The sequence below is a fragment of the Micromonospora sp. WMMD754 genome, from assembly GCF_049315235.1.
Classification (GTDB): Bacteria; Actinomycetota; Actinomycetes; order Mycobacteriales; family Micromonosporaceae; genus Micromonospora; species Micromonospora sediminicola.
On sequence record NZ_CP186058.1, the window covers coordinates 1299199 to 1412200 of the forward strand.

Here is a 113002-nt window from a genome sequence, read left to right on the forward strand (position 1 = left end):
CGACGATGCGCGGCACCACGAACGGCGCGCCGGACACCGGCGCCTCGGGGGCGCTCGGGCGGCAGGCCCGGATCGCGCGCAGCGTGGTGTGCACGTCGAACTGGTGGCCGTCGTCGCTGTCCCAGCCGCCGTCGCTGCGCTGGGTCTCGGCCAACCGCCGCCGCGCCGACACCAGCAGCCACTGCTCCTCGCCCACCTCCACCCGCCGCAGCGTGGCGGCGAGCCAGGCCACGTCGGCCGGGGACATGCCGGGGATCCGGTCGGCGAGCACGGCCTGGATCCGGGCCGACTCGTAGTACATCTGCTGGCGGTGCAGCACGGCCGCGGCCAGCCAGCCGGCCGGCAGGAACGACGGCCAGCTCCCGTCCGCCGCGAGCCGCCCGGCCAGCGCCTGGGCCGCCGCCTGGACCACCCCGGCGTACGCCCCGCCGACGCGGTGGTCGAGCGGGCCGGCGGCGCGGGCGTCGAGCCCGGCCACGGTGAGCCAGAACCCGGCGTTCGCGGTCAGGTAGAACCGGGCCTCGGGATCGCCGGGCGTGGCCCACTCCGGCGCGAACCCGGCCAGCGACGGGTGCTCGTCCCAGCCCCCGTCGGCGAGCTGGCGGACGGCCAGCCAGTCGAGCGCGTGTCGGGCGGCGGGACGGCCGAGCGCGCCCAGGTCGTCCAGCTCGGACAGCCGGAAGCAGGTTGCGTCGACGGACGCCACCTCGCCGTCGAGCACGGCGGGCCAGCCGCCGCCGACGGCCTGGCCGGACTCCGCCGCGTCGAGCAGTTCCGGCGGCACCGGCGCGCCGGTGCGCAGCCGCGACAACCGGGCGCGGTCCACCGCGTCCCCGTGCGCCACGACGAACCCGATCGCCGCTTCCAGATCCACCACGCAGGCGACGCTACCTGCGCCGACGCGGTTACGCCTCGGTAGCTCGGTCAGAGGTGGCCCGGCCCACCGGTGACACGCCGAGGGCCCTTCCGGCGCACCGGAAGGGCCCTCGGGACATCGACGTCAGTACGCGGGCAGCGACGGGTCGATCTGCTTGACCCAGGACAGCACACCGCCCTGCACGTGCACGGCGTCCTTGAACCCGGCCGCCTTGAGCGCGGCGAGCGCCTCGGCGGACCGGACGCCCGACTTGCAGTGCAGCACGATCTGCCGGTCCTGCGGGAGCTTCGCCAGCGCCTCGCCGGAGATGATCTCGCCCTTGGGGATCAGCGTCGAGCCGGGGATCCGGACGATCTCGTACTCGGCGGGTTCGCGGACGTCGACCAGGAAGATGTCCTTGCCGGCGTCCTGCCACTCCTTCAGCTCCAGGGCGGTGATGGTCGAGTCGACCACCGCCTCCTGGGCCTCCTCGGAGACCGCGCCGCAGAAGTCCTCGTAGTCCTCCAGCAGGTCGGTGACCGTGGGGTTCTCGCCGCAGAGCGCGCAGTTCGGGTCCTTGCGGACCTTGATCTTGCGGTAGCTCATCTCCAGGGCGTCGTAGACCATGAGCCGGCCGACCAGCGGCTCGCCGATGCCGGCGAGCAGCTTGATCGCCTCGTTGACCTGGATCGACCCGATGGACGCGCAGAGCACGCCGAGCACGCCGCCCTCGGCGCAGGAGGGGACCATGCCGGGCGGCGGCGGCTCCGGGTAGAGGCAGCGGTAGCAGGGGCCGTGCTCGGCCCAGAACACCGACGCCTGGCCGTCGAAGCGGTAGATCGAACCCCAGACGTACGGCTTGCCGAGCAGCACGGCCGCGTCGTTGACCATGTAGCGGGTGGCGAAGTTGTCGGTGCCGTCGACGATCAGGTCGTAGCGGGAGAAGATGTCCCGCACGTTCTCCCGGTCCAGCGCGGTGTTGTGGATCTCCACGTTGACCAGCGGGTTGATCTCCCGGATCGAGGCCGCGGCGGACTCGGCCTTGGACCGGCCGACGTCGGAGACGCCGTGGATGATCTGGCGCTGGAGGTTCGACTCGTCGACGGTGTCGAAGTCGATGATGCCGAGCGTGCCGACGCCGGCGGCGGCGAGGTACATCAGCGCGGGCGAGCCGAGACCGCCGGCGCCGACGCAGAGCACCCGGGCGTTCTTCAGCCGCTTCTGCCCCTCGACCCCGACGTCCGGGATGATCAGGTGGCGCGAGTAGCGGCGGATCTCGTCTACGGTCAGCTCGGCGGCGGGCTCGACGAGCGGGGGCAACGACACGGTGGACTCCCCGGGATCGGCGGTGGGACCGCGCCATTGTCGCTCGCCCGGGTGGGGATCGGCCATGATGAGGGACACTTGGCCCGAACTGCGGGACCGGGAATAACTCAGACGCCGTCGGTCGGCTCGCCGTCGTAGCGGACCCCGTCGACGTACGGCCAGGCGTTGGGCACGCAGCCGTCCAGCCCGTACGTCTGCTGTTGCATCACCGGCGCGGGGGCGCCGGGCGCGGGACAGGCCTGGTGCAGCTCGCCGAACTCGTGGCCGACCTCGTGGTTGACCACGTAGGTCCGGTAGACCTCCAGCGGGGCGCCGTAGTCGGGGACCGCCGACATCCAGCGGGCCAGGTTGAGGATCACCCGGCCGGGCAGCCGGCAGGACGTGTACCGCTCGGTGCGCAGCCCGCCCTCGGCGCACATCCGCTCCGAGGTGGCCGGGGTAGCCAGGTAGACGGTGAAGTCGGCGGCGGCCGCCTCGGGCACCCGCTGCACCCGCAACTCCCCGGAGGCGATCCAGCTGCGCGGGTCGCCGAGCACCGCGTCCACGGTGGCGGCGAACTCGTCGGCGTCCTGACCCGTACCCTGCTCGACCTCGACCCGGTAGCGGCGCAGCGGGCCGGCCTGGCCGCGTACCTCCGATCGGCCCTCGGCCACGGCGAAGGTGCCGGGACCGGCGGTGGGATAGCCGGTCGGGGCCGCCGGGATCTCGGCCTCGGCGCCCTGGGCGAGCGGCGGCACGGCGGCGAGCGGGACCCGCTCGGTGCGCGGCGGCTCGCTCAGTCGGGTGATCCCCAGGGCGCCGCCGCCGGCCGCGAGCATCATGGTCAGCAGCAGCACCGACCGCCGCCGGCGGCGGCGCATCCGGCGCAGGCCGGGTCGTTCGGGCGCGGCAGGCGGGTCGTAAGGGGACGACGACGTCATGCCACCAGCGTGCCACGCAATTCGGGCATTTAGCTGCTTTTGCGGCGCAAGCCGCGAGAATCCCTCACGACCGCGTTCAGAGCGCCGGACCGGTGTACCGCTTCCCGCCCAGGTACGGCCACGGGTTCGGCCGGCACCCGTCGAGGAACAGGGTCTGCTGCTGCATCACCGGCGCCGGCCGGCCCGCACCCGGACAGGCCTCGTGGTGGTGCCCCAACTGGTGCCCCACCTCGTGGTTGACCACGTAGAGCCGGTAGGCGTCGAGCGGCATCCGCGCGGCCACCAGGTGCGGGGCGGACGTGCGCCACCGGTCCAGGTTGATCACGACCTTGCCCGGCACCCGGCACGACGTGTACGGCACCCCGCCCTTGCGGATGTCGATCCCACCCGCCCCGCACAGCCGGCCCGCCGTGTCCCGGGTGGCCAGATAGATCGTGAAGTCGTACCGCTCCCCCGGGGCGACCCGCTGCAACCGCAACCGGCCGCCGTCCACCCAGCTCCCCGGCCCGGCCAGGGCCCGCTGCACCGCCCCACCGAAGGCGCGGACGTCCTCGCCGGAGCCGTTCTCCACCGCCACCCGGAACCGGCGCAGCGTCCCGGCCGTCCCGAGCACGCCGCTGGTCCGGTCGTCGTAGCCGAAGCTGCCCCGGCCGTGCGCCGGCACCGGGCCGGGCAGAGCCAGCACGGACGCCGCCGGTGAGCTGGGCGCCGGGGACGGCGACGGGGAGACGCTCGGCGGCGGGGCCGGCACGGGCGGTGCCGGCGGCTGGGCCGCGAACCCGTCCGTGACCAGCACCTCGGCCCCGGCCGACGGAAGTTGCAACGCGACCCCGACACCGACCGCGGCAGCGGCGGCGAAGGCGCAGACCACGACGGCGGAACGCCATCGGCGGGCAGGAGACGTGGACCGCGCGGCACGCGGACGGCGGGAGCTGGGCATCCGGCTCAGACTGCCACGTCGCGCCCGGTTCCGCTCTCCTCCGTTCCGGTGACCATGGCCCTGGCCTGCGCTTCCGTCCCGTTCGGGGCCGGCGTGGCGGCCTCGGCCAGCAGCGCCAGCACCGCCCGCGCCACGGTCCGGGGCACCTCCAGCTGGGCCACGTGACCGACGCCGTCGAGCAGCAGCAGCCGACTGTCCGGGATCACCCGGGCGGCCTGCGGCGCGACCCGCACGTCGACCAGGCGGTCCTGCCGGCCACCCACCACCAGCGTGGGCACCCGCACCGCCGCGGCCTGCCGCCAGAGCGCGCCGGCCCCCGGCAGGTACGACCGCAGGAAGCTGCCCACCAGGCCCCGGAACGTCCGGACGTACGCGGCGGCGTAGTGGGCCGCCTCGTACCGGATCCGGATCTCGTCGATCGCTTCCTGCCGGCGCTGCTCGCTGATCCGGGTCAGGTCCGCGACGCACGACTCCATCACCTGCTGGGCCATCACCTCCGGGGCGAGCTGGGCCAGCCGCCAGGCGGCCAACCGCTCACCCCGGGGGATGGCCAGCAACGGCAGCATCCGCCCCTGCAACGAACGCCGGAAGTCCAGGAACGGCAGCGCGGGCGAGATCAGCGTGAGCGTCCGGACCAGGTCCGGCCGGAGGGCGGCCACCCGCACCGCGACGGCGCCGCCGAGCGAGTTGCCGAACAGGTGCACCGGGCCCCGGTCGCTGTGCTCGATCCAGCTCACCACCCGGTCGGCGAACGCCGGGATGGTGTAGCGCCGCCCGGGCTCGCTGCGCCCGAACCCGGGCAGGTCGATCGCCTGGCCGTCGAGCCGCCCCGCGAGCAGGCCGGCCAGGTCGGTCCAGTTCTGCGCCGAGCCGCCGAGACCGTGCACGTAGAGGGCCGGCTCGGCGCCGGGCGCGGTGGCCGGGGTGTCCCGGACGTGGACGAGCGTCCCGTCGAGACGGACGTGCCGACCCGGCCACGGCGGCGGGACGTGGTGCGCGGGAAGGACATGGTCCGGCCAGAGTTCGGCGCGTTTCATGGTTCCAGTCTTCCCCGCCCCGGCCCGACCGCACACCGCGACCGGGCTGTCAGGCGAGCAACGCCTCCAACCGCCGGTTCACCGCGGCGAGGGTGGCCCGGACCACCGCCTGCCGGGGGTCGCCCGCGACCAGCGCCGACCCGGCCAACTGCTCCACCCAGCCGTCGCAGACCAGCAGCACCACCACGGTCGCCACCTCGCAGTTGCCGAACGGCACCACGGCGGCGTGCTCGACGAAGCACCGCCCGCGCTCACCGGCCGGGACGACCCGGCCGAGCAGCTCGTCCACCGCGGCGGCCGCGGCCACCGCGCAGAGCCGGAGCACGTACCCGTCGACGGCCGGCCCGGTCGCGTGCCCCTCGGCCGTGCGGTCGCCGGCGATCAGGCGCACCTCGGTGGTCGCGTCCAGCCCGAACGTGCTCACCAGGACGTGCTCGATCACCACCCGGGGACCCGGGACGCCGCCGGTGTCCAGCGGTCGCGACGGCGCGGTCTCCGTCGTGGTCATCTGCCCACCGGCGTACGAGGTGCCCAGCGTGACCGGGCTGCCGGTGGACATGCCGGTCGGCGCGGCCGCCAGCGACGTCTCCTCCACCGTGGCCCGACCCCGGTGGGCGGCCTGCCGGCGACGGCGGGGCGGCTCGTCGCCGTCCGCGGGCACGTCGGCCGGCCGGCCGGCACGCGACTCCACCCCGCCGAACCGGCCCTCGCCGGACCGGTTCTCGGCGGGCCGGTTGGCGGCGGGTCGCACCACGCCGGTACGCGCCGACGTGTCGTCCTCGGTCGGCCCGGACGGCACCGCACCCGGCTCGTCGACGGGCCGGGACTGCGGCGTGACGGACCGGGGGTCGGCCGTCGGGACCGACCGGCCCTCGGCGACGCGCGCCGCGGCGGACCGCCGGCGGACCGGCGGCGGCGGCAGGGCCGGCGCGCCGGGCAGGTTCTGCGGGGCGGCGGCCAGGCCCATCCGTTCCTGGAGCAGGCGGGCCACCACCCGGCTCACCTCGGCCGGGTCCGCGCCGTCGGCCAGGTCGAGCCGGAGGCTGTGCGCGCCGGCGGGGGTACGCCGGAGCGCGGCGTCCCGGACGCCGGCCACCTCACGGACCGCGTCGAGGATGGCGTTGACGTCGAAGCCCTCCGGCCGCTCGCGCAGCGGCGCGGGCTCGTCGTCGCGCCGCAGGTGGGTGGCGATACGGGCGAGTTCGGGAGTCTCGGCGGACGGTTCCACGGCTGGCGGCTCCGGCACGACGGGCACGTCCGGCTCGGCGGGGACGCGCTGCGGCAGCACCGCCGGGGGCGACTCCGCCGACCGGGGCTCGGCGACCGCGTCGGCGGCCGGCACCGGCTCGGGGGCGGACCGGCGGGCCGCGTAGGGAGGTGCGCTCGTCGGGTGGGGCGCGGGGTCGAAGCGCGTCGTCCCACTGGTGGCGGGGACGGCGGAGACCGGCCGGGTGGTGGCCGGTGCGACGGACTGCTCGGACCCGGCCGGCGGTTGCCGGGGGTCGGCGGGGGGCTCGCCGGCGGCACGCGGGGACGGCACGGGAGCCGGTCCGGCGGACGGCGGCGCGGCGGGCGCGGAGAGGTAGCCGGCGAACGGCTCACCGGCCGGCGCGGGCGCGTAACTCGCGGACGGCGGGCCGGACGGCGCCGACGGGTGGGGTGGACCGGCCGGCGCGGGCGCGTACGCCGCGGACGGCGGGCCGGTGGGCGCCTCCCGGGAGGCCGGCGGGGCGCTGGTCGGCTCGGCGGGCGCGGACCCGCCGAACGGGGTCACCGGCACCGGCGGGCCGGCCCAGGAGGGGCGCTCGGCGGACGGCTCGTAGCCCGGCCGCGGCTCCGGTTCGGACCGGGGCAGGCGGAACGGCCGGGTCGGCTCGGGGTGCGCCGGTTCCGGGCCGGCGGACGGCTCCGCGCGCACCGGCTCGTACGGGCGGACCGGCTCGGGGCGGGGCGGTTCGTAGCCGACGGGCGGCTCGACGCCGGCCGGCGCGTACGGCCGCACCGGCTCGGGCGCCCACTCGGCCGCGCGGTCCTCCCGGGCGGCGCGACGGCCGACCGGCTCGTCGTCCCGTGCCGGGCGCTCGGCGGGCTCGTCGTCCCGTGCCGCCCGCCGCCCGACCGGCTCGTCGGCGCGGGCCCACGGCGGGGCCCAGCCGTCGCCCCAGCTCGGCCTGTTCCAGGACGGGCCGGACCAGTCCGGCTCGCCGACCGGGCCCGCGCCCGGGTCGTCGGGCACTGCGCCCCGGTGCTCGGTCGGGCCCCGGTGCTCGGCGGCGCCCGGGTGATCGGCGGCGGCCCGGTGGTCGGACGCGCCCGGGTGCTCGGCGGCGGCCCGCGGCTCGGCGGCCGGTCCCCGCCCCTCGGCGGGTCGGTGCTCGGCCGGGTGGCGGGGCGGCTGCTCGGCCGGGTCGCGGGGCGACTGCTCGGCCCGACCGGGATCGGCGACCGACGGCTGCCCGGGGGCCCGGTCGGCCCAACCCCGGGAGAGCGACGGGGCCGGCTCGGTGGTGGGCGCGTGGAAGCCCGGGGGCACCTCGAAACCGGAGGCGGCGGCCCCGACCGGCGGCACCTGGAGGGCCGGGGGCGCGGAGGTCGGGCCGCCCTCGGGCCAGCGGGGGAGCCGGCCGGCGGACGTCTCGTCCGAGGCGTGCCGGGAGCCGGCGGAGTCGACCCCGGGCGGCTGCTGCTCGATCGCGGGCGCCGGGCGGGGCGCCGGCACGGCCAGCCGGTCACCGTCGGTCTCCCGGGGTGGCTCGCCGCCCACCGGCGGGGCGCTCACCGGCGCCTGGCGGGTCACGGGCGGCTCCTCCCCCGGGTGGCGCACGCCGTTGACGTGTCGCCCGTTGAGCCGGGCCGGCGACTCCTCGGTCGCGGGTTGGCCGGGCGGGGCCGGCAGGTCACCGTGCCTCGGCGAGGAGGCGGCCCAACTGCCGCCGAGGTCGCCGTAGGGCCAGCCACCGGGCGCGGGCGCGCCCCGGGACCAGCCGTTCGCCGGGGGCGCCCATCCGCCGCCGGTGCGGGCCGGGTCGTCGTGCTGGCCCGTCCCGTCGCCGTGCTCTCCCGGGGTGGCGGCTCCGGGTTGCCCTGTTTCACTCACCGCGCGCTCCTTGGTCGCCCCCGCTGAGGCTACCGTGTGGTGACAGTGGCGATAAGTTACAGCGGCGGGCCAATTCCGCGACGGGTTCACGAACCCGGACCGGTTCGGGTGATACGTGCCGGCTCGTACGCAGATACTCGGAGGTTCCCATGACCGCAGTGGGGAACGGTGCACAGACCGCCGGCCGGCCCACCCGCCTGCCCCGCTCGGCGCGCCGCAAGCAGCTGCTCGCCGCTGCTCAGGAGGTGTTCGTCGCGCAGGGCTACCACGCCGCCGCGATGGACGACATCGCCGAGCGGGCCGGTGTCTCCAAGCCCGTTCTCTACCAGCACTTCCCCGGGAAGATGGAGCTCTACCTGGCGCTGCTGGACACGCACTGTGACGCCATCGTCGCGAAGGTGCACGACGCGATGCGCGGCACCAACGACAACAAGGAGCGCGTCGGCGCGGCGGTGCGGGCCTACTTCGACTTCGTCGACCACGAGAGCGAGGCGTTCCGGCTCGTCTTCGAGTCCGACCTGCGCAACGACCCGGCCGTGCGGCAGCGGGTGGAGCGGGTCGAGCAGGGCTGCATCGCGGCGATCACCGACACCATCATCTCGGACACCGGGGTCAGCCGGTTCCACGCCGAACTGCTGGCGTCCGGGCTGGTCGGCGCGGCCGAGACGGCCGCCCAGTTCTGGCTGGCGGGCGGCCGCCAGGTGCCCAAGGCGGAGGCCGAGGCGCTGGTCGCGGCGCTGTCCTGGCGTGGCATCGCCAGCTTCCCGCTGCAAGGTGAGTCAGCCTGAACATCGGGCCGCCGGATCGGATAGCCTTCCCACGGTGGCTTTTTCGCCCCAGTTGAGGAGGCACAGTGGAGGTCAAGATCGGCGTGCAGTACGCGCCGCGGGAGCTGGTCCTGGAGAGCGCGCAGTCGCCGGCCGAGATCGAGCAGATCGTGACCGACGCCTTCGCCAAGAGTGAGGGCACGCTCTCCCTGACCGACGAGAAGGGCCGGCGGGTCATCGTGCCGGTCGGCAAGGTCGCCTACGTCGAGATCGCGGAGGCCTCGCCCCGCGCGGTCGGGTTCACCGTCCGCTGATCCCCGGCGCACCGGTCGCCGTGGCGGGTGCGCCCGCCGCGGCGACTCAGTTGTTCAGCCCGGCGGCCACCATCCGCGCGGTGTGCGCCTCGGTGAGCCGCCGCAGCAGCGTCGACACGTCCCCACCGGCCCGCCCGATCAGCGCGGCGAGCGCCCTCCGGTCGTCGGCGGCGGCGACCCGCCGGGCCTGGGACAGCGCCTCGCCGAGCAGCCGCCGCGCCCAGATCGAGAGCCGGCCGGCCATCCGCGGGTCGGCCTCGATCGCGACGCGTATCTCGGCCGCGGCGAACTCGGCGTACCGCGAGTCGTGCAGCACGTCGAGGAGCAGCGCCCGGTCCGGCCCGTCCAGCCCGCCGGCGATCTCGCGCAGGAAGTCGTCGGTGATCGCGTCCCCCACGTACGCCTTGGTCACCGCCTCCGGCCAGTCCCGCGGCTCGGTCGAGTCGTGGTAGGCCCGCAGCGCGTCGACGTAGGGGGCCATCGCCTCCTCCGGGGTCACACCCAGGGCGCCGAGCCGGTCGGCGAGCCAGCGGTAGTGCGCGATCTCGGCCGCGGCCATCTCGCTGAGCGCGGCCCGGCGGCGCAGGTCGGGGGCGAGGCGGGCGTCGGCGGCGAGGCGGTCGAAGGCGAGCAGCTCGCCGTACGCCACGAGGCCGAACAGGTCGGTGACGGCGGGGTCGGGGGCGGACACGAGCGCAGGCTACCCGCTCGGAGCCTGTGACCCAAGTCACAACGATTGCCCCCGCGCGCGGGGCCGCCACCTGGAATCGGGACGGCTCAGGGGCCGTTCAGGTAGGATGAGACAGTTGCCGTGGGCACCGACCTGGTCAGCGTGGTTGATGAGCATTCCGTCAGCTCCGCCGATCAGCACCGGTCCCCGGAGCGCGTGCGGCCCGGTCCGGCTCGGCGAAACCGCCCCCGACCGCGTGGCCCGCGCCACACCGATCGCGCCCTGAGGACATGAGGGGCGCACCACGAGAGGGCACCCCCACATCCAGATGAGTGAGCAGATCTCCGGCCAGCCACTGGCCCCCACCGCTCCGGTCCGACCGGAGGCACCCACGTTCGCCGCGCTCGGCGCCCGACAGGAGACCGTCGAGGCGCTGGAGGCCGCCGGCATCACCCGCGCCTTCGCCATCCAGGAATACGCGCTGCCGATCGGGCTGCGCGGCGTCGACCTGATCGGGCAGGCGCCGACCGGCACCGGCAAGACGCTCGGCTTCGGCATCCCGCTGCTCGAGCGCGTGTTCGCCCCGTCCGAGGGGAGCGACGGCGTGCCGCAGGCACTGGTCGTCGTCCCCACCCGCGAGCTGGGCATCCAGGTCGCCAAGGACCTCGACGCCGCCGGTCGCACCCGGGGCGTCCGGGTGCTGCCGATCTACGGTGGCGTGGCGTACGAGCCGCAGATCGAGGCGCTGCGCAAGGGCGTCGAGATCCTGGTCGGCACGCCCGGTCGCCTGCTGGACCTGCAGAAGCAGAAGCACCTGCGGCTCGACCGGGTCCGCGCGCTCGTCCTCGACGAGGCCGACCGGATGCTCGACCTGGGCTTCCTCGACGACGTCGAGAAGATCCTGGCCATGCTGCCGGAGGACCGGCAGACCATGCTCTTCTCGGCCACCATGCCGGACCCGATCGTCGCGCTGTCGCGGCGCTTCCTGCGCCGCCCGGTGACCATCCACGCCGGGCACACCGCCGAGACCGGTCCGTCGCCGCAGACCCAGCAGCTCGCGTACCGCACCCACTCGCTCAACAAGGTCGAGATCGTGGCGCGGATCCTCCAGGCCGAGGGGCGCGGGCTGACCATGATCTTCACCCGCACCAAGCGGGCCGCCGACCGCGTCGCCGAGGACCTCGACTTCCGCGGCTTCGCCGTGGCCGCCGTGCACGGCGACCTCGGCCAGGGGGCCCGGGAGCGGGCGCTGCGGGCGTTCCGCGCCGGCAAGATCGACACGCTGGTCGCCACCGACGTGGCGGCCCGGGGCATCGACGTCACCGGCGTCACGCATGTGATCAACTACGACTGCCCCGAGGACCAGGACACCTACACCCACCGGATCGGCCGCACCGGCCGGGCCGGGGCCACCGGTGTCGCGGTGACGTTCGTCGACTGGGACGACGTGCCCCGCTGGCGGATCATCGACAAGACCCTCGGGCTCGACATGCCCGAGCCGCCGGAGACCTACCACACCTCCCCGCACCTCTACACCGACCTGGACATCCCCACCGACATCAGCGGCACCCTGCCGACCGCCGAGCGCACCCGCGCCGGGCTGTCCGCCGAGGTCGAGGAGGACCTGGGCGGCGGTCGGTCGCGGCGCGGCACCCGACGCGGCGAGGGCGGCCGGGGCGAGGGTCGCGGTGACAGCCGGGGCCGGGAGCGCAGGCGGGGTCGCGGCGACGAGCCCGTCGGCACCCCCGCCGAGAGCGGCGCCACCGACACCGGCGCCGACGAGGGCGCCCGTACCCCGCGCCGGCGGCGTCGCCGCCGGGCCGGCGAGACGGTGGCCGGCGAGCCGGCCGCGGTGATCGGCGCCGAGAGCACCGGCGAGGCCACCCCGGCGGCATCCGCCGAGGGTGAGACCGCCACCAAGCCACGCCGTCGCCGGCGTCGCCGTGGCGGAGGTGGCACCGGCGCACCCGCCGAAGCCACCGCCACCACCACCGACTGACCAGCACACACACGACCGGCCCCCGGACCCGCTCCGGGGGCCGCTCCCTGTCCCCACCCCGGCGCCGGCCTGCTTCGCCGGCACGGTGATCTCACCGTCGACCTCGTGATCGACCGGGGAGGCGAGAGGACGCGGGGAGGCGGAAGGACGAAGGAGTAGCGATGCCGGAAGCGTTGGACTCGGCACTGGGCGAGGTGCGGGCGCTGCTGCTGGGCCCCGGGCTGACCCGGGCGGTCGCCGCCGGGCGTCGACGCGGGCAGCGCCCCTCGGTGGTCCGCGCCGAGCTGCGCCCGGTCACCCTCAAGGCCGGTCCCCGGTTGCAGATCGCCACCTCCGACGGGGCGCGGCCGCACACCCGCAACGTGGCCCCCGGCGCGGAGGCCGACGCGGCCGTCGACGAACTGCTCGCCGAGCCGTTCGGCAACTGGCACGTGGAGACCGCCGACGCCACGCTCCAACTTCGGGTCACCAAGTCCGGCGAGGCACAGGTGCACCGCGCCGCGGCCAGCCGGACGGCCGGCGCGGCGGAGGGACACGACCGGGCCAAGGACTGGCTGCTCGACCCGGGTGACCCGCTGTTCGCCGAGATCGGTGGTTCGGCGGCCAAGCGCCGCCAGGTCGACGCGTTCCTCCGGGCGCTGGCGGCCACCCTGCCGGACGACCTCACCGGCCCACTGCGCGTGGTGGACCTGGGGTGCGGCAACGCCTACCTGACCTTCGCCGCCTACCGCTACCTGACCGGGCGCGGACTGGACGTGACGCTGGTCGGGGTGGACGTCCGTGAGGACCAGCGCCGCCGCAACACCGAGCTGGCCGAGCGGCTGGGCTGGGCCGACCGGGTGAGCTTCGTGGCCGGCACCATCGCCGAGGCGGCCGTCGACCCCGCCCCCGACCTGGTGCTGGCGTTGCACGCCTGCGACACCGCCACCGACGAGGCGCTGGCCCGGGCGGTGCGCTGGGACGCCCGTTGGGTGCTCGCCGCGCCCTGCTGCCACCACGACCTCGCCGCCCAGCTGCGTTCCCGACCGGCGCCGGCGCCGTACGAGCTGCTCACCCGGCAGGGCATCCTGCGCGAACGCTTCGCCGACGTGCTCACCGACGCGGTACGCGCCGGGCTGCTCCGGCTGCACGGCTACCGCGCGGAGGTGGTGGAGTTCGTCGACTCCCAGCACACGCCTCGCAACCTGCTCATCCGGGCCCGGCGCACGGCGGGCGCGCCGACCGCGAGCCGGCGGGCCGAGTATCGCGAGCTGGTCGGCCAGTGGGGCGTCACGCCCCGGCTGGAGACGCTGCTCGACGGGACGGACCGGGACTAACGCCGGCGCTCGCCCCGGTTGCGGTCGCCCCGGTCCAGCATCGACACCCGGTCGCCCGGACCTCGGTTGGTGACCCGCTCGCCGTCCTGCGGCGGGCTGGGGAACGGCACCACCTTCGCCGGCTGGTCGGCGTTGCCGGCGGCGGCGAAGGCGTTCCAGGAGATGTCGACCAGCAGCCGCTTGACCTCGGCGTGCCGGAGGGCGGCGTTGCGCTGCAGCGCCATCCGGGCGCCCAGCACGACCCCGACGAGCGTGGTGCAGATCGCGCCGGTCGCGGCGATCAGGTGCACGCCGGTCGCCGGATCGCCCCGCACCGCCAGCACCAGCAGCCAGACCCAGAAACCGAGCGCGAACACCCCGGCCTTGGCCACGAAGAAGAGGCTCACGGCGCCGGGACGGTGCGGGACGGGGCGGTCCGGCTCGGTCATGCTGCTCCTCGTCGTGTCGCTGCCGGGGGTCGGTCCAGCTTAGTTGACACCTCGCAACCGTCACGCCCTCGTCAGTCCCGCCGGCGGGACCTTTCGACCGATCAGTCAGTTACTTCCTCGCGCGGGCGTACTAGGCTCAGGGCGCAGAGCCGGGCCACCGGCGGAAGGGGACAGACCCGCAGGGATGGGTTCCGCAGACGTGTCACCGCAGATGGCCTTCGCGCGCTTCGTGCGACGGGCCATCGACGATGCCCGCGAGGAGCGCGGCTGGACGGTGACCGACCTCGCCACCCACACCGGCGTCGGCCGCTCGACCGTGTTCCGCTGGCTGGCCGGCGACTGGCAGGACTATCCCGAGCTGGCCAAGGTGCGCGGCTTCTGCGCCGCCCTCGACCTGCCGGTGGCCGCCGCGTTCCGTGCGCTGGGCCTGCCCGACGCCGGTCCGGTGCCCCGCCGCCGAGGCGCGGAGGACGGCCCGGTGGAGGCCGACGTCCGGGTGATCCTGGAGCGGCTGGCCGACCCGAACGTCCCGGCCGAGGAGAAGCACCACATCCGCGACCTGCTCCGCTACCTGGCCCGCCGGCCGGTCCGCCGGGCCGGCTGACCGGTCAGTCGACGGTCAGCGTGAACGCGGCGGTCCGCACCACGCCCCCGACCTGGAAGTCCAGGAACATCCGGTAGCGGCCCGGCCCCGGCGCGGTCAGCCAGAACGTCACCGCGTCACCGTCGCGCACCGGCTCCGGGTGCACGTGCAGGTAGCCGAGGTCACCCTCGCGCAGCGCCACCAGGTGCCCGTACGCGCCGAGGTAGGGCTCCAACGCGGCGGCTCCACCGTTTGCGCCGGTGACCCGGAACCGCAGCGGCACCGACCGCCCCACCTCCGGCGTGCCGGTCCAGGTGGCGGTGAAGCCGTCGACCGTGGCCGACGTGGCCGCGGCGGGCAGCGGCCGGGGCGCGTACGTGCCGGGCACTGTCACGTCGGCGCCGAGCACCACGGCGACCTGGCGACCGTCGTCGGCGACGGCGGTGAAGTCCGCGTACATCCGCCAGACGCCGGGGTCGAACGGCGCCACCGGCACCGACCAGGTGCCGTCGGCGGTCATCGTCGGGTGCAGGTGCCGGTAGCCGCTGAGGTCCCGGCGGGCCACGATCAGGTGCATCGGCTTGTCGTGCACGACCGCGAAGCGGGTCACCGGGCGACGCTGCTCGTCGCGGATCTGGAACCGCAGGTCGCCGGCGCGTCCGGCGGCCGGTTCCCCGGCCGACGGCACCAGCGTGTAGCCGGCCGAGCTGATCGACAGTCCGGTCGCGCCGTCACCGCCGCCCTGGGCGACGGTGGCGCCGTCGTGGCTGTGCGCGCCGGTGCCCGGCGCGTGCGAGTGGGCGCCGCCGGCGGGAGGACCGCCGGTGGGCGCCACGGCTCCGGATCCGGCCGGGTTCGCCGGCGGGTTCAGCCGGCCCAGCCCGAAACCGAGGAGCACGGCCAGCACCAGGCCACCCACCACCAGGGCCAGCCGCAGCGTCTCCCGGTCCACGGTGACCGGCCCGGCCGGGGCCGTTCCGCGCGCCGCGGCCGGGCGGCCGGCCGCCGGCTCACCACCGCCGGCGCCCTCCGCCGCGTCGCCGCCGACCGACAGCGCGGGTACGTCGACGTCACCGCCGGACCGCGCCGGCAGGTCGACGCCGGGCGGCGCGGACGGCGACTCAGGCAACGCCGCCGACCATCTCGTAACCCGCCTCGTCGACAGCGGCGCGGACGGACTCCACCGGCAGCGGGGACGCGCTGGTGACCGTTGCCGTGCCGCCCGCGAGGTCGATCCGGACCTCCTCGACGCCCGGCAGGGCGGACAGCTCCTCGGTCACCGCCCGGACGCAGTGTTCGCAGGTCATCCCGGTCACGGTGTACGTCTGGACGACGGGTCGCTGCTCGGTCATGGCCCCACGGTACCGCCGGCCCGGGCGCCCACCGACCACGGCCGCGCGGACGGTGGCCCGGCTCGCATCCGCGGTGTTAAGCGGGGCCCCTTCCTCTACCGGAGGCGTTAATAAGGTGCCCTTCCTTGCACGGGGTCAGCCGGCGACGGCGAGCGCCAGCGGCAGCACGTCCGGCGCGCCGGCGCGCCGCAGCAGGCGCGCCACCATGCTCATCGTCCAGCCCGAGTCGACCAGGTCGTCGACGAGCAGCACCGGCCCGTCCAGCCCGGGCAGCGCGTCGGCCAGCTCGTCCGGCAGGCGGAAGGCGTCGTGCAGCGCGCGTACCCGCTGGGCGCTGTTGCCGCGCGGCCCGCCGGGCCCGGCCGGACCGGTCGGGACGACCTGGCCGAGCAGCGGGAGCCGGCCGACCGAGGCGATCCGTTCGGCGAGCGAGCCGACCAGCAGCGGCCGGGTCCGGGAGCCGACCGCGACCACGCCGGCCGGGCGGCGGGGCCAGGGATCGTCGCCGTGCGCCCACGCCTTCAGCACCTCGACCACGGCCGCCGCCACGTCGTCGGGCACCGGGCCGTCCGGCGCGTCCGGCCCGACGAGGCCCCGCAACCGCCCGCCCCACCCCAGATCGGACAGGCGCCCCACGGCCCGCCCGGGCAGCGCCTGCTCCGCCGGCGGGATCCGGCCCTTCAGGGGTACGCCGACCGCGTCCAAACCGGTCGGCCAGAGCTTCTTCGGCGCGATCTGGACGCCGGGGCGGCCGAGGAAGGTCTGCGCGGCGGTGAGCGCCTCGGTGGAGACCTCGGCGGTAAACAGCGGCCCGGCGCAGTTGTCGCAGCGACCGCAGTCCTGCGCCCCGGTGTCGTCGAGCCCTTCCCGCAGGTAGCGCATGCGGCAGGCGGAGGTGGCCGCGTACTCCCGCATGGCCCGCTGCTCGGCGGTGCGCGCGTCGGCGACGCGCCGCAACCGGGCCTCGTCGTAGACCCACGGCTCGCCGGTGGCGAGCCAGCCGCCGCGCACCCGGCGGACCGCGCCGTCGACGTCGAGCACCTTGAGCATCAGCTCCAGCCGGGCCCGGCGCAGGTCGACCATCGGCTCCAACGCCTGGGTGGAGATCGGCCGCTCGGTGTCCAGCGCGGCGAGGACGGTGCGGACCTGCTCCTCGGGCGGGAAGGCGAGCGAGGCGAAGTATCGCCAGATCGCCGCGTCCTCGGCGCCGGGCAGGAGCAGCACCTCGGCGTGCTCGACGGCCCGGCCGGCGCGCCCGACCTGCTGGTAGTAGGCGATCGGCGAGGGTGGCGCGCCGAGGTGCACCACGAAGCCGAGGTCGGGCTTGTCGAAGCCCATGCCGAGCGCGCTGGTGGCGACCAACGCCTTGATCTTGTTGTCGAGCAGGTCCTGCTCGGCGGCGCGCCGGTCGGCGTCCTCGGCCTGCCCGGTGTAGGAGGCCACCGACCACCCCCGGGCCCGGAGGAACTCGGCCGTCTCGGTGGCCGCGGCCACGGTGAGCGTGTAGACGATGCCCGAGCCGGGGAGCCGGTCCAGGTGGTCGGCCAGCCAGGCGAGGCGGTGGGCCGGGCTCGGCAGGTCCAGTACGCCGAGGCGCAGCGACTCCCGGTCCAGCGTGCCGCGTAGCACGAGCGCGTCGCCGAGCTGCTCGGCCACGTCCCGGGTGACCCGGGCGTTGGCGGTGGCCGTGGTGGCGAGCACCGGCGTGCGCTCGGGCAGGTTGGCCAGGAACGTGCGCAGCCGGCGGTAGTCGGGCCGGAAGTCGTGCCCCCAGTCGGAGACGCAGTGCGCCTCGTCCACCACCAGCAGGCCGGTGGTGGCGGCGAGCTTGGGCAGCACGGTGTCGCGGAAGTCCGGGTTGTTCAGCCGTTCGGGGCTGATCAGCAGCACGTCGACCGCACCGGCGTGGATCTCGGCGGTGATCTGGTCCCACTCGTCGAGGTTGGCCGAGTTGATGGTGCGGGCCCGGATGCCGGCCCGGGCGGCGGACTCGACCTGGTTGCGCATCAACGCCAGCAGCGGCGACACGATCACCGTCGGCCCGTGTTCGCCGTTCTCGCGAAGCAGCGCGGTGGCGACGAAGTAGACCGCCGACTTGCCCCAGCCGGTGCGCTGGACGCAGAGCACCCGTCGCCGGTCGACGACCAGCGCCTCGATCGCCCGCCACTGGTCCTCGCGCAGCCGGGCGTGCTCACCCGCCAGCCGCCGCAGCACCGCCTCGGCACGTTCCCGGACGGCCGTCCGATCCTGGCTCATCCGGCATTTCTACCAGGGGACGTCGGAGTCACGGGCGGCCCGGGCGGCGGCTCGGGTGGCAGGAAGAGCAGCACCTCGCGTAGCGCCCCGGTGGCGGCCGGGGGCAGCTGGCAGCGCACGACCAGCTCCTCCAGCGACCCGTACGGCCCGCGCAGCCACCGGTCGACGGCGACCTGCCGGCGCTGCTCGGCGGTGAGACCGGGAAGCGTCGCGAAGACCGTGTCGGGCACCGCGTTGACGTCGACCAGGCCACCGTCGTCGAACTCCCGCAGCAGGTCGGGGCGGCCGATCCGCAGGTCCCGCCGGGCGGAGGGGTAGTGGTGCAGCAGGTACCGCGCCTGTTCCCGGCGCAGCCGCCGCTGCTCGTCGGCGCGCTGCGGCCCGGTCCAGAACAGGCCCCGCAGCGCCGCCCACAACGCCGGGTTGAGCAGCACCACGTGCAGGGTGCCGAGCATCCAGCAGACGCAGAGCCCGAACAGGAAGTAGATGACCATCGGGTCGCTCGGTTCCTCCTCGACCGGGCTGCTGACCGCGAGGCCGAACACGCTCACCACGAGCAGGAAGTAGGGCAGCGCGCCCAACGCGAGACGCCAACTGCGTCGCCAGAGCGCGTACGCCAGGATCACCGCCCAGGTCAGGGTGCCGACCGACAGCACGGTGACGGCGGCGCCCACCAGCGTCGCGGTGGCCCGGACCCAACCCGGCGAGCGCCGGTCCGGCGGCGTCTCCGCCGGCCGCCCGGCGGAGACGAAGAGCGCCTGCGGGTACGCGACCGGCACGGCGGACACCGGACCCGACGACGGGTCGACGAAGCCGGGGCCGCCCGGTGCCGGCGTCGCGCCGGCCGGGGCGGTCGGCGACCCGACGGGTACGGACGGCGTCGGCACGTGCCCGGCCGGCACGGGTTGCGACTCGACGTGCCCGACCGGCACGGGCGGCATCGGCACGTGCTCGTGCGGCGCGGGTGGCGTCGGCACGTGCGCGGGCGGCACTGGCGGGCCGACGGGTCCGGCCGGCGCGGTGGCCGGACCGGGCAGCGGGGTGGCGGGGGCGTCGGGCCGGGGTGGAGCCGGATGCGCCGGCGGCGACGCGGCGGTCACACCCGGTCCGGCGGTCGGCGCGGTGTCCGTGCCCGGCGGTGCGGCCGGCTGAGCGACGGTCGGCAGCAGCGTCGGGTCGGAGCGGAGGATGCGCCGGTGCAGCGTCTGGAGCGCCTCTCCCGGCTCGATGCCGTAGTCCTCACGCAGGGAGGCGGCGAAGTCGCGGTAGGCGGCCAGCGCCTCCGCCTGCCGGCCGCTGCGATAGAGCGCCAGCATGAGCTGGAGACGCAACCGCTCGCGGACCGGGAACTCGGCGACCAGCTCGACCAGCCGGCCGACCACCTCCCCGTGCCGGCCCGCGGCCAGCTCCAGCTCGGTACGCGTCTCCAGGGCGACGGCCCGCAGCTCCACCAGCCGGTGCCGGGCCGCGTCGAACCAGGGGCCGGCGAACCCGGTGAACGGCTCGCCCTGCCACAGCTCCAACGCGGCGGCAACCTCGTCCAGCGCCTCCGCGGCGCGCCCCGCCGACTGCGCCTGCCGGGCGCGCCGCACGCCGCGCTCGAAGCGGACCGCGTCCACCGTCTCCGGCGCGACCCGCAGCAGGTAGCCGGCGTCGGTGAGGGTGAGCACCCGGGCGGGTGTGCGCGGCGACCGGTCCGGCTCCAGCACCCGGCGCAGCCCGGCCACGTGCTTCTGCACCACGTTGGGGCCGTTCACCGGCGCTTCCTCCGGCCAGACCGCCTCGACGATCTGCCCGGTGGGGACCGGACGCCCGGCGGCGAGCAGCAGCACGGCCAGCACGGCCCGCTGCTTGGCCGGGCCGAGATCGATCGGACGGTCGGCGTACCAGGCCCGCTGCGGGCCGAGAAGCTCGAAGCGCAGCGCCTCTGACATGCGAGTTTCCGCCCCCGTACCCCCCAGCCGTCGCCCGCCGCGGCCGACGGCAGTCGGACGGCAGCATATCGGCAGCGGAGCGGCCGTCGCTGCCTGCGATGCTTCGCCGGCAACAACCACCTGGGAAAGTGAGTCGAACGAGATGACGCAGCGAAACGGCACCGCCGCAACCGCCCGGCGGATCGTGCTCCGCGCGGCCGCCGTGCTGGCCACCACCGCACTCGCCGCGGGGTGCGGCAGCACCGGAAACGCCCCCGAGGGCGCCGGCGCCGCACCGGCGCCGTCGGCCGACCCGAAGGCCGCCCTGCTGGCCGCCGTGCCGACCGAGCAGGACCCCCGCTTCCGGTTCTCCACCCAGGACGGCACCGACCGGTTCACCGGTGTGGTGGACCCGGCCGCCAAGGGCATGGAACTCGGCATGAAGCAGCAGAACGACGACCCGAAGTTCACCATGGACATGACGTTCCGGGTGATCGACGAGGACCTGTGGATGCGGGTCAAGCTGACCGGCCTTCCCGGCCTGCACGACGCGCTCAAGCTGCCCAAGAACTGGATGAAGATGGAGCGCGAGAAGCTGGCGGACGGCGAGAACGCCCCCAGCTACGAGGGCACCGACCCGGGCAACACCGCCGCGATCATCCGCACCGCGGAGACGGTCGAGGACAAGGGCGACGGCACGTACACCGGGCTGGCCGACCTGGCCGACAACGAGGACGTGAAGAGCACGTTCGACGGGTTGGACCTGACCGCGCTGGGTGCGGCGGGCCGGAAGGTGCCGTTCACCGCCGTGGTCGGCCCGGACGGCAACCTGACCACGTTCACCCTGGACGTGCCGGCGGCCGGCAAGCACAAGGCGATGAAGCTGGTCACGAAGTACTACGACTTCGGCAAGGCGCCGGAGCTGGCCCCGCCGGCCGGCGCGCAGAAGGCCACGGCCTCGGCGTACGAGATGCTCAACGGCTGATCCACGACGCACGGGAACGGGCGGCGGCCACACGGGGGGCCGCCGCCCGTCGTCGTGTTCAGCGGCCGAAGACGGAGCCGCCGTTGACGCCCAGGACCTGACCGGTGACGTAGCCGGCCGACGGACCGACGAGATAGCGCACGGCGGCGGCGATGTCGTCGGGCGTCCCGGCCCGGCCGACGAGGGTGGCGGCCACCCGCTTGGCGTGGCCCTCCGGCGTCATCCGGTCGCCGAAGAACTCGGTCTCCGCGACGTAGCCGGGGCTGACCACGTTGACCGTGATCTGTTCCGGTCCGAGCTGTGCGGCCAGGTCGTACGCCCAGCCGTGCAGCGCGGCCTTGGCCGCCGAGTACGGCCCGCCGCCGCCACGCTGGGCGGCGATCGAGCTGAGCAGGACCACCCGACCGCCGGGACGACGCAGGACGGGCCGCAACGCCTCGGTCAGCAGGACGGCGGTGAGCACGTTGGCGTCCAGGTTCGCGCGCCACCAGGCGGCCACCTCGTCGAGGGTTCCGGTCGGCCCGCCGAGATAGCCCCCGGCGTTGTTGACCACCGCGTCCACGGTCCGCCCGCCGACCGCGTCGACGACGGCCGCGAGCTGGGCCGGATCGGTCAGGTCGGCGGCGACCGCGCGTACCGCGTCGGGCCGGCCGCACTCCTCGGAGATCCGCCGGGCGGCGGCGTCGAGCACGTCCCCCCGCCGTCCCACCACGAGCACGTCGAACCCGTCCTCGACGAGCCCGCGCGCGACGGCGGCCCCGATCCCGGTCCCACCCCCGCTGACCACGGCGACCCGCTGCTGCTCCGTCACGTTCCCTCCCCGAGCCTCTCCCCGACCTCGTCGATCAAGGAGTTCGCGTCATCCTATGCCGGTGGGCCGGACGCGAACTCCTTGATCAACGGGGCGGGGGTGGGGTCAGCGGCGGGGGCGGAGGGCGGTGAGGAGGGGGGTCAGGCGGGATCTCAGGCTGGCCAGGCCGCCGGGGAAGAAGTACACCGCCAGGATGAACACCGTGCCGAGGACGAACAGGGGCTGGCTCAGCGGGTGGCTGAGGAACGCGGGCAGACTGTTCACCGCGTCGCTGCTGCCGAACGCGGTCAGCCGGTGGTCCAGGTACATGTAGAGGATGCCGCCCAGCACCGGCCCCCACCGGGTACCGGGGCCGCCGAGCACCACCATGACCAGCAGCGACAGCGTCAGCTCGGACGAGGTGATGTGCGGGCTGGCGCCACCGACGATCAGCACGTAGACCACGCCACCGGCCGTCGCCAGGCCGCCGGCCAACGTGAACGCCACCAGCTTGAACCGGTACGGGTCGAGCCCGAGCACCCCGATCCGCCGCTCGTCGTCGCGCAGCCCGGCCAGGACCCGGCCGGTCGGCGAGCCGCTGACCCGGTGCACCACCAGGACCACGATCGCCAGGTACGCCAGCGCCAGCCAGTAGAGGTTCACCGTGTTGGTGACGCCGACCAGCGCGGCCGGCAGCCCGGACACGTCCAGCGGCAGCCCCTCCTCGCCGCCGGTGAGGCCACCGAAGTCCCGGGCCACCAGGATCGCCCCGACCTGGGCGAAGGCGAGAGTCACCATGGCGAACGCGATGCCCACCGTACGCAGGGCCACCGCGCCGAGCAGCGCGGCGAGCGTGGTGCCGCCGACCACGGTCAGCAGCGCGGCCTGCCACAGCGGCAGCCCGGCCTTGGTGATCAGCACGTCGGTGCCGTAGACACCGGCGGCGAAGTAGAGGGCGTGCCCGAAGGAGAGCATCCCGGTCCGCCCGAACAGCAGGTCGTAGCCGGCCGCGAGGCCGCCGAAGACCAGGCAGATGGCGAGCAGTTGCAGCGTGCCCGGCGAGTTCAGCGGCCCCTCGAAGATCCCCGGCAGGTTCAGCGTCGAGTAGGGCAGGACCGCCGCCACCACCAGCGCGACCAGCGGCAGGTACGGGCGCAGCCCGTGCCACCGCGAGTGGCCGGGGGTCAGCTCGTCGGGCACCGTCGCCGGAGGCGCGGGCACCTCCGCGCTCTTGACCTCGGTCATGCGTGAGCCACCTTTCCGGCCAGGCCCTGCGGACGCAGCAGCAGCACCACGGCGAGCAGACCGACCACGCACAGGTCGCCCAGCCCGGACGTGCCGTAGTAGTTGACGAACTGTTGCAGCAGCCCCACCGCGACCGCCGCGTACGCGGACCCGACCACCGAGCCCATCCCGCCGATCACCACCACGATGAAGGCGAAGATCAGCAGCGAGCCGCCCTGCCCGGGCGAGACGGTGCCGAAGTAGACGCCGCCGAGCGCGCCGGCCAGCGCGGCGGCGGCCCCGCCGATCGCGAAGACCAGGGTGAACGCCTTGCGGACGTCGATGCCGAGCGCGGTCACCATCTCCCGGTTCTCCACGCCGGCCCGGATGATCAGGCCGTACCGGGTCCAGCGCAGGAACGCCAGCAACGCGCCGAGCACCACCACGGCGGCGACGATCAGCAGCAGTCCGGCGTTCGGCACCTGGGCGCCGAACACCGCTGTCACGTCCCGGCTCCAGTCGGGGCGCGGGAACGGGCGCGGGTCCGCGCCCCAGGTGGCCTGGAGCAGCGCCACCCCGGCCAGCGACAGGCCGACGGTGACCAGCACCTGTTCGATGGTGCGGGAGTAGAGCGGCCGGATCAGCACCAGCTCGACCAGCACCGCGACCAGCGATCCGGCCAGCACGCCGAAGAGCACCGCGACCACGAAGCCGAGGCCGTCCGGCCCGGCGCCGGGCAGGTTGCCCGCCGCCCACCAGGTCGCGTACGCGCCGACGCCGAGGAACAGCCCGTGCGCGAAGTTCAGCACGTCCGCGAGGCCGAAGACCAGGGACAGGCCGGAGGCGACGAGGAAGTAGAGCGCCGCCAGGCCCAGCCCGGTCAGCGTCAGCAGCACGACGGTGTTCACGCGTGCACCTCCCCGGACCCCACGCCCAGCAGCGACTTGGTCAGCGCGGTCTCCAGCAGCAGCTCGCGGGCGTCGCCGGTCCAGGCGACCCGACCGGCGGAGAGCACCACCGCGTCGGACGCCAGCCGCCGCACCACCGCCAGGTTCTGCTCGACCAGCAGCACCGGCACGGATTCCGCGACCCGTTCCAGCACCTCGGCCACCTCGGTCACCACCTTCGGCGCCAACCCCTTGGTCGGCTCGTCGACCAGCAGCAGCCGGTTGTCGTTGAGGAGCACCCGGCCGATGGCGAGCATCTGCTGCTGCCCGCCGGAGAGCGAACCGGCCCGTTGCCGTCCGCGCCGGTCCAGCTCCGGGAAGAGCGCGAAGACCTTGTCGTACGCCGGGGTGGTGCCCCGCCGCTCGGCCAGCCGCAGGTTCTCGGCGACGGTGAGCCCGGCGAAGACGCAGCGGTCCTCCGGCACGTAGCCGAGGCCGCCGCGGACCAGCCGGTGGGTGGGGCGGGCGAGCAGGCTCTGCGCGCCCATCCGCACCGTGCCCCGGGCCTCGCCGTTGCGCGGCGTCAGCCCGACGATCGCGCGCAGGGTGGTGGACTTGCCGACGCCGTTGCGCCCGAGCAGCACGGTGACGCCGGTCGGGGCCACCTCGAACGACACGCCCTGGAGGATGTGCAGCCCGGCGATCCGCACGGACAGGTCCTCCACCGACAGGATCGGCTCACTCATAGCGCCTCCCCCAGGTACGCCTCCTGCACGGTGGCGTTCGCCATCACCGTGTCCGGGGTGTCGCAGGCCAGCAGCGCGCCGTGGTGCATCACGGCGATCCGGTCGGCCAGTTCCAGGATCACGTCCATGTGGTGTTCCACCATGAGCACGGCCCGGCCGCTGTCCCCGGTCAGCGACTTGATCACGCTGACCAGCTCGGGCACGTCCTCGGCGCTCACCCCGGCCATCGGCTCGTCCAGCAGCATCACCCGGGGTTCCCCGGCGAGCAGCAGGGCGATCTCCAGCTTGCGCTTCTCGCCGTGGGCGAGCGTGCCGGCCAGGGCCGCGCCCCGGTGGTGCAGCCCGACCCGGTCGAGCGCCGCGTCGGCGGCGGCGGCCACCTCCCGGTCGGCCGCCGCCCGCCGCCACAGCTTCATCGAGCCACCCCGGTGCGCCTGTACGGCGAGCCGGACGTTCTCCCGGACGGTCAGCGAGCCGAAGACCGAGGACGCCTGGAAGGTCCGCCCGAGCCCGAGCCGGGCCCGCTGGTACGGGGCCAGCGCGGTGATGTCCGCGCCGTCCAGCAGGACCTTCCCCTCGGTGGGCCGGCGCAGGCCGGTGATCAGGTTGAACAGGGAGGTCTTGCCGGCGCCGTTGGGCCCGATCACGCCGAGGAACTCTCCCGGCTGGAGATCGAGGTAGACGGAGTCGACGATGGCGACCTCACCGATCCGCCAGGTCAGACCGCGGGTGGCGAGCACGGGTCAGCCCTTCATCTGCGCGACCGGAGGCGCGCTCTCGTCACCGGTCAGGGTCTTCTGCGCGGTGGCCGTGAAGGTGGTGCCGCTGCCGGAGAGCTTGGCCTGGTACATCGGCTGGAGCAGCGCGTGGTCCTCGGCGCGGATCTTCATCGTGCCCTTGACGCCCTCGAACTCCCAGCCCTCCAGCGCCTTGATCATCTTGTCCACGTCGTCGCCGCCCTCCTGCACGGCGCGGACGACCATCTGCGCGGCGGCGAACCCGTCCGGGTGGAACAGGTCGAGCGTGCCGCCGGCGACCTTCGCCTTGGCGGCCTTGGCCGCCTCGGTGTCGCTGGCCCCGTCGAAGTAGTGCGACAGGAACGAGATCTTGCTGCCGGCCGCGCCGAACGTCGGCCAGGAGGCGCGGATGTCCAGGCCGGTGACGACCGTGGTGGAGGCGAGGACGCCCTGCTGGTCCAGCGTCTGCCACATCGCGCCGGCGGTGGTGCCGGCCCAGGCGACGAAGAGCAGGTCCGGCTTGGCGGCCTTGATCTGGCTGGCGAACGGGGTGAACTCGGTGGCGCTGGCCGGTGCGCGGACGCTGCTCACGGTCGCGCCGGCGCCGCCGATCACGGCCTTGACGGCGGCCTCGTTCGCGTCGCCGAACGCGCCGTCCTGGGCGAAGACGACGACCTTCTTGCCGGCCGCGTCGCCGATGAACGACTTGGCGGTCGTCACGTCCTGCCACGACTGCCGGCCGGATCGGAACGTGTACTTGTTCGCGCCGGTCACCGCGTCGGTGGCGGCCGGGCCGGAGATGAACAGGACCTTGTTCTGCGCCGCGATCGGGGCCACCTGGAGCGCGACGCCGGAGGAGGTGGACCCGGCGATGATCTTCGTACCCTTGCCGATCATGTCCTTGGTGGCGGACACGGCCTTGGCCGGGTCGCCCGCGTCGTCGGCCTCGGTCACCTCGATCTTGCGGTCACCGACCTTGCCGGTGCCCTTGGTGGCGAAGTCGAGGCCGGCCTTGAACCCCTCGATGTACTGCTTGCCGTAGCTGGCCAGCGGCCCGGACTGGGAGTAGACCAGACCGACCTTGACCGGGGCGGCGTCGCCGCCGCCGGATGCGGTGTCCTGCGGGCTGCCACAGGCCGTGGCGGCCAGAGCGACCGCCACCGAGGTGGCGGCGGTAAGGAACACCCGTCGCGTGTGCCGGATCGTCATTGCGACTCCAGGTGAGGACAGGAGGATTGTCAGTTGTCGGCTCACGCTAGAAGTGACGTCACCCACGGGCTATGTGGTCGGCGCACACAAGTGCCCGGGACGGGATGGCCGCACGTTACAACGTCGGACACCACCACGTAACCCCGCCGACTCGGGATGGCCCGCCCCACCACGCGAGGTGCGGCAGCAATGTCGGCCCGGGCCATCGCCGGACCGCCCGCTCACCGCTCACCGCCCGCCGCAGTCGCCGTCGTGCTCGGCCGCCTGTGGGCAGCGCCGGCCGCCGTCCAGCACCCGGTCACACCAGACCCAGTGGCGGAGGGACTGCTCGTCCTCCCGCGACACGGTCGTCCCGGCCCGCTCGACGTCGGCCAGGAAGCCGAGCGCGCGGCAGATGGCCCTGGCGAAGCCACGGGCGCCGTCGAGGTCGGCCGCGAGCACCGGCAGGTGTACGACGAACCGCTCCCGGCTCACCGGTACGCCCCCGGGGCGAACCGGGACTGCCAGGCGCGGAGCGCCCGCTTGATCCGGCTGTTCTCCTCGGCGCACCGGGCCGCGTCGTGCCGGGCCAGCGCCAGGTCTCCGGCGACCCGGTGCAGGAACGCGTGCACCTCCGCCGGGTCGAGTCCGCCACGCCGCACGGTGCGGAACCGCCGCTCGCGGATCTGCCCGACGCTCAGCGGTCGGCACGACTCGGAGCGGTACCAGCCCTCGTTCGGCGCCCGGCCCCCACGAGGTCGCCGGGCCGGTTGGAACAGGTGGAGCACGTTGCGCACGAATCCTCCTCGCCAGCCGTGGAGGCGACCCGCCCGCAGACAGGGGACGCGGGCGGGTCGCCGGCCCCGCGACCGCAGCCTCGTTCGGCGGTACAGCCCCGGAGCCCAATCCGGGTCCGACCCCGCGGTTTGCCGAACCAACCGGAGTCCTCACCATGCCCACAGCCGAAGCGCCCTTCCGCCTGATCGCCAACGACATCGCCGCGAGAATCAGGAGCGGTGAGTTGAAGCCCGGCGACAAGCTCCCCTCGACCCGCGAACTGGCCGAGACCTACGGCGTCCACATCAACACGGCCTATCGCGCGATGTCCCTGCTGCACGACCGTGAGCTGATCACCGGCCAGCCCGGCCGTGGCACCTACGTCGCCGAACCACCGGGACAGTAGCCCTCAGGCCGACTAGCAACTTGATGACGTGACCGACTCGCGCCCAGCCGATCCACCCACGTCATCAAGTTTGTAGTCGTCGAGAGGGGCACCGCCCTCCCGCCACCGCCTTTCGAGCTGATAACAGATCCGACTCATCACCCCGCCCGAGGCGGGGCGTGCCTCGGTGTAAGGAAGGGCCCCTCATTAACGCCTGCGGTAGAGGAAGGGCCCCCTATTAACGCTGGGGCCTGGCGGCCGGCGGGGGGTGAGTTGAATCTGTTATCAGCTCTAAAGGCGCTGGCAAGTGCAGCCGCCTCCCCCGGGCAGCGGGCAGCGGCGCGAGGCGGGCGACTGCGGCAGGCGGGCGGGCGAACGCAGCTGGCGGGAGGGCGGACGCGGCAGGCGGGAGGGCGGACGCGGCAGGCGGGCGGGCGGGCGAACGCGGCAGGCCGGGGGGCGAGCGAACTCGGCAGGCGGGGGGCACGTCGGGGTGCCCGCGCGAACGCGGGCACCCCGACGGGTGAGCGGGCGTCAGCGGCCGGCGCGGGCGGCGACCGCCGTGTCGGGCTGGTCGGCGAACGCGCCGTCGAGGCCCAGGTCGAAGAAGAGTTCGTACTCGGACGTGATGTCGCCGCGCGCGTTCGGGTCGGCGCCGATCCGGAGGTCCACCGGCAGGAACTGGTTCTCGGCCCGGAAGGTCCACGCGTGCACCACCAGCTTGAGCCGGTGCGCGTCCCGGATCACCGAGGTCGGCGCGAGCAGCCGGCCGGTGGCGTCCCGGGGCACGATCAGGTTCTTGTTCAGGCCGACGCCGTCGGCGTACCGGGACACCCAGGCCAGGCCGGCGGCGGTGGCCAGGTCGGCGTAGGTCCGGCGGTCGCCGGCGGCGACGAAGTCGTAGGGCGCGCCGGTCGCGTCCATCAGCTGGACCAGCCGCACGTCGATCATCCGATCGAGCTTGCGCAGGTTGGCGGTCTCGAAGCTCTGGATGAAGACCGGGTCGTCGCGGTGGGTCAGCCGGTTCTTCCGGAGCACCGCGACCAGCGGCTCCTCCAGCGCCCGCCCGATCGAGGCGAAGTAGGTGGGGTGCTTCGTCTCCGGGTAGACGCCGATGGTCCGGCCCCGCGCCTTGGACTCGGCCCGGGCCAGGTCGATGACCTCCTGGAAGGTGGGGATCTCGAACCTGCCGTCGAACGCGGTGTTGGCCACCCGCACCAACGGCAGCCGTTCCTTCGCCCGCAGCGTCTTCAGCTCGGCCAGCGTGAAGTCCTCGGTGAACCAGCCGGTGACCGCCACCCCGTCGATGGTCTTCGTCGCCTTGCGGGCGGCGAACTCGGGGTGGGCCGCCACGTCCGTCGTACCGGAGATCTCGTTCTCGTGCCGGGCGACCAGCACGCCGTCCTTCGTCGAGACCAGGTCCGGCTCGATGAAGTCGGCGCCCTGGCGGATGGCGAGCCGGTAGGCCTCCAGGGTGTGCTCCGGGCGGTAGCCGCTGGCACCCCGGTGACCGATCACGATCGGCCGCTGGGTCGCGCGGGGGCGCTCGGCGTGGTGGTCCGGGCCGGCCTGGGCGGCCACGGCCGGCACCACCACGGCCGCCGCCGCGAGCAGCGCGCCGGCCACGCCGAGGGCGGAAAGGGTACGTCGCAACGCCGTCTCCTGTCGTCGATGGGTACGCACAGCAGACCGGTCCCGGTTGACCGCCAGTTGGTCGGTTCCTGACCTGCCGGTGAATCTCCGGACGGAAGATGACGTGGTGCGCCGCCTGCTCCGCAAGCCCGTCCGGCTGGTGCCGCTCGGGTTCCTGGTGGTGATCCTGATCGGCACGGGGCTGCTCATGCTGCCCTGGGCCACGAGCGAGCAGCGCTACACCTCGTTCGAGACCGCGCTGTTCACCTCCACCTCGGCGGTGTCGGTGACCGGCATGGCGGTCACCGACACGCCGAACTACTGGAACGGCTTCGGGCTGGCGATGATCACCGTGCTCACGCAGCTCGGCGGCCTCGGCATCCTGACCGGCGCGTCGTTGGTGATCCTCGCGGTCTCCCGCCAGCTCGGCCTGCGCAACCGGCTGCTCGTCCAGGCCGAGACCGCCGAGTTCGGCCTCGGTGACCTACGCCGGCTGCTGCTGCGGATCGCGGCCACGGTCTTCGTCACCGAGGCGCTGATGGCCGCCGTGGTCGGCGCGCGGCTGTGGCTGGTCTACGACTACGCGCTCGGGCGGGCCATCTGGTCCGGCGTGTTCCACTCGATCCAGGCGTTCAACAACGGCGGCTTCACGCTCTACTCCGACGGCCTCGTCGCCTTCGCCCGCGACCCCTGGGTGACGTTGCCGCTCTGCGTCGGCGCGATCATCGGCGGGCTCGGCTTCCCGGCGCTCTTCGAGGCCACCCGGGAGTGGCGGCGTCCGGCGCGCTGGGCGGTCGCCACCAAGCTGACCGTCTGGGGCAGCCTGGTGCTCATCGCCGTCGGCTTCGGCTACCTGCTGCTCGCCGAGTGGGGCAACCCGTACACGATCGGCACCTACGACGTGCCGGGCAAGGTGCTGTCGACCTTCGGCCAGATCGCGCTGAGCCGCACCGGCGGCTTCGACCTGATCAACGTGGCTCGGCTCACCGAGGAGAGCTACCCGATGTTCGTCGGCCTGATGTTCATCGGCGGCGGCAGCGCCAGCACCGCCGGCGGCATCAAGGTCTCCACGTTCTTCCTGCTCGGCTTCGCCATCTGGGCTGAGCTGCGCGGCGAACCGGACACCACGGTGGGGCGCCGCCGGGTGGCCTCGGCCAGCCAGCGGCAGGCGCTGACGGTCGCCCTGCTCAGCGTCGCGCTGGTCACCGCCGGCACGGTCGGCCTGATCGCGCTGACCGCGCACGTACGCTTCTACGCCGCGCTGTTCGAGGTCACCTCGGCGTTCAGCACCACCGGGCTCACCGTCGGCCTGACCCAGCAGTTGCCGCCGTCCGGGCAGTACGTGCTGATCGCGCTCATGTACATCGGCCGGGTCGGCCCGCTCACCCTCGGGTCCGCGATCGCGTTGAACACCCGGCGACGCCTGTACCGCTACCCGGAGGAGCAACCCATTGTCGGCTAGACGTTCCGAGGACACCGGCGTCGCCGTGATCGGCCTCGGCCGGTTCGGCTGTCACCTGGCCGGCTCACTGGCCCGGCTCGACCACGAGGTGCTGGCCGTCGACCGCGACCCGGAGCGGGTCCAGCGCTGGTCCGGCGAGCTGGACCGGGTGGTGCAGGCCGACGCCACCGAGGAGGCGGTGCTGCGCCAGCTCGGCATGGCCGACTTCCCCCGGGTGGTGGTCGCCATCGGCGCGTCGGTCGAGGCGAGCGTGCTCACCGTGCTGGCCCTGACCGAGCTGGGCGTACCGCAGATCTGGGCCCGGGCCACCTCGGAGAAGCACGCGAAGATCCTGCACTCGGTCGGCGCGCACCACGTGGTGTTCCCGGAGGCGGAGACCGGCGAGCGGGTGGCGCACCTGATCGTCAGCCGGATGCTCGACTTCATCGAGTTCGGCGACGACTTCGCCATCGCCAAGATCCGGGTGCCTCCGCCGCTGGTCGGGCGCTCGCTGCGCGACCTGGCCCCGCAGGACCGGTACGGCGTGATGGTGGTCGGCGCCAAGCAGCCCGGCCAGCCGTTCCGCTACGCCGAGCCGGAGACCGTGCTGGAGCGGGAGAGCGTGCTCATCGTGGAGGGCAGCATCGCCCAGGTGCAGCGCTTCGCCGCGCTGGCCTGACCGTCACCCCTTCGGGCCCTTCGAACCCTTGTCCTTGTCCTTGGCCTTGTCCTTGCCGTGCTCACCCCCCTTCGGCCGGTCTACTTCCCTTTTCCCTTCGGGCCACCCTTGCCCTTCGGCTTCGCCGGCTCGGCCTTCGGCTTCGGCGCGGGCTTCGCCTTCGCCGTCCCGCCCTTGGCGGTCGTCTTGGCGGTGGTCTTGGTGGCCGGCTTGGCCGGCGGCTTGGTGGTCGGCGCGACGGTGATCGGCACCGAGCCGGCGATGCCCGACACCTGCACCCCGCACGTGCGTCCGCCGATCGTGAACTCCACCGGCAGCGTGTTGCTCCCGCTGTAGCGCCCGGCCAGCGTGACCTTGGTCGACGCGCCCGGCGCCAGCACCGGAGTCGTCGCCGGGGCGGTGACCGACACGGTCCGCCCCACCTGGCGTACCGGAGGTTGGGCCGTGGTGATCGCCTGCTTGCCGGGGAAGCTGAAGCTCATGGTCCAGTCACGCAGCTCGCGGGTGCCGGTGTTGGTCACCGTCAGCTCGGCCGAGAAGTCCTTGCCGGTGTCGCGGCGGAGCGAGTAGTCGACCGCGCACGGGGTCGGCTCGGGCAGCCCCATCCGCGCCTCGGTCGGCTCCACGCCGCCGCTGGCCGGGCTTCGCGACGTCACCCCCCACATGGTGGCGGTGACCGCGATCAGGCCGGCGGCGGCCACCCCGGCCTCCACCCGGCGCCGCCGCACCGCGGCCCGCCGGGTCCGGGTGCGGACCACCGAGAACGGCAGCGCGTCGGTCTCCGCCGACCAGGGCAGGATCGTGGTGCCGGCGTTCTCCATCAGCGCCGGGTCGACCCGGCCGAACGCCGGCGACACCGGTACGACCGCCGCGATGCCGGCCGCCTCGGCGAGGGTCCGGGCCACCTCGGTGGTCGGCGGACGGTCCTCGGGGCGCTTGGCCAGGCAGCGCTGGACCAGCTCGGCGACCTGGGCGGGCAGCCCCGGCACCGGCGGCATCGGGTCCGGATCCCGGTACATGTGGGCGCGGAGCATCTCGGTGGTGGTGCTGGCCTGCCACGGCAGCCGGCCGGTGAGCATCCGGTAGAGCAGCAGCCCCACCGCGTACACGTCGGTGGCCGGCGAGACGTGCCCGTTGTCCAGCCGCTCCGGGGCCAGGTAGGCGGGCGTGCCGAGCAGCGCGCCGTCCGGCCCCTTGTCGCTCTCCCCCACCAGCGCCGAGATGCCGAAGTCGACGACCTTCACGCCGGTCGGGGTGAGCATGACGTTGCCCGGGGTCACGTCCCGGTGCACCACGCCCCGGGCGTGCGCGGTGGCCAGCGCCGAGGCCACCTCCGCGCCGATCGTCATGGCCTCCCGCCAGGGAAGCTGCCCGTCCCGGCCGAGCCGGCCGCTGAGCGGGCCGCCGTCGACCAGCTCCATCACCACGTACGGAACCGTCAACCCGACCTGGATCGACTCGCCGTAGTCGTACACGTTGGTGATGTTGGGGTGGCAGAGCCGCGCGGCGGCCTGCGCCTCGACGCGGATCCGGTGCCGGAACGCCTTGTCACTGGCCAGCCGGGAGGCGAGCACCTTGACCGCGACCTGCCGGCCGAGCACCTCGTCGTAGCCGCGCCAGACCACCGACATGCCGCCGGCACCCAACTGCTCGACCAGCCGGTATCGCTCACCGAGCAGTTGCACGCCGTTCCTGACCGGTCCACCCATGGTCGGTCCTGTTGCCCGAAGTCGACCCCCGTACACCTCAGCGGTCGGAATCGGTCAGGAAAGTCACCCGTTCAGGCGGTCGCCAGGAGTTGGTCCACCGGCGCGTAGTCGTCGGTGAGGACCTGCGCGTCCCCGACCCACTCGGCGGTGCGGGCCTCGTCGAGCAGCTCGGCCGGCTCCGGCAGCAGCTTGAGCCCGGCCGGGATCCCGGCCAGCGGCAGCGGCACGTCCGAGGCGATGATCAGGAAGTTCGCGCCCTGCCGACCGGCGACCGCACCGGGCGGGGCGATCAGCGCGACGTGCTCGAACACCGCCGAGACGGTGGCCAGCTCGGCCCGGATGAACCGGTCCGGCGGATAGTCGATGACGTTCTGCACGTAGACGCCGTCCGGGCGCAGCACCCGCCGGACGTCGGCGGCCATCTCGCGGGTGGCCAGGTGCCAGGGCACCACCAGGTGGCCGAACGCGTCCCCGACGATGAGGTCGCGGCTGTCGGTCGGCTCGCCCCCGAGCAGCACCCGCGCGTCACCCACCCGGGCGCGCAGCTGCGGACCGGTACGCAGGCCCAGCTCCCGCTTGTCCAGGTCGACCAGGCCGCCGTCCAGCTCGAAGACCAGGTTGTCGGTGCCCGGCCGGGTCGCGGCCAGATAGTGCGGCACGGTGAAGCCGCCGCCGCCCAGGTGCAGCGCGTCCACCGGCTGCCGCGCCGGTCGGGCCAGGTCCGCGACCAGGCCGATCCACTGCGTGTACGCGTACTTCAGGTGGGTCGGCTCACCCAGGTCGACGTAGGAGTGCTCGGCCGAGTTGAGGTAGAGCGTGCGCCCCGCCGGCCACTGCGGGTCCACCTCGACCCGCGCGCAGTGGTAGGCGGTCTCCACGTCGCACGGGTTCGGCGCGGCGGCGGTGAGCCCGGCGGCGGAGAGGCCGAGCAGCGCGAGCGCGGCCTTGGCCCGGCCCGGGGCCGACGGGCCGCCGCCGGAGCGTCGCCGCAGCCAGAAGCCGAGCGCCAGCCCGGTCGCCCCGAGCACCGCGGCCAGCGCCAGCACGATCACCGAACTGGGCAGCGCGGCGACCAGGATGAAGCCGGTGCCCAGCGTGGCCGTGATGCCGCCCAGCGTGCCGATGCTGGAGAGCTTGCCGACGACCTGGCCGGTCCGGCGCAGGTCGGCGAGCTGGAGCTTCACCACCAGCGGGGTGATCCCGGCCAGCAGCGCCGCGGGCAGCAGCACGGTCACCGCGGTCAGCAGGAGCACCGCGCTCGCCGCGCCGCCGCGCAGCACCTCACCGGCGTAGCGGACGATCGGCAGGGTGACCGCGGTGGCGATGCCGGCCAGCACCAGCGCCGGGGCGATCATGGTGCGCGGGTCCCGCCGGTCGGCGAGCCACCCGCCCATCCACGCCCCGTACGCGATGGCGGCCAGCGCCATGCCGATGACCGAGCTTGTCACCTGGAGCGTCACCCCGACGTACGGGCCGACCAGGCGCAGCGAGACGGTCTCCAGCACCAGCACCGCACCGCTGGAGAGGAAGACCAGGAACGCGGCGAGCCCGTTCGGCAGGGCCCGCGGCGGGGCCGTCGTGCCGGCGGTCGGCTCGGTGATGACGTCGGACGATGTGCTGCTCACCGTCGCGATGGTACGCAGCGTTCCTGGGCCACCGGGTCAGTACATCGAGATGTGAACATGGTTTGTGTGGTCGGCGGCCGGGCTGCCGCCGCCGCTGTACGCCCGCCAACCGGTGTTCGGCATCCAGATCTGGCGGTACCAGATCACGTACATGATGCCGAGCCGGTTCGCGTTGTTCTTGGCCCAGGCGGCGAGGCTGTCGCCGTACGCCTTGTCGCCGCCGGTGGCCGTGCGGTCCTCGAACCCGTCGGTGGCGGCGGCGAAGTCGCAGGCCCGGCCCTTGGGATGCTCGCCGCCCCCGCCGCTGCGGTGACACGACGCGTAGCGCTTGTAGCCGGCGGCCTTGGCCTGCTGGAGCATGTGCAGCGTGCGCGGCGTGATGCAGCCGGACGCGGGGGTCGGGTCGTCCACCGAGCACGACTCCGACGGCCACGAGCCGTCCGAGTTGCGCGGCGCCGGCTTGGCCGACGAGGACCCGCCGCTGAAGCCGGAGCCGGCCCCGGAGCTGACCTTGGCCAGCGCGACCTCGGCGTCCTTCTTCTTGCGGGCCAGCACGGCGAGCTGCTTCTGCTGCTCCCGCACCTCGGTGTCGATGGCCAGCTTCGACTCGGCCGCCTCGGCCTTGGCCCGGGCCAGGTCACCCAGGCGCTTGCTGTCCCGCTGGGCCATCGTGTCCAGCTCGGCCGCCCGCTTCAGGAAGTCGTCCGGCCCGGAGCTGGCCAGCAGCATCGACGCCTCGTTGAGCCGACCCAGCCGGTAGGACTGCACGGCCACCTCACCGGCCTGCGCGGTCAGCCCGACGAGGCGCGCCTCGATGTCCTTGAGCTGGGTGGCCAGCGCGGCCTGCCGGCGCTTGGAGTTGTCCAGCCGGTTCTTGGCGTCGATGTGACCCTTCGCCGCGGCCTCCAGCGCCGCCCGCAGCTGCTTGCTGTCGCCCTCGTCGGGGGCGTTCGGACTCGGCGCGGCGGCGGCCGGGCCGGCCACGGCGAAACCGGCGCCGAGCAGCACGGCCGTCGCGGCGAGCAGCGCGAGCAACGACCGGCGGACACGCCGGCCGGTGAGGCTGGTCCTGGGCACTGTTGGTCCTTCCGTCGACCGCCGGCCCCCCGAGTCGACCGTGCGCGGCGGCGTCTCCGCCGGCGCCGGGCGGCGGCCTGCTGGCGGAGACCGCCGGTCACGATACCGGACCGTGCGCCCCACGCCAGGCCGGCGAGGGCGCGGAGCGCGTAACGTCGACGCAGCGTGTCGCGGTCGTCGCCCAGCGCCGATCAGCGGGACAGCAGCGCCGCGTACACCTCGTCCCAGATCTCCTCGCTGGCGGCGACCAGCAGGCCCCGGCCCTCGTCGGCCGGGTGGTAGTCGGTGCCGTCGAAGCGGCGGGCCACCCCGCCGGCCTCTCGGACGAGCAGCGTGCCGGGGGTGTGGTCCCAGGGCAGGGTGCGCCAGAACAGCACGAACTGCTGGGCGCCGGTGAGGATGTCCAGGTATTCCCGGCCGGCGCAGTGCTGGCCGGGCAGCAGCTCGCCGAGCCGCCGACCGCCGGCCTCGACGTCGCGGCGGAAGTCCGCCGGCAGGAACTTCGTCATCGCGGTGCCGCGCAGCGCGCCCGCCTCCGGCGCCGACCCGGCGGCCCGCACCGGCGTGCCGTCCAGCGTCGTGCCCGCGCCGAGCCGGCCGGCCGCCATCGTGCCGTCCAGCGGGTCGTAGACCCAGGAGGCCACCGGTACGCCGTCGGTGAGCAGCGCCACCATCAGCGCGAACGGCTGCCGGCCGGCGGCGAAGTTGGACGTGCCGTCGACCGGGTCGACCAGCCAGACGTCGCCGGTGCCGTGCAGGTGCCGCAGCAGGTCGGGATCGTCGGCGACGGCCTCCTCGCCGACCACGACCGAGCCGGGGCGCAGCCGCCGCAGCCCCTCGGAGATCAGCTTCTCGGCCTCGCGGTCGGCGACGGTCACCACCTCGCCGGGCGCCTTCTCGGAGATGTCGGACGCGTCGAGCCGGCGGAACAGCGGCACCACGACGTCGGCCGCGGCCTCCCGCAGCAGCGCGGCGACGTCGTCCAGCAGCGGGTCAGCCACGCGGCGGCAACTTGACCACGCTGACGAAGAACTCGTCGATCTGGCGGACCACCGAGATGAAGCGCTCGAAGTCCACCGGCTTGGTCACGTAGGCGTTGGCGTGCAGTTGGTAGCTGCGCAGGATGTCCTCGTCGGCCTGCGAGGTGGTGAGCACCACGACCGGGATCCGGCGCAGTTCCTCGTCCTTCTTGATCTCTTCCAGCACCTCCCGGCCGTCCCGGCGGGGCAGGTTGAGGTCGAGCAGGATCAGGTCGGGGGTGACCGCGTCCGCGTACTGGCCCTCGCGACGCAGGTAGGCCAGCGCCTCCGCGCCGTCGGAGACGACGGTGAGGCGGTTGCGGAGCTTGTGCTCCTCGAACGCCTCCTGGGTCATCAGCACGTCGCCCGGGTCGTCCTCGACGAGCAGGACCTCGATCGGGCTCTTGCCGTCCGCAGGCGCGGTCATCCCACCGTCTCCTTCATGCCACCGTTTGTACCGTGTCCGTCCGCCCGTGCGGGCGACTCCTCGCGTACCGGGCCGTCCGGCTGAGTGGCGACCTCGGGGGCGGCGTCCTCGACGCCCTCCCCGGTCGACGCCCCGTCCCCGGTCGACCCCTCCACCGGCTCGGTCGCCTCCGCTTGCTCGGCGGCCGCGGCCTCGTCGGCCGCCCGGGCCGCCTCGATGTCGGCCTCCAGGGCGGGCAGCGTGAACCGGATCGTCGTGCCCTCCTCGGCGTCGGTGTCCACCCAGACCCGACCGCCGTGATATTCCACGATCTTCTTGACGATGGCGAGCCCGATGCCGGTGCCCGGGTAGGCGTCCTTGGAGTGCAGCCGCTGGAAGATCACGAAGATCTTGTCGGCGAACTCCGGCTCGATTCCGATGCCGTTGTCCCGGCAGCTGATCTCCCACTCGCCGTCCACCAGCCGGGCCGACACGTGCACCTTCGGCGTCACGTCGGGGCGGCGGAACTTCACCGAGTTGCTGACCAGGTTGACCAGCAGGTTGGTCAGCAGCGGCTCCTCGCCGCGGATCGTCGGCATCTCGTCCCAGGTCAGCTCGGCGTCGGCGTACTGCCGGGCCGCCTCGGTCTGCCCGGCCACGTCGCCCATCACCTTGTTCAGGTCGACCTCGGTGAAGCCGGTGGTCAACCGGCCGATCCGGGAGAACGCGAGCAGGTCGTTGATGAGCCGTTGCATCCGCTGCGCGCCGTCCACCGCGAACGCGATGTACTGGTCCGCCCGCTCGTCGAGCTGCCCGGCGTAGCGCCGCTGGAGGAGCTGGCAGAAGCTGGCCACCTTGCGCAGCGGCTCCTGGAGGTCGTGCGAGGCCACGTACGCGAACTGCTCCAGGTCACGGTTGGAGCGGGTCAGTTCCTCGGCCTGCTTCTGGAGCTGGCTGTTGACCCACTCGATCCGCTCCCGCGCCTGGCGTACCTCGTCCAGCTCCTGGGCGATCTTCTGTCGCATCAGGTCGATGTCGTCGGCGAGCCGGCGGAACTCGGGCGGGCCGGACCCCTCGATGTGGTGCTGGTAGTCGCCCTCGGCCACCTCCCGCACCTGGCCGACCAGCCCGGCCAGCGGGCGGATCAGGATCCGGTCGAGCGAGAGCAGCATGACCGCCCCGGCCACCGCCACCACCAGGGCCGCGATGATCAGCAGCACCACCAGCACGTTGCTGGTGGCGTTGACCCGGTCGGCGGTCTCCTTCCGGACGGTGAGGACCTCGTCCTGGAGCGTCGTGACCGCGCCCCGGATGCCGTCGAACTGCTGCCGGGTCTGGTCGGTGATCAGCGCCTGCCCGGCGGCCGGGCCGCTGCGCTCGGTGGTCGCGATCACCGGCTCGGCGACCTGGCTGCGCCACTGCGCGGTCCGCTGCTCGACCACGCCCAGCTCCCGGCGCACGTCCGGGTAGTCGGCGGAGAGGTCACGGATGGAGGCGATCAGGGTCTGCTCGCGCTGCACGCCCTCCCGGTAGGGCACCAGGTCGTTGCGGTCGCCGTTCACCGCGTAGCCGCGCACCGCGGTCTCCTGGTCCAGCAGGACGCTCATCAGCTCCTGCGCCTGGACCCGCAGCGGGCCCGTCTTGAGCAGCACCGCGTCGATGTTCTGCCGGTTCTTCGCGGCGACCGCCGCCTCCGCGGCGGCCAGGCCGAGCAGCAGCACCAGCACCACGCCGAGGAGCGCGACCACCCGCCGCCGCAGGGTCCACCCCTGCTGGTACGCCTTCACCGATCCCACTTTCGCTCGTCCCTCGCGCTCACCGGCCGCCACCCCGGGTGACCAGCAGCATCGCCACGTCGTCGGCCAGCGGGCCGCCGTTGATCTGCTCGGCGCGACCGACCAGCCAGGCGGGCAGCTCGGCCAGCGGCACCGCCCGGTTGGCCGGGTCGGCGAGCAGATCGGTCAGGCCCGGCACGTCGAGCCGCTCGTCGCCACCGTCGACCCGGCCCTCGATCAGGCCGTCGGTGTACATCAGCAGCGACCAGTCGTCGGTGTCGAACTCCAGGTCGAACGCGACGGGGCGACGGGGTCGGACGCCGAGCAGCAGGCCGCCCTTGGCCGGCACCGGGGCGACCTTACCGCCGCTGAGCAGCAGCGGCGGCGGGTGGCCGGCGAGCCGGACGGTGGCCCGCGCGGACGCCAGGTCGAGCCGGGCGGTCGCCACCGTCGCGAAGATCTCCTGGAGCCGGCGCTCGCTCATCAGCACCTGCTCCAGCGCGGGCAGCACCTCGTCGTCGGGCACCCCGGCCAGCACCAGGGCCCGCCAGGCGACGCGCAGCTCGACGCCGAGCGCGGCCTCGTCCACCCCGTGGCCGCAGACGTCGCCGACGATCAGGTCGATCCGGTCCGGCCGGGTCTGCACCACGTCGTAGAAGTCGCCGCCGATCAGCGCGGCGTGCCGGCCGGGCCGGTAGAACGTGTGCACCGCGACCTCGTCGGTGGTCATCAGCGGCTGCGGCAGCAGGCCGCGCTCCAGGCGGGCCGACTCGGCCTGACGCAGCTCCACCTCGCGCAGCCGGCGGGCGTTCTCGTCGGCCCGCTTGCGCTCCACCGCGTAGCGCAGCGCCCGGGTCAGCAGGACGCCGTCCACCTGACCCTTGACCAGGTAGTCCTGCGCGCCCTCGGCGACCGCCACGATGCCCAGGTGCTCGTCGGAGCGGCCGGTCAGCACGCAGACCGCGGCGCCGCTGGCCATCTCCAGCACCCGGCGCAGCCCGTCCAGGCCCTGCGCGTCCGGCAGGCCCAGGTCGAGCAGGACGCAGTCCACGCCCATCACCCGCTGTCGGGCCTCGCTGAGGCTGGTCGCCACCAGCAGGTCGATCATCGAGTTGGTCTCGGCGAGCAGCTCGCCGACCAGGAAGGCGTCGCCCTCGTCGTCCTCGACCAGCAGCACCCGCAGCCGCTCGCCCGGCGGGAGGCCGCCGTGCAGCCCCGCGCCGGCCCGGGGCACGACGACGGAGCCCGGCACGCTGCTCCCCCCGTGCGGCCGGGTCACCGCCGCGAGGCGCGGGAGTTCGCTGGTGATGTCGGGCTCCTTCCGGGCGCCGTGGGCGATCCAGGCTAAGACAAACGGTCGCACACCACACGACCGCCGTCGGCACGGGTCGGCGGTGAACCCCTTCCACCCGGACAGCGGCACGGCCGACCCCCGATGTTACGCCGGGAGCGGTGCCAGGGCGGCAAGGCACCGACCGGGTGGTGCCGCCGCGAGGCCCGGGGGTGCAGGATGATGCCCACCCCCGTAGATCCACCCCGAGGAGTCCCCGTGGGCGCACCCCCCACCCGCCCCGCCGACCGGGCGTTGGCCAAGCCGCGCCGCCGGTTGCCCGCCGCCGTCGCCGCGCTGGTCGCGCTGCTCGCCGTCGGGGCGGGCGTCCTGCTCGACCTGTCCACCCCGGCGCCGCGCCCGGCGAGCGCGCCGGCCGACGAGTTCAGCGCCGCCCGGGCGTACCGGAACGTGGAGGTGATCGCCGCCCGGCCGCACGTGGCCGGCAGCGAGGCCAACGACCGGGTACGCGAGCACCTGGTGGGCACGCTGCGCGGGCTGGGCCTGGATACGCAGGTGCAGGACGCGGTCGCGCCCGAGGCCGGGCAGCTCAGCGGCGCGGCCGGCGGGGCGACGCTGGCCCGGGTCCGCAACGTGGTGGCCCGGCTCCCCGGCACCGACCCGACCGGCAGGGTCTTCCTCGTCTCCCACTACGACTCGGTGCAGACCGGGCCCGGCGGCAACGACGACGCCGCCGGCACCGCCACCATCCTGGAGGTGGCCCGGGCGCTGGCCACCGGCCCGCGCCCCCGCAACGACGTGGTCTTCGTGCTCACCGACGCGGAGGAGGCGTGCCTGTGCGGGGCCGCCGGCTTCGCCGCCGACCACCCGCTGGCCGCCGACGGCGGGGTGGTGCTCAACCTGGAGGCGCGCGGCTCCACCGGCCCGGTGATCATGTTCGAGACCTCACGGAACAACGCGAAGCTGGTGGACGTCTTCGGTCGGGCCGCCCCGCACCCGGTGGGCACCTCGTTCGCGGTGGAGATCTACCGGGCGCTGCCCAACGACACCGACTTCACCGCCTTCCTCGACCAGAAGTTCATCGGGCTGAACTCCGCCTACATCGACGGCGGGGCGATCTACCACACGCCGCTGGACGTGCCGGCCCGGATGGACCGGGGCAGCCTCCAGATGCACGGCGACAACGCGCTCGGCCTGGCCCGCGAGTTCGGCCGCACCGACCTGGGCGACCTGCGCGCCGGCCACGACGACACCTACTTCCCGGTGCCCGGCGGCCTGGTCCGCTATCCCGGCTGGCTGACCCTGCCGCTGGCCGTGGTCGCGCTGCTCGCGGTCGGCGCGCTCGGCTGGCTGCTGCGCCGCCGCGGGCGGGCCACCGCCGGCACGCTCGCCGCCGGCGTCGCTTTGACCCTGGTGCCGCTCGTGGTGGCCCCGCTGGGCGCCTGGCTGCTCTGGACCGCCATCACCACGGTCCGCCCCGGATACGCGGAGCTGCTCGACCCGTACCGTCCGGTCTGGTACCGGCTCGCCGTGGTGGCGCTCGCCGCCGCGGTGCTGCTCTGCTGGTACGCGCTGAGCCGCCGCCGGGTCGGCCCGGCCGCCCTGGCGTTCGGCGGGCTGACCTGGCTGGCCCTGTTCGGGGTGCTGCTCGCCGTGCTGGTGCCCGGCGGGGCGTACCTGACGACAGTGCCGGCGCTGGCCGGCGCGGTCGCCGCTCTCACCGCGCTGGCCACCCGGCGCGACGGCCCGTGGCCGGTGGTCGCGGTGACCCTGGCCGCCGCGGTGGCCGTGGTCATCCTGCTGCCCACCGTGGTGCTGCTCTTCCCGGCGCTCGGCATGGGCATGGGCGCGGTGGCCGCGCTCGTCGCGGTGCTGCTCGGCCTGGCCGCGCTGCCCGTGGTGGACCTGCTGCACCCGCAGGCGGGCGGCCAGCGGGGCCTGCTCGCGCTGCGGGCCCGCCGGCTCGGTGCGCTGCCCGCCACGGCCGCCGCGCTGGCCGCGGTGGTGCTCGCCGGGGTCGGCTTCTCCGTGGACCGCTTCGACGCCGACCACCCCGTGCCGACCCACCTGATGTACGCGCTGGACGCCGGCACCGGCAAGGCGGCCTGGCTCAGTCACGAGGAGGCGCCGCAGCCCTGGACCGACGGGTACGTCGACCGGAGCGTCTCGGTCGCCGACGACTTCCCCGGCCTGGGCGACGGCGAGTTGCGGGCCGGGCCGGCGCAGGCGGCGTCCCTGCCCGCGCCGAAGCTGGAGACGCTCGCCGACACCCGCGCCGGCGACCAGCGGACACTGCGGGTGCGGGTCACGCCGCAGCGGCCGGTGCGGCTGCTGACGCTGCACGTGGACACCACCACCGCGACCGTGCGGGCCGCGTCGGTGGCCGGGCGGGAGGTGCCGGTCAAGGCGCGCGAGGGCCGGTGGGGCTTCGGGATCGTCTTCCACGCCCCGCCGCCGGAGGGCGTCGAGGTGACGCTGACGCTGGCGACCACCGGCGGCGGTCCGGTGAACCTGCGCGCGATGGACGCCAGCGACGGGTTGTCCGCGCTGCCCGGGTTCCGGGCCCGGCCGGCGGGCGTGGGCGTGGTCGGCTCGCACAGCTCGGAGATGCTGGCGGTGGCACGCACCTACCCGCTCTAGCGGCGCGGCCCCCGTCGGCGTCAGGTGCCGGCGGGGGCCGCCACCGCCTGCTCCGCCGCCCGGCTGACCCGCTCCCAGCCCGCCCAGGTGTCCATCCGCCGGCGGGAGATGTCGAACGCCAGGTCGTAGACCATGCTGCCGAGCAGCAGCCGCAGCGGCGGGTCGTCGCTGTCGACCAGGTGCCGCAGCGCCTCGGCGGCCAGCCGGGGTTCGCTGTCGACGGAGCCGGCCGCCCACTGTCGCTCCAGCTCGGCGCGCAGCGGCGCGTACGCCTCCACCGGGGTGGTGGTCGTCATGCTGGTGTAGAGGTCGGTCCAGTAGCCGCCGGGCTGCACGATGCTGACCTTGACGTCGAAGGCCGCAGCCTCCATCGCCAGGGCCTCGCTCATGCCTTCCAGCGCGAACTTGCTCGCGCTGTACATGCCGGTGCTCGGGAAGCCGGCGAGGGCGGCGATGCTGGAGACCTGCACGATGTGACCGGACCGTTGGGCGCGCAGGTGGGGCAGCACGGCCTGGCTGACCCACAACGCGCCGAAGACGTTGACCTCGAACTGGGCCCGCGCCTCGGCCTCGGTGTACTCCTCGATCATGCCCATGGACAGGGTGCCGGCGTTGTTGACGACGACGTCGAGCCGTCCGAACCGCTCGACCGCGGTGGCCACGGCGGCGAAGACGGCCGCCCGGTCGGTGACGTCGAGGGGCAGGGTCAGCAGCCGGTCGCCGTGCCGCGCGTGGACGGCGTCCGGGGTGATGGTCCGGGCGGCGGCGACCACCCGGTCGCCCCGGTCGAGCGCGGCGTCGACGAAGGCACGGCCCAGGCCGCGGCTGGCGCCGGTGATGAACCAGGTGCGGGGGGTGGCGTCGGACGGGGTCGGCATGCGAGGGCTCCCTCGATCAATGAGACGAGACGGTCCGTCTCGTTACTGGCCCGAGGCTAGCCCGACCCCACCCCTCCGTCAAGACGAGACGGTTCGTCTCACTGATAGGATTCCGCCCATGACGCCGCCGAACACGGCCCGCCGGCGGGAGACCTCCCGCCGCGCCATCCTCACCGCCGCCTTCGACCTGCTCCAGGAGGTCGAGTACGCGAAGCTCAGCATCGAGGGCATCGCCGCCCGCGCCGGCGTCGGCAAACAGACCATCTACCGCTGGTGGCCGTCCAAGGGTGCGGTCGTCCTCGACGCCTTCCTCATGCTCAGCGAAGGCGCGGAGGGCGAGCCGATCCGGCTGCCGGACACCGGCGACCTGACCGCCGACCTGACCGAGGTGCTCCGCGCCACCGTCGTCGAGCTGACCGATCCCCGGTACGAGCAACCGATGCGCGCGCTCGCCACCGAGATCGCCCACGACCCCGATCTGGCGGCGACGTACGCGCAACGACTGGACGGGCCGCTGCGGGAGGCCAAGCGGCAGCGCCTGCGCAGCGCCCAACTGGCCGGGCAGATCGCCGACGACCTCGACCTCGACGTCGCGGTGGACCTGATCTGGGGGCCGTTGTTCCAGCGCTGGCTCCACCGCGGCGGACCACTCACGACCGACTACACCGACCGCCTCGTCGCCACCGCGCTCGACGGGCTACGGCCCCGCCGCTGAACTTTTCTCCGCCGGGATGTCGAGGAACGGCCGGTCGGCTTCTACCCCCGGGTGAAAGCTGGTTCACGCGACCCGAGGAGCACACGATGAGCAAGGTGACCACCGGCGCGACCATGTCCCTGGACGGCTACGTCGCGGACCCGTCGCACGGCGGGTTCGCGCACCTCTTCCAGTGGTACGGCAACGGCGACGTGGAGGTGCCGACCGCCAACCCGGAGATGACGTTCCGGACCTCGGCGGCCAGCGCCGCGCACATCCGCGCCCTGGTCGAGCGCACCGGGGCGCTGGTCGTCGGCCGTACCCTGTTCGACCTGACCAACGGCTGGGGCGGGCGGCACCCGATGGACAAGCCGGTGGTCGTGGTGACCCACCGGGTGCCGGACGGCTGGGAGCCCGAGGGTGAGTCGTTCGTGTTCGTCACCGACGGCATCGAGGCGGCGATCGCCCGGGCCCGTTCCCTCGCCGGCGACAAGGAGGTCGGGGTCAACGCGGGGACGATCGCCCGGCAGGTGCTGGAGGCCGGGCTGCTCGAGGAGGTGCACGTGGACCTGGTGCCGGTGCTGCTCGGCGACGGGATCCCGTTCTTCTCCGGACTGGGCATCGCGCCGGTGGAGTTCGACGGGCCGTTCCGGGTGGTCGAGGGCACCGGGGTCACCCACCTGGCCTACCGAGTACGACGTCCGGCCTGATCGACACCAGCTCGCCGAGGGGGCGGGGTCCGCGTGACCGGGACCCCCACCCCCTCGTCCCGCCTGCGGGTGGCCGCCGGATCGTAGGGTCACGGGCGTGATCGACACGATCTCGACCGCCGTGGCGCGGCACCGACGTCCCGTCCTGACGGTGGGCCTGCTGCTGGCCGGCGGGAACGCCGTCGCGATGGGGTACGCGCCCGACCTGGCGCGAGCGGTGCTCCTCCCGGTCCTCGCCCTCGCCCTGACCGCCCTGGTCCTGGCGATCGTCACGCTGGGAAACCGGCCCGCCGCGCTGGTGGTGTCGCCGCGGCCACCGTCCTTCACCCCACCGGTGGCGGGGTGGCGAGTCCTGCTCACCCTGGGCCTCCTCGGACAGGCTTCCACGACCGTCGGCTCATACCTGCGCTCCGCCGAGGCGGGCATCGACACCACGGTCGACGCCGTCCTGGGAGTGCTCTGGCTCGGGCTGATCGCGCTGCTGGTCCGGGCGGCGTGGCGCGGGCACGACGTGCGGTTGGACCCGGAGGGCGTACGCGTGCAAGGGCTCCTCGGGTCGCGCACCGTCCCGTGGGAGGCCCGGCCGGCCGCCGGCACGACCCGCGACGCCGGCCGGTCGCCGATGCGGCTCCCACTGACCATCGCGAACCCCGAGCTGGTGCGGCGGCACGGCCTGGTGGTGGGCCGCCGCGCCAGGCTGCCCGTCGACAGCGTCGACGCCCGCTTCCTCACCACCGTGATCAGCCACTACGTCGCCCACCCGCAGCACCGCCCCGCCATCGGGACGCCGGACGAGTACCGGCGCCTGCTCACCCACCTGCGCGGGGCCGCCGGTTGAAACGAGTGTCGCCGGCTGTGCGGACGCGGTCCAGGAATACCCGGTCGCCGGGCGCATACCCGCTCGCTACGCTGCGCCGCATGCGACTGGAGACGATCACCCCGGACAACTACGAGGCGGCCCTCGCGCTGTCGGTCCGCCCAGACCAGGAGGATCTGGTGGCACCGGTGGTCAAGTCGCTGGCCGAGGCGTACGTCTTCCCGGAGCACGCCTGGCCGAGGGTGATCTACGACGGGGACCGGCTCGTCGGCTTCCTGATGGCGTTCTTCGACATCGCGTGGAATGACCGCCCGGACGACGTACGGGCCGGTCTCTGGCGGCTGAACATCGCGGCCGACGCGCAGGGCCACGGCTACGGCCGGTTCGCCGTCGACGCGGTGTGCGCGGAGATCAAAGCCCGGGGCGGCGACCGGGCGTACGTCACCTGGGAGCCCCGGCCCGGCGGACCGGAACCGTTCTACCTGAAGCTGGGTTTCCGGCTGACCGGCGAGCGCAGCGGCGGCCAGACGGTCGCCGTCCGCGACCTCTGACGCACGAGAGCGGCCGTCAGGCTACTTCCAGCGGAAGTGGACGAAGAGGCGGCCGAAGTTCTTCGAGTCCTTCTCGACCCGGTGGTAGAGCTGCTTGACGTCCTTCTGGTCGAGGAAGCGCAGCACCTTCTTCTTGAGCGCGCCGGAGCCCTTGCCCGGGATGATCTCCACGAGCGTGGCCTTCTTCGCCACGGCCTCGTCCATGATCCCGCGCAGCGCGCGGTCGATGTCGTGGCCCTTGTTGTAGATGTCGTGGAGATCGAGCTTCAGCTTCACCAGTCCATCCTAGGTACGTCGAAGGGCAGCCCACCCGGGCTGCCCTTCGACGGGGCTCAACGACCGACCTTGCCCTCCACCCGGCGCAGGGCCGTGGTGTAGTCGGTGTTCGTCGAGTACATGGCCGCCGCGATCCGCAGGTGCCGCAGCGCGTCGGCCGGCCGGTTCATCCGCTCCAGCGTGCGGCCGAGCACGTGGTGCGCGTAGTGGTCGCTCGGGTCCCGGTCGACCAGCTCGCGCAACTGCTCCTCGGCGCGGTTGAGCTGCGCCGACTGGAAGTACGCCCGGGCCAGCAGCTGACGGACCGAGGAGTTGTCCGGCTCCGCCTCGATGATCGGTTCGAGCAGCCGGGCCGCCCCGGTCGGGTCCCCGGAGTCGAAGAACATGGTCGCCCGCCGGTACTCCGCCAGAAGGTCCACTCGACCCACCTCCTCGTGTCGCGTCAGCCCTTTGTCCGACGCTGGCACAACACCGGCGCGAGCGCGAGTGTTCCACGGGGTGAAGATCAGGGGGTCGGGTCGTACCGGTCGCCCACCAGGTCCCAGGCCCGGACACCGCCGACGATTCCAGCCGTGTTCGGGACGACCACGACGTCGTCCCCCATCCGCGCCACCTGCTCCGGCCGGATCAGCCGCGAGTTGCCCCCGCCGAGATAGAGCCGGTCCCAGCGGAACACCGGCCGCAGGCCGTCCACCACCTGCCGGATCCGCCGGGACCAGAACGCGTCGCCCAGGCGCCGCCGCTCCGGCTCCCCCACGTACGTGTCGTAGGTGGTGTTCCAGCGCACCGGCGCGTGCGACAGCTCCAGGTGCGGGGCGAGCACCCCGCCGTCGAAGAGCGCGCTGCCCAGCCCGGTGCCGAGCGTCAGGACCAGCTCGCAGCCGGTGCCGGCGACCACGCCGGCACCGTGCACCTCGGCGTCGTTGAGCACCAGCGCGGGCACGCCGAACGCCTCGGCCAGCGCGCCGCGCGCGTCGTACCCGGACCATTCCGCGACCAGGTCCTGGTCGACGCGGCTACGCGGCCCGGAGCGGGTCACGTAGTGCGGGGTGGCCACCACCACGCCGTGCCGGATCATGCCGGGCATGCCGACGGTGAGCCGGTCCGCCGCGGGCAGCCGGGCGCCGAGATCAAGCAGCGTCGTCACGAACAGGCTCGGGGGCAGGGGGTACGGCGTGGGCACGCGCAACGGTCGGGCCCGCATGGTCCCGGCGGCGTCCAGCACGGAGGCCTTGATCCCGCCGCCCCCGCAGTCGATCGCCAGTGTGGTCGCCACGGCTGTGAGTCTCCCTCAGACGAGCGTCGCCCCGAGCGCGGGTCACGGTAATCCGGATGCGCCCGCCGGTAGGCTCGGTTCCCTGATGAGCGCCACGTTGATCGCCAAGGATCTCACCGCCGGCCACGGTGACCGCCTTCTCTTCTCCGACCTGAGCCTGGTCGTCGCGCCCGGCGACGTGGTCGGCCTGGTCGGGGTCAACGGCGCCGGCAAGTCCATGCTGCTGCGGACGCTGGCCGGCCTTCAACCCCGCGAGCAGGGCTCGGTGGCGTTGAACCCGCCCACCGCCACGGTCGGCTACCTGCCGCAGGAGCCGGAGCGCCGGCCCGGTGAGACGGTCCGGGACTTCCTGGCCCGGCGCACCGGCGTGACCGACGCGCAGGCCGCGCTGGACGCCGCCACCGAGGCGCTGACCGCCGGGGCGGCCGGCGCCGACGACGCGTACGCGACCGCCCTGGAACGGTGGCTCGACCTCGGCGGCGCGGATCTGGAGGAGCGGGCCGCGCAGGTCGCCGGCGAGCTGGGTCTCGACGTCGAGCTGGAGCACCCGATGACCGGCCTGTCCGGCGGGCAGGCGGCCCGGGCCGGGCTGGCCTCGCTGCTGCTCAGCCGCTACGACATCTTCCTGCTCGACGAGCCCACCAACGACCTCGACCTGGCCGGGCTGGACCGGCTGGAACGGTTCGTCACCGGGCTGCGCGCCGGCACCGTGCTGGTCAGCCACGACCGCGAGTTCCTCACCCGCACGGTCAACCGCATCGTGGAGCTGGACCTGCACCAGGGGCAGGTCAACCAGTACGGCGGCGGCTACGCGGCCTACCTGGAGGAGCGCGCCGTGGCGCGCCGGCACGCCCGCGAGGAGTTCGAGGAGTACGCCGACACGAAGGCCGACCTGGAGGCGCGCGCCCGGACCCAGCGGGCGTGGATGGAGAAGGGCGTGAAGAACGCCCGCCGCAAGGCCACCGACAACGACAAGATCGGCCGCAAGTTCCGGACCGAGTCGACCGAGAAGCAGGCCGCGAAGGCCAAGCAGACCGCCCGGCTGATCGAGCGGCTGGAGGTGGTCGAGGAGCCGCGCAAGGAGTGGGAGCTGCGGATGGAGATCGCCGCCGCGCCCCGCGCCGGCGCCGTCGTGGCCTCGCTGCGCGGTGCGGTCGTACGCCGGGGCGGCTTCACGCTCGGCCCGGTGGACCTGCAGATCGACTGGGCCGACCGGGTGGCGATCACCGGGGCGAACGGCTCCGGCAAGAGCACGCTGCTGGCCGCGCTGCTCGGCCGGCTGCCGCTGGACGAGGGCCACGCCGCGCTCGGCCCGGGCGTGGTGGTGGGCGAGGTGGACCAGGCCCGGGGGCTGTTCCTCGGCGACCAGCCGCTGCTCGACGCGTTCGGTGCCGCCGTACCCGATCTCGCCCCGGCGGACGTGCGGACGCTGCTGGCGAAGTTCGGGCTGCGCGCCGACCACGTGCTGCGGCCGGCCGCGACGCTGTCCCCCGGCGAGCGGACCCGGGCCGCGCTGGCCCTGCTCCAGGGGCGCGGCGTCAACCTGCTGGTGCTCGACGAGCCGACCAACCACCTCGACCTGGCCGCGATCGAGCAGTTGGAGTCGGCGCTGGCCACCTACCCGGGCACGCTGCTGCTGGTGACCCACGACCGGCGGATGCTGGACGCGGTGAGCGTGAACCGGCGGCTGCGCGTGGCCGACGGGCGGATCGCCGAGGATTGATCCGTGCCGACCGGCGCGCGCGGGGTCACAATGAGCCCATGCTCAAGTGGGAGTACGCGCTGCTGGTCCGCCGCCGCCAGGCCGCGACCACGGACACCGGCTGGGAGATCGTCTTCATCTGGTACGGCCCGGACGGCTCCATGATCGACGTGACGCCCTACGGCGACACCGCGCTGGCCCACCTGAACCGGGCCGGCGACCAGGGCTGGGAGCTGGTCGCGATGAGCGAGGACCCGTCGCTGCCCGGCAACGCCGAGCTGCACCGCTACCACCTGAAGCGCCCGAAGACGGCCCCGGCACAACCTCGCCAGCGCATGCGCGGCTCCCGAACCCCCCGCCGCACCCTCCCCACCTGACCCCCTCCCCTCCCTTCCGCTCCCCCCGTCCCGGCGGTGATCAAGGAGTTTGCGTCAGCGGGGCAGGCCGCTCTCGACACAAACTCCTTGGTCATCGTCGAGGGCGAGGGAGTGCGCATGCGGAAACGGCTCGTGCTGGCCGGCGGGTGACTACCGGCCCCGGGAGCGATATGACTCCTGGTCATATTTATGACTCTGAGTCATATCGTTGTCAGGGGGAATGCCTTCGTGGGCGCGACGCACCCGGGCGAGCGAGCCGCCGCCGGGAGGAAACAGCGTCGAGGGCCCTCGTCGGCGCGACGCACCCGGCCGGGCAGACCACCTCTGGAGGAATTCGTCGGCGCGGCAGGCCCGGACGGGTAAGCCGACGCCCGGTGATGCGGGCGCGGCGGAGGGGCCTACGGTCGCGCTCGGGGTCGGACGGCCGGGCGGCTCCTCGCGCGGTCGGTGACGGCCCGGGTGCATCCGGGCATCGGTCGGCAGCGCCTGGTGGGCGTGTATCGGGGCGAATTGGGGGTAACGCGCCGCCGGAGGTGGCACATGGTGGCGATGGGGCAGGCCGCGCTCTCGGGTGAGCGGCTCCGACAGGCCGACGGCTTCCTCGCCGAGGCGTGGGCCGACATGGCCCGGCACGACGAGCGGTTGCGCGGGGTGACCGTGGAGGTGAGCTTCGACCGGGGGGTGGCACACCTGACCGGCGAGGTCGCCGACCCGGCGGAGCTGCGACTGGTCCGGGAGATGATCGGCCGGCTGTCCGGGGTGCTCGGCGTGTGGTGCCGGGTGGGCGTCGCCGGCCGGCCGCCGGTGGTGGTCGACCTCGGCTGCGGGGCGACCAAGCAGTGGCCGGGCAACCTGGGGCTGGACATCTATCCGGCGCCCGGGGTGAACGCGGTCGCCAACCTCGCCGGCTCACTGCCGCTGCGCGACGACTCGGTCGACGTGTTCTTCGCGGTGCACATCGTCGAGCACCTGATCGACTTCCTGCCGCTGTTCGACGAGTGCCACCGGGTGCTCCGACCGGGCGGGGTGCTGCACGTGATGAGCCCCTGGTGGCGGCACGTCAACGCGGTCGCCGACCCGACCCACGTCCGCCTGCTCGACGTGCAGACGTTCAAGGGCATCTGCGGTCAGCGCCCGCCCGGCACCCCGCGCTGGTATCCGCTGCACGTCGGCTGCGACGGCGCCTCCGTCTTCGCCGACCTCACCCCTCTACCCCCCGACGCCCCCGCCCCACCCCTTTCCCACCTGGCCCGCTTCTTCGACTGACCCCACCACCTACCCCGGCGGGTGCGGTCAGGTGGGTGGGGCGGATTCGCGGAGGGCCAGGCGGTGGGGGGCGACCAGCTCCCTCGGCGGGGCCTCACGGTCGGCGCCGAGCCGGCCGGCGAGCAGCTCCACCGCGAGCCGGGCGACCCGCTCCTTGTCCGGCGCGACGGTGCTCAGCGTCGGGATCGAGAAGCGGCCGTCCTCGATGTCGTCGAAGCCGGCCACCGCCACGTCCTCGGGCACGCGCAGGCCCGCCTCGTGCAGGGCGCGCAACGCGCCGAGCGCGAGCGTGTCGTTGAAGCAGAACACGGCGTCGGGGCGTACCCCGGAGGTGAGCAGGTGCCGCATGGCGGCCGCGCCGTCGGCGCGGTGCCAGGCCGGCGCGGGCGCCACCAGGCTGTCGTCGTACGCGATGCCGGCCTCGGCCAGCGCGGCGGTGTAGCCGGCCAGGCGCAGCCGGGCGCTGGCCCCCTCGGGGGTGCGCTGCGACCCGATCGCGGCGATCCGGCGGCGGCCGAGGCCGACCAGGTGGGCGGTGATCTCCCGGGCGGCGGCCACGTTGTCGACCATGACGTGGTCGGCGGGGCCGTGGTCGACGCGCTCGCCGAGCAGCACCATCGGCAGTCCGTCGAGGGCGGCCAGGTCGTCGGCGGTGAGCGCGAGCGGGCTCAGGATCAGGCCGTCGATCATGTGGTCGCCGATCCCGCTGGCCGCCTTGCGTTCCTGCTCGGAGCCGCCGCCGGTCTGGTCGATCAGCACCGTCCAGCCGTGCTCGGCGGCGGCGGTGACCACGTGCCGGGCCAGCTCGGCGAAGTAGGGGATGTCCAGCTCTGGCACGGCCAGCGCGATCACGCCGGTGCGCCCCTTGCGCAGGTTGCGGGCGGAGAGGTTGGGCCGGTAGTGGAGTTCGGCGATGGCCTCCTCGACCCGGGCCCGGGTGTCGGCGCGGACGTGCTGGTAGCCGTTGACCACGTTCGAGACGGTCTTCACCGACACGCCGGCCCGCTCCGCCACGTCCTTGAGCCTGTGCCGCACTGAACTTCCCTCCCCGATGAACGCTGGCCGCACTCTACCGCGTCACGACGACGTAACGACCCCTTTACAGCGTTGCTTACAACGTTGTAGAAACCAGGGACACGGGTGACCGCGGTCACCCGGCGACAGCACCGAGGGAAAGGTGGCACTCGTGCCGAACGCGCAGCTCACGGTCGACCCGGCGTTCCGGGTCGGTCCGGCCGACCGACGGCTCTTCGGCTCCTTCGTCGAGCACATGGGCCGCTGCGTCTACGGCGGGGTCTACGAACCGGGGCACCCGACCGCCGATCCGCTCGGCCTCCGGCGCGACGTGCTGGACCTGACCCGGGAGATGGGCGTCTCGGTGGTCCGCTACCCCGGCGGCAACTTCGTCTCCGGCTACCGCTGGGAGGACGGCGTCGGGCCGGTGGGCGACCGCCCGCGCCGGCTCGACCTGGCCTGGAAGACGATCGAGACCAACGCGTTCGGCCTGGACGAGTTCATGACCTGGGCGGCCGAGGCCGAGGTCGAGCCGATGATGGCGGTCAACCTCGGCACCCGCGGCGTGGCCGAGGCCTGCGACCTGCTGGAGTACGCCAACCACCCGGGCGGCACACACCTGTCCGACCTGCGCCGCAAGCACGGCGCCGAGCAGCCGTACGGGGTGCGGCTGTGGTGTCTCGGCAACGAGATGGACGGGCCGTGGCAGGTCGGGCACAAGACCGCCGACGAGTACGGCCGGCTGGCCGCCGAGACCGCCCGCGCCATGAAGATGATCGACCCGTCGATCAGCCTGATCGCCTCCGGCAGCTCCAACCGGCAGATGTCCACGTACGCGTCGTGGGAGGCGACGGTTCTGGAGCACACCTACGAGCACGTCGACTACATCTCCGCCCACACCTACTACGACCCCTCGGACGGCGACCGGGCCAGCATCCTCGCCTCCGCCGTCGACATGGACGCCTTCATCACCGAGGTGACCGCCACCGCCGACCACGTCGGCGCCAAGCTGCGGCAGAAGCGCAAGCTGAAGATCTCCTTCGACGAGTGGAACGTCTGGTACCAGTCCCGTCTCCAGGCCGACCTGGACCGGCGCGGCTGGGTCGAGGCCCCGGCGCTGATCGAGGACGACTTCACCGCGGTCGACGCGGTCGTGGTGGGCGACCTGCTGATCACCCTGCTCCGGCACGCCGACCGGGTGGGCGTGGCCTGCCAGGCGCAGCTCGCCAACGTGATCGCCCCGATCCGCACCCGCACCGGCGGCCCCGCCTGGCGGCAGAGCATCTTCCACCCGTTCGCCCTCACCGCCCGGCACGCGCGCGGCACGGTCCTGCGCACCGAGCCGGTCGGCCCGACCTACCGGACCAGCCGGTACGGCGACGTGCCGGTGCTGGACACCGTCGCCGTGCACGACGAGGAGACCGGCGGCCTGGCCGTCTTCGCGGTCAACCGCGGCCCGAACGACGTCCCGCTCGACTTGGACCTGCGCGGCCTGCCCGGCCTGCGCGCCGAGGCGCACACCACCCTCGCGGCCGGGGCCGACCCCGCCGCCACCAACACCGAGGCGGACCCCGAGCGGGTCACGCCGCGGCAGCTCCACACCCCCACCCTCGACGGCGGCCGCTGCACCGTGGCGCTGCCCGCCACCTCCTGGAACCTGCTGCGGTTCGCCCCGCAGTCGTGACCAGGCAATACTTCATCCCGTCCCCCAAGGAGTAAGCATGATCCAGAACGAGATGAGCCGGCGGCGCCTGCTCGGCCTCGGCCTCGGCCTCGGTGCGGCGGCCTCGCTGACGCTGACCGGATGCGGTGGCGGCAGCAGCTCCGGCCCGTCCGGCGCGGCCGGCAACGGCGGCAAGGACTACACCGGGCCGAAGGTCGACCTCAAGCTGTGGAACGGCTTCACCGGCGGCGACGGCGACATCTTCAAGGCCCTGGTGCAGCAGTTCAACAGCGAGCACCAGAACATCGCGGTCAGCGTGATCACGTACCAGTGGGAGGACTACTACAGCAAGCTCCCCGGCGCGGTCTCCAGCGGCAACGGCCCGGACATCGCGGTCATGCACATGGACCAGCTCGCCACGTTCGCCGCCCGCGGCACGATCAGCGAACTGGACGACGTGGCCAAGACCCTGGAGCTGAGCGAGGGCGACTTCGCCCCGACGGTGTGGAAGGGCGGCCTCTACAACGACAAGCGGTACGGCATCCCGCTGGACATGCACCCGCTCGGCTTCTACTACAACAAGGCCGTCATGCAGAAGGCCGGCCTGGACCCGAACAAGCCGCCGGCGACGAAGGACGAGTACACCGCCGCGCTGACCGAGCTGAAGAAGTCCGGCGTGCAGGGCTTCTGGGTCAGCCCGTTCCAGTTCACCGGCGGCATGACGTTCTACAGCCTGCTGCACCAGTGGGGCGGGAAGCTCTTCGACGACGAGGTGGCGAAGGCGACCTTCAACTCCGACCCGGCGGTCGAGGCGTGCACCTGGCTGGTCGACCTGATCAAGCAGGGCCACTCGCCGGCCAACGTCGGCCAGGACGCCGACTACCTGGCGTTCAAGAGCGGCAAGAACGCGTTCAACTGGAACGGCATCTGGCAGATCAACGACCTGAAGAAGAGCGCGAACGTGGAGTGGGGCGTGGCCCCGCTGCCCCAGATCGGCACCCAGCAGGCCGCCTGGGCGAACTCGCACAACTTCACCATCGTCAAGCAGCGCGCGGCCAACGACAACAAGGTCTCCGGCGCCAAGGTCTTCATCAACTGGCTGAGCCAGCACTCGCTGGACTGGGCCAAGGGCGGCCAGGTGCCGGCCCGCAAGGCGGTCCGGGACAGCGCCGAGTTCAAGGCGCTCACCGAGGTCAACGCGCTCGCGCCGGAGCTGGAGTACGCCGCGTTCCCGCCGGCGGCCCCGGGTCTCGGCGAGACGATGCTGACCTTCTACAGCGCCTTCAACGAGGCGGCGCTGGGCAAGAAGTCGCCGAAGCAGGCCCTGGACGACGGCGTGGCGAAGGCCAACAAGCAGCTCGAGGACAACCGCAAGAAGTACGGGAACTGATCCGTCGTGGCGGACGTGATCGAGGTCGGGGCGGCGCGTGACGGCGCGCCGCCCCCGGCGGGGCGTACCCGCCGCCGGGGCGCGACGGAACGCGGCAACCGGGCCACGCCGTACCTCTTCCTCGCGCCGTACCTGGTCCTGTTCGGCGTCTTCGGCCTGGCGCCGATCCTGTTCGGGGTCTGGATCAGCCTGCACCAGTGGGACCTCCAGCTGCCCAACCGGCCGTTCATCGGGCTGGACAACTACCAGGACCTGTTCTCCAGCGACTCGGCCATCTACGGGGACTGGTGGTCCAGCGTCCGGGCGACCGGGATCTTCACCCTCTTCTCGGTGCCGCTGCTGGTGGTCGTCCCGCTGGGGCTGGCGCTGCTGCTCAACCGCTCGTTCCCCGGCCGCACGTTCTTCCGGGCCGCGTTCTTCGCCCCGTACGTGCTCGGCGTGGCGGTGATCGGCCTGCTCTGGCGGTTCCTGCTCGACGCCAACCTGGGCCTGGTCAACCGGCTGCTCGGCCTGGTCGGACTCCCGTCGGACACGCCGTGGGTCACCGACGTGCCGTGGGCCTGGGTCTCGCTGGTCGGCGTGACCGTGTGGTGGACCTGCGGCTTCAACGCGGTGATCTACCTGGCCGGCCTCCAGGACATCCCGGCCGAGCTGTACGAGGCGGCGAAGGTCGACGGGGCCGGCGGCTGGGACCGCTTCCGCCACGTCACGATCCCCGGCCTGCGCCCGGTCCTGCTCTTCGTCTTCACCACCACGATCCTCGCCTCGGCGAACGTCTTCGGGCAGGCCTTCCTGATCACCCAGGGCGCGCCGGGCGAACAGACCCGGACCGTGGTCTGGCGGATCGTCGACGAGGGGCTGCGCGACTACGACGCCGGTCGGGCCGCCGCGATGAGCGTGTTCTTCGCGCTGATGCTGGCGGTGGTGAGCATCGTCAACTTCCGGCTGTTCCGCTACCGGGAAGACTGAGGGGACCGCCATGTCGAAGTTGCGTCCGGCGCTGCGCTACGCCGTCCTGCTCCTGATCACCGCGATCTTCGTGACTCCCCTGGTCTGGATGTTGCTGACCTCGGTGAAGACCTACGACGACGCGCAGCAGGTCCCGCCGGGCTGGCTGCCGAACCCGTTCTCCACCTACGGCTACGACCAGATCCTGAACAACGCGGCCAACCCGGTGCTGCGCTGGTTCCTCAACAGCATGCTGGCGGCCACCCTGCACACGCTGCTGGTGCTGGTCACCGCGTCGATGGCCGCGTACGCCCTGGCCCGGATGCGGTTCCGCGGCCGCAAGGTGCTGTTCGCGCTGATCGTCGGCACCCTGTTCCTGCCGCCGACCTCGCTGATCATCCCGAATTTCATCATCGCCGAGCGGCTGAGCTGGATCGACACGCTGACCGTGGTGATCGTGCCCGGCGCGGCCAGCGCGTTCGGGGTGTTCTTCCTGCGCCAGTTCTTCCTCTCCATCCCGGCCGAGCTGGAGGAGGCGGCGGTGCTGGACGGGGCGAACCAGTGGCAGATCTTCCGTCAGGTGCTGCTGCCGCTGTCGAAGCCGGCGCTGGCCACGCTGGCGGTGCTGTCGTTCCTCACCAACTGGAACGACTTCCTCTGGCCGGTGTACGTGCTGTTCAGCCCGGAGCGGCTGACCCTGCCGGCGGGCCTGGGCCTGCTCCAGGGCGCGTACGTGACCGACTACCCGGTCATCATGGCGGGCGCGATGCTGGCCAGCGTGCCGGTGCTGATCCTGTTCGTGCTGGCGCAACGTCACGTCATCCAGGGCGTCTCCCGCAGCGGCCTGAAGGGATGACCGGCCGACGACTCCGGCGACGCGGCGCGGCGGCCCTGGCCGCCGCGCTGCTCGTCGCCGGCTGCGACAGCGGACCCACCCCCTCGAGTACGCCGGAGGACGCGCGCGTGTTCACCAACCCGGTCGTCCGCAGCGACGCCCCCGACCCGCAGGCGATCCGGGTCGGCGAGACCTGGTACCTGTTCCACACCAACGCCGGCGGACGTAACGTCCCGGTGCTCACCTCACCCGACCTGGTCGAGTGGACCCCGGCCGGCGACGCGCTGCCGGAGTTGCCGGACTGGGCGGACGCGGGCAAGACCTGGGCGCCCGAGGTGATCCAGCTCGCCCCGGACCGGTTCGTCCTCTACTACACCGTGGCCGACCGCGCCTCCGGCCGGCAGTGCCTGGGCCGGGCGGTGGCGAGCACGCCGCTCGGCCCGTACGTCGACGACTCCGCCGCACCGCTGGTCTGCCAGGCGGACCTGGGCGGCTCGATCGACGCCAGCCCGTTCCGGGACACCGACGGCAGCCTGTGGTTGCTGTGGAAGAACGACGGCAACGCGATCGGGGTGGACACCTGGCTCTGGTCGCAGCGCCTCTCCCCGGACGGGCTGCGGCTGACCGGCCCGGCGGCGAAGCTGCTGAAGCAGACCGAGCCGTGGGAGGGCACCCTGATCGAAGGGCCGTTCCTGCACCGGCACGACGGGAAGCTGTTCCTGTTCTTCGCCGCCAACGCGTACGACAAGGACACCTACGCCGAGGGCTACGCGGTGTGCGAGGGGCCGGCCGGGCCGTGCGTGAAGGCGCCGGAGAACCCGATCCTGAAGAGCAACGACGTGGCGTCCGGGCCGGGGCACGCCTCGATGGTGGAGAAGGACGGGCGTACCTGGCTGATCTACCACGCGTGGCCGCCGGGGCAGGAGGGCGCCACCGACCCGGGTCGGCAGGTGTGGCTGGACGAGATCGTCTGGACCGACGGCAAGCCGGTGCTCAAGGGCCCCACCGGGTCCGCCCAGCCCCGCCCGTAAGGAAGGGCCCCCTCTTAACGCCTCCGGTAGAGGAAGGGCCCCTTCTTAACACCGGGGTGTTAAGAAGGGGCCCTTCCTTCCGGGGGTCAGGGGGTGGGGGCGGGCTCGGGGGTGTCCGAGGAGTGCTCGCGGCGGGCCAGGCGGTTCTTGCGGTGCCCGTAGCCGAAGTAGATGATGCCGCCGAGCAGCATCCACGCCAGGAACCGCAGCCAGGTCTCCACCGACAGGTTCAACATCAGGTAGAGGCAGGCCAGCGCGGAGACGATCGGCAGCACCGGCGAGAACGGCACCTTGAACGGCCGGTTCAGGTCGGGGCGCCGCTTGCGCAGGATCGGCACCGCGATCGAGACCAGCACGAACGCGCAGAGCGCGCCGATGCTGACCAGGTCGGCCAGCGCGGAGAGCGGCAGGAAGCCGGCGAGCAGCGCGACCCCCACCGTCATGATCGCGGAGATCCGGTACGGGGTGCCCCAGCGCGGGTGCACCTTGGCGATCGAGGGCGGGATGAGCCCGTCCCGGGCGATGGCGAAGCCGATCCGGCCCATGGCCACCAGGTCGACCAGGATCACGCTGGTCAGGCCGGCGATCGCGGCGATGGAGACGAGCACCGCGGCCCATCCGGCGCCGGCCGCCTTGAACGCGGACGCGATCGGCGCGCCCTCGTCGATCTCGGTGTACTTGACCATGCCGACGACGACCAGCGAGACGCCGATGTAGAGCACGGTGGAGATCAGCAGCGTGCCGAGCAGGCCCAGCGGCAGGTCCCGCTTGGGCTTGCGGGTCTCCTCACCCAGGTTCGCCACGGCCTCGAACCCGGTGTACGCGAAGAACACCACGGCGGCGGCGGTGAGCACGCCGGCGAAGCCGAAGACGGAGGGTTCCATCCCGAAGATGGCCTGGGTCACCGGCTGCCGGATCCCGTCCTCGCCGGCGCCGGCCGGCTCGCTGGACGGGACGAACGGGCTGAGGTTGGCCGCCTTCACGAAGAACAGCCCGGCGATGATGATGAAGGCACAGATCGCCACCTTCACCAGGACCAGCAGGTTGGTCACCCGGGCGGACTCCCGGATGCCGACGATGCCGATCGCGCCGAGCACCAGCACGATGGCGATCGCGCCGAGGTTGACGATGCTGCCCTCCTCGGCGAACCAGGCGCTGGGCAGGCCGACGAGGTCGGCGAGGTAGCCGGACCAGCCCCGGGCCACCACCGCCGCGCCGAGCGCGAACTCCAGCAGCAGGTCCCAGCCGATGATCCAGGCGACGATCTCGCCCATGGTCGCGTACGCGTAGGTGTAGGCGCTGCCGGCGGTCGGCACGCTGGCGGCCAGCTCGGCGTAGCAGAGCGCGGCGAGCAGCGCGACCACCCCGGCGATGCCGAAGGAGATCACCACACCCGGGCCGGCGCTGTTCTTCGCCTCGATGCCGGTCAGCGTGAAGATGCCGGTGCCGATCACGATCCCGATGCCGAAGCCCATCAGGTCGAACGAGCCGAGCCGGCGACGCAGCCCGGGTTTGCCGTCGCTGCCGTCGGCGTCACCCTGGGCGAGCACGTCCTGGATCGGCTTGGTCCGCAGGACTGACATGGATCACCTCCCCCACGGTGTGACCACCTCGGTGGCGGTCCGTGACCGGCCAAGCTACCCAGCCCCTCCACCAACCAATCCACCACCTGACGTGTCGGTTCGGTCACCATACGAAACGTGCGCCACCCGCCGGGGCGCCGACGGTGCGGACCGGACGCATCGATCCGGCGCGGGGGTCTTGCGCCGCGTACGGATTGATGAAAGTTTTCTACCGGTGACTTGAGTCACGCGGCGAATCTTGCCGTCCCACCGGACCCGACGAAGGGACCGCACCGCATGAAGGCAACTCGGCTGGGAGCCGCCGCGCTGGCCGCGGCGCTGCTCGGCGCGCTGGTCGCCGGCACCCCGGCGCAGGCCGCGCCGGCGCCCACCTCCACCGACACGACCTCCACCGACTGCGTCACGAACCCGGCCACGCCGAAGCGGCAGTTCCGGGCCATGTGGATCGCCTCGGTGACGAACATCGACTGGCCCAGCAAGGACTCCTGGACCGCGCCGGACCGGGTGGCCAAGCAGAAGGCCGAATATCTGGCCTGGCTCGACCTGGCCCAGAAGCTCAACCACAACGCCGTCGTGGTCCAGGTCCGCCCGACCGCCGACGCGTTCTGGCCCTCGCCGTACGAGCCGTGGTCGGAGTACCTGACCGGGGTGCGCGGCCAGGACCCGGGCTGGGACCCGCTGGCCTTCCTGGTCGCCGAGTCGCACAAGCGGAACCTGGAGTTCCACGCCTGGTTCAACCCGTACCGGGTCTCCATGCCCGCGCCCGGCGGCGCCGGCGCCGACCTGTCGAAGCTGGCGCCGAACAGCCCGGCCCGGCAGCACCCCGACTGGGTCTTCGCCTACCCGCCCGCCGGCGTCGCCGGCAGCCGGCTCTACTACAACCCCGGCATCCCCGAGGTCCGCGAGTTCGTCCAGACCGCGATGATGGACGCGGTCAAGCGGTACGACGTCGACGGCGTGCACTTCGACGACTACTTCTACCCGTACCCGAGCGGCACCTACCAGGTGCCGGACGACGCCACGTTCGCGCAGTACAACCGCGGCTTCACCGACAAGGCCGACTGGCGGCGGGACAACATCAACCTGCTGATGCAGGAGATGAATGCCAAGATCAAGGCGGCCAAGCCGTGGGTGAAGTTCGGGGTCAGCCCGTTCGGCATCTGGCGCAACGCCTCGGCCGACCCGAACGGCTCGGACACCACCGGCTCGCAGTCGTACGACATCATCTCCGCCGACACCCGTAAGTGGATCAAGGAGGAATGGATCGACTACGTCGTGCCGCAGCTCTACTGGTACATCGGCCAGTACCCGGCGGCCGACTACGCCCGGCTGGTGCCGTGGTGGGCCGAGCAGGTGCGCGGCACCAAGGTCCAGCTCTACATCGGCCAGGCCGACTACAAGAGCGGTGAGCCGGCGTACGGGTCGTTCTGGATGAACCCGCAGGAGCTGTCGAACCACCTGACGTTGAACCGGTCGTACCCGGAGGTGCTCGGCAACGTGCACTTCTCGGCGGTGCAGGTCCGGGCCAACCGGCTCGGCGCCACCGACATCTACGCCGCCGAGCACTACTCCCGCCCGGCGCTGGTGCCCACGATGACCCACCTGCCGCACAAGCCGCTGCTGTTCCCGGTGGTCACCAGGGCGCAGCGGGAGGCGGACGGGGTGCGGCTGAGCTGGCGGCAGCCGGCCGACGGCAGGGGCCCGCTCGGCACCGCCACGTCGTACGCGATCTACCGGTTCGACGGCCTCGGCCTGGCCGGTCGCTGCGACTTCGCCGACGCCTCCCACCTGGTCGGCACCGTCCGGGCCACCGACGGCGCCACCCAGTCCTGGGTGGACACCACGGCGGCCGCCGGCACCCGGTACACCTACTACGTGACCGCGCTGGACCGGCTGGCGAACGAGAGCCCGGCGAGCCTGCCGCGCTTCGTCCGCTGATCCCACCGGATGCCCCCGGGCCGCCACGGCGGCCCGGGGGCATTCGTCTGTTTGGGCGGATGTCAGCGAGCCGTTTCCCGGGCCATCGCCCCCCGTCATCCCATTGATCGACACTTGTCGAAATCCGGAGATCCCGGGTTGTCACCCGTCCCGACGCCCACCCCGCGGAGGTCCCCGTGTCCCGTCGCCTCGCCACCGCCCTCGCCGCCGGAACGCTCGCCCTGCTCACCCTGCTCGGCCTGGCCACACCGGCCGCCGCCGCGGTGAGCACCCAGCAGAAACTCTCGGTGCTGTCGTCCTGGACCCAGACCAGCGCCTCCAGCTACAACGCCTGGAACAGCGCCCGGCTGAACAAGACCCCCTGGGCCGAGTACGGCTTCGACTGGTCCACCGACTACTGCTCGTCCAGCCCGGACAACCCGCTCGGCTTCACCTTCAACCTGTCCTGCTACCGGCACGACTTCGGCTACCGCAACCACAAGGCCATGGGCATCTTCCCGGCCAACAAGTCCCGCCTCGACAGTGCCTTCTACGCGGACCTGAAGCGGGTCTGCGCCACCTACAACTCGGTGGTCCGTCCGGCCTGCTACAGCCTGGCCTGGACCTACTACCAGGCGGTCAGCATCTTCGGCTCGGTCGCCGCGGTGCAGCAGGCCGACCTCGACCGCGCCGCCCGGATGAAGGCCGACGCCGAGCGCCGCGCCGCCGTCCGCGGCTGACCCGCCGCCGGGCGGCCCTCGCCGGGCCGCCCGGCCGGCGTGCCCGTGGCCCGGGCCCGACCCGGCGTCACCCGGCCCGCCGGTCAACCTGTCGTGCCGCGCGGCTCGGCGGTCAGCCCGTCGTGCTGCGCGGCTCGGCGGCCGGCCGGGGGCCGGCGGTGGGCGTCCCGAACCGGGGCGAGTCCGCCGCCAGGTCGGGGTGCTCGACGTGCAGGGCCAGCGCCGCCGCCTCGTCCAACCGCAGGCCGGCCCCGGCGGCGTAGGCCGCGTCGAACGCCTCGTCGCCCAGCGCCCGGCGCAGCTCCGCCTGCCGGCCCAGCCAGTACGGCCCGTGGATGCCCGGGGTGGCCCGCAGATTGGCCCGGGTGGCCTGGGCCGCGCCGAAGAGCCGGGCGGCGGACACCGCGTCCCCGGCCAGCGCGCAGCGCACCGCGATCGCGTTGATCGTGTCGCAGGCCCGGCCCAGGTAGCCGTGGCTCATCCGGGACCGCAACGCCACCAGCAGGTGCTCGTGCGCGGCCACCAGGTCTCCCCGGGACAGCGCCACCATGCCGAGCAGCATGTCCACCGAGCGGCGGCCCCGCTCGACCGGCCGGGCCGCCTCCACCGGGCGGGCCGCGCCGAGCAGGTCGGCCGCCTCGTCCAACGCGCCCCGGCGCCAGAGCAGCTCGGCCAGGTTGTAGACGGCGAGCAGCGCGTCCCCCACCACGTCCTGCGCGTACGCCCAGTCGATCACCTCGCGGCAGACCCGCTCCGCCTCGGCGAACTGTCCCATGTCGACCAGCGGCGCGGCGCGACCGGCCAGCACCCGGGCCAGCAGCCCCCGGTCGCCGGCCTGCCGGGCGGCCGCCTCGGCCCGCTGCGAGTAGCGCAGCTCCTCGGCGAACTCGCCGTCGGCCCCGGCGTGCAGCGAGTGCATGTGGTAGGCCGCGGCCAGCTCCGCCTCCGGGATCGCCTCCCCGGTCTCGGCGATCCGCCCGTAGAGCCGGAACAGCCAGAGCCGCCCCTCGCGGGCCAGCCCGCGCTCCCGCCACCACTGGTCCAGACCGCCGGCCAGGTGCAGGCCCGACCGGGCGCTGCCGCCGGTGGCGCACCAGCGGAGCGCGGCCCGCAACTCCCCGGCCAGCGGGTCGAGCGCGTAGAGGGAGAGCGTCACCGGGCGACCGTCCGGGCCCAGGTGCGCCCGGTCCAACGCGTGCCGGGACCAGGCGACGTGCCGGTCCCGGGCGCTCTGCTCCTCGCCCGTGGAGATCAGGCGACGCGCCGCGTAGGCCCGGATCGGGTCCAGCATCCGGTAGGTGCTGCCCGACGCGTGCGGCTCGGCCAGCACCATCGACTTGTCCACCAGCACCGACAGCGGGTCCAGCGGATCCTCGTCCAGCAGCCACTGCACGGTCGGCAGGTCCACCGGGCCGGCGAAGACCGCCAGCCAGCGCAGCAGCCGCGCCGAGCGCGCCCCGAGCGTGCGGTAGGACCAGGTCACCGTGGCCTGGATGGTCAGGTGTCGTTCGCTGGCCGAGCGCTGCACCGCCCGGCTCGCCGGGCTCGGCGGGGCGGCGCCGGTCGCGGCGGCCACCAGGTCGACGGTGTCCTGCTGGTTGCCGCTCCAGCCGGCCTCCACCGGCGGCGGCTCCGCCGCCTCCCGGCCGGCGTCCAGCGTGCCCAGCATGTCGTCGAGCCGCTCGGCCAGCTGACCGGCCGACAGCACCCGCAGCCGCGCCGCGGCCAGCTCGATGGCGAGCGGCAACCCGTCCAGCCGCCGGACCACCCGGCGCAGGTCGGCCTGCTCCGCCGGATCCGGCGCCCGGCCACCCCGGGCCGCCGCCGTCCGGTCCAGCAGCAGGGCCACCGCGTCGCTGGCGCCCCCGCCCGGCTCCTCGTCCACCGACAGCGGCGGAATCCGCCACACCACCTCACCGGGTACGCCGAACGACTCCCGGCTGGTCGCCAGCACCCGCACGCCCCGGCCGCCGGCCAGCAGCCGGGAGATCACCTCGGCGGACGCGCCCGGCTGGGCGTCGCACGTGTCCAGCACCACCAGCATCCGGCGCGGCGCCGCGTACTCGACCAGGGTGTCGACCATCGGCCGGCCCGGCTCCGGGCGCAGGCCGAGCACGGCGGCGATCTCGAACGCCACCAGCCCGGGATCGGTCACCGCGGCGATGTCGACGAACCACACACCGTCCGGATAGTCCTCGACGATCCCGGAGGCCAGCTCCACCGCCAGCCGCGTCTTGCCGGCGCCGCCCGCGCCGAGCACGGTCACCAGCCGGTACGCCTCGACCAGCCGACCCAGCTCGGCGCGCTCGAAGTGCCGGCCGACGAACGAGGTGGCCGGGGTGGGCAGGTTGTGCGCCGCCGCGTCGGCCGTACGCGGTCGCGGGAACCGCCGTTCCAGACCGGGCGCGACGAGCTGGAACAGCCGCTCCCGGTCGTCGAAGCCGCGCAGCCGGTGCAGGCCGAGGTCGAGCAGGGACGCGCCGTCCGGCAGCGGGTCGGCGAGCCGGGCGGTGGCCGCCGAGCAGAGCACCTGCCCGCCGTGCGCCGCGGCGGCCACCCGGGCCGCCCGGTGCACCTCGGGGCTGGCGTACTCGCCGTCGCGCGGCTCGGCGTAGCCGGTGTGCAGGCCCATCCGCACCCGGGGCGTGGCGTCGGGGTTGGGCCAGTTGTGCCCGACGAGCGCGCGCTGGGCGGCCATGCAGGCGTGCACCGCGGCGGCCGCGTCCGGGAAGGCGAGGAAGAACGAGTCGCCCTCGGTCAGCAGCTCCGCCCCGTCGGTGCCGGCCAGCGTGTCCCGCAGCAACCGGCGGTGCTCGCGCAGCACGGGACGGTAGACCGGCCCGAGCATCCGGGCCATCCGGGTCGAGCCCTCGATGTCGGTGAACACGAAGGTCACCCACCCGCTGGGGAGGTGGATCCGTGGCGACATACGTCGAACCTCCGCCCGCTGACGTCGGGTTCATGCTGCCCTATGATCGCGTCGTCACGCATCGTGAGAACGGTCGGGCCGATTCCGACTCAAGGTGCCAAAGGATCACACGGGCGGCAAGCCCCGGATCGACCGGCGGGCCGGGTGAGCGCGTCGCGTCAGCAACCGCAGGCGCCGCCGCAGCAGCCACCGCCGCCGGGCGCGGGGGCCCCGCCCACCGGGCCCGACCCGCCGCGACCGGTGAAGGCGACGGTGGACAGCAGCTTCACGGTGTCCGCGTGGCCCTGGGGGCAGGTGGCGGGCCGGCCGGCCTCGGCCATCGGACGGTTGACCTCGAAGGTGTCGCCGCAGGCGCGGCAGCGGAACTCGTACCGGGGCATGCGGCCAGCGTACGGCCGGGCCTGACGTCGTCGCACCGATGGGTGATACTCGACGGGTGGTGGACGGCGAACGGCGGAACACGGCCCGGCCCCTGCGACCCGCCGCGCCGCCCGACGGCGGCGCCGGGCCGGTCCCTCGCCCCCGCCGTGCCCGGTCCGGCTCCCCCGCCTCCGGGACGGCGCCGTCCACACCGGAAGACAGGTCCACGGCCGAGCACACGGCGTCCACGGGGAAGTCGACGCCCACGGCCGGGTCGACATCCTCGGCCGGGTCGACATCCTCGGCCGGGTCAGGCACGGAGGCCGGCGCCGGGCAGCCCGGCGTCGGTGGCCGGCGGCGGCGGATGCCCTTCGCGCACGCGGGCCCGGTGCGACCCCGGCAGCTCGCCGTGGGCGCGGCCCGGGCCACCCGGGACTGGTCCCGCCGGCCGAGCGGGCGCACCACCCTGCCGGCGTTGTTCCTGCTCGCCCTGGTCGGGGCCGCCACCGCGGCCGGCGCGGTGCTGGTGCCGGCCGCCATCCGCAAGCCGGAGCCGGTCGCCGTGGAGGCCACCTCGGCCGCACCGGTCTTCGGCGTCCCGCAGACCGCCCCGGCGCCGGGGCTGACCGGCGCGCCCGTGCTCCCCGGGCCGACCGGCTTCCCGGGCAGCCTCGGGCCGTCCGGCACACCGCCGCCCGGTGGCGTGACCACCGCCCCGGCGCTGCCGACCGGCCGCCCGGCCGACGCGCTGGCGGGTTGGGCCCAGCGGGTCAGCGGCACCACCGACGTCCCGGCGGTGGCGTTGCAGGCCTACGGCTACGCCGAGCTGGTGCTCGCCCAGACCCACCGCAGCTGCCAGTTGAGCTGGACCACGCTCGCCGCGATCGGCTATGTGGAGTCCCGGCACGGCACCACCGGCGGGGTCACGCTGCTGCCCAGCGGCCTGACCTCCAAGGAGATCCGGGGCGACGCGCTCGACGGGCAGGGCGGCCGGTCCCGGATCCTCGACACCGACCAGGGGCAGCTCGACGGCGACCGGGTCTACGACCGGGCGATCGGCCCGATGCAGTTCATCCCGGGCACCTGGCAGGAGATCGGCGCGGACGCCGACAACGACGGCGTGAAGAACCCGCACGACATCGACGACGCCGCGCTGGCCGCCGGCGAATACCTGTGCAAGGGCGGCCGGAACATGACCATCCCGGGTGACTGGTGGGGCGCGATCCTGTCCTACAACGATGTGCGGCGCTACGCCCAGGACGTCTTCACCAAGGCCGACGAGTACGGGCGGCGCAGCGGCACGTGACGTGACGGCTCGCGTACATTCGCGGACTCAACCCTTCCCCCGGGCAGCGGTTGACGGCAAGCTAGACGGGTGATGGTGCGCGAGTGGGACCCTCGGACCGCGTCGTCCGCCGAGATCGCGTCGCTGCTGGACACGCTGAACGCGGTCCTGGCGGCTGATCTGCCGCAGGATCCGCCCTGGCGGGAGAGCTCCATGCGGGAATACCTGTCCGAGGTGATGCCCGGCGAACGACGGATCTCCTGGATCGCCCAGGACGACCCGGCCCCGGACGGCACCCCCGGTGACATCGTCGGGCACGTCCACGTGCTCCTGCTCGGCGGGATCGGCGTGCTGGAGGTGCTGGTGCACCCGGCGGTCCGGCGCACCGGGCTCGGCCGCGAGCTGGTGCGGGTGGCCGCCCGCCGGGTCTGGGACGAGGGCTTCCAGTCGATCGGCGTCGAGGTGGTCGGCGACACCCCGGCCGTCGCGTTCTACGAGGCGCTGGGCTTCACCCGGGAATACGTGGAGACCCGCAGCGTGCTCGACCTGAGCACGGTGGACTGGCCGGCGCTCGCGGAGATGGCCACCGAGGTCGGCGCGGGCTACCACGTCGAGTTCTGGCCGGGCGGCCCGCCGGACCCGCTGATCGAGGCGTACGCGCGGGCGAAGGCCGAGGTGCGCGACGTGGACGACGGCGAGCTGCGGCCCAGCTCCTACGATCCCGAACGTCTGCGGGACAGCCTCGACACGCTGCACCGGCGGGGCATGAAGCCGTACATCGTGCTGGCGTTGCACGAGCAGACCGGCGAGGTGGCCGGCCTGACCGAGGTGGTGGTGCCGGCACAGCACCCCACCCGCGCCGACCAGTACGACACCATCGTGGTCCGGGACCACCGGGGCTACGGCATCGACCGGGCCATCAAGGCCCGGATGCTGCTGGAGTTGCGCTCGGCCGAGCCCGAGGTGGCCGAGGTGCAGACCTGGAACGCGCAGGCCAACGAGTCGATGCTCAAGGTCAACGCCGAACTGGGCTACCGCACCGACCGCGACTGGTGTGAATACGGTGTGGACGTCGCCGAGCTGGTGCACCGGCTGGACAGTCACCGCTGACGCCTGTTCACCAAACGGCTGCCCGGGGGATGGACGTCGGACGGCCACGCCCCTTAACGTGCGTTAGTTCCCCGCCCACCCATCGTGGAGGCTCCATGCGCCCGCGCCGCACCATCGCCGCGCTCGCGACCACCGCCGCCGTCACCGTCACGGCCATCGGTGTCGCGCCCCCCGCGGCCAGCGCCGCGCCCACCGACCTGTTCATCTCCGAATACGTCGAGGGGTCGTCCAACAACAAGGCCGTCGAGCTGTACAACGGCACCGGCGCCCCGGTCGACCTGGCCGCCGGGGGCTACCAGCTCCAGTTCCACTTCAACGGCGCGACCACCTCCACCACCGTGGCGCTGACCGGCACCGTCGCCGCCGGGGACGTGTTCGTCTTCGCCGCCGCGTCGGCCGGGCCGGCGATCCTCGCCCAGGCCGACCAGACGTACGCCGGCTCGCTGTTCAACGGCGACGACGCGATCGTGCTGCGCCGGGGCGAGACCGTCGTCGACGCCCTCGGCCAGGTCGGCGTCGACCCGGGCACCGAGTGGGGCGGCGGGCTCACCAGCACGGCCGACAACACGCTGCGCCGGCTGCCCTCGGTGACCGCCGGCGACACCGACCCGTCGGACCCGTTCGACCCGGCCGCCCAGTGGGCCGGGTTCGCCACCGACACGTTCGACGGGCTGGGCAGCCACAGCGTCGACGGCGGCGGCCCGGTCGACCAGCCGCCGACGCTGACCTGCGGCGGCGCGCTGACGCTGGAGGCGGGCGCCACGGCCACCCGGGCGGTGACCGCGACCGACGCCGACGACACGGTCACCGACCTCGCGGTCACCTCGGTCGCGCCGGCGCCCGCGAGCGGCTCGATCAGCCGTACCGCGTTCACCCCGGCCACCGCGGCCGGCGGCACCGCCACCGCGACGCTGACCGCGACGGGCCTGCCGGCCGGCAGCTACGCGGTCACCGTGACCTCGACGGACGCCGAGGGCGGCACCGCCACCTGCACGCTCACCGTGCAGGCCACCAGCGTGCTGTCGGTGGGCGAGGTGCAGGGCCGCACCGCCGACGACGAGAGCGGCCGCACCGATCGGTCGCCGCTCGCGCCGGCCAGCGGCAACGGCACCAGCACCCTGCTGTACGACGTCCGGGGCGTGATCACCGGCAAGTCGCTGACCCGCACCTCGGCCGGGGCCGACCAGTGGGGCTTCTACCTGCAGAGCCGGCTCGGCAGCGAGGACGGCGACCCGCTCACCTCGGACGGCCTGTTCGTCTTCATGGGCTCGTTCACCACGCTGATCGGCGGCTACGCCCCGACCGTCGGGGACGAGGTCGTGCTGCGCGGGCGGGTCTCGGAATACTTCAACCAGACCCAGCTCTCCGGCGCCTCGCTGGTGCGCAAGCTCGACTCCGGGCTCGACGTGGACACCGTGGTCCGGGTGGCCGACGCGGTCCCGCCGGCCGAGGCGGACGCCGCCGACCTGTTCTGGGAGCGGCACGAGGGCGAGCGGATGCGGGTCCGGGCCGGCAGCGGTGTCTCCGCGCCCCGGCACATCTACTCCTCCACCGCCGACTCCGAGATCTACGTGCTGGACCGGGAGGACCCGGTGATGAAGCGGTCCGACCCGTACGCCCGCCGGGTGTTCCGGGACGCGCACCCGCTGGACGACATCCCGGGCACGCTCTTCGACAACGGCAACAACCAGCGGATCCTGCTGGGGGCCGGTGGCGTGAAGGCGACCGCCGGCGACTCCACCGCGCTGCTGCCCGAGGCGCGCACGTTCGACACGCTCACCGAGGACGCCTACGGCTCCGTCTCGTACGCGTTCAGCAAGTACAGCGTGCAGCCCGAGCAGCTCACCCTGACCGGCGGCGCGGACCCGGCGGAGAACAACCCGCCGCGCCCGGCGGACCGGACCAGCGAGGTCGCGGTCGCCACGTACAACGTGGAGAACCTGTACGACTACCGGGACGACCCGTTCGACGGCTGCGACTTCGCCGGCAACAGCGGCTGCCCCGGCGTCAGCCCGCCGTTCGACTACGTGCCGGCCAGCCCGGAGGCCTACACCGCCAAGCTGGGCGTGCAGGCGCGGCAGATCGTCACCTCGCTGCACAGCCCTGACCTGATCCTCGTGCAGGAGGCCGAGGACCAGGACATCTGCTCGGTGGTCGACGGCAACCTCACCTGCGGGGACACCGACAACGCCGACGGCGCGCCGGACACGGTGCAGGAGTTGGCGTTGGCCGTGGCGGCGAACGGCGGTCCCGCCTACGCCGCCGCGTACGACCGCACCGGCGCGGACGCCCGGGGCATCGCCTCGGCGTTCCTCTACCGCACCGACCGGCTGACGTTGGCCCAGGCCACCGCCGCCGACCCGCTGCTGGGCTCCGCCCCGACGGTCACGTACCGCTCGGCCGCGCTGCCGTCGAACGCGGACGTGCAGAACCCGAAGGCGTTCAACGCGGTGCTCCCCGAGGACGTGGACCGGTCCACCGGGGTGGACGGCAGCAACGTCTACACCCGCGCGGCGCAGCTGGCCCGCTTCACGGTCAGGGCGGCGCCCGGCTCGACCGAGAACTTCACGCTCTGGGCGGTGGCCAACCACTTCTCCTCCGGCCCGGACAGCCGGGTCGGGCAGCGCCGGGAGCAGGCCGCGTACGGCGCGGCGATGGTGCGGGCGGTCGAGGCGTCCGACCCGTCCGCCCGGGTGGTCTACGGCGGCGACCTGAACGTCTTCCCCCGCCCCGACGACCCGATCGCGACCGGGCAGAACCCCACCCCGTCGGACCAGCTCGCCCCGCTCTACCAGGCCGGCCTGCACAACCTCTGGGACGACCTGGTGGCGGACGCGCCGGCCGCGGCCTACTCGTACACCTTCAGCGGGCAGGCCCAGACGCTGGACAGCATGTTCGTCAACGACCCGATGCACGACGACCTGGTGCAGGTGCGGACGGCGCACATCAACGCCGACTACCCCACCGACGCCGGGCAGCTGGGTGACCGGGGCGCCAGCGACCACGACCCGACGGTGGCCCGGTTCCGCTCCCGCGCCGCGCTGCGGGTGGCCGACTCCTCCGTCACCGAGGGCGACAAGGGCACCCGCACGATGACGTTCACCGTCACCGTGTCCCGCCCGCTCTCCGAGCCCGCCCTGCTGTGTGCCGCCACCTACGGCACGACCGCGCAGGCCGGGACGGACTACGACCCGTACGTGGGTTGCCGGGTGCTGCCCGCGGGCCGGACGTCGCTGGACTTCCCGGTCACCGTGCGCGGTGACCGTAAGCGCGAGGCGGACGAGCGGCTCACGCTGTACGTGGCCGGGGTGCCGGGGCTCCGGCTGGCCGACCCGTCCGGCGTCGGAACGATCCTGAACGACGACTGAGCGCCACCCCTGACGGCGGCCCGTCGTCCGGCTCACGGCCGGATCGGCGGGCCGCCGCGGTATCCGCACCGTTGCGGGTCGGGCGGAGGCGGGACGCTCCGGTACTTGGCCACCCGCACCTCCCACTGACTACGGCGGCGCAACGCGTCCCGGACGGCCCGGTCCCGGTAGAACGTCTCCGGCGGCCGGGCCAGCCCGTAGATGTCGGCCCACCACTCCCCCGGCTCCGGGTCGGTGATGACGTCGAGGTGCGACGGGTAGCGCCGCCCGGCGTCGTCGCGCAGGTCGGCCCGGTCCCGCATCGGCTTGAGCACCGCGCCCCGCTCGTCGACCACCACGAGCCGGAACCCGGCCGTGCCGACGATGCGCGACAGCATGCCGAGACTGGGCAGCAGAGCGCCCGCTTCGATCCGCCCGACGGTGCTCGGATGCACCCGGGCGAACCGGGCCAACTCCCGCTGACTGGCGTCGGCGCGGCGACGGACCGCCCGGACGATCCCGGCGGCCGGAAAGGGAACGTCGAAGGGCTCGGTGACCAGCACGGACGGCGGTTCCCCCGCGGCGTAGGCCGCGACGTCGGTACCGCACCCGTGCTCGCCGACTGCCTCCGGCCCGGTGCTGGCGGGACGCGCGGGGTCGGCTGGGTCGGCGGGGTCGGCGCCGCCGTTGGCGGGACGCGCGGGGTCGGCGGGGTCGGCGCCGCCGTTGGCCTCGGCGGTGTCCGTCGGAATGCTCACCTCGCCACGGTCCCGTCCCGCCGCGCCGGCCGGCAACCTCGTGCCCTGTCCCTGTGGAAAACCCGGGATCAGACGCCGTTGCTCGGCTTCCCGACCGCCCAATCAGCACAAAGAGTAACGGTAACTGCTGGTAATGGAATGCGGCACGAGCGGTGGCATGTAACCCGCCTGAAGCGGTCATAAGTACCGCCAGTCGTTGGTCGACCACCACGCTCTCTGGTGACTTTGCTCTGCACTCACAGGGTCATCAGCAACGGAGCGTGCACGATGCATCCATGGCTGCAGAGCAAAGTCGCCGAGAGGTGATGCCTATGGCAGGAAGGAAGATGACTCACTGTCACCATCGAGGCTGTGGATGACCGGTGCGACGACTACACCTACCGCCCGCCCGCGACCTGAAGCGCGCCGGAGGGCCGAAGGGCCGGAGCACACCAACAGGCCGACAGGCGGGGGCCAGATGTGGGCGGGCGCGAAGGCTGGGACCGGGCCCATCAGAGGCAGGACATGCGCAAGGGCCCCGGCGGAGAGGGGCGGGGCGGGACGGAATGCCCGGCCGAGGGAACGGGTCACAGGTCGCAGAGGCGGCGGCCGGAGCGGATGTCGTCGAGCGCGGCGTGCAGCTCGGCGATCCGCCGCTCCGCCTCGGCGGTCAGCTGGGCGTGCAGCCGCTGCCAGTCGGCCAGGGACGGCTCGGGCGGCAGGGGCGCGAGCAGATCCCGGATCTCGCCGACGCTGAGACCGATCCGCTGGGCCACCCGGGCGACCCGTACCCGGCACGCCGCGTCCGGGCCGAACCGGCGCTGGTTGCCGCCGGTCCGACTGGCCGCGATCAGGCCCTGTCGCTCGTAAAAGCGGATCGCCGAGCCGCTGGCACCGCTCTCCCGGGCCACCTCGCCCACCGTCAGCGTGTCCATGGCCAGCCTCCGCGGACTTGACTTCAACAATTGTTCAAGTCTTAGCGTCCACCGCATGACGACGCAAGAACCGCCGCTCACCCTGGCCGTGCTCGTCGGCAGCGTCCGCGTGCCGCGAATGGGCCGGACGATCGCCGACTGGTTCGTCGGGCACGCCGGCCGCCGGGACGGCCTCCGCACCGGCCTGGTCGACCTCGCCGAGGTGCCACTTCCACTCGCCGACACCCCGCCCGGCGGCAACCCGGCCAGCCCGATCGCCGGCCGCCTCGACGCCGCCGACGCCTTCGTCGTGATCACGCCCGAGTACAACCACAGCTTTCCGGCGGCGCTGAAGAACGCCATCGACTGGCACCACCGCGAGTGGGTGGCAAAGCCGGTCGGGTTCGTCTCGTACGGCGCCGGCTCGGGCGGGATCCGCGCGGTCGAGCAGCTCCGGCTGGTCTTCGCCGAGCTGCATGCCACCACCACCCGGACCGGCGTGGTGCTCACCGCGCCGTGGGACCGGCTCGACCGGCAGGGCCGGCTGGTCGGCGACGAGCCGCTGGGACGGGCCGCCGACGCGACGCTGGACGAGCTGACCTGGTGGGGCAGGGCGCTGCGGACCGCCCGCAGGAACCGGCCGTACGGTCAGTAGCGCTCGCGGAGCAGCTGGGCCGCCTCGACCGCCCAGTAGGTGAGGATGATCTGGGCGCCGGCCCGGCGGATCGAGGTGAGCGTCTCCAGCATGACCCGCTCCCGGTCGATCCAGCCGTTCGCGGCGGCGGCCTCGACCATCGCGTACTCGCCGGAGACCTGGTAGGCGGCGACCGGGACGTCCACCGCGGCCCGGACCGCCGACACCACGTCGAGGTAGGGCAGGGCCGGCTTGACCATCACCATGTCGGCGCCCTCGGCGACGTCCAGCGCGACCTCACGCAGCGACTCCCGCAGGTTCGCGGGGTCCTGCTGGTAGCCACGCCGGTCGCCCTCCAGCGCCGACTCCACCGCGTCCCGGAACGGGCCGAAGAAGGCGGAGGCGTACTTGACCGCGTACGCGAGCACCGCGACGTCCTGGTGCCCGGCGGCGTCCAGGGCCTTGCGGACCACGCCGACCTGGCCGTCCATCATCCCGGACGGCCCGACCACGTGGACCCCGGCGTCGGCCTGGGCGACCGCCATCTCCGCGTACGCGGCGAGCGTGGCGTCGTTGTCCACGCCGCCGTCGGGGGTGAGCAGGCCGCAGTGCCCGTGCGAGGTGAACTCGTCCAGGCACAGGTCGCTCATCACCACTGTGGCGTCGCCGACCTCGGAGATCACGTCCCGGATGGCCACGTTGAGGATGCCGTCCGGGTCGAGGCCGCCGGAGCCGGTCTCGTCCCGCGTCGACGGCACCCCGAACAGCATGATCCCGCCGACCCCGGCCTGGACCGCCTCGACGGCCGCCTTGCGCAGCGAGTCCCGGGAATGCTGGAGCACCCCCGGGAGCGACGCGACGGCCCTCGGTTCGGTCAGCCCCTCCTTGACGAACATCGGCACGACCAGTTCGGCCGGGTCGACGCGGGTCTCGGAGACCAGCCGCCGCACGGCCGCGTTGCGACGCAGCCGGCGGGGCCGGATCTCGGGGTACGGCATGGGGATGCCTCCTGTCAGCGGAACCTCAGGGCGGTCGGGCCCTGCACCTTCGAGCCGCGGCGCTGCTTCGCCGGCATGGCGGCGAGCTTCTCGCGCAGCTCGACGGCGTAGGCGGCGAGCGCCTCCACCAGGTCGGGAACCGAGGCGTGCGGCGGCTGGACGTCGACCCGCAGGCCGAACTCCGTCGCGGTCTCCGCCGTCTTGGGCCCGATCACGGCAACAACGGTACGCGCGTGCGGCTTCCCGGCGATGCCGACCAGGTTCCGCACCGTGGAGGACGAGGTGAAGAGCACCGCGTCGAACCCGCCCGACTTGATCGCGTCGCGGATCTCGGCCGGCGGCGGCGCCGCCCGCACGGTCCGGTACGCGGTCACGTCGTCGACCTCCCAGCCGCGCTCGGTGAGGCCGGCCGCGAGGGTCTCGGTGGCGATGTCGGCGCGCGGGAGCAGCACCCGGCCGACCGGGTCGAGGATCTCGTCGTGCGGCGAGAACTCGGCCAGCAGGCCCTCGGAGGACTGCTCCCCGGCGGGGACCAGCTCCGGCTGGATGCCGAACGCGCGGACCGCGTCGGCGGTCGCCTCACCGATGCAGGCGATCTTGACGCCGCCGAAGTGCCGGGCGTCCAGGCCGTGCTCGCCGAACTTCTCCCAGACCGCCCGCACCGCGTTCACCGAGGTGAAGATCACCCAGGCGTAGCGGCCGTCGACCAGGCCCTTGACCGCCCGCTCCATCTGGGCCGGGGTGCGCGGCGGCTCGACCGCGATGGTCGGCACCTCGCACGGGATCGCCCCGTACGCGCGCAGCCGCGCGCTCATCGCGCCGGCCTGCTCCTTGGTGCGGGGCACCAGCACCTTCCAGCCGTACAGCGGCCGGTTCTCCCACCAGCTCAGCTTGTCGCGGTCGGTGACGCCCGCGCCGACGGTGAGCACCACCCGGCCGGTGAAGCCGAGCGCCGCCGCGACGAAGGAGTCGACGCTCGACGTGGTGGTGTACTGCGTCTCGCCGGTGCCGTCCCCGGTCACGCCGACCGGGGTGGTGCCGTCGATGCCGGCCGCCAGCAGCCCGTCCCGGACGGCGGCGAGGTCACCGGCGTCCACGGCGAGCGCCAGCGAGCCCCGGCCCACGGCCGCGGCGAGCGCGTCGAAGTCCAGCGTGGTGACGTCCTCGACGTCGGCGGCGGTGCGTACGCCCGGCAGCGGGACACCCGCGTAGGTGGCGACGCCCTCGGCCTGGCCGACGCCCGGCACCACCTCGAAGTGGGCGGCGGTGCGCGCCACCGCCTGCACCTCCTTGACCACCGAGTCGTGGCCGAACGGGTCACCGGCCACCAGGTGCACGGCGTTCTGGCCGGACCGGGCCGCGGAGATCAGCACCTTCGCCACGTCCCCGGGCACGCCCTCGGCGGGGCTGAACTCGGCGTCGGACCTGGCCTGGGCGCGGACGTGGGTCAGCAGCGACTCGGGGACTCCCCGGTCGTACACCACGTGGTCGGCCTCGACCAGGGCGTCGAGCGCCCGGCGGGTCAGCAGGCCCGGGTCGCCGGGGCCGGCCCCGACGAAAGCGATCCGGCCTACGGGCTTACGGGTGCGGGTCATTCTGTGCTCCCAAGTTGCTGGGTCCCCGGGCCGGTGTGTCCTTCTTGGCCGAGGATCGAGTCGGCGCCGAGTTCGAGGAGTTCGGCGGCGAGTGCCTTGCCGATCTCCGCCGCGTCGGCGGGCGTTCCGGTGCGGGACAGCCGGAGGTCACGGGTACCGTCCGGGCTGATCACCGCACCGCGCAGGTAGATCTCCTCACCGGTCTCACCCTCGGCGAGTTCGCCGTAGGCGGCCACCGGTGCGCTGCACCCGGCCTCCAGGGTGGCCAGCAGCGCCCGCTCCGCGGTGATCGCGGCGCGGGACGGCGCGTGGTCGAGCAGCGCGAGCAGCTCGACCAGGTCCTGGTCGTCGGCCCGGCACTCCACCGCCAGCGCGCCCTGGGCGGGCGCGGGCAGCATCAGCATCGGGTCGAGCGTCTCGGTGATGACGTCGGCGCGCCCGATCCGGGTGAGCCCGGCCCGGGCCAGCACGACGGCGTCGAGGTCGGCGTCCGGGCCGAGCACCCGGCCGAGCCGGGTGTCGATGTTGCCCCGGATCGGGGTGACCTCGAACTGCATGCCCAGCGCGTGCAGCTGGGCGATCCGGCGCAGCGCGCCGGTGCCGATCCGCGCGCCGGGCGGCAGCTCGGCGAGCGTACGGCCGTCCGTGGCGACGAGCGCGTCGCGCGGGTCCTGCCGGGGCGGCACCGCCGCGACGTGCAGGCCGGGCGCCGCCGCGGTGGGCAGGTCCTTGTACGAGTGGACCGCGAAGTCGATCTCCCGGGCGGTCAGCGCGTCGCGCAGCGCGGAGACGAAGACGCCGACACCGAGCCGGTGCACCGGGGCGGAGGAGCGGTCGCCGGCGGTCACCACCTCGACCAGCTCGACCGGGCGGCCGGTGGCCGCGGTGAGGGCCTCGGCCACGTGGCCGGACTGGGCCATCGCCAGGGTGCTGCCCCGGGTGCCGAGGCGCAGGGGGGCGGTCATCGCGCACCTCCGGTGGGCGGAACGTCGGCCGCGTCGAACGACGAGCGGCCGTCGAGGTCGGTGGCGACCACGTCGGGGACGGTGTCGACCGGGGACGTCTGCGGTACTTCCAGGTCGAACAGCTCACGCAGCAGGGCCGCGTACTGGTCGCCGCCGGGCTCGGCGGCGAGCTGGCGGACCCGGACGGTCGGCTGGTGCAGCAGCCGCTGCACGACCCGGTGCACGGTGCGGGCCACCTCGGCGCGCTGGTCGTCGCTGAGGTCGGGGCGGCGCTGACCGAGCCGGCGCAGCTCGGCGGTGACCACGTCGTCGGCCCGGCCGCGCAGGGCGGCCACGGTCGGGGCCACGTCGGCGCCGCGCAGCCAGCTCAGGAACGCCTCGACCTCGCCGGTGACGATCCGGGTCACCTCGGCGGCGTCGGCGGCGGCCGGCCCGTCGGCGAGGATCGCCGCCATCCGGTCGATGTCGATCACCTCGACGCCGGGCAGTTCGGCGACGCCGGCCTCGACGTCGCGCGGGACGGCCAGGTCGAGCAGGACCAGCGGGCCCCGGTCGGTGTCCCGGCGGGACAGCGCCCGGGTCACCACGTCCCGGGTGAGCACCGGCTCGGTGGCGGCGGTGGCGGCGACCACGACGTCCACCGTGGCGAGCGCCTCGACCAGCTCGGCCATCGGCACGGCGGTCGCGCCGTACGACTCGGCGAGCCGGACCGCGCGGGCGGCGCCGCGGTTGGTGACGGTGAGCGGGCCGGCGCCCTGCCGGGAGAGGGTGGCCACGCCCAGCGAGCCCATCGCCCCGGCGCCGACCACCATGGCGGGTCGCCCGGTCAGGTCGCCGTCGAGCAGGTCGGCGGCGAGGTCGAGGGCGGCGGTGACCACGCTCTGCCCGGCGCGGTCGATGTTGGTCTCGGCGTGCGCGCGCTTGCCGACCCGCAGCGCCTGCTGCATCAGCTCGTGCAGCAGGCGGCCGGCGGTGTCCGCGCCGGTGGCCGAGTGGTAGGCGTCACGGAGCTGGCCGAGGATCTGCGCCTCGCCGACCACCATCGAGTCCAGCCCGGCGGCGACCCGGAACACGTGGTCCACGGCGGCGGCGTCGTAGTGCACGTAGAGGTGGGGGGCGAGCGCCGCCGGCGGGCAACCGGCCTGCTCGGCCAGGACCGCGCAGATGTCGCCGAGCCCGCCGTGGAAGCCGGAGACGGCGGCGTAGACCTCGACCCGGTTGCAGGTGGAGACCAGGGCGGCCTCGGCCACGTACGGCTGGGCGACCAGCCGGTCCAGCGTGCGGGTGAGGTCCGCGGGCGGGACGGCCAGCTGTTCCAGGGTGGCGACCGGGGCGGTGCGGTAGGACGCGCCGACGACGAGCAGTTTCACGTGCCGATCGCCTCCTGGGTGTCGGTGGCCGCGAGCCCGCCCGGCAGGGCGGCCAGGCCGGGCCCGCCGGTGGCGGGCAGCGCGGTCAGCGACGCCTTGCGGTGCTCGTGGAAGGACAGGATCTGCAGCTCGATCGCGAGGTCGACCTTGCGCACGTCGACCCCGTCCGGGACCGAGAGTACGCACGGCGCGAAGTTGAGGATGCTCGTCACGCCGACGGCGACCAGTTCGTCGGCGACGGCCTGGGCGGCCGGCGCCGGGGTGGCGATCACGCCGATCGAGATCGACTCCTCGGCCACGACCCGGGACAGCTCGTCGACGTGCCGGACGACCAGGCCGTTGATCTGCTCGCCGACCCGCGAGGCGTCGGCGTCGAGGAGCGCGGCGATGCGGAAGCCGCGGTTGGCGAAGCCGTCGTAGCCGGCCAGGGCGTGACCGAGATTACCCACGCCGACCAGCGCCACCGCGCGGCACTGGGTGAGCCCCAGGACGGACTCGATCTGGTCGATCAGCAGCGCCACGTCGTAGCCGACGCCGCGGGTGCCGTAGGAGCCGAGGTGGGACAGGTCCTTGCGGAGCTTGGCGGAGTTGACGCCGGCGGCGTTGGCCAGGCCCTCGCTGGACACCGTCTCGTGGCCGGCGTCGGCGAGCGCGTGCAGCGCGCGCAGGTATTCCGGGAGCCGGGACACGGTTGCCTCGGGCAGGTCCGGAAGCGCCGGTACGGCACCGGTGCGACCGGGCGCGCCTGGTTGACGGTGCTGGCTCATGAGACTCCGTGCGGTGCGATCCTCGACCAGCGACGGGGGCCGGTCGTTTCGGGACTCCCGCTGGCGACCGATGTTGCCGGCTGTGCTAGCAGGGCGCGTCGGAACTACAGAGTAGGCGCTTGTGAAGAGGTGCACAAATCGCGATCTTGCTGACTCGCGACGCGCCTTCACCTGCTCCTCCATTCCCACAAGATCGATCAATCGCGCTGCATGGGCGGCGCGTGGCGATTATTGCTCAATCCAGACTTCTCTGACCAATCGCACGCGCCCGGTAGCGCTCCGTGACCGGCGTGGCGAGGCGCGTCTCACGTCCGGGTAGGGAGAACCCCACCCCGGAAAGGGCGGCGCACGGGATGGGTCGGCCGCCTCCGCGCCCATAGCCTCGGACCATGACCGCCGCACCGTTGGCCACCGCGCCCGCCCCCTCGTCGCCCGTCCGGGGCCTGTTCCACCGGCTCGCGCGCGACTCCGGCTACGTGCTCTTCAGCCTCCCGCTGGCGCTGGTCGGCTTCGTGCTCGCCGTGGCGGGGATCTCACTCAGCGCCGGCCTGCTGGTCACCACGCTGGGCCTGCCCGTCCTCGCCGGCGTGCTCTACGCGGCGCGCGGGCTGGCCGACCTGGAACGGCTCCGGCTCCCCGGCGTGCTCGGCCGACCGCGGGTCCGGCCGGCCTACGTGACGCCCCCGCGCGGTGCCCGGTTCTGGCGCCGGGTGTTCACCCCGATGCGGGACCCGCAGTCCTGGCTCGACCTGCTGCACGCGTTCCTGCGGCTGGTGGTGACCCTGCCCACGTTCGTGGTGCTGGTGGTGTGGTGGGCGCTGGCGCTGACCGGCTCGCTCTACGGCGCGTACGACTGGGCGATCCCGCGCGGGCCCGGCGACCAGGACCTCAGCCAGCTCCTCGGGATGGGGGACGGCGCCGACGCGCGGATCGCCCTGAACACCGCGATCGGCCTGTTCGCGCTCCTCACCCTTCCGCTCGTGGCCCGGGCCTGCGCCCGGATCCAGGGCGGCCTGGCGTACTCGCTGCTCACCGGCGTGGCCGAGATGCGCCAGCGGATCGTCACGCTGGAGGAGCAGAAGCGGGCCGCCGCCTCGGCCGAGGCGTCCGCGCTGCGCCGGCTGGAGCGCGACATCCACGACGGGCCGCAGCAGCGCCTGGTCCGGCTCGCCATGGACCTGGGCCGGGCCCGCCACCAACTGGCCGCCGACCCCGAGGCGGCCCGCCGCACCCTGGACGAGGCGGTCGCCCAGACCCGGGAGACGCTCGACGAGCTGCGCGCCCTCTCCCGGGGCATCGCGCCGCCGATCCTGGTCGACCGGGGGCTGCCCAGCGCGCTCGCCGCGCTCGCCGCCCGGGCGCTGGTGCCGACCGAACTGCTGGTCGACGACGACCTGGGCACCGCCGCCGGTCGGCTGGACCCCGGGCTGGAGAGCGCCGCCTACTTCGTGGTGGCCGAGGCGTTGACCAACGTCGCCAAGCACAGCCGGGCGGAGGCGTGCCGGGTGGAGGTGGCCCGGAAGGTGGGCCGGCTGGAGATCACCGTCACCGACGACGGGGTCGGCGGCGCCCACCTGGCCAAGGGGCACGGGCTCAGCGGCATCGCCGACCGGGTCCGGGCGGCCGGCGGCACGCTGGAGGTGGCCAGCCCGAGCGGCGGACCGACGCGGGTCCACGCGGAGCTGCCGCGGTGACGTCCCCCGGGCCGGTGGACGGCGCTGCGGGGCGGCCGGAGGCCACGCCGTGGGACCCGGACGTGATAGACACCGGACCCATGCGGGTGGTGATCGCGGACGACGCCGTACTGCTCCGGGAGGGGCTCATCCGGCTGCTGACCGAGTGCGGGCACGAGGTGGTGGCCGCCGTCGGCGACGGGGACGCCCTGGTCGAGGCGGTGGTCACGCACCGTCCGGACATCTCGGTGGTGGACGTGCGGATGCCGCCGTCGCACACCGACGAGGGGCTGCGCGCGGCGGTGGAGGCCCGCCGCCGGGTGCCGGGCACGCCGATCCTGGTGCTCTCCCAGTACGTCGAGGTGTCGTACGCCGACGACCTGCTGGACACCGCGGGCGGCGCCGGCGGCGGGATCGGCTACCTGCTCAAGGACCGGGTGGCCGCGATCGACGAGTTCCTGGACGCGCTGGCCCGGGTGGCGACCGGCGGCACCGTGCTCGACCCGGAGGTGATCAGCCAGCTCCTGGTGCGGCGGCGGCGCGACGACCCGCTGGCGGCGCTGACCCCGCGTGAGCGGGAGGTGCTGGCGCTGATGGCCGAGGGGCGCTCGAACACCGCGATCGCCCGCGTCCTGGTGGTCAGCGACGGCGCGGTGGAGAAGCACGTGCGCAACATCTTCACCAAGCTCGACCTGCCGCCCGACGCGACGACCCACCACCGCCGCGTGCTGGCCGTCCTGGCCCACCTCCGCGCCTGACCGCCCCGGTCAGGGGAGGGTGCGGGCCCGGGTGACCGCCTCGGTGAGGGTGTCGGCGGTGGGGTGGCCGCTGGCCCGCAGCACCGCCGGGTCGGAGAGGCCGCCGGTGTAGAGGACCGCGGCGCCGCCGACCGAGAGGGCCGCGTCGGCGTCGTCCAGCGAGTCGCCGATCAGCACCACCTCGTGACCGGCCAGCCCCAGCTCGGCCAGGTGCTTCTCCAGCCACTCCGCCTTCGGGCCGCCGCCGACCGCCGCGCGCAGCCCGTCCACCCGGTCGAAGTGCGGGGTCAGCCCGTACGTGTGCACGGTCGGCACCAGCTCGTCGTGGAACCACATGGACAGCAGCGACTGGCTGCCCGGCCAGGCGGCGATCGCGGCGGTGGCGTCGGCGGCCAGCGCGCAGCTGGTCAGCCCCGCCCGGTACGCGTCGTGGAAGATCCGGTCGAGCGCGCCGAACGCCTCGGCGTCCACCGCCCGGCCGAGCATCTCGGCGTAGTAGTCGGCGATCGGCCGGCGGAACCGGACCCGGTGCTCCCGCGCGCTGACCGCCGGGCCGCCGGCGCTGGCGAACGCCACGTTCGTGGCGCGCACCACCAGGTCGAGGTCGTCGAGGAGCGTGCCGTTCCAGTCCCACACCAGGTGGCGTCGTGTTCCCGTCACCCGAGCACGATAGATCAGAGCTGCGGGGTGGTCAGGTCCCGCAGGAGCCGGTCCTCCTCGACCCGCCAGTAGCCGTGCTCCTTGCCGTCGAGCAGCACCACCGGCAGCCGGTCGCCGTAGTCGCGTTCCAGCTCGACGTCGCCGGTCACGTCCTTCTCCACCCACCGGTCGCCGGTGACGGCCACCACCCGGTCCAGCGCCGCCTTCGCGTCGTCGCAGAGGTGGCAGCCGGGCCGGGTGATCAGGATGAGCCTCGCGTCACTGGACATCGGATACCTCCGTGCGGGTCTCGGGCGGTCGCGCCGGTGCCGGCACCGCGGGCGCCGGGCGCAGCTCGGTCTTGCGCACCTTCCCGATCGCCGAGTACGGCAGGCGGTCGACGAACTCGACGGCGGTCGGGCACTTGAACCGGGCCAGGTTACGCGCGCAGTGGGCGAGCAGCTCCTCGGCCGGGACGGGCGGGCCGGCCGAGCGCACCACGTACGCCCGGACAGTCTCGCCGGTCCGCGGGTGCGGCACCCCCAGGACGGCCGACTCGGCCACCCCGGGGTGCGCCTGGAGCACCAGCTCGACCTCGTGCGGGTAGACGTTGAAGCCGTTGACCAGGATCAGCTCGCCGAGCCGGTCGACCAGGAACAGGTCGCCGTCGCCGTCGGCGTAGGCCACGTCGCCGGTGGCCCACCAGCCGTCCGGGTCCGGTCCGCCCCGCCCGTCCGGCCAGTAGCCGGCGAACAGGTTCGCGCCGCGCACCACGATCTGCCCGGGGTCGGTGCCGGTCGGGTCGTCGGTGAGGTCCATCCCGTCGTCGTCGGCCTCGGCCGCGGGCACCCCGTCGCGCCACAGCTCGGTGCCGTCGGAGCCGACCAGGCGCAGCTCGACGCCGGGTAGCGGCCGGCCGATCGAGCCGGGTTTCGGCTCGCCGCCGACCAGCGTCGAGGTGAGCACCGGGGCGGTCTCGGTGAGGCCGTAGCCCACGTGCACCGGGTGCCCGGTCAGCTCGGTGAAGCGCGCGCCGACCGCCGGCGGCAGCGGCGCGGCGCCGCACACCGCGACGCGCACCGAGGCCAGCGCCTCGGCCGCGTCACCCGGCGCGTCGGCCCAGGTCAGGAACATCGACGGTACGCCGACCAGCACGCTGACCCGGTGCCGGGCGATCTGGTCCCGCGCGCCGTCCGGGCCGGGCTCGTCGACCAGCACCCCGGTCGCGCCGTGGTGCACCACGGCCCCGAGCCCGGAGTTCAGCCCGTACGCGTGGAACAGCGGCAGGGCGAGCAGCACGGTGTCGTCGGGCCCCACCACGGGCGGCTCGATCCGGTCGACCTGGGCGTGGTTGGCGGCCAGCGCCCGGTGCGACAGCATCGCGCCCTTGGGTCGTCCCTCGGTGCCCGAGGTGTAGAGCAGGACGGCGAGGTCGTCGCCGCCGCGGATCGGGAACGGCGTGACGGCGTCGTGGTCGCCGACCGGCGGGGCGGTGTGCACCGCGCGCAGCGCGGGCAGTTCGGCGGCGTCCACCCGGGCGGTCACCTCGGCGGCGCCGACCAGCACGGCGGCGCCGGAGTCGACGAGCACGTGTCGCAGCTCGCGCGCGGTCAGCGTGGGGTTGACCGGCACGGCGACCAGGCCGGCGCGGAGCACGGCCAGGTAGGTGACGACGAAGTCGGGGGTGTTGCCGAACGCGACCGCCACCCGGGGCGGGTGCGACTCCCCGGTGGATGGGGCCGTGCCGGTGCGCAGCGCGTGAGCGGTGGCGGTGACCGCGCGGTCCAGCTCGGACCAGGTCACCGTCCGGTCGCGCCAGTGCAGCGCGACCCGGTCACCCCGGTCGGCGGCGGCCCGGCGGAGCCGGTCGGCGAGGTTCGGCGCGGAGCTGTCGGCGGCGTCCTGCACGGTGGCTGAGTCTGGCACAGCCGGGACCGCCGGGCCATGCCCGGACGCCGGCCCGGGTCCGTTGCACGGGACCGCACATGCGACCTGGCGGGAATCCCATGTGCGGGATGAGGATCTCCACCGGTGCGGCGCGGGCAGCCGGGAGCGACCCGTCCGAGCCGCTCCCGCGACACGCCGAGTGAAAAGAAAATCGGCTCCGACCAGGACTTTCCACTCCGGACCAGCTCCCGGCGCGAAAGTCAACCACACACGACGGACAACCGGTCCGCCAGGAGTGCGACCCGGCGGGAAATACTTCCGCTCTGTGTAACGGACTTGCCACGCGTGGGTGACGTTGGCCCTATCATCACTCGGGTCGGCTCACCCCATTTGCCGTGAGTCGACACCCCTCAGCCCGAGGAGGCCCCCGTGCCCGTGAGCGCATTGGACCAGCACCTCAAGGGGATCTGCCGCCCGCCGGCACGTCCCGGACCGACCGCGCCCGACCGGGGCGTACCCGGTCCCGCGGCGCCCCCGTGGCGCCCCGCGCGGTCGCTGTCCACCCGGACCGGGGAGGCGCGGTGACCACCTTCGGTTACGCGGACCGGCCGGCCGGGGTGACCGGCCCCACCCAGCGGAACCCGCTCAACGAGCGCGCCGAGCCCGCCACGCGCGGCGCCGACGGCCTGCTCGCGGTGCGGAGCGAGGCGCGGCGGGTCCGCAGCCGCGCCCACCACGCCAACGAGGCGCCGCCGAGACCCGCGCTGCCCGGCGGCAACGCCAAGCCGGCCGCCGGCCGGCTGAACGCGCCGGTCCGACCAGCCATGCCGCCGGCCCAGGCCCGGCGCGGCGAGGCGCCCACCACCGGCGAACCGTCCGCCGCCGAGACCGCCGTGCTGCCGGCGGTGGCCGCCGGTGACACCGCGGTGCTGCCCGCGGTCCCGGCCGCCACGACGGCCACCGGCTTCCCGAGCCGCCCCGACCCGTCCGACCCGGCCACCGAGGTCTGGACGCTCGTCGAACGGGCCCAGGCCGGCGAGTCCGAGGCGTTCGGCCTGATCTACGATCGGTACGTCGACACCGTCTTCCGGTTCGTTTACTTCCGGGTCGGCAACCGCCAGCTCGCCGAGGACCTCACCTCCGACACGTTCCTGCGGGCGCTCAAGCGGATCGGCAGCTTCACCTGGCAGGGCCGCGACCTGGGCGCCTGGCTGGTCACCATCGCCCGCAACCTGGTCGCCGACCACTTCAAGTCCGGACGCTACCGGCTGGAGGTGACCACCGGTGACGTCCTCGACGCCGACCGGGAGGACCGCGGGCCGGAGGGCAGCCCGGAGGCGGCGGTGGTCGAGCACATCACCAACGTCGCCCTGCTCACCGCCGTCAAGCAGCTCAACCCGGAGCAGCAGGAGTGCATCGTGCTCCGGTTCCTCCAGGGCTTCTCGGTGGCCGAGACGGCCCGCGCCATGGGCAAGAACGAGGGGGCCATCAAGGCCCTGCAGTATCGGGCGGTGCGGGCGCTGGCCCGGCTGCTGCCCGACGGTTTCCAGGCCTGACCCGCTCCGAGCCCGTCCACCCCACCGGCGCAGACGCCGGGCGGTGTCGCGTGCCCGACCGGTCCCCCGGCAGCGATCACACCCGGTGATATCGCCGCCGATCGGGCCGTAACCGGCGACCGGCGCGAACCGTTTCTCCGGGTGCGACCAGTGGTTGTCCCGGCGTCCCCCGGGCCACCCGGTCCGGCGGGTCAGGTCGGCCGTCCGGTCGGCCCTCGGCCGCACGCTGCCACCGGTCGCTGGTGACGACGACGGCCGTCCGGCCGTGACCAGCGAGAGGGGGTGCCCGCGGTGGACAGCGACCTCTTCTCCCGTCGGCGAGCCGAGCGCTTCGCGCAACTCCTCGACGAGGCCAACGGCGGACGCCGGCACCACGTCCGGTCCCGGGCCGACGGTGAACTCACCGCGCTCGTCGAGGTGAGCCGGCGGGTCACCGCCGAACGGCCCACCGTCGAGGTGGATCCCGAGTTCCGCACCGGCCTGCGCGCGATGCTGGTGGCCACCGCCGAGCGCGAGGGCGTGACGGCTCCGGCCAAGGCGGGCACGGCCGGCAGCCTGCGCGGCGCGCTGCTGCCGGCGATCACCGGCCGCCGGGCGCGGGCCCGGGGCGCGATCCTGGTCGGCGTGGCCGCCGGCGCGGTCGCCCTCTCCGGCATCTCCGCCGCCAGCGAGAACGCGCTGCCCGGCGACGCCCTCTACGGCATGAAGCGCTCCACCGAGCGCGCCCAGCTCGCGCTGGCCAGCTCGGACATCAGCCGGGGCCAGCTCTTCCTCGACTTCGCCCGGACCCGGCTCGACGAGGCCGCCTCGGTCCGCGACGACCGGCTCGGCTTCAGCGCCGTCCTGGACGACATGGACACCGACACCCGCCAGGGCGTACGCCTGCTCACCACGGTCGCCGCCCAGCGGTCCGACCCGACCGCGCTGGACGCGGTGGACACCTTCCTCGCCGGCCAGCGCCGGGTGGTCAGTGGCCTGCTCGACCGGCCCGACCACGCCGACCGGGACCGCACCCGCCGTTCGCTCGCCCTGCTCGACGCGGCCGGCAAGCGCGCCGACGCGCTGCGCGAGGCCATCGCCTGCGGGCTGCCCGCGCCGGCGGCCAGCGACGCGCTCGGGCCGGCCCCGGCCGCCTGCCCCGGCGACCGCTGAGCGCGGCCGCCGATCACGCCACACTTCTCCCGGCGGACACCCGGCCGTCACGACGTGCCGGATACGCTCGACGCGGAGCGCGTACGTGGTCGTCGAGGCAGGGAGGTCGCCGTGGCCGGGAGCCGCAAGGTGACGGTCAGCACCGACGCCCACGGGCACACCGCCGGCTGGTCGGAGACCCCGGCGGCGCCCGCGACCACGGTCACCCCCGACCCGACGGCCGCCGCCTTCTTCGACGTCGACAACACGATGATGCGGGGCGCCTCGATCTACTGGTTCGCCCGTGGCCTGGCCGCCCGCAACTACTTCACCGCCGGCGACCTGGCCCGGTTCGCCTGGCAGCAGGCCCGGTTCCGGCTGCTCGCCACCGAGCACGCCGGCGACATGACCCAGGCCAAGGAGGCGGCCCTCGCCTTCGTGCAGGGCTGGCGGGTCGACGACGTCGAGCGCCTCACCGAGGAGATCTTCGACGAGCTGATGGCGCCGCGCATCTGGGCCGGCACGCACCGGCTGGCCCAGCGGCACCTCGACGCGGGTGAGCGGGTCTGGCTGGTCAGCGCCGCCCCGGTGGAGATCGGCCGGGTGATCGCCGCCCGGCTCGGCCTGACCGGTGCGATCGGCACGGTGGCCGAGGTGGTCGACGGTGCGTACACCGGCCGGTTGGTCGGCGACCTGATGCACGGCCCGGCGAAGGCGGAGGCGGTCACCCAGCTGGCCGCCGTGGAAGGGCTCGACCTGGCCCGCTGTGCCGCCTACAGCGACTCGTCGAACGACCTGCCGATGCTCTCGGCCGTGGGCCGCGCGGTGGCGGTCAACCCGGACGCCGCGCTGCTGCGCCAGGCCCGTGAACGGGGCTGGGACGTCCGCGACTTCCGCACCGGCCGCCGGGCCGCACGCATCGCCGTGCCGTCGACCGCCGCCGCCGGGCTGCTCGCCGGCGCGGTCAGCGCCGGGCTGGCGCTGCACCGCCGCCGCCAGCGCGCCTGACGCGGCGGGCCCGGCCCCCGGTCAGGGGCCGAACGGGTCGGGGCGGCGTTCGAGCAGCTTGTGCAGCGTCTGCTGGATGGTCTCCCGCACCTGGTCGGCGAGGTTGAACACGACCAGCGGGTCGTCCGCCGAGTCGCGCAGGTGCGCGGTCGGGATCGGCGGACAGAACTCGATCAGCCACTTGCTCGGCAGCGGCACCATGCCCAGCGGCCCCAGCCAGGGGAAGGTCGGCGTCACCGGGAAGTAGGGCAACTTGAGCAGCCGGGCGAGCGGCTTGATGTCGGCGAGCATCGGATAGATCTCCTCGCCGCCGACGATCGCGACCGGCACGATCGGCGTGCCGGTGCGCAGCGCGGCGGAGACGAAGCCGCCCCGGCCGAACCGCTGGAGCTTGTAGCGGTCGGCGTAGAGCTTGCCGACCCCCTTGAAGCCCTCCGGGAACACGCCGACCAGCTCGCCGTTGCCGAGCAGCCGTTCCGCGTCCGGGTTGCAGGCCACCGTGCCGCCGGTCTTGCGGGCGAGCTCGGAGACCACCGGCATCCGGAAGACCAGGTCGGCGCCGAGCAGCCGCAGGTAGCGGCGCTGCGGGTGCCGGTCGTGCAGCGCGGCGGAGAGCACCAGCGCGTCCAGCGCCACGGTGCCGGAGTGGTTGCCGACAACCAGGCCGGCGCCGTCGGCCGGCACGTGCTCCACGCCGCCGACCTCGGTGCGGAACCAGTCCCGGTAGAGCAGCCGGACCAGCGGATGGAAGACCGCGTCGGTGAGGTCGGGGTCGAAGCCGAACTCGTCCACCTCGTAGTCACCGGAGAGCCGGCGACGCAGGAACGCGAGCCCCTGGGCGACCCTGCGGTCCCAGTGGTCCCCCGGCCGGTCGGCCACGGCCGGTCCCGGCGGCGTCGCCGGCCGGGCCGCCCCGGTTCCGGGGCCGGCCGTACCGGATTCGGTCCCGTCCGCCACCGCCTTCCGGGCGACGGCCTTCTTGGCCACCGCCTTCCTGGCCGGTGGGCGGGCGGCGGGGACGCCCGGTTCGTCGGTGGGACGGGCGGCCTCCGCGCCGGGTGCGGCCGCGCCGCCGGCGGGCTCGTCGGTGGAGGTGTCCGGCTCGTCGGCCGGCGCGGCGGACGCGGCCGGGCGGGCGGCCGGCGCGGTGACCCGGCGGTGCCCGTTGCGCCGCGCCGGCTCCGCACCCGGCTCGGGCACGGTCAGCGGTACGTCGTAACGCGCGTCACGCCGCTCCTCCGGGCTGCTCACGAACGCTCCTGGACGGTCGAGCGGACCTGCCGGATGCTCTCCAGCACCAGCTGCTCCGCGGCGGCGAGCTGGTCCCGGGTCACCACCACGCCACCGTGGTGGGCGCGGATGAAGTCCTCGAAGGCGGCGGCGGTGGAACGGGGGGTGAAGCCGTACTCGCGCTCCAGCCGGCTGGTGTCGACCACCCGGCCGTGCACGAAGAGGTCGACCTGGTCCAGGCCGTAGCGCCCGAAACCCATGGTGCGGGCGACCGCGGCCACCCCGGCCAGGCCCGGCTCCAGCACCGGCAGCGCCACCCGACCGGCCCGGCGGATCGCCTGGGACAGCGACAGCACGCCCGGCCCGGCGACGTTGTAGGTCCCCGGGTGCTCCTCGGCGACCGACCGGTGCAGCACCTCCAGGGCGTCGTCGAAGTGGACGAACTGCAGGCGTGGGTCGCGGCCGAAGACGGTGGGCACCACCGGCTGGGAGAAGTAGCGGGTGAGCGTGGTGTCGGCCGCGTACCCGATGAACGGGGCGAAGCGCAGCACGGTGGCGGTGACGTCCGGCCGGCGGCGGCGGAACCCCCGCACGTATCCCTCGATGTCGAGGATGTCGCGGCCGAAACCGCCGCGCGGCACCTCGCGTGGCTCGGTCTCCTCGGTGAAGACGGCCGGGTCGCGGAACGACACCCCGTACGCGGCGGTCGACGAGCGGACCACGAGCTTGCGCAGCCGGGGCGCCCGCTGGCAGGCGGCGAGCAGCTGCATCGTGCCGATGACGTTCTGCTCCTTCATCCCCGTCCGGCCGCCGAGCTGCGGATCGGGGGCGGAGACCAACGCCAGGTGCACCACGGCGTCGACGTCGAGGTCGGCCAGGAGACCGCCGAGCGAGTCGAGGTCGATGCGGACCCGCTCGACGTCCGAGAGCAGGTCGGTCAGCTCGGGGTTGGGCGGAGCCGGGTCGACGCCGATGACGCGCTCGATACGCGGGTCGGCGGCGAGCCGGGCGGCGACGTTAGCGCCGAGGTAGCGGCCGACCCCGGTGACGACGACGACCCCCGGAGCACCGGAGGTGCCACCGGGGGTCATGTCGTGCGCCTTGCGCGGCAGGCGGGATCGAGCCGGGACGTCCGCGGCCTGATCACCTGAGCCTCCGAGGGTCGACAGTTGGCAAGTGGTGCCGGGTGCCGGGCCAGAGCCCGGCCCCGGTCACTTGCCGAGACGGCGACGCTGGACGCGGGTCTTGCGCAGCAGCTTGCGGTGCTTCTTCTTAGCCATGCGCTTGCGGCGCTTCTTGACCACCGAGCCCATACGACAGCCTTTCGATGCAACGTGCGGGGCGGACCGGGAGGCGCCACCGTCGGTGACACCGTGCCCGCTTGCGGACAACGGACCGGACCAGCGAGGTGGGCAGGGCACACCAGGGTGCGGTCACGGTCGTGGTCCAGGGTAGCCGGAGTGCGTCAGCAGGACCAACGCGCCCCCGTCGATGCCCCTTTTCGTCGCACTCGACGGACCGGCCGCCGAGGGGTCAGGCGGACTCCTGGAACGCGCCCCGGAGGTATTCGTGCACGGCGTGCTCGGGCACCCGGAACGACCGGCCGACGCGCACCGCGGTCAGCTCACCGCTGTGCACGAGACGGTAGACCGTCATCTTGGAGACCCGCATGACCGTCGCCACCTCGGCGACGGTCAGGAACCTGACATCCGACAGCCGTGCGTCGGACTGCGACCCGGCCATGGCTCACCGACCCATTCCCGTGCCCGGCGCGTGTCACCGGGCAGGTGCTCCCGCCTCGACGAGCGACGCGCGTGTAACCAGTACGGTAGCGGGACGGCTGTGACCAGCGCGATCCCTTCTCTCGTTTGATCATGGCGGGACGGCCGTTCACCCGGTGTCCACCAGGGCTTTTTCGCCCGGACGGGTGGCTCGTCCCGTTCCCGTTCGTGGGACCGGTGGCTGGCTACTCGGCGCGCAGCGCCACCACCGGGTCGAGCCGGCCGGCCCGCTGCGCCGGCACCACGCCGAACACGATGCCCACCGCCGCCGAGACGCCGAAGGCGAGCGCCAGCGACCACCAGGTGATCGCCGCCGGGATCGGCGAGAACGCGTCGACCAGCAGCGCGGTGCCGACGCCGAGCGCCATCCCGGTCAGGCCGCCGATCGAGGTGAGCAGCACCGCCTCCAGCAGGAACTGCACGCCGATGTCCCGGGGGCGGGCGCCGACCGCCTTGCGCAGGCCGATCTCCCGGGTGCGCTCGCGTACCGAGACCAGCATGATGTTCGAGACGCCGACGCCGCCGACCAGCAGCGAGATGCCGGCGATGGCGGCCAGGACGCCGGTGAGCACACCCAGGATGTCGCCGAGCACGCCCAGGATCTGCTGCTGGGTGACGGCGCTGAACTCGGTGTCCGGGTGCCGGCGGGACAGCTCCGCCACGATCCGCTCGCCGAGCTGGTCGATCCGTTCCCGGTCCGGCGCCTTGACCGCGATGCCGTCGATCCGCTGGGTGCCCCACAGCCGCTGCGCGGCGGTCACCGGTACGTGCACCTCGTCGTCCCGGTCCACGCCGAGGCTCTGCCCCAGCGGCGCGAAGACGCCGATCACCCGGAACCGCACGCCGGCGAGGGTGACCTGCTGGCCGAGCGGGTCCCGCTCGGGGAAGAGCGCCCGGGCCACCGAGGCGCCGAGCACCGCCACCCGGCGGCTGGTGTCGACGTCCGCGCCGGTCAGGTAGCGACCCCGGGCCAGCGACCGGGTGAACACCGACGGGGTGGTCTCCAGCACGCCCTGCACGGTGGTGAAGTCCGACCGGTTGCCGGCGCGGGCGGTCGCGCCGGAGGCCACCGTCACGGCCACCCGGCCGGGGTCGCCGACCACCCGGGAGACGGCGTCGACGTCCTTGAGGTCCAACGGCGACACCACCGGGGCGGTGCCCACCTCGATCTTTCCGGGCACCACCAGGAGCAGGTTCGAGCCGAGCCCTTCGACCTGCTGCTCCACCTGCTGCTTGGTGCCGGTGCCGATGGCCACCAGGATCACCACCGAGGCGACCCCGATGATCACGCCGAGCATGGTCAGCAGGCTGCGCATCCGGTTGGCCCGCAGCGCGTCCAGCGCCACCCGCCAGGCCTCGGCCACCCTCATCCGGCACCCCCGGCGCCGGCGCGCGGAAGGCGCCCGGTGGCTCCGGTGGCGCCACCGGAGCCACCGGGCGGGTGCCCCGGGCCGCTTCCGGACGCGGACCGGGGCTCCGCGCTGGGAGCGGGGTCCAGTGTCGCAGGTGCGCCGGAACCGCCCGACCCCGGTCGATCATGACGGGTGTCGGAGCGGATCAGCCCGTCCCGGACGGCGATCCGGCGGCGCGCCCGGGCGGCCACCTCCTGGTCGTGCGTGACCATCACCAGGGCCACCCCGGACTCGGCGTTCAACCGCTCCAGCAGCTCCAGCACCGCCTCGCCGGTGGCGCTGTCCAGGTTGCCGGTGGGCTCGTCGGCCAGCAGCACCGCCGGCTCGGTGACCAACGCCCGGGCGATCGCCACCCGCTGCTGCTCGCCGCCGGAGAGCTGGTTGGGCCGGTGGTGCAGCCGGTGGGAGAGCCCGACCCGGCCGAGCATCGCCGCCGCCCGTTCCCGTCGCTGCCGCGCGCCGACGCCCCGGTAGACCAACGGCAGCGCCACGTTGTCCACCGCGGACGTCCGGGCCAGCAGGTGGAACGCCTGGAAGACGAAGCCGATGGTCTCGTTGCGCAGCGTCGCCAGTTCCGGGGCGGTCAGCGCGGCCACGTCCCGGCCACCGATCACCAACCGGCCGCCGGTGGGCCGGTCCAGCCCGCCGAGCAGGTGCATCAGCGTGGACTTGCCGGAGCCGGACGGGCCGATCACCGCCACGTACTCGCCCTGGTCGATGGTGAGCGAGACGCCGCGCAGCGCGGACACCGACACCCCGTCCAGCTCGTACGTGCGCGAGACGTCGACCGCCTCGACCGCGGCGACGGTCACGGGAGTTCCTGGCCGTCGCGGACCTGGTCGGCGCCGCGCACCACCACCCGGTCGCCGGCCCGCACCCCGTCCACGATCTGCACCAGGTCCTGACCCTGCACGCCGACCGTCACCGGGACCCGGTCCGCGCGTCCGTCGCGCAGCACCCAGACCGCGTCCCGCCCGTCCGCGGAGAACACCGCCGAGGCCGGTACGGCCACCGCGTCGGCGGCCTCCCGCACCCGGAGCCGGACCACCGCGTTCATCCCGGGGCGGGGCGCCGGCGCGGCCTCCGCCTCACCGAGCCGACCGGCACCCAGGTCGAGCCGGACCCGGTAGGTGACCCCGCCCCGGGCCGAGCTGGTGGGCAACACGTCGACGGACCGCACCGTGGCGTCGTAGGTCGCGCCGGTCACCGCGTCCAACTCGACCGAGGCGGGCACCCCGGCCCGAACCAGCAGCACGTCGGTCTCGTCGACCTCGGCGAGCAGGCCCAGCCGCCCGGTGTCCACCACCGTGAGCACCGGGGTGCCGGCGGTGACCCGGCCACCGGCCGGCACCGCGTCGTCGACCCCCGCCGGCGGGCCGCCCTGACCGGCCGCGCCCAGCGCCGACGGGTCCAGCCCGGGCACCGACCCGCCGCCGGCCGCGCCGAGCAGCCCGGCGAGGTCGGACGGCGCGGCCGCCCGGGTGCCACCCGGCTGCACCACACCGCCGATCGGGGCGCGCAGCGTCAACGCGTCGACGGTCGCCTTCGCCAGGTCGTACGCCTGCTGGGCCTGGAGGCGCTGCGCGGCCGACAGCGCGCCGACGGCGCTGTTCAGGCCCGCCACGCCGCGCTGCACGGCGGTGACCGCGCGGTCGGCGGCGCGGGCGGCCGACTCGTACTGCTGCTGCGCCGACCGGACCTGGAGCAGCAGCGCGGACCGCAACTGCGGGTCGCCGACCTTGCCGGCGGCGGCGCGGGCGGCGGCGAACGCCTCGTCCGCGGCCTTGTCGGTGCCGCGCCGGCTGCCGCCCAGGTCGCCGACGCCGACGCCCCGGCCGGCGCGCTTCGCCGCGCGCAACGCGTCGCGCGCCTGCGCCAGCCGGTCCCGCGCGGACGGCGAGTCGATCACCGCGAGCACCTGCCCGCGGGAAACCCGCTGTCCGGGTTGGACCCGCAGGCTGGCCAGCGTGCCGTCGGCGGGGGCGGTGAGGGTGGCGGCGGCCCGGGCGGTCACCGTGGCCGGCGCGTCGATCACCTCGCTCACCGGCGCGCGGCCGACCGGGGCGACGGCGACGGCGGAGGTGTCGTCACCGCAGGAGGCGGCGGTGGTGCCGGTCAGGGCGACGACGGCGAGGAGGGCGGTGACGAGACGGGGGCGGCGGGCCGCGGGCAGCCGCGGCGAGGGGGTGCGGGCCACCCGGCCCATGCTACGACCCGTCGACCGGTGTCGACGGGTCAGCCGGCGGCGGTTCGCACGTAGGCGACGCAGTCGTCCTGCAACGTCGACCACGGGTCGCCGAACACCTCGTCGGCGGCCTCGGCCGGGGACCGGCGCTGGTGCACCACGGCCCGGAAGAAGTCCAGCACCCGCTGCTCGCCGTAGCGGTCGACCAGGTGCCGCACGGCCAGGTACCCGACGCCGTAGGCGCCGCCGACCCGGTCGTCGCTCGCGTCGTCGGCCGGAGCCACCGCGTCCAGCCGGCCGGACCACCCGCCCCGGAGCAGCTTGCGCACCTCGGCCAGGCCCTCGTAGCGGTCGACCGGCTGGCCGTCGGTGCCGGCGTACTCGGCCAGCCCCTCCACCAGCCACCAGCTCGCCCGATCCGCGTAACCCTGCTCCGGCAGCGAGGCGGCGTGGGTCAGCTCGTGCCGCAGCAGGTCGTCCACCCCGGCCGGGGAGAGGCTCTGCGCGTTGAGCACGACGTCGTGCCGCCCCCCACCGACGCCCACCGCGTACCCGGCGGTCCACTTCGGTCGGCCACCGCCGTACCAACGCTGCCACTCCGCCCGCCCGGCGTAGAAGACCAGGTAGCGGTCCGGAGGCGTGCCGTCGACCGCGTACCGGTCCGCGGCCCGGGCGGCCGACTCCGCCTGCGCCAGCAACCCCGGCAGCTTGGCCCGCTGGGCCGGCGTGGTGGCCACCACCGCCCGCTTCCCCACCGCGACGGCCAGGTCACTGACCTCCCACGGCCGCACGCCCGCCGGATCCGTCCGGGACGGCTCCACGGCGGTCAGCCGCGGCTCCTCCCCCACCACCCGCCAGCGGGTGCCCATCGTCGCCGTGCTCGGCCCGCAGCCCGGCACCACGAAGCAGTAGCCCACGGTCACCGTCAGCCGCCACTCCCCGGGCCGCCCGTCGACGGCCACCGGCACACCGACGGCGGCGGGTCGCCACACGCTGGTCCGCAACGCGCGCAACGCCGCGTACCGCTTGCTGAGCGCCGGCCGGGCCGCCGGCTCGGCCACCGCGAGGAAGCCGGCCCGGTCGCCGCCGAGCAGCGCGCCGGCCTGGCGGTCGAGCTGCGTGACCATCCGCTCGGCGAGCCGCCGCTGCTCCGGCGTGCCCCGGTCCTCACGGCCCGCGGCCGGCCGCCCGGCCGCGTCGGGCGCCAACTGCCGCAGGAGTACGCCGGGCACCGCGCCCGCCGTCAGCCCGAGGGCCAGGCCGAGGGCGGTCCAGAGCGGCCAGCGTCGTTTCTTCGCCGCCCTCCCGATCGGGGCAGGCGCATGGGGTACGGCCACCTGCGGCGGCATCGAGGGCGGTGGTGTCGAGGGCGACGGCGCCGAGGGCGGTGGTGTCGAGGGCGACGGCGCCGAGGGCGGTGGTGTCGAGGGCGGTGGTGTCGAGGGCGACGGCGCCGAGGGCGGTGGTGGTGTCGAGGGCGACGGCGCCGAGGGCGGTGGTGGTGTCGAGGGCGACGGCGCCGAGGGCGGTGGTGTCGAGGGCGACGGCGCCGAGGGCGGTGGTGGTGTCGAGGGCGACGGCGCCGAGGGCGGTGGTGGTGTCGAGGGCGACGGCGCCGAGGGCGGTGGTGGTGTCGAGGGCGACGGCGCCGGGCGGGGAGCGTCGGCGCCTTCCTCGGGCGCGGCCGCTGCCGGAGGGGATGCGGGCGTGATCGGCTCGGGCACTGTCGGCCTCGCAGCCGGGGCGGCCGGCACCCGCGTGGGCGCGACCGCACTCGGCGTCGGGTTGGCCGGGCTCGATTCCGGGGCGGATGCGACCGCGCCCGGCTCGGGGACGACAGCACTCGGCTCGGAGGCGACGGCACTCGGCTCGGCGGCGGCCGGCCTCCGGGCGGGGACGACCGCACCCGACTCGGAGGCGGCGCCACCTGGATCAGGGGTGGCCGGCTTCTGGGCGGGGGCGACCGCACGCGGCTCGGGGACAACGGCACTCGGCTCGGGGGCGGCCGGCCTCGGGGCGGGAAGAGCCGCGGCCGGCTCGGGTGCAGCCGGGGTCAGGGCGGGAACGAATGCGCTCGAATCGGGTGCGGCCAGTGCAGGAGCGGGCGCGGTGGCACTCGACCCGGACGAGGCCGCGCTCGACCCGGACGAGGCCGCGCTCGACCCGGACGAGGCCGCGCTCGACCCGGACGAGGCCGGGTCGGGTCCAGGGGCGGTCGTGCGGGGTGCGGGTGCTGTCGGTCCGGAGGCGGTCGGTCCGGAGGCGGTCGGGTTGGGTCTAGGGGCGGTCGGTCCGGAGGCGGTCGGTCCGGGGGCGGCCGGTCCGGGGGCGGGGACCGACGCGACCGGGCGGGGTGTGACCTGCGCTGACGACTCACGGCTCGCCGGGTCCGGACTCCCGACCGGGGTCGGATCGGGTGACGCCTCGACGCGCGGGCGTGGCCCCTCGCCGTCGCTCCCGGCGCGTGGCTCGTCGCCGTCGGCTGCCCGGCCGGGAGGCTCCTCGTCGCCGTCGGTCACCGGCGAAGGGTACGACCAATCGGGCGTTCCGGGAAAGAGTCCTACCCGTAATCCCTGCCGCCCCCACCCGGCACCGCGCCGTACCGGCACCGTGCATCGATCTTGGAGGTGTGGCGCCCAGCATGTCGGATTGACCCGTTATCCCAGGTGCCACAACTTCAAGATCGACGGGGACGCGGACGCGGGCAAGGGTGCGGACGCGGGCGGCCGGGGGTGGAGCCCGCGACCAATCTCCGCGCCGGACCGCGAGCCAGATCTTGGAAGGAAACGGCCCTCATAGGGGCCTCAAACTTCCAAGATCCAGCCGTGTGTCGAGATCTTGGTACCGATCCGCCCCTCCGAGGGCGGATCGGTACCAAGATCGGCCGCGCGCCTCGCCGCGAGGGCGGGTCAGATCGGGTTGCCAGAGCGGATGAGGACGGCCTTGTCGACGGCCCAGAGCAGCACCAGGGCCGCGCCGGGAAGTGGGTGACCGGCCAGGGCCAGCAGGACGCCGCCGCTGAGGAAGCAGGCCGCCTGCACGCCCAGCTTGGCCGGGGCGGGCAGCGCCACGGTCGCCCGGGGCGAGCAGAACACACCCCAGACGACGGCGATCACCAGCGGCGCGCCGAGGCCGGCGAGCAGCCGCACCGGCCAGCCGGCGTCGAGCGTGAAGCCCCAGCAGAGTCCGGCCGCCGCGAGCAGCGCCAGCTCCAGCAGGAAGATCAGGCCCAGCAGCAGCGCCTTCACCGGGACCGCCAGCCGCGGTAGGCGAGGTCCAGCCCGTCGACCATCTGGTCGAACGAACGGTCGACGTCGCGGGGCAGCCCGAACCCGCCCGCCGCCTCCAGGGAGACGAAGCCGTGCACGGTGGCCCGGAACATCCGGGTGGCGTCGACGGCCGCGTCACCGTCGAGGCCGTACCCGCGCAGGATCGCGAAGATCGCGCCGACCGCGCGTTCAGCGGCGGCCAGGTGCTCGGGGTCGGCCGGGTCGGGCGCGCGCTGGGCGGCCGGGTAGCGGCCGGGGTGCCGGTGGGCGTACGCCCGGTAGGCGGCGGCGACGGCGCGCAAGGCGTCGTCGCCGGCCCGGCCCGCGGCGGCGGCGGTCAGCACGTCGGCCATCTCGGCGGCGGCGAGCACGGCGAGCTTCTGGTGCAGCGCGTCCACGCCCCGCACGTGCTTGTAGAGGCTGGGCAGCGCGACGCCGAGCCGGCCGGCGAGCGCGGCCAGGGTCAGCCGGTCGTAGCCGACCTCGTCGGCGAGCACGGCGGCCTCCCGGACCACCGTCGCGGGGGTCAGGCCGGCCCTAGGCACGCGCGGTCGCCGTCAGGAACTCGGCCAGGTCGGCAGCGGTGGCGTCGGGCTGGTCGGCGTGCGGGTAGTGGCCGGAGTCGGCGATCATGCGCGCCTCGGCGACGGCGAACTGCCGGCGGGCGGCGCGGGCCTCGGCGCCCGGGTCGGGGAAGTCCGGGTCCTTCGTGCCCATCAGCACCAGCACCGGTTGCCGCACCTCGGGCGCCCGCGTGGTCCAGTGCGGGTCGACCGGCGCGATCACCCCGCGCACCGCGTCCATCCGGCCGCGCAGCCTGGCGACCATCTCCTTGCGGTACGCGGCGTCGTCGGCCGGTCGGACACACGGGAAGAGCGTGCGGTGGAACAGCCCGAACAGCCGGGGGCTGCGGAGCACGGCCGCCTGGGCGGCCCGCATCGCCAGGTTCGGCTTCGGGGCGGCGACGAACGGGCTGATCTGCACGATGCCGCTGACCAGGTCGGGCGCGTCGGCGGCGGCGAAGACGACGCCGGCCCCGCTGGACGAGCTGCCGACCAGCGTGGCCGGCCCACCGCCGAGCGCCCGGACCACGGCGAGCAGGTCGCCGCCGACCTCGGCCGGGGCGTACGTGGGCCAGTGCGGGCTGGAGTCGCCGTGCCCCCGTACGTCGATCGAGGCGACCCGGTAGCCGGCCGCCACCAGTCGGGGGGTCAGGTGCCGGAAGGCCGCCCGGTTCTCCCCCATGCCGTGCGCGAGCACCACGAGAGGCCCCGAGCCGTGCGTCTCGTACGCGATCGTCCCGCCGTCCCGCGCCACCCGGCTAACCGTCATAGCCATAAAGCTAATGTCGTTAGCCTTGCCGGTCAAGGCTCACTTCTTCGAGACCACCGCGCGGCCGAAGAACATCAGGTTGGCCGGGCGCTCGGCGAGCCGGCGCATCAGGTAGCCGTACCACTGGTCGCCGTAGGGGACGTAGGTGCGGACCGTGTAGCCCTCGCCGACCAGGCGCTTCTGCTCCTCCGGGCGGATGCCGTAGAGCATCTGGAACTCGAACCGCCCCGGGTCGCGGTCGAACCAGCGGGCCCGGTCCTCGCCGATGGCGATCAGGCGCGGGTCGTGGGTGGCCAGCATCGGGTAGCCGTCGCCGGCCATCAGCACGTTCATGCAGCGCACGTAGGACTTGTCCACCTCGCGGGCGGACTGGTACGCCACCGACTCGGGCTCCTTGTACGCGCCCTTGCACAGCCGCACCCGGGACCCGGCCGCGGACAGCTCGCGGCAGTCCGACTCGGTCCGCCGCAGGTACGCCTGGAGCACCGCGCCGGTCGACGGGTGGTCCTTGCGCAGCTTGGCCAGGATGTCCAGGGTCGAGTCGGTGGTGGTGTGGTCCTCCATGTCCAGGGTGACCGTGGTGCCGGCCGCGTCGGCCGCCGCGCAGATCTGCCGCGCGTTGTCGTACGCGAACTGCTCGTCGAACGCCTGGCCGAGCGCGGACAGCTTCACGCTGACCTCGGCGGCCGGGGTGAGGCCGGCGGCCCCGAGCAGGCGCAGCAGCGTGAGGTACTCGTCCCGGGTGGCGTTCGCCTGCTCCGGGGTGGTGGTGTCCTCGCCTAGGTAGTCGAGGGTGACCGCTTGGCCGTCGGCGACGAGTGCGCGGGTCGCGCGCAGCGCGTCGTCGGTGGCGGCGCCGGCGACGAACCGGCGGACGACGTCCCGGGTGAACGGGGCCGTCGCGACGAGCCGCTCCACCTGGGTTGACCGGGAGGCGGCGAGGATGACGGAACGGAGCATGAGCCGAGCGTAACGCCCGGCCCGGGGCCCGCGCCGGGCGCGGCGGCCAACCTCACTCAGCGTGCGGACTAGGGACGCGGGGCACCGGCGCTGGCGGCCATCGGCTACAACGTTCACGTGGATCGACGACACCCCCGGCGCCGGCTCCGCTCGGCCACCGTGCAGCTCGGCGCGCTGACCGCGCTGGCCCTCGCGCTCACCGGTTGCAACAACGGCTACGACGACGACGATGACGACTGCGCGCTCGGCCCGGCCGGCGGGGGCGGCGACACCGTCGCCGTGGCCCTGCGCGTCCCGGCCCCGGCCACCGCCGCACGCGGCGACACGGCCCCGGCCGCCGCGCTGCCCGACCGGGGCGGCTTCGGCACCCACCTCGCCTCCTGCGGCGGCTGACGTGCGCCGCGAGGCGAGCACCCCGCGCCCCGACTGGGACGACACCATCCGGACCCAGGGCCTGGTGTACGTGGACACCGAGCTGCCCGACGGCGAGATCATGTCGTACTGGGACGAGACCGCGGCCTACTCCTTCACCCTGGACGAGGTGCTCCGGCTGGAGGAGGCGACCGAGGAGCTGCACCGGATGTCCGTCGCCGCCGCCGAGCACGTGGTGGCCCGCCGCCGGTACGCCGAGTTCGGCATCCCGGAATGGGCCGCCGAGGCGGTCGCCCGCTCGCTGCGGGAGGCCCCGCCGACGCTCTACGGCCGGTTCGACCTCTGGTACGACGGCAGCTGGCCGCCGAAGATGCTGGAGTACAACGCCGACACCCCGACCGCGCTGGTCGAGGCGAGCATCGTGCAGTGGTACTGGCTGGAGGACACCCGCCCGGACGCGGACCAGTGGAACAGCCTGCACGAGCGGCTGACCGCCTCGTGGGCCAAGATCGGCGCCGGGCTGCACGACCCCCGGGTGCACGTGCTCTGGTCGAACGAGGAGGAGTCGGGCGAGGACCAGATCACCGCCGGCTACCTGGCCGAGACCGCCCGCCAGGCCGGGCTGGACGTGACGCTCATGCCGATCCAGCACGTCGGCTGGGACGGGCGGCGCTTCGTCGACGCCGACGACCGGCCGATCACCACCTGCTTCAAGCTCTACCCCTGGGAGTGGATGCTCGCCGAGCCTTACGGGCGGCCGGCGCTGGACCCGGGCACCCCGACCACCTGGATCGAGCCGGCCTGGAAGCTGCTGCTGTCGAACAAGGCGCTGCTGGCCGTGCTCTGGGAGCTGTACCCGGGCCACGAGCTGCTGCTGCCGGCATACCTCGACTCGCCGCGCGGGATGACCGAGTACGTGGCCAAGCCGCTGCTCGGCCGCGAGGGCGGCTCGGTACGCATCGTGACCGGCGGCACCGAGATCACCAACCCGGGGATCTACGGCGACGAGGGCTTCTGCTACCAGGAGTTCCGCGCGTTGCCCGAGTTCGCCGGCTACCGGACGGTGCTCGGCAGTTGGATCGTGGACGGCGGGTCGGCCGGTGCCGGGGTACGGGAGAGCGAGAGCCTCATCACTGACGGTTACGCGCGGTTCCTGCCCCACTACATCGACGCGCCGCGTCTGCCCTGAGTCGTCTACCGTTGGTGTCGTGAACTTCGACGCGTACGCCCGGACCGGGGTCGAGCTCGTCAACGCCCGGCTGGACGACCTCGACGGCCTGCGGGCCCTCTTCCCGGACGAGAACGCCTGGATGCGCGACGAGGTCGCGGAACGGGACCTGGCGATCTTCCGGCGGGCGCAGAAGCGCCTCCGGGACGTCTTCGCGTACGGCACCTCGGGGCGGGACGGCGAGGCGGTGGCGGAGCTGAACGCGCTGCTGGAGGCGTTCCCGGTGCAGCCGCGCATCTCCGGCCACGACTCCTCCGACTGGCACATGCACGTGACCAGCCGGGGCGCCTCGGTCTCCTCCGAATACCTGGCCGGCGCGGTCTGGGGGCTGTCGGTCTGGCTCTGCGAGTACGGCAGCGCCCGGTTCGGCGTCTGCGCGGACGAGCGCTGCGGCAACGTCTACCTGGACACCTCGTCCAACTGCTGCCGGCGGTTCTGCTCCGAGCGCTGCGCCACCCGCTCGCACGTGGCGGCCCACCGGGCCCGCAAGCGGGCCGCGGTCGGCGAGCAGGCGGTGCCGGCTCAGCCGCTCTCCCCGGTCATCTGACCCTCGGCCGGCGCGAGCCGGCTCAGGGCGTCGGCCGGCGCGGGCCGTCGACCGGCGCGGGGCCGGCTCAGGCGTCGACCGGTGAGGGCGCGGTCAGGTTGGCCCGGGCGAACTCCAGCGACTCCCGCAGATCCGCCTCGCGGACCGCGCGGCTCTTCGCGCCCCGGGTGGTGACCTCCACCGCCACCGAGCCGGTGAAGCCGCGCCCGGCCAGCGAGCGGAGCAGCTCCGCGCAGGGCTGGCCGCCCCGGCCGGGCACCAGGTGCTCGTCCCGCCCCTCGCCGGTGCCGTCGCCCAGGTGCACGTGCGCCAGGCCGGAGCCCATCCGGTCGGCCATGGCCAGCGCGTCCGTGTGCGAGGCCGCGCAGTGCGAGAGGTCCAGCGTGTAGGAGGCGTAGCCGGTGTCGGTCGGGTCCCAGCCCGGCACGTACGGCACGAACTGCCGGCCGGCCATCCGCACCGGGAACATGTTCTCCACCGCGAAGCGCAGCCCGCCGAAGCGCCCGGCGATGGTGTCGAGCCCGTCGGCGAACGTGCGCGCGTAGTCACGCTGCCAGGTGAACGGCGGGTGCACCACCACGGTCGGCGCCTCCAGCGTCTCGGCCAGCTCGGCGGCCCGCCGCAGCCGCTCCCACGGGTCGGCGCTCCACACCCGCTGGGTGACCAGCAGGCAGGGGGCGTGCACGGAGAGCACCGGGACGCCGTAGTGCTCGGAGAGACCGCGCAGCGCGCCCGGATCCTGGCTGACCGGGTCGGTCCAGACCATCACCTCGATGCCGTCGTACCCGAGCGCCGCGGCGAGCTGGAACGCCGCCGCGGTCCGTTCGGGAAAGACCGACGACGTGGACAGGAGCACCGGGACGCGGGAAGTCACGCCTCTGAGGGTAGCCGCCCCCGCCAGGAGGCATCGGGACGAGCAGCAGCAAAGCGCCCAGAGCGGCCGCGCGGATCACATCGGCGCGAGCTGATCCAACCGGCGCAGGATGACCCCCTCGCGCAGCGCCCAGGGGCAGATGTCCAGACTGTCGACGTCGAGCCGGCGCATGACCGCCTCGGCCACCACCGCGCCGGCCAGGAGCTGGTGGGCCCGCTGCGCGCTGACCCCCTCCAACTCCGGCAACTGGGCCGGCGGGATGTGCCGGACGAACCCGAGCACCTGGCGCAGGCCGGTGCGGGTCAGGCTGCGCCGGGCCCAGAGACCGGCGCCGGACGGCGCGGCCCCGGCCAACCGGGCCAGCGTGCGGAACGTCTTCGAGGTCGCGACCGGACGCTCCCAACCCACCTCGGTCAGCTGCTTCACCACCGGGTCGAGCTGCGCGTCCACGTACGCCCGCAGTTCCTCCACGGCCTCGGCCGGCGGCGGCAGCAGGCCGGCCGGGTCGACCGCCAGCCGCTCCCGGCTGAGCCGCCCCGCCCCGAGCGGCAGCGACACCGCGACGTCCGGGTGCTCGTCGATGCCGGCGGCCAGCTCCAGCGAGCCGCCACCGATGTCCATCGCCAGCAGCCGCCCGGCGGACCAGCCGAACCACCGCCGCACCGCGAGGAACGTCATCCGCGCCTCGTCCGCGCCGGAGAGCACCTCCAGGCGTACGCCGGTCTCGTCGCGGACCCGGGCCAGCACCTCGCCGGCGTTGGTGGCGTCCCGGACCGCGCTGGTGGCGAACGCCAGCAGGTCCTCGGCGCCCAGCCCGTCGGCCGCCGCCCGGGCCATGCCGACGGCCTTGACCAGCCCGTCCGCCCCGGTGTCGGTCAGCGCGCCGTCCGGACCGATCTGCTCGGCCAGCCGCAGCACCACCTTCTCGGAGTGGGCCGGCCAGGGATGGGCGCCGTGATGGGCGTCGACCACCAGCAGGTGCACCGTGTTGGAACCGACGTCGAGGACACCCAGTCGCATGGGAAGAACCCTAGGGGCAACACGTTTCGTCGGCTCGCCGGCCGGGCGGGGTGACCGCGCGTACGCTGGTCCGGGTGACAGGGCAGATCGAGCTTCACGTGCTGGTGGACGACCCCGACGACCCGCGCAGCCGCGAGGTCGGGCTGGACTTCCCGCGGGAGTGGATCGAGTTCGTCGACCCGGCCGACCCGAAGCACGTCGTCCGCGCCGACCTGACCTGGCTGCTGTCCCGCTGGACGTGCGTCTTCGGCCGGGGCTGCCACGGCATCATCGCCGGGCGGGCCGCCGACGGGTGCTGCTCGCACGGCGCGTTCTTCACCGACTCCGACGACGAGAAGCGGGTGCGGGCGGCGGTCAAGCGGCTGACGCCGGAGACCTGGCAGCACTTCCGCCGCGGCTTCAAGAACTGGACCGAGAACGACACGGTCGACGGCAAGACCCCGGCCCGGCGCACCGCCACCCGCGACGTCGACGCGCCGTGCGTGTTCCTCAACGACGCCGACTTCGCCGGTGGCGGCGGCTGCGCCCTGCACGCCCAGGCGCTGCGCGACGGCGTGCACCCGCTGGAATACAAGCCCGACGTCTGCTGGCAGCTACCGGTGCGCCGCGACCAGGAGTGGCACACCCGGCCGGACAACACCAAGGTGCTGATCTCCACGCTCGCCGAGTTCGACCGGCGCGGCTGGGGCGCGGGCGGGCACGACCTGGACTGGTGGTGCACCTCGTCCACCGACGCGCACGTCGGCGCCGAGCCGATGTACCTCTCCTACGGGCCCGAGCTGACCGCGCTGGTCGGCGCGCCCGCGTACGCGAAGCTGGCCGAACTCTGCGCCGCCCGCTTCCGCCAGGGCCAGGTCGCCCCCCACCCGGCCAGCGAGTAAGGAAGGGCCCCTTATTAACGCCTCCGGTAGAGGAGGGGCCCCCTTTTAACGCTCCGGGAGCGCCGCGTCGATCAGGGCGTGGGCGCTCCGCTTCGCCGCGTCGGCGACCGCCGGGTCGCCGTCGAGCACTCCGCCGGCCAGCCCGCCGTCGAGCAGCAGGGTCAGCTGACGGGCCAGCAACTCCGGCTCGGCCGCCCCGGCCTGCCGGGCCAGGTCGGTCACCCAGGCCCGCACCGCGTTCTTGTGCGCGACGGTACGGGCGTGCACCGGGCTCCCGGCGGGTGACTCGGCCGCGGTGTTGATGAACGCGCAGCCGTGGTAGCCCTCGCGGCGGCAGGCGCCGCCGAGCGCGTCGAACATGCCGACGAGCTGCGCCCGGGGATCGTCACCGGCCTCCCGGGCCGCGTCCCGCAACGCGCCGGACCAGGCCTGGTCGACCTTGTCCAGGTACGCCAGGACCAGGTCGTCCTTGCGTGGGAAGTGCTTGTAGAGCGTGGCCTTGGCGACGCCCGACTCGGCGATCACCGTGTCCACCCCGACGCCACGTGGCCCGTACGCGTAGAACAGCCGGAACGCGGTCCCCAGGATGCGGTCCCGGGCGGTGCCGGCGGGCGTGCGGGCCATGGTTCCTCCTCCGTCGTTCGGCGAAGTCTACAGACCGGTACGTCTCCTCACCCTTCTAGTAGACAGACCTGTCTGTTAGTCTCGGTCGCATCGGGCGTGGCAGTCGTGGTCGCGCCGTAATCGGAGGACGGATTCGACATGCGCATCGCAGTACTGGGCACCGGCATGGTGGGGCGGGCCATCGCCGCTCGCGCGGCCGAGCTGGGGCACGAGGTCGTCGTCGGCACCCGGGACGTCGCCGCCACACAGGCCGGAGACTGGGCCGACTGGGCCGCCGGACATTCCGGCGTCACCCTGGCCGGCCACGCCGACGCCACCGCCGAGGCCGACCTGGTGGTGAACGCGACCAGCGGCGACGGCTCCCTGCCCGCGCTCGACGCGGCGGGCGCGGAGAACCTGGCCGGCAAGGTCCTGCTCGACATCGCCAACCCGCTCGACTTCAGCAAGGGTTTTCCGCCCACCCTGTCCGTGGTCAACGACGACTCGCTCGCCGAGCGGATCCAGCGGGCATTCCCCCGCACCCGGGTGGTCAAGGCGCTGAACACGCTCACGGCCGACCTGATGACGCACCCCCGGCAGCTCGCCGACGGTGACCACAGCGTCTTCGTCTCCGGTGACGACGCCGAGGCCAAGAAGGTGGTCGTCGACCTGCTCACCAGCTTCGGCCACACCGACGTGATCGACCTGGGCGACATCACCACGGCACGGGGCACCGAGATGCTGCTGCCGATCTGGCTGCGCCTCTACGGCCGGCTGGGCACTTCCCTGTTCAACGTCAAGGTCGTGCGCTGAGAACGCGCGAAGGCCGGCACCCGGTTGGGGGTGCCGGCCTTCGGTCTTACTTGGTCCAGTGCTGGGCCACGATGTCGGTGGCCTGCTTCTCCCACTGGGCGTAGGCGTCGGGGTAGGCGGAGACCTGGACGGTCTGCGCAGCCTCGGTCAGCGGCATCTTCTCCCAGCCGTCGACCTGCTTCAGGCCCTTGAGGAACGCCAGGGTGGAGTACTCGGGGTCGGTGATCTGCTCCGGCGTGCCCCAACCGCTCGACGGGCGCTGCTGGAACAGACCCAGCGAGTCGTGGTCATTCTTGTCGCCGAGGTGCCCGAGGTTCTCCAGCTTCGACTCCTGCAGGGCGGTGGCGATCGAGATGACCGCGGCCCGCTCGGGCAGGCCGGCCTTCTTCGTCGCGGCGATGATCGCCTTGGCGTTGGCCAGCTGCTCGTCGTTCAGAGTGATGCGGGACTGCTCACCCTGCACGCTGGCAACCGCGACGGGCTTACCGGCGGCGGCATGGGCGGTGTCGGCGTGGGCGGCGACCGGACCGGCGAACACACCACCGGTGAAGGCCAGACCAGCGATACCGAGAATGCTCTTACGCAGGATCGTGTTCATGAGAGGGCTCCATTCGGGGGTCAACACACCCGGGGGGGTGTGGGCACCGTCAGGCGCGCGAAAAGTCTTGAGGGGATCCGGCTTGCCCGTCGGGCTCGGAGGCCGTGTGGCGGGGGCCGGGGTTCGGCAGCTCGCGGGGCGGGGGGCCTCGTCGCGGCGCCGGGATGATGTGCAACGACCGGCGGCCGGCCGTCATTCCCCGGGGGCGGGGGTGGCGGCTCGGGGGTGTTCGCCTGCTCGGTCGTTCACCCGTCTACAACGCCGCCCAGCCTGCGGCGATTCCGTGCCCAGGGTGCCGCCCACCACCACCGAACCGGACAACCACCCGCACTCCACGCAGACGGGTGACGTCCACGGGTGCATCCGGACACCCGCGACGTTCCACCCAGCGGCCGACAACGCGGCCAGTGGAACGCCATGGGTGCATCCCGGCCGCGGAGACACCCATGACGTTCCACCCAGCGCCCGCCAGCCCCGTCGGTGGAACGCCATGGGTGCATCCCGCCGCGGAGACACCCATCACGCTCCATCCAGCGCCCGCCAGCCCCATCGGTGGAACACCGTGGGTGCATCTTGGCCCCAGCAGACGCCCACCCCGTTCCACCCACCGCCCGCCAACGAGCGCTACGCCCGCCCAACCTCAGACCCACCCCGCACACCGGACGCCCGCCCGAGCAGGCCGCAGCAGCCCTAGCAGCCCGCGACGATCGCCGACAGTTTCGTTCGCGGCGAACAACGACTGCCCGAAGACCGCTTCGAAGCTCTCCGAGAGCGAGGCGGACAGCGAGGAGGTGGGGGCACGAAACGGGTGAGCAGGCGCGACGCGGACACGGAGCAATGCGACGCGAAAGGGGCGACGAGGCACGAGACCACGGGCAGCGCGGCCCGACCCGCCGTGGCCGGAGTCGGTCAGGTGACGGGGTGAGGAGCCGCGACGGTCACGGCTCGAACTTGTAGCCCAGGCCCCGGACGGTGACGATGTAGCGCGGCGCGGACGGCTCCGGCTCGATCTTGGAGCGCAGCCGCTTCACGTGTACGTCCAGCGTCTTGGTGTCGCCCACGTAGTCGGCACCCCAGACCCGGTCGATGAGCTGGCCACGGGTGAGCACCCGGCCGGCGTTGCGCAGGAGCAGCTCCAGCAGCTCGAACTCCTTGAGCGGGAGCTGCACCCCGGCGCCGTCGACGGTCACCACGTGCCGCTCGATGTCCATCCGTACCGGGCCCGCGGCCAGGGTCGGCGCGCCCGTCTCGTTGGCCTCGGTGCTCTGCCGGCGCAGCACCGCGCGGATCCGCGCGACCAGCTCACGGGGCGAGTACGGCTTGGTCACGTAGTCGTCGGCGCCGATCTCCAGGCCGACCACCTTGTCGATCTCGCTGTCCCGGGCGGTGACCATGATGATCGGGACGTGCGACCGCTGGCGGAGCTGACGGCAGACCTCGGTGCCGGACATCTCCGGCAGCATCAGGTCGAGCAGCACGATGTCGGCGCCGGTCCGGTCGAACTCGGTGAGGGCGGAGGGACCCGTCGCGGCGACGGAGACCTCGAACCCCTCCTTGCGGAGCATGTAGGACAGGGCGTCGGAGAACGATTCCTCGTCCTCGACCACCAGTACGCGGCTCAACGGGTGTTTCCTTTCCTGTGGTCAGACCTGCCGGAGCTCGGCCGGGCCGGCCTCGATCCCAGCGGAGGCGAGTGTCGCCTCCAGGTCGTCCGGGGGGCGGGCAGGCAGCCGGAGGGTGAACGTCGACCCCCCACCAAGGGTGCTCGACACATCCACCCGACCGCCATGGTTGCTGGCGATGTGTTTGACGATGGCCAGCCCCAGGCCGGTGCCGCCGGTCGCCCGGGAGCGGGCCTGGTCGGCCCGGTAGAAGCGTTCGAAGATCCGGTCGACCTCGTTCGGGGCGATGCCGATGCCCTGGTCCGCGACGGCGACCTCGACGTACTCGTCGGTGCCCCGCACGGTGACCCGGACCGTGGTGTCCTCGGCCGAGTAGGTGATCGCGTTCTCCACCAGGTTCGCCACCGCGGTCGCGAGTTGGCTGTCGCTGCCGTACGCGGTCAGGCCCCGCTGCCCGTCCACGACGATCTCCACCCGGCGGGCGGTGGCCGCGGTGCGGGTGCGGTCGATCACCTCGGCGAGCACCCAGTCCAGCGAGACCGGTTCGGGGGCGGGCTGCGGCTCGGCGCCCTGGAGCCGGGTCAGCTCCAGCAGCTCCTGCACCAGCCGGCCGAGCCGGGTGGACTCGTGCTGGATCCGCTCGGCGAACCGCCGCGCGGCGACCAGGTCCTCGGAGAGGTCGGGCGCGCCGTCGCCGGCCGGTTCGGTGGCGTCCACCAACGCCTCGGCGAGCAGTTGGAGGGCGCCGATCGGGGTCTTCAGCTCGTGGCTGACGTTGGCCACGAAGTCCCGGCGCACCCGGGCCAGGCGGTGCGACTCGGTGACGTCGACCGCCTCGATCGAGATGTAACCGGCGCCCAGTCCCATGGCCCGCAGGTGCACGCCGAGCGGGTTGACCCCGGAGCTGTCGCGGCCCCGGGGCAGGTCCAGCTCGATCTCGCGACGCACGCCCGTGCGGCGGACCTGCCCGGCGAGGGTACGGATCAACGGGTGCGCCGCGATCGAGCCAGGTGTCGCCCCGGTGCGCAGCAGCCCCATCGCGCGGGCGGCCGGGTTCACGAGCACCGGCACGTCGTCCGGGTCGAGCACCACCACGCCGGCGCGCAACGAGTCGATCGTCTTGCGGCCGAGCCCGGAGAGGCCCCCCTGCTGGTCGTCCGGAATCGTCGGCCTCCCTGCGTCACGGCGGGAGGTCCCGCCGCCCCGCGACGCCCGGCGGCGTCGCCATTCCCCGACGGGCTCGGACAGCAGCGACCCGGCGACCAGCCCGGTCACCAGCGCCACGGCCACCGCGATGGCCACCGCCCATTCCACCCGGCGATCGTAGGGTCATTGTTAACCCGGGGATCGGGCACAAAGGGACGAACCACTCTCGCTTCCGGGAAAGTTCACCTGCGGGTCCCGCGTCGTTCATCCGCGTTCACCCTGGTGCCGGCCGTCCGGCCTACCGTGGGGCGCGCACCTGCTCACGCCGTAGCCGCTCCCGGCGACGGCAATCGACCCCAGGAAGTGACGATGCGCGACGAGTTCCGGGCCGACCTGCAGATTGTCAGCCAACTGCTGGTGGACATGGCCGAGGCGGTGCGCGCGGCCATGCGGCAGGCCACCAGGGGGCTGCTCACCGCCGACCGCGCCGCGGCCGAGACGGTGATCGCGCGGGACGCCGAGATCGACGACCTCTACCGGCACGTGGAGGAGCGGGTCTGCGACCTGCTCGCCCGTCAGGCGCCGGTCGCCTCCGACCTGCGCGCGATGATCACCGCCCTGCACGTGGCCGCCGACCTGGAGCGGATGGGCGACCTGGCCGACCACGTGGCCAAGACCGCGCTGCGCCGGCACCCCTCGCCGGCGGTCCCGGCCGAGCTGCGGCCGGTCTTCACCGACATGGCCGGCATCGCCGACCGGATGGCCGAGAAGATCGGCGCGGTGCTGGCCAAGCCCGACGCCGACGTGGCGGCGGAGCTGGACCGGGACGACGACGCGATGGACGACCTGCACAAGAGCCTGTTCGGCGTGCTGCTCGGCGACGACTGGCCGTACGGCGTGGAGACCGCCATCGACGCGACCCTGCTGGGCCGCTTCTACGAGCGTTTCGCCGACCACGCGGTGAACGCCGGCGAGCACGTGGTCTACCTGATCACCGGTTCGCCGTCCAGCTGACCCCGGCCCCCGTGCAAGGAAGGGCCCCTTCTTAACAGCCCAGTGTTAAGAAGGGGCCCTTCCTTACACCCTCAGCGGCCCTGGTTGGCGACTGCGGCGGCGGCGTCCTTCGCGGCCTCCGGGTCGAGGTACGTCCCGCCGAGCACCTGCGGGCGCAGGTCCGCGTCCAGGTCGTAGCGCAGCGGGATGCCGGTGGGGATGTTCAGCTTGGCGATCGCGTCGTCGGAGATCTGGTCGAGGTGCTTGACCAGCGCCCGCAGCGAGTTGCCGTGCGCCGCCACCAGCACGGTCCGGCCGGCCAGGATGTCCGGCACGATCGAGTCGTACCAGTAGGGCAGCATCCGGTCGACGACGTCCTTGAGGCACTCCGTCCGGGGCATCAGCTCGGTCGGCAGCAACGCGTACCGGGGGTCGCCGACCTGCGACCACTCGTCGTTGTCGTCGATCGGGGGCGGCGGCGTGTCGTACGACCGGCGCCAGAGCATGAACTGCTCCTCGCCGTACTCGTCCAGGGTCTGCTTCTTGTTCTTGCCCTGGAGTGCGCCGTAGTGGCGCTCGTTGAGCCGCCACGACCGGCGCACCGCGATCCAGTGCCGGTCGGCGGCGTTCAGCGCCAGCTCGGCGGTGCGGATCGCCCGGCGCAGCAGGCTGGTGTGCACCACGTCCGGCAGCAGGTCGTGCTCGCGGAGCAGCTCGCCGCCGCGCCGCGCCTCGGTCTCGCCCTTGGCGGTCAGGTCGACGTCGACCCAGCCGGTGAAGAGGTTCTTGGCGTTCCAGTCGCTCTCGCCGTGCCGCAGCAGGACCAGCGTCCCGATGGTGGGCCCTTCGCTCGCAGTCATGCGGATCATCCTGCCGTACCGGCCCGGCGGACACGCGGGGACCGGTGGTGACGACCACCACGTGGAAATGCGGATGACCGGCGTTCCGGGGCGGGGCTAGGTTGTAAGGCATCCGGCAGAGGTCGGTCATTACCGAGCGGGGGGCGTCGGCATGCGGACGGTGCGGGGCTGGTTCCAGGAGACGGCGGGCGGCCTGCCACGGACGTTCTGGTACCTCTGGACCGGCACCCTGATCAACCGGCTCGGCTCGTTCATCCTGGTCTTCCTCGCCATCTACCTGACCCAGGAGCGCGACTTCTCCGCCTCGCAGGCGGGTCTGGTGATCGGGCTCTGGGGCGTCGGCGGCGCGGTCGGCACCACCGTCGGCGGCACGCTGACCGACCGCTGGGGCCGCCGGCCCACGCTGCTGACCGCGCACCTCGGCGCGGCCACCATGATGGTCGCGCTGGGCCTGGCCCGGCCGCTCTGGGCGGTGGCCGTGGGCGCGTTGCTGCTCGGCACGTTCGCCGAGGCGGCCCGCCCGGCCTTCGGCGCCATGATGGTCGACGTGGTGCCGGAGAAGGACCGGCTGCGGGCCTTCTCGCTGAACTACTGGGCGATCAACCTCGGCTTCGCCTGCGCCGCCGTCCTCGCCGGCTTCGCCGCCCAGGCCGGCTACCTGCTGCTCTTCCTGGTGGACGCGACCACGACGGTGGTCACCGCGCTGATCATCTTCACCCGGGTGCGGGAGACCCGGACCACGCCGACCGGCCCCGTCGTCAAGGGCGCCCCCGCGCCCGCCGGCGCGCTGCGGACCATCCTCGCCGACCGGGTCTTCCTCGGCTTCGTGGCGCTCAACCTGCTCGCCGCGCTGGTGTTCCTCCAGCACATCTCGATGCTGCCGATCGCGATGGGCGACTCCGGGCTCAGCCCCGCCACCTACGGCTCGGTGATCGCGCTCAACGGCGTACTCATCGTGGTCGGCCAACTCTTCGTGCCCCGGCTCATCAAGGGCCGGAGCCGCTCGCGCGTGCTGGCGCTCGCGGCGCTGGTGATGGGCGTCGGGTTCGGGCTCACCGCGTTCGCCGACACGGTCTGGCTCTACGGCCTGACCGTGCTGATCTGGACGCTCGGCGAGATGCTCAACTCGCCGTCCAACGCCACGCTCATCGCGGAGCT

104 protein-coding genes and 1 pseudogene (1 of these 105 cut by a window edge) are annotated in these 113002 nt (G+C 73.9%); 40 read left to right on the top strand and 65 right to left on the bottom strand.

What is annotated here, in order from left to right:
* Positions 1 to 58: 58 nt before the first annotated feature.
* The 6 genes and pseudogenes from ACN27B_RS06135 to ACN27B_RS06160 all read right to left on the bottom strand — a co-directional run.
* Positions 59 to 928 (bottom strand): annotated as a pseudogene (locus ACN27B_RS06135) (hypothetical protein); the annotation flags it as partial.
* Positions 929 to 1000: 72 nt separating this feature from the next.
* On the bottom strand, positions 1001 to 2248 hold the full coding sequence (gene moeZ / locus ACN27B_RS06140; protein ID WP_176558987.1) for an adenylyltransferase/sulfurtransferase MoeZ: 1248 nt from the start codon (positions 2246 to 2248) through the stop codon (positions 1001 to 1003).
* Positions 2249 to 2289: 41 nt separating this feature from the next.
* Positions 2290 to 3102, bottom strand: a complete 813-nt coding sequence (locus tag ACN27B_RS06145) for a DUF3152 domain-containing protein (RefSeq protein WP_099163605.1) — start codon at positions 3100 to 3102, stop codon at positions 2290 to 2292.
* Positions 3103 to 3178: 76 nt separating this feature from the next.
* Positions 3179 to 4042: a DUF3152 domain-containing protein gene (locus ACN27B_RS06150; protein WP_422743848.1), complete on the bottom strand. Its 864-nt coding sequence runs from the start codon at positions 4040 to 4042 to the stop codon at positions 3179 to 3181.
* Positions 4043 to 4047: 5 nt separating this feature from the next.
* Positions 4048 to 5079 carry an alpha/beta fold hydrolase gene (locus ACN27B_RS06155; protein ID WP_099163603.1) on the bottom strand — a complete coding sequence of 344 codons (1032 nt, stop codon included), beginning with the start codon at positions 5077 to 5079 and terminating at the stop codon, positions 4048 to 4050.
* 49 nt (positions 5080 to 5128) lie between these two features.
* A complete protein-coding gene (locus ACN27B_RS06160) occupies positions 5129 to 8176 on the bottom strand; it encodes a hypothetical protein (protein WP_422743850.1) in 3048 nt (1015 codons plus the stop codon).
* Between the two features lie 149 nt (positions 8177 to 8325).
* On the opposite strand from ACN27B_RS06160, the gene ACN27B_RS06165 reads away from it, so the two are divergent.
* The gene (locus ACN27B_RS06165) at positions 8326 to 8964 is read left to right on the top strand and encodes a TetR/AcrR family transcriptional regulator (RefSeq protein ID WP_091569618.1); all 639 of its coding nucleotides are present in this window, start codon (positions 8326 to 8328) and stop codon (positions 8962 to 8964) included.
* A gap of 65 nt (positions 8965 to 9029) precedes the next feature.
* On the top strand, positions 9030 to 9257 hold the full coding sequence (locus tag ACN27B_RS06170; RefSeq protein ID WP_013288692.1) for a DUF3107 domain-containing protein: 228 nt from the start codon (positions 9030 to 9032) through the stop codon (positions 9255 to 9257).
* A 46-nt stretch (positions 9258 to 9303) separates the two neighbouring features.
* Here the strand turns inward: ACN27B_RS06170 and ACN27B_RS06175 are convergent, their stop codons facing one another.
* The gene (locus tag ACN27B_RS06175) at positions 9304 to 9948 is read right to left on the bottom strand and encodes a ferritin-like fold-containing protein (protein WP_099163601.1); all 645 of its coding nucleotides are present in this window, start codon (positions 9946 to 9948) and stop codon (positions 9304 to 9306) included.
* Positions 9949 to 10255: 307 nt separating this feature from the next.
* Between ACN27B_RS06175 and ACN27B_RS06180 the strand changes: the two genes are divergently transcribed.
* Positions 10256 to 11926 (top strand): DEAD/DEAH box helicase, encoded by a 1671-nt coding sequence (locus ACN27B_RS06180; RefSeq protein WP_355519242.1) that lies wholly within the window; start codon positions 10256 to 10258, stop codon positions 11924 to 11926.
* A 161-nt stretch (positions 11927 to 12087) separates the two neighbouring features.
* Positions 12088 to 13242, top strand: a complete 1155-nt coding sequence (locus tag ACN27B_RS06185) for a class I SAM-dependent methyltransferase (RefSeq protein WP_422743853.1) — start codon at positions 12088 to 12090, stop codon at positions 13240 to 13242.
* On the opposite strand, the gene ACN27B_RS06190 is transcribed toward ACN27B_RS06185, so the two are convergent.
* Positions 13239 to 13670, bottom strand: coding sequence for a hypothetical protein (locus tag ACN27B_RS06190; RefSeq protein ID WP_099163598.1), 432 nt, complete (start codon positions 13668 to 13670; stop codon positions 13239 to 13241). The two genes, ACN27B_RS06185 and ACN27B_RS06190, sit on opposite strands and share 4 nt — an antisense overlap.
* A 184-nt stretch (positions 13671 to 13854) precedes the next feature.
* On the opposite strand from ACN27B_RS06190, the gene ACN27B_RS06195 reads away from it, so the two are divergent.
* The gene (locus ACN27B_RS06195) at positions 13855 to 14274 is read left to right on the top strand and encodes a helix-turn-helix domain-containing protein (RefSeq protein ID WP_091569599.1); all 420 of its coding nucleotides are present in this window, start codon (positions 13855 to 13857) and stop codon (positions 14272 to 14274) included.
* A 4-nt stretch (positions 14275 to 14278) separates the two neighbouring features.
* Here the strand turns inward: ACN27B_RS06195 and ACN27B_RS06200 are convergent, their stop codons facing one another.
* The 4 genes from ACN27B_RS06200 to ACN27B_RS06215 form a co-directional block, all read right to left on the bottom strand.
* On the bottom strand, positions 14279 to 15382 hold the full coding sequence (locus tag ACN27B_RS06200) for a hypothetical protein (RefSeq protein ID WP_422743856.1): 1104 nt from the start codon (positions 15380 to 15382) through the stop codon (positions 14279 to 14281).
* Positions 15375 to 15605 carry a heavy-metal-associated domain-containing protein gene (locus tag ACN27B_RS06205; protein ID WP_091569593.1) on the bottom strand — a complete coding sequence of 77 codons (231 nt, stop codon included), beginning with the start codon at positions 15603 to 15605 and terminating at the stop codon, positions 15375 to 15377. The genes ACN27B_RS06200 and ACN27B_RS06205 overlap by 8 nt, the downstream gene beginning before the upstream one ends.
* A 135-nt stretch (positions 15606 to 15740) precedes the next feature.
* Positions 15741 to 17861 carry a RecQ family ATP-dependent DNA helicase gene (locus tag ACN27B_RS06210; protein WP_099163596.1) on the bottom strand — a complete coding sequence of 707 codons (2121 nt, stop codon included), beginning with the start codon at positions 17859 to 17861 and terminating at the stop codon, positions 15741 to 15743.
* On the bottom strand, positions 17858 to 19795 hold the full coding sequence (locus ACN27B_RS06215) for a BTAD domain-containing putative transcriptional regulator (RefSeq protein ID WP_422743859.1): 1938 nt from the start codon (positions 19793 to 19795) through the stop codon (positions 17858 to 17860). The genes ACN27B_RS06210 and ACN27B_RS06215 overlap by 4 nt, the downstream gene beginning before the upstream one ends.
* Before the next feature lie 142 nt (positions 19796 to 19937).
* On the opposite strand from ACN27B_RS06215, the gene ACN27B_RS06220 reads away from it, so the two are divergent.
* Positions 19938 to 20759 (top strand): hypothetical protein, encoded by an 822-nt coding sequence (locus ACN27B_RS06220; protein ID WP_422743862.1) that lies wholly within the window; start codon positions 19938 to 19940, stop codon positions 20757 to 20759.
* Between the two features lie 58 nt (positions 20760 to 20817).
* Here the strand turns inward: ACN27B_RS06220 and ACN27B_RS06225 are convergent, their stop codons facing one another.
* The 8 genes from ACN27B_RS06225 to ACN27B_RS06260 form a co-directional block, all read right to left on the bottom strand.
* Positions 20818 to 21570, bottom strand: a complete 753-nt coding sequence (locus ACN27B_RS06225; RefSeq protein ID WP_422743864.1) for an SDR family NAD(P)-dependent oxidoreductase — start codon at positions 21568 to 21570, stop codon at positions 20818 to 20820.
* Positions 21571 to 21675: 105 nt separating this feature from the next.
* A complete protein-coding gene (locus tag ACN27B_RS06230) occupies positions 21676 to 22794 on the bottom strand; it encodes a branched-chain amino acid ABC transporter permease (RefSeq protein ID WP_422743866.1) in 1119 nt (372 codons plus the stop codon).
* Complete coding sequence (locus ACN27B_RS06235) at positions 22791 to 23681, bottom strand: branched-chain amino acid ABC transporter permease (RefSeq protein WP_099163591.1); 891 nt, start codon at positions 23679 to 23681, stop codon at positions 22791 to 22793. The genes ACN27B_RS06230 and ACN27B_RS06235 overlap by 4 nt, the downstream gene beginning before the upstream one ends.
* Entirely contained in the window at positions 23678 to 24406 is a 729-nt protein-coding gene (locus ACN27B_RS06240; RefSeq protein WP_099163590.1) for an ABC transporter ATP-binding protein, read from the bottom strand. Before ACN27B_RS06240 ends, ACN27B_RS06235 begins: the two co-directional genes overlap by 4 nt.
* Positions 24403 to 25146 carry an ABC transporter ATP-binding protein gene (locus tag ACN27B_RS06245; protein ID WP_091569568.1) on the bottom strand — a complete coding sequence of 248 codons (744 nt, stop codon included), beginning with the start codon at positions 25144 to 25146 and terminating at the stop codon, positions 24403 to 24405. The genes ACN27B_RS06240 and ACN27B_RS06245 overlap by 4 nt, the downstream gene beginning before the upstream one ends.
* Positions 25147 to 25149: 3 nt before the next feature.
* Positions 25150 to 26352 carry a substrate-binding domain-containing protein gene (locus tag ACN27B_RS06250; RefSeq protein WP_091569564.1) on the bottom strand — a complete coding sequence of 401 codons (1203 nt, stop codon included), beginning with the start codon at positions 26350 to 26352 and terminating at the stop codon, positions 25150 to 25152.
* A 228-nt stretch (positions 26353 to 26580) separates the two neighbouring features.
* Positions 26581 to 26826 (bottom strand): hypothetical protein, encoded by a 246-nt coding sequence (locus ACN27B_RS06255; protein ID WP_099163589.1) that lies wholly within the window; start codon positions 26824 to 26826, stop codon positions 26581 to 26583.
* Positions 26823 to 27128 carry a DivIVA domain-containing protein gene (locus ACN27B_RS06260; RefSeq protein ID WP_099163588.1) on the bottom strand — a complete coding sequence of 102 codons (306 nt, stop codon included), beginning with the start codon at positions 27126 to 27128 and terminating at the stop codon, positions 26823 to 26825. The genes ACN27B_RS06255 and ACN27B_RS06260 overlap by 4 nt, the downstream gene beginning before the upstream one ends.
* A 155-nt stretch (positions 27129 to 27283) precedes the next feature.
* On the opposite strand from ACN27B_RS06260, the gene ACN27B_RS06265 reads away from it, so the two are divergent.
* The gene (locus tag ACN27B_RS06265) at positions 27284 to 27514 is read left to right on the top strand and encodes a GntR family transcriptional regulator (RefSeq protein ID WP_099163587.1); all 231 of its coding nucleotides are present in this window, start codon (positions 27284 to 27286) and stop codon (positions 27512 to 27514) included.
* Positions 27515 to 28027: 513 nt separating this feature from the next.
* Here the strand turns inward: ACN27B_RS06265 and ACN27B_RS06270 are convergent.
* Positions 28028 to 29146 (bottom strand): glycerophosphodiester phosphodiesterase, encoded by a 1119-nt coding sequence (locus tag ACN27B_RS06270; RefSeq protein WP_422743870.1) that lies wholly within the window; start codon positions 29144 to 29146, stop codon positions 28028 to 28030.
* A 106-nt stretch (positions 29147 to 29252) separates the two neighbouring features.
* Here ACN27B_RS06270 and ACN27B_RS06275 point away from each other — a divergent pair, with 106 nt between their 5' ends.
* Complete coding sequence (locus ACN27B_RS06275) at positions 29253 to 30587, top strand: TrkH family potassium uptake protein (RefSeq protein ID WP_422743872.1); 1335 nt, start codon at positions 29253 to 29255, stop codon at positions 30585 to 30587.
* Positions 30577 to 31245 carry a potassium channel family protein gene (locus tag ACN27B_RS06280; RefSeq protein WP_099163585.1) on the top strand — a complete coding sequence of 223 codons (669 nt, stop codon included), beginning with the start codon at positions 30577 to 30579 and terminating at the stop codon, positions 31243 to 31245. Before ACN27B_RS06275 ends, ACN27B_RS06280 begins: the two co-directional genes overlap by 11 nt.
* 80 nt (positions 31246 to 31325) lie before the next feature.
* Here ACN27B_RS06280 and ACN27B_RS06285 read toward each other — a convergent pair whose 3' ends face one another.
* The 7 genes from ACN27B_RS06285 to ACN27B_RS06315 form a co-directional block, all read right to left on the bottom strand.
* Positions 31326 to 32954 carry a serine/threonine-protein kinase gene (locus ACN27B_RS06285; RefSeq protein WP_099163584.1) on the bottom strand — a complete coding sequence of 543 codons (1629 nt, stop codon included), beginning with the start codon at positions 32952 to 32954 and terminating at the stop codon, positions 31326 to 31328.
* Between the two features lie 71 nt (positions 32955 to 33025).
* On the bottom strand, positions 33026 to 34579 hold the full coding sequence (locus ACN27B_RS06290; RefSeq protein ID WP_422743875.1) for a fused MFS/spermidine synthase: 1554 nt from the start codon (positions 34577 to 34579) through the stop codon (positions 33026 to 33028).
* Positions 34580 to 34615: 36 nt separating this feature from the next.
* Positions 34616 to 35656 carry a coiled-coil domain-containing protein gene (locus ACN27B_RS06295; RefSeq protein WP_099163582.1) on the bottom strand — a complete coding sequence of 347 codons (1041 nt, stop codon included), beginning with the start codon at positions 35654 to 35656 and terminating at the stop codon, positions 34616 to 34618.
* 191 nt (positions 35657 to 35847) lie between these two features.
* Positions 35848 to 36657 carry an inositol monophosphatase family protein gene (locus ACN27B_RS06300; protein ID WP_422743878.1) on the bottom strand — a complete coding sequence of 270 codons (810 nt, stop codon included), beginning with the start codon at positions 36655 to 36657 and terminating at the stop codon, positions 35848 to 35850.
* Entirely contained in the window at positions 36650 to 37102 is a 453-nt protein-coding gene (locus ACN27B_RS06305; RefSeq protein WP_091569521.1) for a response regulator, read from the bottom strand. Before ACN27B_RS06305 ends, ACN27B_RS06300 begins: the two co-directional genes overlap by 8 nt.
* On the bottom strand, positions 37099 to 38868 hold the full coding sequence (locus ACN27B_RS06310; RefSeq protein ID WP_422745858.1) for a sensor histidine kinase: 1770 nt from the start codon (positions 38866 to 38868) through the stop codon (positions 37099 to 37101). Before ACN27B_RS06310 ends, ACN27B_RS06305 begins: the two co-directional genes overlap by 4 nt.
* Before the next feature lie 28 nt (positions 38869 to 38896).
* On the bottom strand, positions 38897 to 40108 hold the full coding sequence (locus ACN27B_RS06315; RefSeq protein ID WP_091576921.1) for a PP2C family protein-serine/threonine phosphatase: 1212 nt from the start codon (positions 40106 to 40108) through the stop codon (positions 38897 to 38899).
* A gap of 297 nt (positions 40109 to 40405) precedes the next feature.
* Here ACN27B_RS06315 and ACN27B_RS06320 point away from each other — a divergent pair, with 297 nt between their 5' ends.
* Positions 40406 to 42787, top strand: coding sequence for a M28 family peptidase (locus ACN27B_RS06320; protein ID WP_422743881.1), 2382 nt, complete (start codon positions 40406 to 40408; stop codon positions 42785 to 42787).
* Between the two features lie 20 nt (positions 42788 to 42807).
* Here the strand turns inward: ACN27B_RS06320 and ACN27B_RS06325 are convergent, their stop codons facing one another.
* The gene (locus tag ACN27B_RS06325; protein ID WP_422743883.1) at positions 42808 to 43665 is read right to left on the bottom strand and encodes an SDR family oxidoreductase; all 858 of its coding nucleotides are present in this window, start codon (positions 43663 to 43665) and stop codon (positions 42808 to 42810) included.
* A gap of 118 nt (positions 43666 to 43783) precedes the next feature.
* Between ACN27B_RS06325 and ACN27B_RS06330 the strand changes: the two genes are divergently transcribed.
* The 4 genes from ACN27B_RS06330 to ACN27B_RS06345 all read left to right on the top strand — a co-directional run bounded on the left by ACN27B_RS06330 (position 43784) and on the right by ACN27B_RS06345 (position 46437).
* Positions 43784 to 44380, top strand: a complete 597-nt coding sequence (locus tag ACN27B_RS06330) for a TetR/AcrR family transcriptional regulator (RefSeq protein ID WP_099163577.1) — start codon at positions 43784 to 43786, stop codon at positions 44378 to 44380.
* 86 nt (positions 44381 to 44466) lie between these two features.
* On the top strand, positions 44467 to 45069 hold the full coding sequence (locus ACN27B_RS06335; protein ID WP_422743885.1) for a dihydrofolate reductase family protein: 603 nt from the start codon (positions 44467 to 44469) through the stop codon (positions 45067 to 45069).
* A gap of 97 nt (positions 45070 to 45166) precedes the next feature.
* Complete coding sequence (locus ACN27B_RS06340; protein WP_422743887.1) at positions 45167 to 45907, top strand: hypothetical protein; 741 nt, start codon at positions 45167 to 45169, stop codon at positions 45905 to 45907.
* A gap of 80 nt (positions 45908 to 45987) precedes the next feature.
* Positions 45988 to 46437, top strand: a complete 450-nt coding sequence (locus tag ACN27B_RS06345) for a GNAT family N-acetyltransferase (protein WP_099163574.1) — start codon at positions 45988 to 45990, stop codon at positions 46435 to 46437.
* 21 nt (positions 46438 to 46458) lie between these two features.
* Here ACN27B_RS06345 and ACN27B_RS06350 read toward each other — a convergent pair whose 3' ends face one another.
* The 3 genes from ACN27B_RS06350 to ACN27B_RS06360 form a co-directional block, all read right to left on the bottom strand.
* Positions 46459 to 46713, bottom strand: coding sequence for a Smr/MutS family protein (locus tag ACN27B_RS06350; protein ID WP_013288724.1), 255 nt, complete (start codon positions 46711 to 46713; stop codon positions 46459 to 46461).
* Between the two features lie 56 nt (positions 46714 to 46769).
* Positions 46770 to 47132 carry a tetratricopeptide repeat protein gene (locus ACN27B_RS06355; protein ID WP_091569498.1) on the bottom strand — a complete coding sequence of 121 codons (363 nt, stop codon included), beginning with the start codon at positions 47130 to 47132 and terminating at the stop codon, positions 46770 to 46772.
* Positions 47133 to 47218: 86 nt separating this feature from the next.
* Positions 47219 to 47989, bottom strand: coding sequence for an ROK family protein (locus tag ACN27B_RS06360; RefSeq protein WP_099163573.1), 771 nt, complete (start codon positions 47987 to 47989; stop codon positions 47219 to 47221).
* Positions 47990 to 48074: 85 nt separating this feature from the next.
* Here ACN27B_RS06360 and ACN27B_RS06365 point away from each other — a divergent pair, with 85 nt between their 5' ends.
* From ACN27B_RS06365 to ACN27B_RS06375, 3 genes are all read left to right on the top strand, one after another.
* Complete coding sequence (locus ACN27B_RS06365; RefSeq protein ID WP_422743891.1) at positions 48075 to 49712, top strand: ABC-F family ATP-binding cassette domain-containing protein; 1638 nt, start codon at positions 48075 to 48077, stop codon at positions 49710 to 49712.
* A gap of 38 nt (positions 49713 to 49750) precedes the next feature.
* A complete protein-coding gene (locus ACN27B_RS06370; RefSeq protein ID WP_091569484.1) occupies positions 49751 to 50068 on the top strand; it encodes a hypothetical protein in 318 nt (105 codons plus the stop codon).
* A 540-nt stretch (positions 50069 to 50608) separates the two neighbouring features.
* The gene (locus tag ACN27B_RS06375; protein WP_099163571.1) at positions 50609 to 51334 is read left to right on the top strand and encodes a methyltransferase domain-containing protein; all 726 of its coding nucleotides are present in this window, start codon (positions 50609 to 50611) and stop codon (positions 51332 to 51334) included.
* A 27-nt stretch (positions 51335 to 51361) separates the two neighbouring features.
* On the opposite strand, the gene ACN27B_RS06380 is transcribed toward ACN27B_RS06375, so the two are convergent.
* Positions 51362 to 52369: a LacI family DNA-binding transcriptional regulator gene (locus tag ACN27B_RS06380; protein ID WP_099163570.1), complete on the bottom strand. Its 1008-nt coding sequence runs from the start codon at positions 52367 to 52369 to the stop codon at positions 51362 to 51364.
* A gap of 151 nt (positions 52370 to 52520) precedes the next feature.
* Here ACN27B_RS06380 and ACN27B_RS06385 point away from each other — a divergent pair, with 151 nt between their 5' ends.
* From ACN27B_RS06385 to ACN27B_RS06405, 5 genes are read left to right on the top strand one after another with little or no spacing between them, the layout of a single operon-like run.
* Positions 52521 to 54032, top strand: a complete 1512-nt coding sequence (locus ACN27B_RS06385; RefSeq protein WP_422743894.1) for an alpha-N-arabinofuranosidase — start codon at positions 52521 to 52523, stop codon at positions 54030 to 54032.
* A 37-nt stretch (positions 54033 to 54069) separates the two neighbouring features.
* Positions 54070 to 55401, top strand: coding sequence for an ABC transporter substrate-binding protein (locus tag ACN27B_RS06390; protein WP_422743896.1), 1332 nt, complete (start codon positions 54070 to 54072; stop codon positions 55399 to 55401).
* Between the two features lie 6 nt (positions 55402 to 55407).
* Complete coding sequence (locus ACN27B_RS06395) at positions 55408 to 56370, top strand: carbohydrate ABC transporter permease (RefSeq protein ID WP_091569461.1); 963 nt, start codon at positions 55408 to 55410, stop codon at positions 56368 to 56370.
* 10 nt (positions 56371 to 56380) lie between these two features.
* A complete protein-coding gene (locus ACN27B_RS06400) occupies positions 56381 to 57205 on the top strand; it encodes a carbohydrate ABC transporter permease (RefSeq protein ID WP_099163567.1) in 825 nt (274 codons plus the stop codon).
* Complete coding sequence (locus tag ACN27B_RS06405; protein WP_422743899.1) at positions 57202 to 58215, top strand: glycoside hydrolase family 43 protein; 1014 nt, start codon at positions 57202 to 57204, stop codon at positions 58213 to 58215. The genes ACN27B_RS06400 and ACN27B_RS06405 overlap by 4 nt, the downstream gene beginning before the upstream one ends.
* Before the next feature lie 86 nt (positions 58216 to 58301).
* Here ACN27B_RS06405 and ACN27B_RS06410 read toward each other — a convergent pair whose 3' ends face one another.
* Positions 58302 to 59798 carry an amino acid permease gene (locus ACN27B_RS06410; protein ID WP_281588050.1) on the bottom strand — a complete coding sequence of 499 codons (1497 nt, stop codon included), beginning with the start codon at positions 59796 to 59798 and terminating at the stop codon, positions 58302 to 58304.
* Between the two features lie 276 nt (positions 59799 to 60074).
* On the opposite strand from ACN27B_RS06410, the gene ACN27B_RS06415 reads away from it, so the two are divergent.
* Together ACN27B_RS06415 and ACN27B_RS06420 are read left to right on the top strand one after the other, a co-directional pair.
* On the top strand, positions 60075 to 61736 hold the full coding sequence (locus ACN27B_RS06415; RefSeq protein WP_422743901.1) for a glycoside hydrolase family 10 protein: 1662 nt from the start codon (positions 60075 to 60077) through the stop codon (positions 61734 to 61736).
* Between the two features lie 176 nt (positions 61737 to 61912).
* Positions 61913 to 62455 carry a phospholipase gene (locus ACN27B_RS06420; protein WP_091569438.1) on the top strand — a complete coding sequence of 181 codons (543 nt, stop codon included), beginning with the start codon at positions 61913 to 61915 and terminating at the stop codon, positions 62453 to 62455.
* A gap of 112 nt (positions 62456 to 62567) precedes the next feature.
* Here ACN27B_RS06420 and ACN27B_RS06425 read toward each other — a convergent pair whose 3' ends face one another.
* Entirely contained in the window at positions 62568 to 65384 is a 2817-nt protein-coding gene (locus ACN27B_RS06425; RefSeq protein ID WP_099163563.1) for an ATP-binding protein, read from the bottom strand.
* A gap of 158 nt (positions 65385 to 65542) precedes the next feature.
* Positions 65543 to 65764 carry an FmdB family zinc ribbon protein gene (locus tag ACN27B_RS06430; protein ID WP_099163562.1) on the bottom strand — a complete coding sequence of 74 codons (222 nt, stop codon included), beginning with the start codon at positions 65762 to 65764 and terminating at the stop codon, positions 65543 to 65545.
* A 56-nt stretch (positions 65765 to 65820) separates the two neighbouring features.
* On the opposite strand from ACN27B_RS06430, the gene ACN27B_RS06435 reads away from it, so the two are divergent.
* The 3 genes from ACN27B_RS06435 (at position 65821) to ACN27B_RS06445 (ending at position 71507) form a co-directional block, all read left to right on the top strand.
* Positions 65821 to 67050: a murein transglycosylase gene (locus ACN27B_RS06435; RefSeq protein WP_422745860.1), complete on the top strand. Its 1230-nt coding sequence runs from the start codon at positions 65821 to 65823 to the stop codon at positions 67048 to 67050.
* Positions 67051 to 67122: 72 nt separating this feature from the next.
* The gene (locus ACN27B_RS06440) at positions 67123 to 68139 is read left to right on the top strand and encodes a GNAT family N-acetyltransferase (RefSeq protein ID WP_099163560.1); all 1017 of its coding nucleotides are present in this window, start codon (positions 67123 to 67125) and stop codon (positions 68137 to 68139) included.
* A gap of 95 nt (positions 68140 to 68234) precedes the next feature.
* Positions 68235 to 71507 carry a lamin tail domain-containing protein gene (locus ACN27B_RS06445; protein ID WP_422743904.1) on the top strand — a complete coding sequence of 1091 codons (3273 nt, stop codon included), beginning with the start codon at positions 68235 to 68237 and terminating at the stop codon, positions 71505 to 71507.
* A 32-nt stretch (positions 71508 to 71539) separates the two neighbouring features.
* Here ACN27B_RS06445 and ACN27B_RS06450 read toward each other — a convergent pair whose 3' ends face one another.
* Both ACN27B_RS06450 and ACN27B_RS06455 read right to left on the bottom strand, forming a co-directional pair.
* Entirely contained in the window at positions 71540 to 72244 is a 705-nt protein-coding gene (locus ACN27B_RS06450) for a helix-turn-helix domain-containing protein (RefSeq protein ID WP_422743906.1), read from the bottom strand.
* Positions 72245 to 72810: 566 nt separating this feature from the next.
* Positions 72811 to 73158 (bottom strand): MerR family transcriptional regulator, encoded by a 348-nt coding sequence (locus tag ACN27B_RS06455; protein ID WP_422743908.1) that lies wholly within the window; start codon positions 73156 to 73158, stop codon positions 72811 to 72813.
* A 55-nt stretch (positions 73159 to 73213) separates the two neighbouring features.
* Here ACN27B_RS06455 and ACN27B_RS06460 point away from each other — a divergent pair, with 55 nt between their 5' ends.
* Positions 73214 to 73792, top strand: a complete 579-nt coding sequence (locus tag ACN27B_RS06460) for an NADPH-dependent FMN reductase (protein ID WP_422743910.1) — start codon at positions 73214 to 73216, stop codon at positions 73790 to 73792.
* Here the strand turns inward: ACN27B_RS06460 and hemB are convergent.
* From hemB to ACN27B_RS06485, 5 genes are read right to left on the bottom strand one after another with little or no spacing between them, the layout of a single operon-like run.
* Positions 73786 to 74769: a porphobilinogen synthase gene (hemB, locus tag ACN27B_RS06465; protein WP_099163558.1), complete on the bottom strand. Its 984-nt coding sequence runs from the start codon at positions 74767 to 74769 to the stop codon at positions 73786 to 73788. The two genes, ACN27B_RS06460 and hemB, sit on opposite strands and share 7 nt — an antisense overlap.
* Before the next feature lie 14 nt (positions 74770 to 74783).
* Positions 74784 to 76364 (bottom strand): uroporphyrinogen-III synthase, encoded by a 1581-nt coding sequence (locus ACN27B_RS06470; RefSeq protein WP_091569409.1) that lies wholly within the window; start codon positions 76362 to 76364, stop codon positions 74784 to 74786.
* The gene (hemC, locus tag ACN27B_RS06475) at positions 76361 to 77329 is read right to left on the bottom strand and encodes a hydroxymethylbilane synthase (RefSeq protein ID WP_099163557.1); all 969 of its coding nucleotides are present in this window, start codon (positions 77327 to 77329) and stop codon (positions 76361 to 76363) included. Before hemC ends, ACN27B_RS06470 begins: the two co-directional genes overlap by 4 nt.
* Positions 77326 to 78699, bottom strand: a complete 1374-nt coding sequence (locus tag ACN27B_RS06480) for a glutamyl-tRNA reductase (RefSeq protein ID WP_099163556.1) — start codon at positions 78697 to 78699, stop codon at positions 77326 to 77328. Before ACN27B_RS06480 ends, hemC begins: the two co-directional genes overlap by 4 nt.
* On the bottom strand, positions 78696 to 79466 hold the full coding sequence (locus ACN27B_RS06485) for a redox-sensing transcriptional repressor Rex (RefSeq protein ID WP_099163555.1): 771 nt from the start codon (positions 79464 to 79466) through the stop codon (positions 78696 to 78698). Before ACN27B_RS06485 ends, ACN27B_RS06480 begins: the two co-directional genes overlap by 4 nt.
* Before the next feature lie 389 nt (positions 79467 to 79855).
* Between ACN27B_RS06485 and ACN27B_RS06490 the strand changes: the two genes are divergently transcribed.
* Both ACN27B_RS06490 and ACN27B_RS06495 read left to right on the top strand, forming a co-directional pair.
* On the top strand, positions 79856 to 81160 hold the full coding sequence (locus tag ACN27B_RS06490; RefSeq protein ID WP_422743914.1) for a sensor histidine kinase: 1305 nt from the start codon (positions 79856 to 79858) through the stop codon (positions 81158 to 81160).
* 80 nt (positions 81161 to 81240) lie between these two features.
* A complete protein-coding gene (locus ACN27B_RS06495) occupies positions 81241 to 81897 on the top strand; it encodes a LuxR C-terminal-related transcriptional regulator (RefSeq protein WP_099164900.1) in 657 nt (218 codons plus the stop codon).
* A 9-nt stretch (positions 81898 to 81906) separates the two neighbouring features.
* On the opposite strand, the gene ACN27B_RS06500 is transcribed toward ACN27B_RS06495, so the two are convergent.
* From ACN27B_RS06500 to ACN27B_RS06510, 3 genes are read right to left on the bottom strand one after another with little or no spacing between them, the layout of a single operon-like run.
* On the bottom strand, positions 81907 to 82557 hold the full coding sequence (locus ACN27B_RS06500) for an HAD family hydrolase (RefSeq protein ID WP_099163553.1): 651 nt from the start codon (positions 82555 to 82557) through the stop codon (positions 81907 to 81909).
* Positions 82558 to 82571: 14 nt separating this feature from the next.
* Entirely contained in the window at positions 82572 to 82826 is a 255-nt protein-coding gene (locus ACN27B_RS06505; RefSeq protein WP_091569385.1) for a glutaredoxin family protein, read from the bottom strand.
* Positions 82816 to 84444, bottom strand: a complete 1629-nt coding sequence (locus ACN27B_RS06510; protein WP_422743917.1) for an AMP-binding protein — start codon at positions 84442 to 84444, stop codon at positions 82816 to 82818. Before ACN27B_RS06510 ends, ACN27B_RS06505 begins: the two co-directional genes overlap by 11 nt.
* A gap of 560 nt (positions 84445 to 85004) precedes the next feature.
* On the opposite strand from ACN27B_RS06510, the gene ACN27B_RS06515 reads away from it, so the two are divergent.
* The 3 genes from ACN27B_RS06515 to ACN27B_RS06525 all read left to right on the top strand — a co-directional run bounded on the left by ACN27B_RS06515 (position 85005) and on the right by ACN27B_RS06525 (position 88118).
* On the top strand, positions 85005 to 85979 hold the full coding sequence (locus ACN27B_RS06515; protein ID WP_099163551.1) for an ECF subfamily RNA polymerase sigma factor, BldN family: 975 nt from the start codon (positions 85005 to 85007) through the stop codon (positions 85977 to 85979).
* Positions 85980 to 86270: 291 nt separating this feature from the next.
* On the top strand, positions 86271 to 87131 hold the full coding sequence (locus ACN27B_RS06520) for a DUF5667 domain-containing protein (RefSeq protein ID WP_422743919.1): 861 nt from the start codon (positions 86271 to 86273) through the stop codon (positions 87129 to 87131).
* A gap of 111 nt (positions 87132 to 87242) precedes the next feature.
* On the top strand, positions 87243 to 88118 hold the full coding sequence (locus ACN27B_RS06525) for an HAD family hydrolase (RefSeq protein WP_355519949.1): 876 nt from the start codon (positions 87243 to 87245) through the stop codon (positions 88116 to 88118).
* A 21-nt stretch (positions 88119 to 88139) separates the two neighbouring features.
* On the opposite strand, the gene ACN27B_RS06530 is transcribed toward ACN27B_RS06525, so the two are convergent.
* The 12 genes from ACN27B_RS06530 to ACN27B_RS06585 all read right to left on the bottom strand — a co-directional run bounded on the left by ACN27B_RS06530 (position 88140) and on the right by ACN27B_RS06585 (position 100287).
* A complete protein-coding gene (locus tag ACN27B_RS06530; RefSeq protein WP_091576911.1) occupies positions 88140 to 88997 on the bottom strand; it encodes a lysophospholipid acyltransferase family protein in 858 nt (285 codons plus the stop codon).
* 368 nt (positions 88998 to 89365) lie between these two features.
* Positions 89366 to 90439 (bottom strand): NAD-dependent epimerase/dehydratase family protein, encoded by a 1074-nt coding sequence (locus ACN27B_RS06535; protein WP_091569368.1) that lies wholly within the window; start codon positions 90437 to 90439, stop codon positions 89366 to 89368.
* Positions 90440 to 90559: 120 nt separating this feature from the next.
* Positions 90560 to 90661 carry a 30S ribosomal protein bS22 gene (locus ACN27B_RS06540; RefSeq protein ID WP_007465623.1) on the bottom strand — a complete coding sequence of 34 codons (102 nt, stop codon included), beginning with the start codon at positions 90659 to 90661 and terminating at the stop codon, positions 90560 to 90562.
* 220 nt (positions 90662 to 90881) lie between these two features.
* Positions 90882 to 91091, bottom strand: coding sequence for a helix-turn-helix domain-containing protein (locus ACN27B_RS06545; RefSeq protein ID WP_013288759.1), 210 nt, complete (start codon positions 91089 to 91091; stop codon positions 90882 to 90884).
* Positions 91092 to 91314: 223 nt separating this feature from the next.
* Positions 91315 to 92499, bottom strand: a complete 1185-nt coding sequence (locus ACN27B_RS06550) for an ABC transporter permease (RefSeq protein WP_099163548.1) — start codon at positions 92497 to 92499, stop codon at positions 91315 to 91317.
* The gene (locus ACN27B_RS06555; RefSeq protein ID WP_422743923.1) at positions 92496 to 93353 is read right to left on the bottom strand and encodes an ABC transporter ATP-binding protein; all 858 of its coding nucleotides are present in this window, start codon (positions 93351 to 93353) and stop codon (positions 92496 to 92498) included. Before ACN27B_RS06555 ends, ACN27B_RS06550 begins: the two co-directional genes overlap by 4 nt.
* Complete coding sequence (locus tag ACN27B_RS06560) at positions 93350 to 94747, bottom strand: efflux RND transporter periplasmic adaptor subunit (RefSeq protein ID WP_422743925.1); 1398 nt, start codon at positions 94745 to 94747, stop codon at positions 93350 to 93352. The genes ACN27B_RS06555 and ACN27B_RS06560 overlap by 4 nt, the downstream gene beginning before the upstream one ends.
* Before the next feature lie 29 nt (positions 94748 to 94776).
* A complete protein-coding gene (locus tag ACN27B_RS06565; RefSeq protein WP_099163546.1) occupies positions 94777 to 96075 on the bottom strand; it encodes a hypothetical protein in 1299 nt (432 codons plus the stop codon).
* 1560 nt (positions 96076 to 97635) lie between these two features.
* Positions 97636 to 97974: a YrdB family protein gene (locus tag ACN27B_RS06570; protein WP_422743927.1), complete on the bottom strand. Its 339-nt coding sequence runs from the start codon at positions 97972 to 97974 to the stop codon at positions 97636 to 97638.
* On the bottom strand, positions 97971 to 98540 hold the full coding sequence (locus ACN27B_RS06575) for a TetR/AcrR family transcriptional regulator (protein ID WP_091569345.1): 570 nt from the start codon (positions 98538 to 98540) through the stop codon (positions 97971 to 97973). Before ACN27B_RS06575 ends, ACN27B_RS06570 begins: the two co-directional genes overlap by 4 nt.
* Positions 98533 to 99327: an alpha/beta fold hydrolase gene (locus tag ACN27B_RS06580; RefSeq protein WP_422743929.1), complete on the bottom strand. Its 795-nt coding sequence runs from the start codon at positions 99325 to 99327 to the stop codon at positions 98533 to 98535. Before ACN27B_RS06580 ends, ACN27B_RS06575 begins: the two co-directional genes overlap by 8 nt.
* A gap of 39 nt (positions 99328 to 99366) precedes the next feature.
* Positions 99367 to 100287, bottom strand: a complete 921-nt coding sequence (locus ACN27B_RS06585) for a proline dehydrogenase family protein (protein ID WP_091569337.1) — start codon at positions 100285 to 100287, stop codon at positions 99367 to 99369.
* A gap of 117 nt (positions 100288 to 100404) precedes the next feature.
* On the opposite strand from ACN27B_RS06585, the gene ACN27B_RS06590 reads away from it, so the two are divergent.
* From ACN27B_RS06590 to ACN27B_RS06600, 3 genes are read left to right on the top strand one after another with little or no spacing between them, the layout of a single operon-like run.
* Positions 100405 to 100680 carry a hypothetical protein gene (locus ACN27B_RS06590; RefSeq protein WP_245666126.1) on the top strand — a complete coding sequence of 92 codons (276 nt, stop codon included), beginning with the start codon at positions 100405 to 100407 and terminating at the stop codon, positions 100678 to 100680.
* Between the two features lies 1 nt (position 100681).
* Complete coding sequence (locus ACN27B_RS06595; protein WP_099163541.1) at positions 100682 to 101848, top strand: glutathionylspermidine synthase family protein; 1167 nt, start codon at positions 100682 to 100684, stop codon at positions 101846 to 101848.
* Between the two features lie 19 nt (positions 101849 to 101867).
* Positions 101868 to 102434 (top strand): CGNR zinc finger domain-containing protein, encoded by a 567-nt coding sequence (locus ACN27B_RS06600; protein ID WP_091569324.1) that lies wholly within the window; start codon positions 101868 to 101870, stop codon positions 102432 to 102434.
* 67 nt (positions 102435 to 102501) lie between these two features.
* Here ACN27B_RS06600 and ACN27B_RS06605 read toward each other — a convergent pair whose 3' ends face one another.
* Together ACN27B_RS06605 and ACN27B_RS06610 are read right to left on the bottom strand one after the other, a co-directional pair.
* Entirely contained in the window at positions 102502 to 103308 is an 807-nt protein-coding gene (locus ACN27B_RS06605; protein WP_172967911.1) for a sugar phosphate isomerase/epimerase family protein, read from the bottom strand.
* 75 nt (positions 103309 to 103383) lie between these two features.
* The gene (locus ACN27B_RS06610) at positions 103384 to 104328 is read right to left on the bottom strand and encodes a Ppx/GppA phosphatase family protein (RefSeq protein WP_091569317.1); all 945 of its coding nucleotides are present in this window, start codon (positions 104326 to 104328) and stop codon (positions 103384 to 103386) included.
* A 74-nt stretch (positions 104329 to 104402) separates the two neighbouring features.
* Between ACN27B_RS06610 and ACN27B_RS06615 the strand changes: the two genes are divergently transcribed.
* Positions 104403 to 105209 (top strand): hypothetical protein, encoded by an 807-nt coding sequence (locus ACN27B_RS06615; protein ID WP_099164898.1) that lies wholly within the window; start codon positions 104403 to 104405, stop codon positions 105207 to 105209.
* 45 nt (positions 105210 to 105254) lie between these two features.
* On the opposite strand, the gene ACN27B_RS06620 is transcribed toward ACN27B_RS06615, so the two are convergent.
* Positions 105255 to 105833, bottom strand: coding sequence for a TetR/AcrR family transcriptional regulator (locus ACN27B_RS06620; RefSeq protein ID WP_422743934.1), 579 nt, complete (start codon positions 105831 to 105833; stop codon positions 105255 to 105257).
* A 138-nt stretch (positions 105834 to 105971) separates the two neighbouring features.
* On the opposite strand from ACN27B_RS06620, the gene ACN27B_RS06625 reads away from it, so the two are divergent.
* Positions 105972 to 106625: an NADPH-dependent F420 reductase gene (locus tag ACN27B_RS06625; protein ID WP_099163539.1), complete on the top strand. Its 654-nt coding sequence runs from the start codon at positions 105972 to 105974 to the stop codon at positions 106623 to 106625.
* A gap of 46 nt (positions 106626 to 106671) precedes the next feature.
* On the opposite strand, the gene ACN27B_RS06630 is transcribed toward ACN27B_RS06625, so the two are convergent.
* From ACN27B_RS06630 to ACN27B_RS06640, 3 genes are all read right to left on the bottom strand, one after another.
* Positions 106672 to 107223, bottom strand: a complete 552-nt coding sequence (locus ACN27B_RS06630; protein WP_422743936.1) for a hypothetical protein — start codon at positions 107221 to 107223, stop codon at positions 106672 to 106674.
* Positions 107224 to 108161: 938 nt separating this feature from the next.
* Complete coding sequence (locus ACN27B_RS06635; protein ID WP_099163537.1) at positions 108162 to 108845, bottom strand: response regulator transcription factor; 684 nt, start codon at positions 108843 to 108845, stop codon at positions 108162 to 108164.
* A 21-nt stretch (positions 108846 to 108866) separates the two neighbouring features.
* Positions 108867 to 110159 carry a sensor histidine kinase gene (locus tag ACN27B_RS06640; RefSeq protein ID WP_172967910.1) on the bottom strand — a complete coding sequence of 431 codons (1293 nt, stop codon included), beginning with the start codon at positions 110157 to 110159 and terminating at the stop codon, positions 108867 to 108869.
* 201 nt (positions 110160 to 110360) lie between these two features.
* Here ACN27B_RS06640 and phoU point away from each other — a divergent pair, with 201 nt between their 5' ends.
* A complete protein-coding gene (gene phoU / locus ACN27B_RS06645; RefSeq protein ID WP_091569299.1) occupies positions 110361 to 111005 on the top strand; it encodes a phosphate signaling complex protein PhoU in 645 nt (214 codons plus the stop codon).
* A 71-nt stretch (positions 111006 to 111076) separates the two neighbouring features.
* On the opposite strand, the gene ACN27B_RS06650 is transcribed toward phoU, so the two are convergent.
* Positions 111077 to 111844, bottom strand: a complete 768-nt coding sequence (locus ACN27B_RS06650; protein WP_091569294.1) for a phosphoglyceromutase — start codon at positions 111842 to 111844, stop codon at positions 111077 to 111079.
* Between the two features lie 151 nt (positions 111845 to 111995).
* On the opposite strand from ACN27B_RS06650, the gene ACN27B_RS06655 reads away from it, so the two are divergent.
* Positions 111996 to 113002, top strand: the 5' portion of a protein-coding gene (locus ACN27B_RS06655) for an MDR family MFS transporter (protein ID WP_422743939.1). The gene runs 319 nt beyond the window's last position; the window shows 1007 of its 1326 coding nt (coding positions 1-1007); its start codon is at positions 111996 to 111998; its stop codon lies off the right edge, out of view.

What these genes read in the sequence shown, in the direction of transcription:
- ACN27B_RS06390 (WP_422743896.1), top strand. Translation starts at nt 54,070, where the DNA reads ATGATCCAGAACGAGATGAGCCGGCGGCGCCTGCTCGGCCTCGGCCTC.
- ACN27B_RS06535 (WP_091569368.1), bottom strand. Translation starts at nt 90,439, where the DNA reads ATGACCCCCGGTGGCACCTCCGGTGCTCCGGGGGTCGTCGTCGTCACC.
- phoU (WP_091569299.1), top strand. Translation starts at nt 110,361, where the DNA reads ATGCGCGACGAGTTCCGGGCCGACCTGCAGATTGTCAGCCAACTGCTG.
- ACN27B_RS06585 (WP_091569337.1), bottom strand. Translation starts at nt 100,287, where the DNA reads ATGCTCCGTTCCGTCATCCTCGCCGCCTCCCGGTCAACCCAGGTGGAG.
- ACN27B_RS06495 (WP_099164900.1), top strand. Translation starts at nt 81,241, where the DNA reads ATGCGGGTGGTGATCGCGGACGACGCCGTACTGCTCCGGGAGGGGCTC.
- ACN27B_RS06405 (WP_422743899.1), top strand. Translation starts at nt 57,202, where the DNA reads ATGACCGGCCGACGACTCCGGCGACGCGGCGCGGCGGCCCTGGCCGCC.
- ACN27B_RS06145 (WP_099163605.1), bottom strand. Translation starts at nt 3,102, where the DNA reads ATGACGTCGTCGTCCCCTTACGACCCGCCTGCCGCGCCCGAACGACCC.
- ACN27B_RS06370 (WP_091569484.1), top strand. Translation starts at nt 49,751, where the DNA reads ATGCTCAAGTGGGAGTACGCGCTGCTGGTCCGCCGCCGCCAGGCCGCG.
- ACN27B_RS06365 (WP_422743891.1), top strand. Translation starts at nt 48,075, where the DNA reads ATGAGCGCCACGTTGATCGCCAAGGATCTCACCGCCGGCCACGGTGAC.
- ACN27B_RS06460 (WP_422743910.1), top strand. Translation starts at nt 73,214, where the DNA reads ATGACGACGCAAGAACCGCCGCTCACCCTGGCCGTGCTCGTCGGCAGC.
- ACN27B_RS06550 (WP_099163548.1), bottom strand. Translation starts at nt 92,499, where the DNA reads ATGAGGGTGGCCGAGGCCTGGCGGGTGGCGCTGGACGCGCTGCGGGCC.
- moeZ (WP_176558987.1), bottom strand. Translation starts at nt 2,248, where the DNA reads ATGGCCGATCCCCACCCGGGCGAGCGACAATGGCGCGGTCCCACCGCC.
- ACN27B_RS06415 (WP_422743901.1), top strand. Translation starts at nt 60,075, where the DNA reads ATGAAGGCAACTCGGCTGGGAGCCGCCGCGCTGGCCGCGGCGCTGCTC.
- ACN27B_RS06250 (WP_091569564.1), bottom strand. Translation starts at nt 26,352, where the DNA reads ATGACGATCCGGCACACGCGACGGGTGTTCCTTACCGCCGCCACCTCG.
- ACN27B_RS06485 (WP_099163555.1), bottom strand. Translation starts at nt 79,466, where the DNA reads ATGAGCCAGCACCGTCAACCAGGCGCGCCCGGTCGCACCGGTGCCGTA.
- ACN27B_RS06265 (WP_099163587.1), top strand. Translation starts at nt 27,284, where the DNA reads ATGCCCACAGCCGAAGCGCCCTTCCGCCTGATCGCCAACGACATCGCC.
- ACN27B_RS06410 (WP_281588050.1), bottom strand. Translation starts at nt 59,798, where the DNA reads ATGTCAGTCCTGCGGACCAAGCCGATCCAGGACGTGCTCGCCCAGGGT.
- ACN27B_RS06625 (WP_099163539.1), top strand. Translation starts at nt 105,972, where the DNA reads ATGCGCATCGCAGTACTGGGCACCGGCATGGTGGGGCGGGCCATCGCC.
- ACN27B_RS06215 (WP_422743859.1), bottom strand. Translation starts at nt 19,795, where the DNA reads ATGTCAGAGGCGCTGCGCTTCGAGCTTCTCGGCCCGCAGCGGGCCTGG.
- ACN27B_RS06165 (WP_091569618.1), top strand. Translation starts at nt 8,326, where the DNA reads ATGACCGCAGTGGGGAACGGTGCACAGACCGCCGGCCGGCCCACCCGC.
- ACN27B_RS06220 (WP_422743862.1), top strand. Translation starts at nt 19,938, where the DNA reads ATGACGCAGCGAAACGGCACCGCCGCAACCGCCCGGCGGATCGTGCTC.
- ACN27B_RS06335 (WP_422743885.1), top strand. Translation starts at nt 44,467, where the DNA reads ATGAGCAAGGTGACCACCGGCGCGACCATGTCCCTGGACGGCTACGTC.
- ACN27B_RS06210 (WP_099163596.1), bottom strand. Translation starts at nt 17,861, where the DNA reads ATGAGCCAGGATCGGACGGCCGTCCGGGAACGTGCCGAGGCGGTGCTG.
- ACN27B_RS06305 (WP_091569521.1), bottom strand. Translation starts at nt 37,102, where the DNA reads ATGACCGCGCCTGCGGACGGCAAGAGCCCGATCGAGGTCCTGCTCGTC.
- ACN27B_RS06345 (WP_099163574.1), top strand. Translation starts at nt 45,988, where the DNA reads ATGCGACTGGAGACGATCACCCCGGACAACTACGAGGCGGCCCTCGCG.
- ACN27B_RS06400 (WP_099163567.1), top strand. Translation starts at nt 56,381, where the DNA reads ATGTCGAAGTTGCGTCCGGCGCTGCGCTACGCCGTCCTGCTCCTGATC.
- ACN27B_RS06540 (WP_007465623.1), bottom strand. Translation starts at nt 90,661, where the DNA reads ATGGGCTCGGTGGTCAAGAAGCGCCGCAAGCGCATGGCTAAGAAGAAG.
- ACN27B_RS06185 (WP_422743853.1), top strand. Translation starts at nt 12,088, where the DNA reads ATGCCGGAAGCGTTGGACTCGGCACTGGGCGAGGTGCGGGCGCTGCTG.
- ACN27B_RS06425 (WP_099163563.1), bottom strand. Translation starts at nt 65,384, where the DNA reads ATGTCGCCACGGATCCACCTCCCCAGCGGGTGGGTGACCTTCGTGTTC.
- ACN27B_RS06375 (WP_099163571.1), top strand. Translation starts at nt 50,609, where the DNA reads ATGGTGGCGATGGGGCAGGCCGCGCTCTCGGGTGAGCGGCTCCGACAG.
- ACN27B_RS06455 (WP_422743908.1), bottom strand. Translation starts at nt 73,158, where the DNA reads ATGGACACGCTGACGGTGGGCGAGGTGGCCCGGGAGAGCGGTGCCAGC.
- ACN27B_RS06610 (WP_091569317.1), bottom strand. Translation starts at nt 104,328, where the DNA reads ATGCGACTGGGTGTCCTCGACGTCGGTTCCAACACGGTGCACCTGCTG.
- ACN27B_RS06150 (WP_422743848.1), bottom strand. Translation starts at nt 4,042, where the DNA reads ATGCCCAGCTCCCGCCGTCCGCGTGCCGCGCGGTCCACGTCTCCTGCC.
- ACN27B_RS06580 (WP_422743929.1), bottom strand. Translation starts at nt 99,327, where the DNA reads ATGACGGTTAGCCGGGTGGCGCGGGACGGCGGGACGATCGCGTACGAG.
- ACN27B_RS06470 (WP_091569409.1), bottom strand. Translation starts at nt 76,364, where the DNA reads ATGACCCGCACCCGTAAGCCCGTAGGCCGGATCGCTTTCGTCGGGGCC.
- ACN27B_RS06505 (WP_091569385.1), bottom strand. Translation starts at nt 82,826, where the DNA reads ATGTCCAGTGACGCGAGGCTCATCCTGATCACCCGGCCCGGCTGCCAC.
- ACN27B_RS06180 (WP_355519242.1), top strand. Translation starts at nt 10,256, where the DNA reads ATGAGTGAGCAGATCTCCGGCCAGCCACTGGCCCCCACCGCTCCGGTC.
- ACN27B_RS06430 (WP_099163562.1), bottom strand. Translation starts at nt 65,764, where the DNA reads ATGCCCCGGTACGAGTTCCGCTGCCGCGCCTGCGGCGACACCTTCGAG.
- ACN27B_RS06330 (WP_099163577.1), top strand. Translation starts at nt 43,784, where the DNA reads ATGACGCCGCCGAACACGGCCCGCCGGCGGGAGACCTCCCGCCGCGCC.
- ACN27B_RS06285 (WP_099163584.1), bottom strand. Translation starts at nt 32,954, where the DNA reads ATGGGTGGACCGGTCAGGAACGGCGTGCAACTGCTCGGTGAGCGATAC.
- hemC (WP_099163557.1), bottom strand. Translation starts at nt 77,329, where the DNA reads ATGACCGCCCCCCTGCGCCTCGGCACCCGGGGCAGCACCCTGGCGATG.
- ACN27B_RS06190 (WP_099163598.1), bottom strand. Translation starts at nt 13,670, where the DNA reads ATGACCGAGCCGGACCGCCCCGTCCCGCACCGTCCCGGCGCCGTGAGC.
- ACN27B_RS06650 (WP_091569294.1), bottom strand. Translation starts at nt 111,844, where the DNA reads ATGACTGCGAGCGAAGGGCCCACCATCGGGACGCTGGTCCTGCTGCGG.
- ACN27B_RS06445 (WP_422743904.1), top strand. Translation starts at nt 68,235, where the DNA reads ATGCGCCCGCGCCGCACCATCGCCGCGCTCGCGACCACCGCCGCCGTC.
- ACN27B_RS06440 (WP_099163560.1), top strand. Translation starts at nt 67,123, where the DNA reads ATGGTGCGCGAGTGGGACCCTCGGACCGCGTCGTCCGCCGAGATCGCG.
- hemB (WP_099163558.1), bottom strand. Translation starts at nt 74,769, where the DNA reads ATGCCGTACCCCGAGATCCGGCCCCGCCGGCTGCGTCGCAACGCGGCC.
- ACN27B_RS06490 (WP_422743914.1), top strand. Translation starts at nt 79,856, where the DNA reads ATGACCGCCGCACCGTTGGCCACCGCGCCCGCCCCCTCGTCGCCCGTC.
- ACN27B_RS06560 (WP_422743925.1), bottom strand. Translation starts at nt 94,747, where the DNA reads ATGGGCCGGGTGGCCCGCACCCCCTCGCCGCGGCTGCCCGCGGCCCGC.
- ACN27B_RS06240 (WP_099163590.1), bottom strand. Translation starts at nt 24,406, where the DNA reads ATGAGTGAGCCGATCCTGTCGGTGGAGGACCTGTCCGTGCGGATCGCC.
- ACN27B_RS06620 (WP_422743934.1), bottom strand. Translation starts at nt 105,833, where the DNA reads ATGGCCCGCACGCCCGCCGGCACCGCCCGGGACCGCATCCTGGGGACC.
- ACN27B_RS06565 (WP_099163546.1), bottom strand. Translation starts at nt 96,075, where the DNA reads ATGCCGCCGCAGGTGGCCGTACCCCATGCGCCTGCCCCGATCGGGAGG.
- ACN27B_RS06230 (WP_422743866.1), bottom strand. Translation starts at nt 22,794, where the DNA reads ATGACCGAGGTCAAGAGCGCGGAGGTGCCCGCGCCTCCGGCGACGGTG.
- ACN27B_RS06545 (WP_013288759.1), bottom strand. Translation starts at nt 91,091, where the DNA reads ATGGCCGGGTCGCAGTCCGACGCACGGCTGTCGGATGTCAGGTTCCTG.
- ACN27B_RS06630 (WP_422743936.1), bottom strand. Translation starts at nt 107,223, where the DNA reads ATGAACACGATCCTGCGTAAGAGCATTCTCGGTATCGCTGGTCTGGCC.
- ACN27B_RS06325 (WP_422743883.1), bottom strand. Translation starts at nt 43,665, where the DNA reads ATGCCGACCCCGTCCGACGCCACCCCCCGCACCTGGTTCATCACCGGC.
- ACN27B_RS06195 (WP_091569599.1), top strand. Translation starts at nt 13,855, where the DNA reads ATGGGTTCCGCAGACGTGTCACCGCAGATGGCCTTCGCGCGCTTCGTG.
- ACN27B_RS06155 (WP_099163603.1), bottom strand. Translation starts at nt 5,079, where the DNA reads ATGAAACGCGCCGAACTCTGGCCGGACCATGTCCTTCCCGCGCACCAC.
- ACN27B_RS06205 (WP_091569593.1), bottom strand. Translation starts at nt 15,605, where the DNA reads ATGACCGAGCAGCGACCCGTCGTCCAGACGTACACCGTGACCGGGATG.